This window comes from Actinoplanes campanulatus (genome assembly GCF_014647795.1).
Classification (GTDB): Bacteria; Actinomycetota; Actinomycetes; order Mycobacteriales; family Micromonosporaceae; genus Actinoplanes; species Actinoplanes campanulatus.
Map to the genome: position 1 here is coordinate 1 of NZ_BMPW01000022.1, position 113447 is coordinate 113447.

Annotated in this window: 104 protein-coding genes and 1 riboswitch (1 of these 105 running past the window's edge); of the genes, 58 read left to right on the forward strand and 46 right to left on the reverse strand. The window is 72.2% G+C overall.

All coding sequences use genetic code 11. From position 1 onward, the window contains the following. The 3 genes from IEZ13_RS35100 to IEZ13_RS35110 all read left to right on the forward strand — a co-directional run. A partial coding sequence (locus IEZ13_RS35100) for an HpcH/HpaI aldolase/citrate lyase family protein (protein WP_189285767.1) occupies positions 1 to 674 on the forward strand: 674 nt, incomplete at its 5' end. A gap of 693 nt (positions 675 to 1367) precedes the next feature. Next, the gene (locus IEZ13_RS35105) at positions 1368 to 3893 is read left to right on the forward strand and encodes a M14 family zinc carboxypeptidase (protein WP_183219826.1); all 2526 of its coding nucleotides are present in this window, start codon (positions 1368 to 1370) and stop codon (positions 3891 to 3893) included. A 160-nt stretch (positions 3894 to 4053) separates the two neighbouring features. After that, positions 4054 to 4737 carry a cellulose binding domain-containing protein gene (locus tag IEZ13_RS35110; protein WP_183219827.1) on the forward strand — a complete coding sequence of 228 codons (684 nt, stop codon included), beginning with the start codon at positions 4054 to 4056 and terminating at the stop codon, positions 4735 to 4737. A 366-nt stretch (positions 4738 to 5103) separates the two neighbouring features. Here IEZ13_RS35110 and IEZ13_RS35115 read toward each other — a convergent pair whose 3' ends face one another. Further along, positions 5104 to 7125 (reverse strand): ABC transporter ATP-binding protein, encoded by a 2022-nt coding sequence (locus IEZ13_RS35115; protein ID WP_183219828.1) that lies wholly within the window; start codon positions 7123 to 7125, stop codon positions 5104 to 5106. Then, positions 7122 to 8897, reverse strand: coding sequence for an ABC transporter ATP-binding protein (locus IEZ13_RS35120; protein ID WP_183219829.1), 1776 nt, complete (start codon positions 8895 to 8897; stop codon positions 7122 to 7124). The genes IEZ13_RS35115 and IEZ13_RS35120 overlap by 4 nt, the downstream gene beginning before the upstream one ends. A gap of 81 nt (positions 8898 to 8978) precedes the next feature. Between IEZ13_RS35120 and IEZ13_RS35125 the strand changes: the two genes are divergently transcribed. Continuing rightward, entirely contained in the window at positions 8979 to 9920 is a 942-nt protein-coding gene (locus IEZ13_RS35125) for a lamin tail domain-containing protein (RefSeq protein WP_183219831.1), read from the forward strand. Between the two features lie 9 nt (positions 9921 to 9929). Here IEZ13_RS35125 and IEZ13_RS35130 read toward each other — a convergent pair whose 3' ends face one another. From IEZ13_RS35130 to IEZ13_RS35150, 5 genes are all read right to left on the reverse strand, one after another. Then, a complete protein-coding gene (locus IEZ13_RS35130) occupies positions 9930 to 10607 on the reverse strand; it encodes a PASTA domain-containing protein (protein ID WP_183219833.1) in 678 nt (225 codons plus the stop codon). 97 nt (positions 10608 to 10704) lie between these two features. Continuing rightward, positions 10705 to 11352 carry a thymidine kinase gene (locus IEZ13_RS35135; protein ID WP_229795429.1) on the reverse strand — a complete coding sequence of 216 codons (648 nt, stop codon included), beginning with the start codon at positions 11350 to 11352 and terminating at the stop codon, positions 10705 to 10707. 65 nt (positions 11353 to 11417) lie between these two features. Further along, on the reverse strand, positions 11418 to 12770 hold the full coding sequence (locus IEZ13_RS35140) for an NAD(P)/FAD-dependent oxidoreductase (RefSeq protein ID WP_183219835.1): 1353 nt from the start codon (positions 12768 to 12770) through the stop codon (positions 11418 to 11420). Between the two features lie 69 nt (positions 12771 to 12839). Then, complete coding sequence (locus IEZ13_RS35145; RefSeq protein WP_203833657.1) at positions 12840 to 13253, reverse strand: MarR family winged helix-turn-helix transcriptional regulator; 414 nt, start codon at positions 13251 to 13253, stop codon at positions 12840 to 12842. Beyond that, a complete protein-coding gene (locus IEZ13_RS35150; protein ID WP_183219836.1) occupies positions 13253 to 14107 on the reverse strand; it encodes an alpha/beta hydrolase family protein in 855 nt (284 codons plus the stop codon). Before IEZ13_RS35150 ends, IEZ13_RS35145 begins: the two co-directional genes overlap by 1 nt. Positions 14108 to 14154: 47 nt before the next feature. Between IEZ13_RS35150 and IEZ13_RS35155 the strand changes: the two genes are divergently transcribed. Both IEZ13_RS35155 and IEZ13_RS35160 read left to right on the forward strand, forming a co-directional pair. Beyond that, positions 14155 to 14310: a hypothetical protein gene (locus tag IEZ13_RS35155; protein WP_183219837.1), complete on the forward strand. Its 156-nt coding sequence runs from the start codon at positions 14155 to 14157 to the stop codon at positions 14308 to 14310. 43 nt (positions 14311 to 14353) lie between these two features. Further along, positions 14354 to 14707: an L-rhamnose mutarotase gene (locus tag IEZ13_RS35160; protein WP_183219838.1), complete on the forward strand. Its 354-nt coding sequence runs from the start codon at positions 14354 to 14356 to the stop codon at positions 14705 to 14707. 58 nt (positions 14708 to 14765) lie between these two features. Here IEZ13_RS35160 and IEZ13_RS35165 read toward each other — a convergent pair whose 3' ends face one another. Then, a complete protein-coding gene (locus IEZ13_RS35165) occupies positions 14766 to 14957 on the reverse strand; it encodes a hypothetical protein (protein WP_183219839.1) in 192 nt (63 codons plus the stop codon). Between the two features lie 305 nt (positions 14958 to 15262). Here IEZ13_RS35165 and IEZ13_RS35170 point away from each other — a divergent pair, with 305 nt between their 5' ends. From IEZ13_RS35170 to IEZ13_RS35185, 4 genes are read left to right on the forward strand one after another with little or no spacing between them, the layout of a single operon-like run. Further along, positions 15263 to 15499, forward strand: a complete 237-nt coding sequence (locus IEZ13_RS35170; protein WP_183219840.1) for a hypothetical protein — start codon at positions 15263 to 15265, stop codon at positions 15497 to 15499. 4 nt (positions 15500 to 15503) lie between these two features. Continuing rightward, positions 15504 to 17075, forward strand: coding sequence for an ABC transporter permease (locus IEZ13_RS35175; RefSeq protein WP_183219841.1), 1572 nt, complete (start codon positions 15504 to 15506; stop codon positions 17073 to 17075). A gap of 44 nt (positions 17076 to 17119) precedes the next feature. Beyond that, on the forward strand, positions 17120 to 18766 hold the full coding sequence (locus IEZ13_RS35180) for a sensor histidine kinase (RefSeq protein ID WP_229795431.1): 1647 nt from the start codon (positions 17120 to 17122) through the stop codon (positions 18764 to 18766). Positions 18767 to 18772: 6 nt separating this feature from the next. Continuing rightward, positions 18773 to 20434, forward strand: a complete 1662-nt coding sequence (locus tag IEZ13_RS35185; RefSeq protein ID WP_229795433.1) for a sensor histidine kinase — start codon at positions 18773 to 18775, stop codon at positions 20432 to 20434. On the opposite strand, the gene IEZ13_RS35190 is transcribed toward IEZ13_RS35185, so the two are convergent. After that, positions 20420 to 21955, reverse strand: a complete 1536-nt coding sequence (locus IEZ13_RS35190; RefSeq protein ID WP_229795435.1) for a glycoside hydrolase domain-containing protein — start codon at positions 21953 to 21955, stop codon at positions 20420 to 20422. The genes IEZ13_RS35185 and IEZ13_RS35190 overlap by 15 nt on opposite strands. A gap of 299 nt (positions 21956 to 22254) precedes the next feature. Between IEZ13_RS35190 and IEZ13_RS35195 the strand changes: the two genes are divergently transcribed. Together IEZ13_RS35195 and IEZ13_RS35200 are read left to right on the forward strand one after the other, a co-directional pair. Continuing rightward, positions 22255 to 22575 (forward strand): STAS domain-containing protein, encoded by a 321-nt coding sequence (locus IEZ13_RS35195; protein WP_183219844.1) that lies wholly within the window; start codon positions 22255 to 22257, stop codon positions 22573 to 22575. A 65-nt stretch (positions 22576 to 22640) separates the two neighbouring features. Beyond that, positions 22641 to 23195, forward strand: a complete 555-nt coding sequence (locus tag IEZ13_RS35200) for an HD domain-containing protein (protein WP_183219846.1) — start codon at positions 22641 to 22643, stop codon at positions 23193 to 23195. On the opposite strand, the gene IEZ13_RS35205 is transcribed toward IEZ13_RS35200, so the two are convergent. Both IEZ13_RS35205 and IEZ13_RS35210 read right to left on the reverse strand, forming a co-directional pair. After that, entirely contained in the window at positions 23184 to 24248 is a 1065-nt protein-coding gene (locus tag IEZ13_RS35205; protein ID WP_183219848.1) for a M20 family metallopeptidase, read from the reverse strand. The genes IEZ13_RS35200 and IEZ13_RS35205 overlap by 12 nt on opposite strands. Positions 24249 to 24257: 9 nt before the next feature. After that, entirely contained in the window at positions 24258 to 25037 is a 780-nt protein-coding gene (locus IEZ13_RS35210; protein ID WP_183219850.1) for a DUF1684 domain-containing protein, read from the reverse strand. Positions 25038 to 25111: 74 nt separating this feature from the next. After that, a riboswitch (SAM riboswitch) is annotated at positions 25112 to 25226 on the forward strand. A gap of 16 nt (positions 25227 to 25242) precedes the next feature. Between IEZ13_RS35210 and IEZ13_RS35215 the strand changes: the two genes are divergently transcribed. The 4 genes from IEZ13_RS35215 to IEZ13_RS35230 all read left to right on the forward strand — a co-directional run bounded on the left by IEZ13_RS35215 (position 25243) and on the right by IEZ13_RS35230 (position 32316). After that, on the forward strand, positions 25243 to 26469 hold the full coding sequence (locus IEZ13_RS35215; protein ID WP_183219852.1) for an aminotransferase class V-fold PLP-dependent enzyme: 1227 nt from the start codon (positions 25243 to 25245) through the stop codon (positions 26467 to 26469). A gap of 67 nt (positions 26470 to 26536) precedes the next feature. Continuing rightward, the gene (locus tag IEZ13_RS35220) at positions 26537 to 28816 is read left to right on the forward strand and encodes a putative bifunctional diguanylate cyclase/phosphodiesterase (RefSeq protein WP_183219854.1); all 2280 of its coding nucleotides are present in this window, start codon (positions 26537 to 26539) and stop codon (positions 28814 to 28816) included. Between the two features lie 33 nt (positions 28817 to 28849). Further along, positions 28850 to 31060, forward strand: a complete 2211-nt coding sequence (locus IEZ13_RS35225; RefSeq protein ID WP_268240182.1) for a glycoside hydrolase domain-containing protein — start codon at positions 28850 to 28852, stop codon at positions 31058 to 31060. Beyond that, positions 31057 to 32316: a glycosyltransferase gene (locus IEZ13_RS35230; protein ID WP_183219856.1), complete on the forward strand. Its 1260-nt coding sequence runs from the start codon at positions 31057 to 31059 to the stop codon at positions 32314 to 32316. Before IEZ13_RS35225 ends, IEZ13_RS35230 begins: the two co-directional genes overlap by 4 nt. Positions 32317 to 32369: 53 nt before the next feature. Here IEZ13_RS35230 and IEZ13_RS35235 read toward each other — a convergent pair whose 3' ends face one another. Both IEZ13_RS35235 and IEZ13_RS35240 read right to left on the reverse strand, forming a co-directional pair. After that, complete coding sequence (locus IEZ13_RS35235; RefSeq protein WP_183219858.1) at positions 32370 to 32852, reverse strand: SRPBCC family protein; 483 nt, start codon at positions 32850 to 32852, stop codon at positions 32370 to 32372. Then, positions 32849 to 33202 (reverse strand): ArsR/SmtB family transcription factor, encoded by a 354-nt coding sequence (locus tag IEZ13_RS35240; RefSeq protein ID WP_183219860.1) that lies wholly within the window; start codon positions 33200 to 33202, stop codon positions 32849 to 32851. The genes IEZ13_RS35235 and IEZ13_RS35240 overlap by 4 nt, the downstream gene beginning before the upstream one ends. Before the next feature lie 284 nt (positions 33203 to 33486). Here IEZ13_RS35240 and IEZ13_RS35245 point away from each other — a divergent pair, with 284 nt between their 5' ends. Next, complete coding sequence (locus IEZ13_RS35245) at positions 33487 to 33723, forward strand: hypothetical protein (protein WP_183219861.1); 237 nt, start codon at positions 33487 to 33489, stop codon at positions 33721 to 33723. Positions 33724 to 34136: 413 nt separating this feature from the next. On the opposite strand, the gene IEZ13_RS35250 is transcribed toward IEZ13_RS35245, so the two are convergent. Then, positions 34137 to 35402 carry a glutamate-cysteine ligase family protein gene (locus IEZ13_RS35250; RefSeq protein WP_229795437.1) on the reverse strand — a complete coding sequence of 422 codons (1266 nt, stop codon included), beginning with the start codon at positions 35400 to 35402 and terminating at the stop codon, positions 34137 to 34139. A 311-nt stretch (positions 35403 to 35713) separates the two neighbouring features. On the opposite strand from IEZ13_RS35250, the gene IEZ13_RS35255 reads away from it, so the two are divergent. Continuing rightward, on the forward strand, positions 35714 to 36277 hold the full coding sequence (locus IEZ13_RS35255) for a hypothetical protein (protein WP_183219862.1): 564 nt from the start codon (positions 35714 to 35716) through the stop codon (positions 36275 to 36277). A 217-nt stretch (positions 36278 to 36494) separates the two neighbouring features. Next, positions 36495 to 37328, forward strand: coding sequence for an ATP-grasp domain-containing protein (locus IEZ13_RS35260; protein ID WP_183220169.1), 834 nt, complete (start codon positions 36495 to 36497; stop codon positions 37326 to 37328). 150 nt (positions 37329 to 37478) lie between these two features. Here IEZ13_RS35260 and IEZ13_RS35265 read toward each other — a convergent pair whose 3' ends face one another. Continuing rightward, positions 37479 to 37955: a hypothetical protein gene (locus IEZ13_RS35265; RefSeq protein WP_183219863.1), complete on the reverse strand. Its 477-nt coding sequence runs from the start codon at positions 37953 to 37955 to the stop codon at positions 37479 to 37481. Positions 37956 to 38011: 56 nt separating this feature from the next. On the opposite strand from IEZ13_RS35265, the gene IEZ13_RS35270 reads away from it, so the two are divergent. Together IEZ13_RS35270 and IEZ13_RS35275 are read left to right on the forward strand one after the other, a co-directional pair. Next, the gene (locus IEZ13_RS35270; RefSeq protein WP_183219864.1) at positions 38012 to 38647 is read left to right on the forward strand and encodes a spermine/spermidine synthase domain-containing protein; all 636 of its coding nucleotides are present in this window, start codon (positions 38012 to 38014) and stop codon (positions 38645 to 38647) included. Next, complete coding sequence (locus IEZ13_RS35275; RefSeq protein ID WP_183219865.1) at positions 38635 to 39588, forward strand: DUF2332 domain-containing protein; 954 nt, start codon at positions 38635 to 38637, stop codon at positions 39586 to 39588. Before IEZ13_RS35270 ends, IEZ13_RS35275 begins: the two co-directional genes overlap by 13 nt. On the opposite strand, the gene IEZ13_RS35280 is transcribed toward IEZ13_RS35275, so the two are convergent. Next, the gene (locus IEZ13_RS35280; protein ID WP_183219866.1) at positions 39563 to 40819 is read right to left on the reverse strand and encodes an MFS transporter; all 1257 of its coding nucleotides are present in this window, start codon (positions 40817 to 40819) and stop codon (positions 39563 to 39565) included. The genes IEZ13_RS35275 and IEZ13_RS35280 overlap by 26 nt on opposite strands. A gap of 59 nt (positions 40820 to 40878) precedes the next feature. On the opposite strand from IEZ13_RS35280, the gene IEZ13_RS35285 reads away from it, so the two are divergent. Further along, positions 40879 to 41553: a hypothetical protein gene (locus tag IEZ13_RS35285; protein ID WP_183219867.1), complete on the forward strand. Its 675-nt coding sequence runs from the start codon at positions 40879 to 40881 to the stop codon at positions 41551 to 41553. A gap of 183 nt (positions 41554 to 41736) precedes the next feature. Here the strand turns inward: IEZ13_RS35285 and IEZ13_RS35290 are convergent, their stop codons facing one another. Together IEZ13_RS35290 and IEZ13_RS35295 are read right to left on the reverse strand one after the other, a co-directional pair. Continuing rightward, positions 41737 to 42042, reverse strand: a complete 306-nt coding sequence (locus IEZ13_RS35290; RefSeq protein ID WP_183219868.1) for a hypothetical protein — start codon at positions 42040 to 42042, stop codon at positions 41737 to 41739. Positions 42043 to 42550: 508 nt separating this feature from the next. Next, positions 42551 to 42865, reverse strand: coding sequence for a hypothetical protein (locus IEZ13_RS35295; protein WP_183219870.1), 315 nt, complete (start codon positions 42863 to 42865; stop codon positions 42551 to 42553). Between the two features lie 51 nt (positions 42866 to 42916). Between IEZ13_RS35295 and IEZ13_RS35300 the strand changes: the two genes are divergently transcribed. The 4 genes from IEZ13_RS35300 (at position 42917) to IEZ13_RS35315 (ending at position 45905) form a co-directional block, all read left to right on the forward strand. After that, positions 42917 to 43957 (forward strand): LacI family DNA-binding transcriptional regulator, encoded by a 1041-nt coding sequence (locus IEZ13_RS35300; protein WP_183219872.1) that lies wholly within the window; start codon positions 42917 to 42919, stop codon positions 43955 to 43957. Next, entirely contained in the window at positions 43957 to 44583 is a 627-nt protein-coding gene (gene bluB, locus IEZ13_RS35305) for a 5,6-dimethylbenzimidazole synthase (RefSeq protein WP_372441832.1), read from the forward strand. Before IEZ13_RS35300 ends, bluB begins: the two co-directional genes overlap by 1 nt. After that, the gene (locus IEZ13_RS35310; protein WP_183219876.1) at positions 44580 to 45398 is read left to right on the forward strand and encodes a DUF72 domain-containing protein; all 819 of its coding nucleotides are present in this window, start codon (positions 44580 to 44582) and stop codon (positions 45396 to 45398) included. Before bluB ends, IEZ13_RS35310 begins: the two co-directional genes overlap by 4 nt. Positions 45399 to 45473: 75 nt before the next feature. Continuing rightward, positions 45474 to 45905, forward strand: a complete 432-nt coding sequence (locus IEZ13_RS35315; RefSeq protein WP_183219878.1) for a hypothetical protein — start codon at positions 45474 to 45476, stop codon at positions 45903 to 45905. A gap of 47 nt (positions 45906 to 45952) precedes the next feature. Here IEZ13_RS35315 and IEZ13_RS35320 read toward each other — a convergent pair whose 3' ends face one another. Continuing rightward, a complete protein-coding gene (locus tag IEZ13_RS35320; RefSeq protein ID WP_183219880.1) occupies positions 45953 to 46834 on the reverse strand; it encodes a poly(ethylene terephthalate) hydrolase family protein in 882 nt (293 codons plus the stop codon). A 251-nt stretch (positions 46835 to 47085) separates the two neighbouring features. On the opposite strand from IEZ13_RS35320, the gene IEZ13_RS35325 reads away from it, so the two are divergent. The 3 genes from IEZ13_RS35325 (at position 47086) to IEZ13_RS35335 (ending at position 50190) form a co-directional block, all read left to right on the forward strand. Continuing rightward, positions 47086 to 48192: an RNA ligase RtcB family protein gene (locus tag IEZ13_RS35325; RefSeq protein WP_183219882.1), complete on the forward strand. Its 1107-nt coding sequence runs from the start codon at positions 47086 to 47088 to the stop codon at positions 48190 to 48192. Between the two features lie 658 nt (positions 48193 to 48850). Continuing rightward, complete coding sequence (prfH, locus tag IEZ13_RS35330) at positions 48851 to 49504, forward strand: peptide chain release factor H (protein ID WP_183219885.1); 654 nt, start codon at positions 48851 to 48853, stop codon at positions 49502 to 49504. A gap of 14 nt (positions 49505 to 49518) precedes the next feature. Continuing rightward, the gene (locus IEZ13_RS35335; RefSeq protein ID WP_183219887.1) at positions 49519 to 50190 is read left to right on the forward strand and encodes an SDR family NAD(P)-dependent oxidoreductase; all 672 of its coding nucleotides are present in this window, start codon (positions 49519 to 49521) and stop codon (positions 50188 to 50190) included. A gap of 254 nt (positions 50191 to 50444) precedes the next feature. On the opposite strand, the gene IEZ13_RS35340 is transcribed toward IEZ13_RS35335, so the two are convergent. Next, complete coding sequence (locus IEZ13_RS35340) at positions 50445 to 51425, reverse strand: Lrp/AsnC family transcriptional regulator (RefSeq protein WP_203833663.1); 981 nt, start codon at positions 51423 to 51425, stop codon at positions 50445 to 50447. An 86-nt stretch (positions 51426 to 51511) separates the two neighbouring features. Between IEZ13_RS35340 and IEZ13_RS35345 the strand changes: the two genes are divergently transcribed. The 5 genes from IEZ13_RS35345 (at position 51512) to IEZ13_RS35365 (ending at position 62486) form a co-directional block, all read left to right on the forward strand. Then, positions 51512 to 52873: an MFS transporter gene (locus IEZ13_RS35345; RefSeq protein WP_183219891.1), complete on the forward strand. Its 1362-nt coding sequence runs from the start codon at positions 51512 to 51514 to the stop codon at positions 52871 to 52873. 35 nt (positions 52874 to 52908) lie between these two features. Continuing rightward, positions 52909 to 54567, forward strand: a complete 1659-nt coding sequence (locus tag IEZ13_RS35350; RefSeq protein WP_229795466.1) for an ABC transporter transmembrane domain-containing protein — start codon at positions 52909 to 52911, stop codon at positions 54565 to 54567. Continuing rightward, complete coding sequence (locus IEZ13_RS35355) at positions 54564 to 56285, forward strand: ABC transporter ATP-binding protein (RefSeq protein WP_183219893.1); 1722 nt, start codon at positions 54564 to 54566, stop codon at positions 56283 to 56285. Before IEZ13_RS35350 ends, IEZ13_RS35355 begins: the two co-directional genes overlap by 4 nt. A gap of 499 nt (positions 56286 to 56784) precedes the next feature. Further along, positions 56785 to 60372, forward strand: coding sequence for a tetratricopeptide repeat protein (locus IEZ13_RS35360; RefSeq protein WP_183219895.1), 3588 nt, complete (start codon positions 56785 to 56787; stop codon positions 60370 to 60372). Positions 60373 to 60455: 83 nt separating this feature from the next. Further along, complete coding sequence (locus IEZ13_RS35365) at positions 60456 to 62486, forward strand: bifunctional aldolase/short-chain dehydrogenase (protein ID WP_183219897.1); 2031 nt, start codon at positions 60456 to 60458, stop codon at positions 62484 to 62486. Positions 62487 to 62523: 37 nt separating this feature from the next. On the opposite strand, the gene IEZ13_RS35370 is transcribed toward IEZ13_RS35365, so the two are convergent. Next, positions 62524 to 63600, reverse strand: coding sequence for an RNA-guided endonuclease InsQ/TnpB family protein (locus IEZ13_RS35370; protein WP_183219899.1), 1077 nt, complete (start codon positions 63598 to 63600; stop codon positions 62524 to 62526). A gap of 239 nt (positions 63601 to 63839) precedes the next feature. Here IEZ13_RS35370 and IEZ13_RS35375 point away from each other — a divergent pair, with 239 nt between their 5' ends. The 4 genes from IEZ13_RS35375 to IEZ13_RS35390 all read left to right on the forward strand — a co-directional run bounded on the left by IEZ13_RS35375 (position 63840) and on the right by IEZ13_RS35390 (position 68123). Next, entirely contained in the window at positions 63840 to 65219 is a 1380-nt protein-coding gene (locus tag IEZ13_RS35375) for a rhamnulokinase (protein WP_183219901.1), read from the forward strand. Between the two features lie 3 nt (positions 65220 to 65222). Then, positions 65223 to 65957, forward strand: a complete 735-nt coding sequence (locus IEZ13_RS35380; protein ID WP_183219903.1) for a (Fe-S)-binding protein — start codon at positions 65223 to 65225, stop codon at positions 65955 to 65957. Beyond that, positions 65954 to 67381 (forward strand): LutB/LldF family L-lactate oxidation iron-sulfur protein, encoded by a 1428-nt coding sequence (locus IEZ13_RS35385; RefSeq protein ID WP_183219905.1) that lies wholly within the window; start codon positions 65954 to 65956, stop codon positions 67379 to 67381. Before IEZ13_RS35380 ends, IEZ13_RS35385 begins: the two co-directional genes overlap by 4 nt. Positions 67382 to 67517: 136 nt before the next feature. Continuing rightward, complete coding sequence (locus IEZ13_RS35390) at positions 67518 to 68123, forward strand: LutC/YkgG family protein (RefSeq protein ID WP_183219907.1); 606 nt, start codon at positions 67518 to 67520, stop codon at positions 68121 to 68123. A 19-nt stretch (positions 68124 to 68142) separates the two neighbouring features. Here IEZ13_RS35390 and IEZ13_RS35395 read toward each other — a convergent pair whose 3' ends face one another. Both IEZ13_RS35395 and IEZ13_RS35400 read right to left on the reverse strand, forming a co-directional pair. After that, a complete protein-coding gene (locus IEZ13_RS35395) occupies positions 68143 to 68898 on the reverse strand; it encodes a DUF998 domain-containing protein (protein ID WP_183219909.1) in 756 nt (251 codons plus the stop codon). Positions 68899 to 69145: 247 nt separating this feature from the next. Further along, entirely contained in the window at positions 69146 to 69523 is a 378-nt protein-coding gene (locus tag IEZ13_RS35400; protein ID WP_183219911.1) for a response regulator, read from the reverse strand. 35 nt (positions 69524 to 69558) lie between these two features. Here IEZ13_RS35400 and IEZ13_RS35405 point away from each other — a divergent pair, with 35 nt between their 5' ends. The 9 genes from IEZ13_RS35405 to IEZ13_RS35445 all read left to right on the forward strand — a co-directional run bounded on the left by IEZ13_RS35405 (position 69559) and on the right by IEZ13_RS35445 (position 77731). After that, positions 69559 to 71313, forward strand: coding sequence for an Hpt domain-containing protein (locus tag IEZ13_RS35405; RefSeq protein WP_229795439.1), 1755 nt, complete (start codon positions 69559 to 69561; stop codon positions 71311 to 71313). Positions 71314 to 71355: 42 nt separating this feature from the next. Then, positions 71356 to 72432: an efflux RND transporter periplasmic adaptor subunit gene (locus tag IEZ13_RS35410; RefSeq protein ID WP_183219913.1), complete on the forward strand. Its 1077-nt coding sequence runs from the start codon at positions 71356 to 71358 to the stop codon at positions 72430 to 72432. A gap of 55 nt (positions 72433 to 72487) precedes the next feature. Continuing rightward, complete coding sequence (locus IEZ13_RS35415) at positions 72488 to 73498, forward strand: efflux RND transporter periplasmic adaptor subunit (protein ID WP_229795441.1); 1011 nt, start codon at positions 72488 to 72490, stop codon at positions 73496 to 73498. Further along, positions 73495 to 74214 carry an ABC transporter ATP-binding protein gene (locus tag IEZ13_RS35420; RefSeq protein WP_183219915.1) on the forward strand — a complete coding sequence of 240 codons (720 nt, stop codon included), beginning with the start codon at positions 73495 to 73497 and terminating at the stop codon, positions 74212 to 74214. The genes IEZ13_RS35415 and IEZ13_RS35420 overlap by 4 nt, the downstream gene beginning before the upstream one ends. A gap of 1 nt (position 74215) precedes the next feature. Further along, a complete protein-coding gene (locus IEZ13_RS35425; protein WP_183219917.1) occupies positions 74216 to 75334 on the forward strand; it encodes an ABC transporter permease in 1119 nt (372 codons plus the stop codon). Positions 75335 to 75342: 8 nt separating this feature from the next. Further along, complete coding sequence (locus IEZ13_RS35430) at positions 75343 to 75807, forward strand: DUF5666 domain-containing protein (protein ID WP_183219920.1); 465 nt, start codon at positions 75343 to 75345, stop codon at positions 75805 to 75807. Between the two features lie 154 nt (positions 75808 to 75961). Beyond that, positions 75962 to 76756, forward strand: a complete 795-nt coding sequence (locus IEZ13_RS35435; protein ID WP_183219922.1) for an isocitrate lyase/PEP mutase family protein — start codon at positions 75962 to 75964, stop codon at positions 76754 to 76756. 94 nt (positions 76757 to 76850) lie between these two features. Further along, positions 76851 to 77129: a hypothetical protein gene (locus tag IEZ13_RS35440; protein ID WP_183219924.1), complete on the forward strand. Its 279-nt coding sequence runs from the start codon at positions 76851 to 76853 to the stop codon at positions 77127 to 77129. Next, complete coding sequence (locus tag IEZ13_RS35445) at positions 77078 to 77731, forward strand: lysyl oxidase family protein (RefSeq protein WP_229795443.1); 654 nt, start codon at positions 77078 to 77080, stop codon at positions 77729 to 77731. The genes IEZ13_RS35440 and IEZ13_RS35445 overlap by 52 nt, the downstream gene beginning before the upstream one ends. Here IEZ13_RS35445 and menC read toward each other — a convergent pair. Genes menC through IEZ13_RS35460 form a run of 3 tightly spaced genes read right to left on the reverse strand, consistent with a single transcriptional unit; the run spans position 77721 to position 80136 of the window. Further along, positions 77721 to 78833 (reverse strand): o-succinylbenzoate synthase, encoded by a 1113-nt coding sequence (menC, locus tag IEZ13_RS35450; RefSeq protein ID WP_183219926.1) that lies wholly within the window; start codon positions 78831 to 78833, stop codon positions 77721 to 77723. The two genes, IEZ13_RS35445 and menC, sit on opposite strands and share 11 nt — an antisense overlap. Further along, on the reverse strand, positions 78830 to 79465 hold the full coding sequence (locus IEZ13_RS35455) for a MurR/RpiR family transcriptional regulator (protein ID WP_183219928.1): 636 nt from the start codon (positions 79463 to 79465) through the stop codon (positions 78830 to 78832). The genes menC and IEZ13_RS35455 overlap by 4 nt, the downstream gene beginning before the upstream one ends. Continuing rightward, on the reverse strand, positions 79462 to 80136 hold the full coding sequence (locus IEZ13_RS35460; protein ID WP_183219930.1) for a GNAT family N-acetyltransferase: 675 nt from the start codon (positions 80134 to 80136) through the stop codon (positions 79462 to 79464). The genes IEZ13_RS35455 and IEZ13_RS35460 overlap by 4 nt, the downstream gene beginning before the upstream one ends. A gap of 96 nt (positions 80137 to 80232) precedes the next feature. Here IEZ13_RS35460 and IEZ13_RS35465 point away from each other — a divergent pair, with 96 nt between their 5' ends. The 3 genes from IEZ13_RS35465 to IEZ13_RS35475 all read left to right on the forward strand — a co-directional run bounded on the left by IEZ13_RS35465 (position 80233) and on the right by IEZ13_RS35475 (position 83226). Further along, the gene (locus IEZ13_RS35465; RefSeq protein ID WP_183219931.1) at positions 80233 to 81345 is read left to right on the forward strand and encodes a M20/M25/M40 family metallo-hydrolase; all 1113 of its coding nucleotides are present in this window, start codon (positions 80233 to 80235) and stop codon (positions 81343 to 81345) included. Between the two features lie 188 nt (positions 81346 to 81533). Continuing rightward, positions 81534 to 81791: a DUF3040 domain-containing protein gene (locus IEZ13_RS35470; protein WP_183219933.1), complete on the forward strand. Its 258-nt coding sequence runs from the start codon at positions 81534 to 81536 to the stop codon at positions 81789 to 81791. A 106-nt stretch (positions 81792 to 81897) separates the two neighbouring features. Further along, positions 81898 to 83226, forward strand: coding sequence for a sensor histidine kinase (locus tag IEZ13_RS35475; protein ID WP_183219936.1), 1329 nt, complete (start codon positions 81898 to 81900; stop codon positions 83224 to 83226). 55 nt (positions 83227 to 83281) lie between these two features. Here IEZ13_RS35475 and IEZ13_RS35480 read toward each other — a convergent pair whose 3' ends face one another. Beyond that, a complete protein-coding gene (locus tag IEZ13_RS35480; RefSeq protein WP_183219938.1) occupies positions 83282 to 83941 on the reverse strand; it encodes an NAD(P)-dependent oxidoreductase in 660 nt (219 codons plus the stop codon). 63 nt (positions 83942 to 84004) lie between these two features. Here IEZ13_RS35480 and IEZ13_RS35485 point away from each other — a divergent pair, with 63 nt between their 5' ends. Next, positions 84005 to 84394: a winged helix-turn-helix transcriptional regulator gene (locus tag IEZ13_RS35485; RefSeq protein WP_229795445.1), complete on the forward strand. Its 390-nt coding sequence runs from the start codon at positions 84005 to 84007 to the stop codon at positions 84392 to 84394. Here the strand turns inward: IEZ13_RS35485 and IEZ13_RS35490 are convergent. Beyond that, positions 84355 to 85710, reverse strand: a complete 1356-nt coding sequence (locus IEZ13_RS35490) for a transaminase (protein ID WP_183219939.1) — start codon at positions 85708 to 85710, stop codon at positions 84355 to 84357. The two genes, IEZ13_RS35485 and IEZ13_RS35490, sit on opposite strands and share 40 nt — an antisense overlap. A 23-nt stretch (positions 85711 to 85733) precedes the next feature. Next, on the reverse strand, positions 85734 to 90704 hold the full coding sequence (locus tag IEZ13_RS35495) for a beta-propeller fold lactonase family protein (RefSeq protein WP_183219941.1): 4971 nt from the start codon (positions 90702 to 90704) through the stop codon (positions 85734 to 85736). Between the two features lie 348 nt (positions 90705 to 91052). Between IEZ13_RS35495 and IEZ13_RS35500 the strand changes: the two genes are divergently transcribed. Continuing rightward, a complete protein-coding gene (locus tag IEZ13_RS35500; RefSeq protein WP_183219943.1) occupies positions 91053 to 92228 on the forward strand; it encodes a hypothetical protein in 1176 nt (391 codons plus the stop codon). Positions 92229 to 92455: 227 nt separating this feature from the next. Here the strand turns inward: IEZ13_RS35500 and IEZ13_RS35505 are convergent, their stop codons facing one another. Together IEZ13_RS35505 and IEZ13_RS35510 are read right to left on the reverse strand one after the other, a co-directional pair. Beyond that, the gene (locus IEZ13_RS35505; RefSeq protein ID WP_183219945.1) at positions 92456 to 93442 is read right to left on the reverse strand and encodes a helix-hairpin-helix domain-containing protein; all 987 of its coding nucleotides are present in this window, start codon (positions 93440 to 93442) and stop codon (positions 92456 to 92458) included. 169 nt (positions 93443 to 93611) lie between these two features. Beyond that, positions 93612 to 94979 (reverse strand): APC family permease, encoded by a 1368-nt coding sequence (locus IEZ13_RS35510; RefSeq protein WP_183219947.1) that lies wholly within the window; start codon positions 94977 to 94979, stop codon positions 93612 to 93614. A gap of 58 nt (positions 94980 to 95037) precedes the next feature. Here IEZ13_RS35510 and IEZ13_RS35515 point away from each other — a divergent pair, with 58 nt between their 5' ends. After that, a complete protein-coding gene (locus tag IEZ13_RS35515) occupies positions 95038 to 95454 on the forward strand; it encodes a universal stress protein (RefSeq protein ID WP_183219948.1) in 417 nt (138 codons plus the stop codon). 25 nt (positions 95455 to 95479) lie between these two features. Here the strand turns inward: IEZ13_RS35515 and IEZ13_RS35520 are convergent, their stop codons facing one another. The 9 genes from IEZ13_RS35520 to IEZ13_RS35560 all read right to left on the reverse strand — a co-directional run bounded on the left by IEZ13_RS35520 (position 95480) and on the right by IEZ13_RS35560 (position 104566). Next, entirely contained in the window at positions 95480 to 97336 is a 1857-nt protein-coding gene (locus IEZ13_RS35520) for a glycosyl hydrolase family 28-related protein (RefSeq protein ID WP_183219950.1), read from the reverse strand. 170 nt (positions 97337 to 97506) lie between these two features. After that, on the reverse strand, positions 97507 to 98187 hold the full coding sequence (locus IEZ13_RS35525; RefSeq protein WP_183219952.1) for a class F sortase: 681 nt from the start codon (positions 98185 to 98187) through the stop codon (positions 97507 to 97509). A gap of 7 nt (positions 98188 to 98194) precedes the next feature. Then, positions 98195 to 98794: a hypothetical protein gene (locus IEZ13_RS35530; protein ID WP_183219954.1), complete on the reverse strand. Its 600-nt coding sequence runs from the start codon at positions 98792 to 98794 to the stop codon at positions 98195 to 98197. Positions 98795 to 98961: 167 nt separating this feature from the next. After that, positions 98962 to 99456, reverse strand: a complete 495-nt coding sequence (locus IEZ13_RS35535) for a DUF2510 domain-containing protein (protein ID WP_183219956.1) — start codon at positions 99454 to 99456, stop codon at positions 98962 to 98964. 157 nt (positions 99457 to 99613) lie between these two features. Continuing rightward, entirely contained in the window at positions 99614 to 101122 is a 1509-nt protein-coding gene (locus tag IEZ13_RS35540) for a M28 family metallopeptidase (protein WP_183219958.1), read from the reverse strand. 115 nt (positions 101123 to 101237) lie between these two features. After that, positions 101238 to 102014, reverse strand: coding sequence for an ABC transporter ATP-binding protein (locus IEZ13_RS35545; protein WP_183219960.1), 777 nt, complete (start codon positions 102012 to 102014; stop codon positions 101238 to 101240). Positions 102015 to 102027: 13 nt separating this feature from the next. Beyond that, on the reverse strand, positions 102028 to 102804 hold the full coding sequence (locus IEZ13_RS35550) for an ABC transporter permease (RefSeq protein ID WP_229795447.1): 777 nt from the start codon (positions 102802 to 102804) through the stop codon (positions 102028 to 102030). Next, positions 102804 to 103607, reverse strand: coding sequence for an ABC transporter permease (locus IEZ13_RS35555; protein WP_183219962.1), 804 nt, complete (start codon positions 103605 to 103607; stop codon positions 102804 to 102806). The genes IEZ13_RS35550 and IEZ13_RS35555 overlap by 1 nt, the downstream gene beginning before the upstream one ends. Then, positions 103604 to 104566: an ABC transporter substrate-binding protein gene (locus IEZ13_RS35560; RefSeq protein ID WP_183219964.1), complete on the reverse strand. Its 963-nt coding sequence runs from the start codon at positions 104564 to 104566 to the stop codon at positions 103604 to 103606. Before IEZ13_RS35560 ends, IEZ13_RS35555 begins: the two co-directional genes overlap by 4 nt. Positions 104567 to 104666: 100 nt before the next feature. Here IEZ13_RS35560 and IEZ13_RS35565 point away from each other — a divergent pair, with 100 nt between their 5' ends. Beyond that, a complete protein-coding gene (locus IEZ13_RS35565) occupies positions 104667 to 105452 on the forward strand; it encodes an IclR family transcriptional regulator domain-containing protein (protein ID WP_183219966.1) in 786 nt (261 codons plus the stop codon). A gap of 331 nt (positions 105453 to 105783) precedes the next feature. Here the strand turns inward: IEZ13_RS35565 and IEZ13_RS35570 are convergent, their stop codons facing one another. Then, the gene (locus tag IEZ13_RS35570) at positions 105784 to 106224 is read right to left on the reverse strand and encodes a DoxX family protein (protein WP_183219968.1); all 441 of its coding nucleotides are present in this window, start codon (positions 106222 to 106224) and stop codon (positions 105784 to 105786) included. Between the two features lie 85 nt (positions 106225 to 106309). On the opposite strand from IEZ13_RS35570, the gene IEZ13_RS35575 reads away from it, so the two are divergent. The 4 genes from IEZ13_RS35575 to IEZ13_RS35590 all read left to right on the forward strand — a co-directional run bounded on the left by IEZ13_RS35575 (position 106310) and on the right by IEZ13_RS35590 (position 110077). Then, on the forward strand, positions 106310 to 106882 hold the full coding sequence (locus tag IEZ13_RS35575) for a TetR/AcrR family transcriptional regulator (protein ID WP_183219970.1): 573 nt from the start codon (positions 106310 to 106312) through the stop codon (positions 106880 to 106882). A 318-nt stretch (positions 106883 to 107200) separates the two neighbouring features. Continuing rightward, positions 107201 to 107635: a hypothetical protein gene (locus IEZ13_RS35580; protein WP_183219972.1), complete on the forward strand. Its 435-nt coding sequence runs from the start codon at positions 107201 to 107203 to the stop codon at positions 107633 to 107635. Positions 107636 to 107637: 2 nt separating this feature from the next. Then, on the forward strand, positions 107638 to 108744 hold the full coding sequence (locus tag IEZ13_RS35585) for a hypothetical protein (RefSeq protein WP_183219974.1): 1107 nt from the start codon (positions 107638 to 107640) through the stop codon (positions 108742 to 108744). Between the two features lie 4 nt (positions 108745 to 108748). Further along, positions 108749 to 110077 carry a vWA domain-containing protein gene (locus IEZ13_RS35590; RefSeq protein WP_183219976.1) on the forward strand — a complete coding sequence of 443 codons (1329 nt, stop codon included), beginning with the start codon at positions 108749 to 108751 and terminating at the stop codon, positions 110075 to 110077. Here the strand turns inward: IEZ13_RS35590 and IEZ13_RS35595 are convergent. The 5 genes from IEZ13_RS35595 to IEZ13_RS35615 all read right to left on the reverse strand — a co-directional run. Then, positions 110074 to 111030: an ABC transporter substrate-binding protein gene (locus IEZ13_RS35595; protein WP_229795449.1), complete on the reverse strand. Its 957-nt coding sequence runs from the start codon at positions 111028 to 111030 to the stop codon at positions 110074 to 110076. The two genes, IEZ13_RS35590 and IEZ13_RS35595, sit on opposite strands and share 4 nt — an antisense overlap. Further along, positions 111027 to 111629, reverse strand: coding sequence for a GTP-binding protein (locus tag IEZ13_RS35600; protein ID WP_183219977.1), 603 nt, complete (start codon positions 111627 to 111629; stop codon positions 111027 to 111029). Before IEZ13_RS35600 ends, IEZ13_RS35595 begins: the two co-directional genes overlap by 4 nt. Continuing rightward, positions 111613 to 111942, reverse strand: coding sequence for a DUF742 domain-containing protein (locus tag IEZ13_RS35605; RefSeq protein WP_372441833.1), 330 nt, complete (start codon positions 111940 to 111942; stop codon positions 111613 to 111615). The genes IEZ13_RS35600 and IEZ13_RS35605 overlap by 17 nt, the downstream gene beginning before the upstream one ends. A 71-nt stretch (positions 111943 to 112013) precedes the next feature. After that, on the reverse strand, positions 112014 to 112439 hold the full coding sequence (locus IEZ13_RS35610) for a roadblock/LC7 domain-containing protein (protein WP_183219981.1): 426 nt from the start codon (positions 112437 to 112439) through the stop codon (positions 112014 to 112016). Between the two features lie 47 nt (positions 112440 to 112486). Further along, positions 112487 to 113447: the final stretch of a sensor histidine kinase gene (locus IEZ13_RS35615; protein WP_183219983.1), read on the reverse strand. 1403 nt of this gene lie beyond the right edge of the window; 961 of the gene's 2364 nt are visible here — the last part of the coding sequence; the start codon falls outside the window, past its right edge; its stop codon occupies positions 112487 to 112489.

The following is a 113447-nucleotide window of genomic DNA, read 5'->3' on the forward strand; positions in this document are numbered from 1 at the left end:
CCGTCATCACTCCCGCGCTGCGTGGCGACGACGCCTGTGCCGTCATCACTCCCGCGCCGCGTGGCGACGACGCCTGTGCCGTCATCACTCCCGCGCTGCGTGGCCTGGTCGTGGCGAAGGCCTCCCTGGCGCAGCTCACCGCCCTGGCTGGGCTGCTCGACGAGCACGATCCGGCGGGGGCGGTCGGCCTCGTACCTTTGTTGGAGACCCCGCAGGCGATCCTCGCGGCAGCGGCCATCGCGTCGGCGCCGCGCGTCACCCGGTTGCAGATCGGCGAGGCCGATCTCAGCGCCGAGCTGGGCATCACCCCCGGAGATCAAGAACTTCTCTTCGTACGATCGAGCGTCGTCCTCGCCTCGGCGGCCGCCGGAATCGAGCCACCCGCCGCCGCGGTGACCACCGACTTCCGTGACCTGGACGCTCTGCGCCGCTCGACGCTCGCCTTGAAGCGCCTCGGCTTCCGCGGCCGCGCCTGCATCCACCCGGCCCAGATCCCGGTGGTCCACGACGTCTTCACCCCGACCGCCGAGGAGATCGCCACCGCCCGCGACCTGATCACCCGCTTCGAAACCGCCGGCGGTGGCGTCTGCCTGGACGCCCGGGGCCGCATGGTCGACCTGGCCGTGATCCGAGAAGCCCGCCGAACCCTCTCCCTGGCGCCCCACACCCAGTAGCGCCTTGCCCGGCCCCTTCACCCGTCCCGTTCCCGTGCCGGTTCCCGTTCTGGTCTCCGTTCTGGTCCTGGTGTCGGTGCCGTTTCCCGTGCTGGTCCCGGCTTTTCGCGATCCGCTGGCACGCTGAGCGTCCCGCACCCACCAGACCACGCGATCTTGGCCGCTTTCTCACCGTCCGCGGTGGACTTTCGTCCAAGATCTGTGAGGCGGGCCGGCGAGGCCGTGAGGCCGTGAGGCGGGGCGGCCGTGAGGCGGGGCGGCCGTGAGGCGGGGCGGCCGTGAGGCGGGGCGGCGAGGCCGCGAGGCGACGGGGCCGTGAGGCGGGGCGGCGAGGCCGCGAGGCGACGGGGCCGTGAGGCGGGGCGGCGAGGCCGCGGGGCCGTGGGGCGGCGGGTGGTGCGCTTGGTGCGGTGGGTTCAGCGCGCGGCGATCTTGGGCGTCTTGCCACCGAGGACGGTGGTGACACGTCCGAGATTGATGTGCTGGCACGCCGCCGTGAGCCTGAACGGGGAGGCGGTCCAGTGGGGTGAGCATCGACGGCCGGGGTGGCGACATGAATGCCTGTCGATGGAGATGGGCGTCGAATAGCAGGTGCGGGGGATGACCCTAACGGTATGGTGAATCAACCTGATAGATCATTGCGCATGCGTCATCGCTCCGGGAAGGGTCGGGGAATCCCAACGGAGGTGCTTTGTGGACTTGTCACGAACCCTGACCGGATTCGGTGCCGCGTTGCTCGCCACCGCCCTGCTCGCCAATCCGGCGACGGGCGCACCCGGTGACACCCCGTCGACTCGCGACTTCGGTAACGGGCCGGAACGCAACGAGATCGCCGCCGTCGACTCGGCCGCCGCACTGTCGGCGCAGACGCTGCTTGCGGAGGAGCCCGCGTCCGCGTGGAGCCTCAGGAGCCGCAAGGGCTACCCACGGCAGAACACCCTGCCGATGTGGCCGGACAATCCCGAGGACCGGTCGATCAAGCTCGGCCTCATCCCGTACCACGAGATAGCCCCGAAGCTGAACGCGCTGCAGCAGGCCTCGGACCGGGTGTCCGCGGAGATCATCGGGAAGTCGGCCGGAGGCCGCGACCTCTACCTGGTGACGGTGACCGCCCCCGAGTCGGCGGGCGAGGCGGCCCGGCAGGACCGCTGGCGTGAGCTGATCGAGGAGAATCCGGCCGCCGCGAAGCGGGATCGCGCTCTCCGAAACGGTTACAAGACGCCGGTCTGGATCAACGCGAACATCCACGGCAACGAGTGGGAGGGCACCGACGGCGCGCTGCGTGTCATCGAACGCCTGGCCACCGCCACCGACGCCGCGACCGGAGACTTCCTGGACCGCAGCCGGGTGTATGTGACCGTCACCAACAACCCGGACGGCCGCATCGCCGGGACCAGGGCGAACAGCGCCGGCTTCGACATCAACCGGGACCACGCGACCGGTTCGCAGCCGGAGTCCCGGGCGGTCCGCGACGTGGTCATCGGGACGCAGCCGTTCGTCATGCTCGACGAGCACGGCTACACCGGCACCACGCTGATCGAGCCGGCCACCCCGCCGCACGGGCAGAACTACGAGTACGACCTCTACATCAAGCACGCGCTGCCCAACGCGCTCGGCATGGAGAAGGCGATCCAGCGGCTCGGCTACCCGGAGACGGCCGCCGCCGACATCCCGTTCCGGGACTACGTTCCCGGTGACTGGGACGACTGGCCGCCGATCTTCACCCCGATGTACGCGATGTACCAGGGCGCGATCGGTCACACCGTGGAGATCCCGCTGCGGGTCAACAACGCCGACTACACCAACCTGCCGGTCGAGGAACTGCGGCGTCGCGCCCGGATCAACACCGACGTGGCGGCCGCGACCATCGAGGCGGCGCTCACCTACGCCGACACCGACCGGGCCACCCTGCTCGCCGACCAGATCGAGCAGTTCCGCCGCGGCTGGGCGGGCGAGGCGTCGCCGGAGATCCCGGACGGTTTCGTGCCCGGGTTCGGCCCCGAGGACCGGTACTCGACGACGTTCCCGCGCGCCTACGTCATCCCGGCGGGCACCCCGGCGGCCGCCCGCCTCGTCGACCATCTGATCGCCAACGACGTCCGGGTCACCCGCGCCCGCCACGACTTCACCGCGAACGGGCGCCGCTACCCCGACGGCACCTACATCGTCGACATGCACCAGCCGAAGCGCGGCCTCGCGAACGTGCTCCTCGAAGCCGGCCGCGACATCTCCGACCTGGTGCCGCAGATGTACGACATCTCCGGCTGGAGCCACGGCCTGCTCTGGGGCGCAGGCGTCGACGCCAGCCTCCGCACCCTGCCGCGCGTCCACACGTCGCCGGTCACCAGGGCCGCGCCCACCGGCTCGGTCGACGCGCCGCGCGGGCGGGACCTCACCCTGTCGCTGCGCGACGGCAACGATGTGCGCGCGGTCAACGAGCTGCTCACGCGGGGGATCAAACTGCGGCGTACGCACGCGGGCGCCGTCGTGGTCCCGGCCGAGGCGCGCTCCGAGGCCACCGCGCTAGCCAAGACCTTGGGCGTACGATTCAGCGCCGCCCCTCGTGGCGCCAAGGGTGAGGTGTTCGACCAGCCGGTGATCGCCGCCGCCGTCTCCGCGGACGAGCTGTTCGTTCTCCGCGAGATGGGTTTCGGAGTGCGGACCGTGTCGACGGCGGTCCTGAACGCCGGGGCCGACCTCTCCGGCGTGGACACCCTGATCGTCTCGTCGGGCCTGTCGTACGCAGCCCTGAACCCCACGGCCCGCGCCGCCGTCGACGCCTTCCTGGCCGGTGGCGGCGGCGTGCTCACCCGGGGCGCCACCGGCGCCGCCTTCAACGCCGCCGCGAAGGTCCTGCCGGCGACCGCGGTGGCCGGCCGTGGCGACGCCAACGGCGTGGTCACCGTGACGAACGAGGGCCCGATCGTGGGCGCGGGCTCCCCGCCGCACTCGTTCGTCTACTCGCCGCTCTGGTTCACCGGCACCGGCTTCACCGTGGAACAGCGCTACGGCACCGGCCCGCTGGTCGCCGGCCACTGGCTGCCCACCGAGGCCGGCGCCAACGGCCCGGCCCAGGCCGCCGGTCAGGCCGCCGTCGTCTCCGGCACCACACCCGGCGGCGGCAACGCGGTCCTGTTCGGCACCGAGCCGTTGTTCCGGGCCCACCCGAAGGGCCTGTACGCCGGCTACGCCCGAGCCCTGTTCTGGACCGCCGGCTAGCCCACCCGGCAGAGCCCGCGGGCGGTTCTCGCACCGCCCGCGGGCTCTGCCGTCCGTGGCCCCAGTCTCGGTCACAGAGATCGCTGTTGATTCGCGACGGGGTGCCGGGCATAGTGTGTGCTCGTTCACACATTCGTGCCGTGATGGGGGCGTTCCGCAGATGAGAAAGACGGCGTTCCGGGAGGGCGGATTCCGGGAAGGCCTGGCGGAGTCGCTGCCCTGGCTGCCGATCATCGTCGCTGTCGGCCTGTTGCTGTTCATGGTCCTGGTGACCGGGCTCCGGCTGCTGTCGCCGGACCGTGACGACGTCACCGTCGAGGCCGAGCCGGGACTCACCCTGCCCGCGCCACTGCGGCCCGCCGCGGTCACCTCGTCGGCGGCGTCCGCGCCCGCACCCTCGGCGACGGGAAGCCGGTCGCCGGCGGTTCGGCCGTCCTTCAGCCGGCTCCCGGTGCGGACGCCGTCGACCAGACCGTCGACCAGGCCGCCGGCCGTCGCGCGCCCGTCGAGCCCCGTGCCCACGGTCACCGGCAGGTACCGGGTGATGGCGCCCTACGACCGGGAGTTCATCGGCGAGGTCCTGGTGACCAACTCCGGCGCGGCGCCCGCCGGCTGGGTGGTCGAGCTGACCTTCCCGGACGAGGTGGGCGAGCTGCGCACGTCGTGGGTCGAGTCCGCGCCGCAGGCCACTCTGAGCCGGTCGGGCGACCGCTACATCTGGCGCTCCGGCGCGCCGGTCGCCGTCGGATCGAGCGCCCCGCTGCGTTTCCAGTACGCCCACACGGGCACGGGCGGCCGCCCCTCCTCCTGCACCGTCAACGGAACCCCCTGTTCCTACAGCTGACGGGCACGGCCTCGACCTGCCGGCACCAGCTGACTGCGGGTGCTGTCTCAAGTGTTTCGAGACAGCCCTACTTCCTCGGCCCGTTGTGTCCCGGCCAGTGCGCACACGGTGCCGTTCGTGGTCGCCTACCGGCGTTCCAGGGGCAGCCTGGGTCCACGGGTGGCGCTACGTGAGCGGTTACCGGGCCGGCAGGCGGCAGCGGACGGGCGCGGGTCAATCGACCAGCAGAGTCAGTACTGACAGCCGACCGAGCGGGATCGGCCACGGCGCGTTGCCGCCGGAAAGACGGCCACCCCGGCAACGTGGATGCCGTTGTTCGTGTGGGGTGACCGGCCACTCAACGCCCGGCGGTCGCGGCACGGAGCGTTAGTGGGCAGGTGATCGCGGGTGCGCCGCGGGACGGGGTCGATTGCGGTCGGGGACGGCGACGTCCGTACCGGAAATGGTGTGTGATTCCCAGGTCGAGTACATGGCCGCGTAGTGGCCTTCGGCCGTGAGCAGGTCGTCGTGCGTGCCCGATTCCACGATGCCGCCGTCGTCGACGACGATCACCCGGTCGGCGCGCCGCGCCGTGGAGAGCCGATGGGCCACCAGGATCGCCGTCCGGCCGTCGAGGAGCCGCTGGATCGCCGCCTCCACCCGCAGCTCGGACCGCAGATCGAGGCTGGAGGTCGCCTCGTCGAGCACCACCACCCGCGGCTCGGCCACGAAGACGCGGGCCAGCGCGATCAGCTGGCGCTCGCCGGGCGACACCGACTGGCCGCGCTCGTGCAGGACGGTGTGCAGGCCGCCGGGGGAGCGGTCGACCAGATCCCGAAGGCCGACCGCGTCGACCGCCGCCCACACCACCTCGTCGGGCACCGACGGGCGGGCGAAGGCGATGTTGTCGCGCAGCGTCCCGGCGAACAGGAACGGCTCCTGCGGGACCACGCCGACCTGCCGGTGCAGCGAGCCGAGGGTGACGTCGCGCAGGTCGTGGCCGTCGATGAGGACGAGGCCTTCGTCCGGGTCGTAGAGCCGGGCCACCAGTTTGGCCAGGGTGGACTTGCCGGCGCCGGTCGGGCCGACGCACGCGATCGTCTCGCCGGGGGCGATCCGGAGGCTGACGTCGCGCAGCACCGGGCGGTCCGGGTCGTAGCCGAAGGTGACGCCGCGCAGTTCGATGGCGCCGTCGGCCGGGGGCAGCGGGATCGCGCCAGGGGCCTCGCGGACGGCCGGTACGGTCCCGAGCAGCCCGCGGAGCTTGCCGAGCGCGGCGCGCGCCTGCTGGTAGTTGGTGTAGAGCTGGACGAGCTGCTGGACCGGCTGGAAGAAGGCGTTCAGGTAGAGCACGAACGCGGTCAGCTCGCCGATGGTGAGGGTGCCGTCGAGCACCATGTGGCCACCGATCAGCAGCAGCGCGGCCAGCCCGAGCAGGCCGATCACCGAGGTGCCGGGGCCGTAGAGGGCGCTGATCCGTCCGGTGTGGTCGTTCGCGTCACGGTAGTCGCCGACCACCTCGCGGTGCCCGGTGACGCTGCGGTCCTGCTGGTTGTGGGCGGTGATGACGCGTACGCCGTACAGGCTCTCGGAGAGGTGGGTGAAGAGGGCCGCGATGGTGTCGCGCTGCCGCCGGTAGCCGACGTCGGCGGCCCCGCGGAACCATAGCGTGAGCAGCAGCAGCGGCGGCACCACCAGGACCAGGGTGATCGCCGCCAGCGACGCGTCGTAGTGCACCAGGATCGTGGTGACCACGACCATGGTGAGCCCGTGGATGAGGAACTGGGCGAACCCCTCGGACAGCAGGTGCTGCAACGCCTCCACGTCCGAGGTCATCCGGGTGAGCGTGACCCCGGCCTTCTCGCTGGTGTAGTGGTCCAGGCTCAGCCGCTGCAACTGGGCGAAGACGCGGACCCGCAGGTCACGGGTGGCGTAGGCGGCGAGCCGGCCGCTCTGCCGGATCCGGACCGCCGAGGCCACCGCGGTGAGGGCGACCGAGGCGAGGAACGCCACGGCCGCCAGGATCAGGACCGGTACGTCGCGGGCCACGATGCCGTGGTCGATGCCGACCTGGACCAGGTACGGACCGGACTGCAGCAGCAGCGCCTCCACCAGCACCGCGACGGCCGCCGCCACGAGCAGCGCCGGCCGGCCGGACAGCAGCGACCAGAGGCTGAGCCGGCCGCCGTCCGGGGCCTGGGTGAACGGCTCGTCCGGCGCCGGGTGCACGGGTTCGCGGGCCTCCAGCGCGGCCACCCCGGCGGCCAGTTCCGGCGGGATCCCGGCGAACGCGCCCGGGCCGCCCTGCCGCCGGTCGCGGCCGCCCGCGCCGGTGCCGCTGAGGCCGCCGACCGGCCCGGATCCGGGCCCGCCACCCGGCCCGCCGAACCCACCGCCGAACATGCTCATCGGTGCACCTCCGCGACGCTGGTGGCGAGAACGCGGCGGTAGCGGGGCTCGATCGCCAGCAGTTCCGCGTGGGTCCCGGACGCGACGGCGCGACCGTTCTCGATCAGGACGACCCGGTCCGCCAGCCCGATCGTGGCGAGCCGGTGCGCGACGACGATCGTGGTGCGGTCGTGCATCAGGTCGCGCAGCGCCTCGTGGATCTCGTGCTCGACGCGGACGTCGATCGCGCTCGTGGCGTCGTCCAGGATCAGCACCGGCGGGTTGACCAGCAGCGCGCGGGCGATCGCGACCCGCTGCCGCTGCCCGCCGGAGAGGGTGTAGCCGCGTTCGCCGACGACCGTGTCGTACCCCTCGGGAAGTCTCTCGATGAACGCGTGCGCGCCCGCGGCAATGGCGGCGGTCACCACCTGCTCGCGTGTCGCTCCTGGATGTCCGAAAGCGATGTTGTCGTGCAGCGACACGGAGAACAGGAACGGCTCGTCCGGCACGATCCCGACCCGGTCGCGCAGCGTGTCGAGGGGATAGTCGCGGACGTCGGCGCCGTCGATCAGCACCCGCCCCGCCGTCACGTCGTAGAAGCGCGCGGCGAGCCGTGCCACCGTCGACTTGCCGCCGCCGGTCGCGCCGACGAGGGCCACCGTCTCACCCGGCCGGACGTGCAGGTCCAGGCCGTCCAGGGCCACGGTCCCATCGGGGTACGCGAACCGCGCGCCCTCGAAACGAACGTCCCCCCGGGGTTCCGGAGCCACCGGGGTCACCGGGTCGACGACCTCGGCGGGCGTGTCCAGGATCTCGTAGATGCGCTGGGCCGACGCGGCCGCCCGCTGCCCCATCATGATGATCATGCCGAGCATCCGGAACGGCGGCTGGAGCATCAGCACATAGGAGTTGAACGCCACGATCGTGCCGACGGTCGCGTTCCCGTCGAGCACCATCAGGCCGCCGATCAGCAGGACCATGGCCAGGCCGAGCCGGGGCAGGTTGTCCATCACCGGGAGCCAGCGGCCGCGGATCCGCGAGTCGGTGGTGTAGGCCCAGCGGACCCGGTCGGCGGCCCGGGCCAGCGTGTCGACCTGCCGCTGCTCGGCCGCGAACGCCTTGACGATCCGCACGCCCTGCACGTTCTCGTCGACCACGGTGGCGACGCCGGCCAGCCGGGACTGGATCAGCCAGGAGACCGGGAAGATCGCCTTGCGCATGCGGACGCCGAGGACCGCGATCACCGGCATGGTCAGCATCGCCACCACGGCCAGCGGGGCGTTGATCGACAGCATCAGGGCGAAGGCGACGCCCGCGATCGTGCACTGGACCAGGATCGACGGGCCGAACGCGAGGTACATCTGCACGGCCCGGATGTCGCTGGTGGCCCGGGACAGCAGCTCGCCGGACTGGGCCCGGTCGTAGAAGGCGTACGACATCCGCATCAGATGGGTGAAGACGATGTTGCGCAGGTCGTACTCCATCTCGTACGCGGTGCGCAGCAGATAGAGCCGGGCCAGGAAGTTGATCACGCCCTGGGTGACGGCCAGCGCGGCGATCAGGCCGACATACACGCTCAGGTCGCCGGTGCGGTCCACCAGCGCCTCGTCGATGCCGATCCGGACCAGGTCGGGGATCCACACCTGGACGATGAGGCCGGCGAACGAGCACGTCAGCGACGTGGCGAGCAGGGCGCGGTGGGCGCGGACGATCGGCCAGGCGCGCCGTAGCCAGGTTTTCGACGGATCCGGATGGATGCCGCCCTTGGGGGCGCGGCGCGGTACGGGCGGCATGTTGCTTAGCCTAGCTAACGATCTGAGGGACAAGGAACCCCGAATCCTCAACCGCCGTCGCCGGGAGCCGATCGAAGCGTCATGTTCCGTCGCCTGGTCACCCTGGCCACCGCCGCCACACTGTCCCTGACGACCGGCCTCGCCACGCCGGCCGAAGCCGCGACAACGGCCTGCCGCCCGGGCGCCGGCAGCCCACGCTGCCAGATGTGGACGGGCACGGTGAACTGGGTGCCCGACGGCGACACCATTCGCGTCGACCTGGCCGGCGACGGCACCAGGAAGCTCGTCTCGGTGCGGATCATCGGCCTGCAGGCGATGGAGCAGACCCGCTACTCGCCCAAGCCGCAACGCCGCAAGGGGGACTGTCACGCGCTGGCCGCCACCGCGCGGCTCGAGCGGATCCTCAAAGCCGGTGGCAACAAGGTGCGCCTCACCTCACTCAGCGCCGCCAGCAAGAGCGGGGACCGGGACCTGCGCTCGGTCGCCGTGAAGATCAACGGCACCTGGCAGGACGTCGGCCGGCAGATGGTCCGCGGTGGGTACGCGCTCTGGCTGCCCTTCCCCGGTGAATGGGCCTGGGACGACGCCTATCACGTGGCCGCCCGGCAGGCCGCCGCCGAGCGCCGTGGGCTCTACGACACCGACAGCTGCGGCGTGGGACCGGCACAGGACAGCGGCCTCACCGTGACCGTCAACCCCGACCCGGACGGCGCCGACGAGCGGAACCTCAACGGCGAATGGTTCCAGGTGCACAATCCGTCCGCCGCGCCCGTGCCGATCGCCGGCTGGTGGGTGCGCGACACCGGCCTGCGCCGCTACACCTTCCGGGCGGGCACGGTCGTGCCCGCCGGCGGTGACGTCTTCGTGCACGTCGGCAAGGGCACGGACACCGCCGACCACAAGCACTGGGGGCTCACCAAGCCGATCCTGTCCAACGCCGACCCGGCCCGGCACAGCGTCGGCGACGGCGGCTACCTGTTCGACCCGCAGGGAGACCTGCGCAACTGGATGATCTACCCGTGACGCGGACCGTCACGTGTGCGGCGTGGGGCTCGGGCCGCTGCTGACGATCAGCGCGCCGCCGTACCGCTGATGCAGTGCCCGGACGACCGGCGGCGCGATGTCGCCGGTCAGCCGGACCGCGCACGCCGTGGCCTCCATGTGCACCGTGTAGCCGGTGGCGTGCAGCGACGCGGTGGCGCTCACCTCGGCCCGGATCCGTTCCAGGTCGGCGTGGGTCACCGGGCAGACGACGGTACGGAAGCGCCGGTTCAACAGGGTCGTGCCGAGCGCCGCCACCGCCGCGGCCCGGTCGGCGCCGGCCGCCACGGCGATCACCAGTGTGCCGTCCGGGTCGGTGCCGAGGCCGACGAAGTGCTCCCGGTCCGCGGCGATCCGCTCGTCCAGCGAGGCCCCCGGCGCGCCGGCCACCTCGACCGTGATGCTGGTGCCGCGCTCGACCGTGGTGCCCGGCGTGGGGGCCACCGCGATCACCGTGCGCGGGGCGGCCGTCGAGTCCCACCGGTAGCGCAGGATCGGCTTCACCCCGGCCTGGGCGCTCTGCTCGCCGATCGCGTCGGCCTCCGCGCCGATCAGGTCCGGCACGGTGACCCGGGCGGCGCCCACGGCGGCCGGGGCGCTCGCGCAGGAGGCCGGTGACAGGGCGCCCACCAGCAGGATGAGCAGCGGCCCGAGGCCCGCGCGAGACATGACAACCCTCCACGTTGGATGATCAAAAGCGGGGCACACCATAGAGGAATGCCCCGCCGTCGACCTCCCGGCGTATCGAGAATGTCGGGACTTCGCGCTAGAAGTTCGTTTCCACGGTCACCGAATCGGGCCCGGCCACCCCGTCGCGCCAGTGCCGTCGGCACAGCACCCGATAGGTCACCTCGGCCGCGTCGGACGTGTCACCGACCGCCACCTGCGCGCCCGAGCGGGCCACCCGGCCGTCCTCGATCCGCGCGTTCTGCCGGCCCGGGCGCCCGCACCAGCAGGTCACCTCAACCTGGAGCGACACGATGTTGTCGGCCAGCTCCAGCAGCCGCTGCGCGCCCGGGAACAGCCGGGACATGAAGTCGGTGGAGATGGCGTAGGCGTCCACGTCCACGCACAGCTCGTCGACCACCCAGGCCAGCTGCTCCACCTGCTCCGGATGCAGGAACTGGGCCTCGTCGACGATCACGAAACCACCGGCCGGCACCTCGCCGGCGATCAGCGCGGTCAGCTCGGTGCCGTCGGTCACCTCGATGGCGTCCGCCGCCACCCCGAGCCGCGACGACATCACCCCGGCGCCGGCCCGGTCCATGCTGGTGAGCAGGACCCCGGGCCGGCCCGCCTGCCGCCGGTTGTACGCGTTCTGCAGCGCCAGCGTCGACTTGCCGGCGCCCATGCTCCCGTGGAACAGGGTCAGCTCGTGAAAGACCGGCGCCAAGGTCCGGACTCGCGACACCACGGGCGTTGACACTGTGACCGGGACCAATGGTGAGCCTTCCTCAAATTTCTGCGGGCCGCTACACGCTACCCGACCTCGGCGTCCGCCCTGGAGGCCCGGCGGAACGGATCACCGTAGGCCCGGATCGCTTGCCGGGCGAACGCCTGCTGCTGGGTGGCCACCCGCTCCGACCGGCCCCGGCCCAGGAAACTGACGAACCAGTGCAGCACCGCGGTCACCCGGTTCTTGAAGCCGACCAGGTAGAACAGGTGCACCGCCACCCACACCACCCAGGCCGGGAAGCCGGACAACCGCAACTTCCAGATGCTCGCCACCGCCGAGAAGCGGGAGATCGTCGCCAGGCTGCCCTTGTCGAAATAGCGGAACGGCTGACCGCTCTCCCGGCCGGCGAGCCGCCGTTTGATCTGGTCGGCCGCGTGCCGGCCGCTCTGGATGGCCACCTGCGCCACCCCCGGGAGCGGCCGCCCGTCCTCGCCGGCCAGGCTCATCATGTCGCCGAGCACGAAGATCTCCGGGTGCGCGGGCAGGGTGGTGTCCGGCTCGACCAGGATCCGGCCGGCCCGGTCGGTCTTCGCCCCGGCCGCCTCGGCCAGCCGGGCGGCCAGCGGCGGGGCCGCCACCCCGGCCGCCCACACCTTCGTCATCGCCGGGATCCGCTCGCGGCGCCCGCCGGACTCCACCTCGATGCCGGTCGCGTCGACCGCCACCACCCTGGTGTCCGTCCGCACCTCCACGCCCAGCTTGGCCAGCTGGCGCTCGGCCTTGGAGGACAGCTGATCGCCGAACGTGCTGAGCACCGAGCCGACCGCGTCGACCAGCAGAATCCGCGCCTTGCGGGAGTCGATGTGCCGGAACTGGCCGCGCAGGTTGCGGTGCGCCAGCTCGGCGATCTGGCCGGCCATCTCGGTGCCGGTCGGGCCCGCCCCGACCACCACGAACGTCAGCCACCGCTCGATCGTCTCGGGGTCGGTGTGCAGGTCGGCCACCTCGAACGCGCCGAAGATCCGGGCCCGCAGCTCCAGGGCGTCGTCGACGCTCTTCATGCCCGGCGCGTGGTCGGCGAACTCGTCGTTGCCGAAATACGACTGGGAGGCGCCGGCCGCCACGATCAGGGTGTCGTACCCCACCGTGTAGTCGATGCCCGGCCCGGCCACCGAGACCACCTTCGCCTCGACGTCCACGTCCCGCACCCAGCCGAGGCGGACGTCCACGTTCCGCTGGCGGCGCAGCACCTCACGGATCGGCGGGGCCACCTCGCCCTCGGACAGGATGCCGGTGGCCACCTGGTAGAGCAGCGGCTGGAAGAGGTGGTACGCCGTACCGTTGATCAGGGTGATGTCGACGTCCGCCCGGCGTAGTGCCTTGATCGCGAAGAGGCCGCCGAATCCGGCCCCCACGACTACCACTCGATGACGCATCAGCTCTCCCTCGGCTCGAGGCACCCATCCATCACCTTGGTATGCCCGGGGCGTCAGCGGAAGTACCGCTCAACTCAGGCGCTGTGTTGTTCGTCCCAGCCAGCGGGCGACCACGTCGAGTTCGGCCGCCGTGAATCCGTCGGTCAGCTCCGCATTCAGCTCGGTCACCACCTCGCGGGCCGTGCCCACCGCCTGCCGGCCCAGCGGCGTCAGGGCCAGCCGCACCGCCCGGCCGTCGCCGGAGTCCGGCGCCTTGGTCACGAAGCCGCCCTTCTCCAGGCGGCTGACCAGCCCGCTCATCCCGGACGGCGACGCGCCCAGGGCCGCGCCCACGTCGCCGATCAGCGCGTCACCGTGGGCGGCCAGGTGGAACAGCACCCCGGCCCCGGCCGCTCCGATGCCGCTGCCCCCGGACCGGGCGTCGATCCAGCGACGGACCGCGCGCTCGGCCGTCATCAGATCGAACACCAGCCGGTGGGTCATCAGGCCACGTCCGCCATCCGCTTCTGGAACCACGTCAGCAGGTCGGGCCAGAGGGTGTCACGAACCGTGCGGCGCATGAACCCATGGTGACCGACGTGCGGAACGCCCGCGTCGGCCGGGGTCCAGGCGCGGCGCTCGACCCGGGCGCCGGTCAGCCGGCCCGCGAGCAGGTCGACCTGCGCGGGCGTCGCCCACGGGTCGTCGCTCACCCCGATCATCAGCACCGGCTGCGTCACGGCGGCGGCCCGCTCGGCCGCCCGCATCGCCGGGTCGTCGAACAGATAGTTCGGCAGGCTGCCCCACCCGCCCCACTGCCGGACCGCGGCCACCGGGATGTCCTCGCCCAGACCCAACCGGCGGGCCGGGACATAGCCGAACACGGCGCCGAGCGCCGGACCGAGAAGATTCAACACGAGGCGTACGCGCATCCGCTCGACCCGGCCGGGAATGGCACGGATGGCCGCCACGTGCGAGGCGACCAGCGCGAACGCGGTCAGCTCCGGTCCGCCGTGCCCGAGCGCCAGGGCGTGCCCGCCGATGCTGTGGCCCACGGCGAGCTGCGGCAGCTCCGGGAACCGCTCCCGCGCCCAGGTGGTCACCGCCGGCACGTCGTGCTCGATCCAGTCGCGCATGCCCACCTGCCGGTGCTCGCGCGGCGACCCGGACCGCCCGGTACCCCGGTAGTCGTAGGTGACCACGGCGATCCGGTTCTCCACCAGGAACTCCGCGAACGCCCGGTAGAACCCGGCCGGCGTCGCCGTCGCCGGGTGCACCACCAGCACCGCCTCGGGCGCCTCGTCCGGCTCCCACAGCGTTCCGGTGATCGCCCCGATCCTGATGTCTTTATTTCGCATGCGAAATAAAGTAGCAGCTATGGTTCGCGGGAACGTGAGGAGGAGCGATGGCGCAATCACCGCGGATCGGGTCGGTCTCGTGGGGAGCGATGACGGTCGAGGGCCTGCCACCCGGCAAGGCGGAGACCGGCGAGGCCGTGCGCCTCTACAACGAGCTGGCCGGGTCGCAGCCGGTGGGAGGGCTGTTCCACTCCACGTGCTGAGCGGCCATGATGGCGGCCGAGCCTTGACCCGAAGGAGCCCGCGATGACGTACGTCTGCTTCACCCTCCAGGTCGACCCGGCGAAGCTCGACGAGTACCGCGCGGTCCACGCCGACGTCTGGCCGGAGATGCTGCGGGCGCTGGCCGCCACCGGCTGGCACGACTACCGGCTCTTCCTGCGCCCCGACGGCCTGCTCGTCGGCACCCTCCAGACCGACGACTTCGCCGCCGCCCAGGAGGCGATGGCCCGCACCGAGGTCAACGCCCGCTGGCAGGCCGCGATGGCCGGGTTCTTCCCTACCCTCGGCGAGTCCCGCCCGGACGAGGGCATGCTCGTCCTCGACCAGGTCTTCCACCTCGAGGAACAGCTCGACAGCCTCCAGGCGATCGAGTCCTGAACCGGCGGCCGGCCGGCGCCGTCACGAGTCCTCGCGGCCCCGTGACGGCCTGACCGGGTCACAGGTAGAGGTCGACGCCTCTGCCGTCGTTGAGGGTGCTCTGCACCATCTTCATCGGCAGGTCGGGGCTGACCAGTGCCTGGAGCAGGTCGGCCTGGGCGTTCACCTGCTCCTGCCGGGCCTGCGGATCCGGGAACTGGCCGGCCGCGAGCACGCTGAACGGGGCGGAGCCGACGGAACCTACGGACATGATCACTCCTTCGGGGGCGGGCAAGGTTGAGATCCTTGATCGTCTGCTGCCATCCGGACATGAGGAGAACCGGCCCGCTGAAGCGGATCTTTCTCGTCGTCACGCAGCTTCGCCGCCCAGCGGGCCGAACACCCGCAGGGTACGAGCAGGACCGTCCCGCTGTCCTCATCGGACGCGGGGAGCGGGAAGGCGCCCATGCCGTTGACGGACAGGAAACGCACAGCTCAGGACTGGAAGCGGCGGCCTACCCTGGTAGCCATGGGACCGGCGGAGCGTTCGGCCCGGCAGACAGAGGAGACGGTGCGGTGAGCGGCTTCATCAAGCGGTTCGTGCTCTCGATGGTCGCGTCGAAGCTTCAGCGGATGTCCCACGGCCGGCACAATCCGGCGGTCGACGGGCTGCTGCGGGAGGTCAACCACCGGATCCAGCGCAGCCAGGGGTACGGCTACCACCACCCGGGCGCCTATGGGCATCACGGCCACTACCGGCATCACGGGCACTACCGCCACCACGGCCACTACCGGCGCCGGCGCTGGTTCTGAGCCGATGCCCGCCGCGCTGCTCGCTCACGGCCTGCGCCGGGAGCGGGCCGTGCTGCCCTGGTGGATCGCCGGCACCGGGGCGCTGTTCCTGGTCCAGTCGACCCAGAGCCAGGACCTGTACGCCGACCCCGCCGCCCTGGCCCGACTGCGCGAGACGGTCGGCGCCAACACCGCGGTGATCGCGATGAGCGGCCCGCCCGAGCTGCTCACCTCGATCGGCGGCGAGATCGTCTTCGAGATCTTCGGGTTCGCGGCCGTCGTCGTCGCGCTGATGAACATGTTCCTGATCGGCCGGCACACCCGCGGCGACGAGGAGACCGGCCGGGCCGAGCTGCTGCGGTCCACCCCGATCGGCCGCCGTACCCCGGTCTTCGCCGCGCTGCGGCTGGCCCTGCTCGCCGACCTGGTCACCGGGGCCGTGGTGTTCGCGGTGCTCGCCGGGACCGGGCTGCCGGTGGGCGGATCACTGCTGGTGGCGGCAGCGACCGCCGCGCTGGGGTGGCTGTTCGCGGCGCTGACCGTGCTGGCCGCGCAGGTCTTCGAGCACACCCGGGGTGTCTACGCGACGGTCGGCTCGGTGATCGGCGCGGCGTGGGCGCTGCGGGCGGTCGGTGACACCGGGGCGGGCGCCGTGGCATGGGCGTCACCGATCGGGTGGGGCCAGCGCACGTGGGCGTTCGGCGCGGACCGCTGGTGGCCTCTGGCGATCACCCTGGGCGCGTCCGCGGTCCTGGTTCTGGCGGCGCTCGCGGCGCTGGACCGGCGCGACTTCGGTGCCGGCCTGCTGCGGTCCCGCCCCGGCCGGCCGCACGCCTCCCGGGCGCTGGGCACCCCGTCGGGGCTGGCCTGGCGGCTGCAACGCGGCCTGATCATCGGCTGGACGGTGGGGGTGGGGCTGCTCGGGGTGGCGTACGGGTCGATCGCCGACAGCATCGAACAGTGGGTGGCCGACAACCCGGAGACGGCCGAGTTCCTGCCGGGCGGTGCGGGGGAGGTCGTCGACGCGTTCCTGGCGCTCAGCGTGACCCTGTGCGCTCTGCTCGCGGCGGCGGCCGGTGTGGCGGCGGTACTGAGGGCGCGGGCCGAGGAGCTCGCCGGGCGGGCCGAGCCGATCCTGGCCACCGCCACGAGCCGCGGCGCCTGGCTGGGCGGCCACCTCGGGGTGGCGCTGGCCGGCAGCGCGCTGGTGCTGCTCGCCGGCGGGGCCGGGGAGGGCCTGGCGTACGGGCTGACCGTCGGCGATCCGGGCCAGGCGCTGCGGATGGCCGGGGCGGCGCTGGCCGTGCTGCCCGCGGTGTGGGCCGTGGTGGCAGTGGCGGTGTTCGGCCTGGGCTGGGCGGCGCGGGCCGCGGCGGCGGCCGCCTGGTCGGTGCTCGCCTACTGTGCCGTGGTGCAGCTGTTCGCCGCCTCGTTCGGGCTGCCGCCGTGGGCCCAGCGGCTGTCCCCGTTCACCCATCTGCCACGGGCCCCGCTGGAGGCGGTGACGGCCGGCCCGGCGCTGGCGGTCGGCGCCGTCGCGGCCGCGCTGGTCGCGGCCGGCGTCGCCGGATTCCGGCGGCGCGACGTGGGCTACTGAGCCCAGGCGGTCAGGGGTGCCGTCCGGTTGCCGATAGGTAGCACGTGGGGACGGACACCGGACGGCGGCGCGCCGAGGAGCTCGACGAGTACCACCTCATGGACATGCCGCGGGCTGCCGAGATGGAGGCGGTCGTGCGCGTCGCGGCCGCCGTGGCCGGGGTGCCCACCGCCTCTCTGAACCTGCTCGACGACGCCCGCCAGTACCAGCACACCACGGTCGGGTTCGCCGGACGGGACTGCGCCCGCGACGAATCGATGTGTGCGGTGCGGCTGGGCCGGGGCGAGTTCGTGCACGTGCCGGACGCCCGCGAGGAGCCGGACTACCGGGACAACCCGTGGGTCACCGGGGAGCTGGGCCACGTCCGCTTCTACGCGTCCGCGCCGCTGCTCAGCCCGAGCGGGTACGTGATGGGCACGCTCTGCGTCTTCGACAACGAACCGGGCCGGCTCGACGACGAGCAGATCGGCCGTCTCACCGACCTGGCCGGGATCATCGTGGCGTTCTTCGAGCGGCGCCGCCACGCCCGGCTGTCCGCCGGCCTCCGGACCACCCTCACGGCCCGCGAGGAGTGGACCCGCACGGTACTGGACAGCATCGACGAGGCGGTGCTCGCGGCCACCCCGTCCGGGCGGCTGCTTCTCTACAACCGGGCGGCCCGGGACATGCACGACCCGGAGATCGACCCGGACGCCGGGCCGGAGGGGATCGCCAGCCGCTACCAGCTGTACGAACCCGACGGCCGCACCCTGCTGCGGGAGGAGGACGTGCCGCTGGTGCGGGTGCTGCGCACCGGGGAGCCGGTGCAGGGCCGGGAGCTGATGATCAAGGGGCCGGGCCGGGAGCCCCGGAGGATACGGGCGAACGCGCGGGCGATGCGCGGCCCGGGCGGCGTCGTCACCGGGGCGGCGGTCTCGTTGCAGGACGTCACCGGGGAGCTCAGCCGGCTGCGGATCATCGACGAGGCCCGCCGGCGGCTGGCCCTCGCGAACGCCGAGCTGCGCCGGTCGAACGCGGACCTGACCGACTTCGCCGGCGCGGTCAGCCACGACCTGGTGGCCCCGCTCGCGGCGGTCGGCGGCTACCTCGACCTGCTGGACGATCTGCGCGACGAGGACGGCCCGGAACGGGTGACCGCCTGGGTGGACGAGGCCGCGCGGGCGGTCGGCCGGATGCGGGATCTGATCGACTCCCTGCTCGGCTACGCGCGGGCCGGAAGTGCGCCGGTGCGCGCGGTGCACGTACCGATGAAGGAGGTGCTGGACCACGTCCTGGCGGACCTGAACGCGGAGATCGTGGCGGCCGGAGCGCGCGTCAGCGTGCCCGGCCCGTTGCCGACGGTGTGCGGCGACCCGGTGCTGATCCGGTTGCTGTTGCAGAACCTGATCGCCAACGCGCTGAAACACCGGCGCCCGGACCGGCCGTGCCGGATCGAGGTGAGCGCCGACGGGCCGTCGCTGCGGATCGCCGACAACGGGCCCGGCATCCCGCCGGCGCGGCGTGCGCTGGCGTTCGACATGTTCTCCCGGCCGGGGCACGGGATCGGCCTGCCCAGCTGCCAGCGGATCGTGGAACGGCACGGCGGGACGATCACCCTCGACGACACGCCGGGCGGCGGGCTCACCGTCACCGTCACCCTGCCTGTCACCGACGGGCCAACGAGTCAGTTCAGCGGGCGTTCTGCCGATTGAATACACGTGGATCTGGCGGAACGGTTGTCGGAACGGGAGCGCTCGCGGATCGCGGCACTACACGAGTACCAGCTCCTCGACTCTCCGGCGGGCGACGAGCTGGAGGCGGTGGTGCGGGTGGCGGCGGCCGTCGCCGGGGTGCCGCACGCCACGCTCAACCTGATCGACGAGAACCGGCAGTGCCAGCTCACCACGGTCGGCTTCGAGGGCGAGGACTCGGACCGCTCCGAGTCGATGTGCGCCATCCGCTTCGAGACCGGCCGGTTCACCCACGTCCGGGACGCCAGCGCCGACCCCCTCTACCGGAACAACCCGTGGGTGAACGGCGACCGGTCCAGCACGCGCTTCTACGCCTCCGCGCCGCTGGTGACACCGGAGGGGTACGCGCTGGGCTCGCTCTGCGTCTTCGACGTGGTGCCGCGGGACCTGACCGGCGAGCAGATCGCCCGGCTCAAGGACCTGGCCCAGGTCGTCCTGGCGCTCTTCGAACGGCGCCGGCAGGCCCGGATCAACGCCGAGCTGGCCACGCTGGCCGAGGAACGGCAGCGGTGGACCGACACCCTGCTGGACACCATCGACGTGGCGGTGGTCGCGGCCGACCCGGCCGGGCGGCTCACCCTCTTCAACCGGACCGCCCGTGAATGGCACGGCACCGACGCCGACCCGGACGTCGACCCGGACGATTTCACGCACCGGTACCGGCTGTTCGAGACCGACGGGCACACCCCGCTGCCGGCGGGACGGGCGCCGTTGATCCGGGCGCTGCGTGACGGCGCCGTCAAAGACGCCGAGCTGATCATCAAGCGGGCTGGTGCGGACCCGGTCCACGTCAGCGTCAGCGGCCGGGCACTGACCGACGCGGACGGCGCCCCGCTCGGCGCGGTGGTCGCGATGCACGACGTCACCGGCGCCCGGGCGCAGCAGCGTGCCATCGAGGAGGCCCGCCGCGAGCTGGCCGCGGCCAACACCGAGCTGCGCCGCTCCAACGCCGACCTGGCCAACTTCGCCGGGGCGGTCAGCCACGACCTGGTCGCCCCGCTCGCCGCGGTCGGCGGCTACCTGGAGCTGATCGGCGACGAGGTGGAGGGGCGCCCGCGCAAGTGGGTGGAGGCGGCCACCCGGGCGGTGAGCCGGATGCGGGAACTGATCCGGTCGCTGCTCGACTACGCGCAGGCCGGCAGCACGCCGGTGCGGCTGGGCGAGGCCGATCTGGCCGACCTCTTCGAGCAGGTCCAGGGCGACCTGCGGCCGGCCGCCGAGGCGGCCGGCGCGGTGGTCGAGGCGCCTCGTCCGCTGCCGGTGGCGACCGGCGACCCGGTGCTGGTCCGTCAGCTGTTGCAGAACCTGGTCGGCAACTCGATCAAGTACCGGGACCCGCAACGGCCGTGCCGGGTGACGGTCACCGCCGAGCGGGCCGAGGCCGGCTGGACGGTCCGGGTCGCCGACAACGGCCTCGGCATCCCCCCGGATCAGCGGGAACGCGTCTTCGACATGTTCACCCGGCTCGGCAACGGCACGGCGGGCGGCCACGGCATCGGCCTCTCCACGTGCTGGCGCATCGTGGAGAGGCACGGCGGGGACATCCGTGTGGACGAGACCCCCGGCGGTGGCACGACCGTGTCGTTCACCCTGCCCGGCGCGCCGTCGGAGGCCTCAGAACAGGGGTGAACGGCCCTTGTACCCGGTGGCCAGGTTCGGGCCGGCGGTCAGTGCCTTGCCGGTGCCGCGGTAGAGCTTCAGGTAGCCGGTCGACGACTGCACCGCGGCCAGGTCGGTCCAGCCGTCCCGGTCGAAGTCGCCGATGCCGTACAGGTCGCGCAGCCCGGCGGCCGAGCCGATCCGCAGCGCGGCCTGGAGGCCACCCGACTTCCCGCGGTACAGATAGATGCCGTTGTTGCTGTTCAGCTTCACGACCAGGTCCGGGAAACCGTCCCGGTCGAAGTCGCCGACGCCGGCGAACTCGCTGCGGTTGTTCCAGTCGCCGTACGCGATCGCCTTCCGCTTGCCGAACTTGGCGCCCCTGACCCCCGGGTAGAGGTAGAGGTTGCCGTTGCTGGTCTGCGCGGCCAGCATGTCGGGGTAGCCGTCCCGGTTGAGGTCGCCGATCGCGGTCAGCTCCCGCAGGTGGCTCAGGTTCTTGTAGAGCTGCTTGCGAGTGCCGAACTTTCCGCTGCTCAGGCCCGGGTAGAAGGACACGGCGCCGGCCCGGTTCCGGACGATCAGGTCGACGTAGCCGTCCCGGTTCAGGTCCATCCGCAGCAGCGCGTTCGCCGAGGCGTACGAGCCGACCTTGGAGCGGTAGCCCTCGGAGAGGTAGACGCCGTTGCCCGGGTAGGCGAACAGGTTGCCGGTCGACGTGGTCCGGGCCATCACGTCCGACCAGCCGTTGCGGTTCCAGTCGGACAGCTTGGCGCCGGGCAGGCGGGCGAAGTCCAGGTAGTCGTTGTCGATGTTGATGGTGACGCCGCCCCAGGTCTCCTGGTGGCCGCCCCGGTACTGCTTCATCCGGCGCTTCGGCGCCCAGTACGACGCCGGGACCACCTTGTCGGAGACGGTGACTACCTGGTCCCAGCGGGCGAAGTCGATGTAGTCGGGCCGCACGTACCACGGCCTGTTGTAGACCGCGACCATGTCGGCGATGCCGGATGCGGCACTGCTGTAGTAGCCGGAGAAGTAGCCGTAGTCGTGCAGCCGGTTGGTCCACGCGTTCATGAACGCGAGCACGCCCTCGCGGCACACGGTGTTCTTGCTGTCGTACGACTCCATGTCGTAGATCAGCACGCTCTCCTTGGCGAGCCCGAGCGCGGTGGCCTGCCGGACCGCGTCCTCGGCGGTGGCCCGGCCCTGTGCCGCGGCCTTCGTGTTGTCGATCAGGTTCTTCTTGGTGACCGACGTGCAGCTGGCCTGCGGGCCGACGTACAGCGGGATCAGCCGCCACCCCGCGGTGACCTGCTCGCGGACCCACTCGGCGGTGAGGTTCTTCTGCGTGCAGCCACGGTTGTTGCCGCCGAAGTAGATGCCGGCCGCGCGGTACGGCGACGACTTCAGCCAGGCCGCCATCGTCTCGCTGGACGGTGCCGTGCAGGCGTCGAAGCCGTACCCGGTGAAGTCGCCCGGCTGCGGGGCGAGGGCGGCGGCCGCGGTGGCGTTGCCGTTGATGAACGCCAGCGGGGCGACCGACAGTGCCACGATGAGGGCGGTGAGTAATCGCTTCCGGTACCTGACGAGTCGGCGGGGATGCAACCGGTGACGCCCTCGGCTGGGCGCAGCGTTCATATGGACCTACTTCGTCGTCTCGAAAGGCCCATCGAGACAAGCAAACGTCTGTCGATTCGGATACGTCCATTCGGGCGAGGATGATCACCGTTCGGTCACCGCTCGCGTCGCTGAACTGTTCACCGGATGGTCATGTGACGTTGGTGACCCGTCTGCTCCCCGCGACCTAGGGTGGGCGGCCAGATGAACGCTGGGTAGCGAGAGGTAGTCCGATGCGTAGCTCGGTACTCGAAGTGAGCACCAGCCCCGACGGCAGTGTGGTCATCCAGCCACACGGATCGGTCGGCCTCGATGTCGCGGTGGAGTTGCGGCAGCTCCTGGTGCACACCGTGCGCCGCGTCCGGCCGTTGCGGCTGATCGTCGACCTCGCCGACGTGCCCGAGCTGGACCCGATCAACCTGGGTTCGGTGGCCGCCGCGTGCGGCCTCGGCGACGATCTCCAGGTCGCCGTCTTCGTCGACAATCCCAACGGGCGGCTCGCCGAGCAGCTGGCGGCGGCCGGTGTGCCCGCTCAGCGGGTCCGGGGACACTGACCTTTTCGGTCACCGGCCATCGGCCGTCCATCCGCCGTTAACCCGCACCGGCATAGCATCCGCCCATGACCGATGTGCTGCTCCGATCGCGTGCCGAGACGGCCCGGCTGGTGGCCGGGTCGCTGATCGGTGACAGCGGCAACCGCTGGAAACACACCGCCGGGGTGGCACACCGCGCCGCCGAGCTGTCCGCCCGGCTCGGCCTCGATCCCGACGTGCTGGTCGCGGCCGCCTGGCTGCACGACATCGGCTATGCCGAGCCGATCGCGCTGACCGGTTTCCACCCGCTGGACGGCGCCGTGCACCTGAGCGACGAGGGCTGGCCGGCCCGGATCGCCGGTCTGGTGGCCTACCACTCGGGCGCCCGTTTCGTGGGCGCCGCGCGCGGTCTGGCCGGGCAGCTCGCCGCCTTCCCGGACGAGCGCAGCCTGATGGCCGACGCCCTCACCTACGCCGACCAGACGGTGGGCCCGACCGGCCTGCGGGTCGACCCGGAGGCCCGCTACACGGAGATGCTGCACCGGCACGGCCCCTGCTCGTGGAACGCGGCCGTCGACGCCGACCGCCGCCCCCACCTGCAGAACACGGCCGCGCGCGTCGAGCACCTGCTAGCCGCCTAGGCCTTTCAGAAAACCTTCGAGCGCTTTCCGGTACGGCGGGAGCGTTCGCAGATCGACGAACTCCTCCGGACCGTGCTGCCCGTCGCCGCCCGGCCCGAAGATCACCGCGTCCACGCCCACCGCCGAGTAGAACCGGCCGTCGGCCGCCCCGTGCTTGCGCAGCAGCGAGCCGTCGTACCCCGCCTCCCGGGCGGCCCTCCGCAGCAGCCGCACCTCGGCGCTCTCCGGATCGGCGTGGTGCGGCGCGCCCAGGGCCTCGACGGTGACCACGGCCCCGGACACCGCCGTCAGGTGGGCCGCGATCTCGTCCGCCGGCCGGCCGGCCAGATCCTCCTCGGACGGTGGGAACCGGATGTCGACCAGCGCCGACGCGTCCGCCGGAACCACGTTGGCGGCCTCGTTGGAGGTCTCGATCCGGGCCACGTTGACGGTCGTGGTCCACTCCTCGGCGGCCGGGACCGGATGCCGGTCGAGCAGCCGCCGCACCGCCGCGGTCACCGTGAGCAGCGCGTTCGACCCCAGCCACGGGTAGGCGGCGTGGGCGGTGCGGCCGGTGGCGGTGAGCCGGGCCCGGATGATGCCCTTCGACTCGGTGACGATCCGCAGGCCGCTCTGCTCGCCGATGATCACGAAGCCGGCCCGGACGCCCTGTGCCACCTGGTGCCCGGTGCCGTCGAAACCGCCCACCTCCTCGTCGGTGACCAGCTGCAACGCCACCGGGTACGGCAGGGTGGGCGCCACCTCCCGGAACACCGTGGCCATCACCAGCGCGGCGGCCTTCATGTCGTGGGCGCCGCGACCGTACAGCCGGTGGCCGTCGGCGCGGGCGGTGAACTGCCCGGGCGCGCCGGGCACCACGTCCAGGTGGGCGTTGAGGATCACCCGGGGCGGGCCCGGGGTGGACACCAGGGCGCTCGGCTTCCCGCGGGACTCGAACCGGCGGACCTCGAACCCCGGGCCGACCAGGCCGAGCACCATGTCGAGCGCCCGCCGCAGGTCGGCCGGCCGGTCGGCGGTGGACCGGATCCCGATCAGTTCGGCGAGCTCATCCATCGATGAAAACTACCGCGGGAGCCGCTCTCCCGCCTCGATCGCGACCGGCAGCCTGTTCCCGGCCGGCGGCAGCGGGCAGGTCGCGAACGCGGTGTAGGCGCACGGCAGGTTCGTGGCCCGGTTGAAGTCGAGCACCACCGACCCGTCCTCCTCCGGCGGGGCGATGAACAGGCTCCGGTTCGCGGCGTACGTGGTCAGCCCCGAGGTGGCGTCGGTGAACAGCACGAACAGCGACCCCGGCGTGCCGCCGTTGAAGGCGGTCAGCGACTGCGGCTCCCCGCCCACCGTGAACTCGACCCGGCCGGGCGACTCGTAGACGTGCTCGACGCCCTCGGCCACCGACCCGACGGTGACCGGTTCCGGGAACGCCGTGAACCGGCCGCCGATCACCCACTTCTCCTCGGCCGGGTAGGCGGGTGTGCCGGTGTAGGCGGTGAGCACCGGGTTGTCCGGATGCCGCGGCCGGATCACGTCGAGGCCGCCCCGCCGGGCGACCTCGATCACCGCGCCGCCGTGGCCCACGGTGACGCCGGCGTTCTCCGCCAGTGGCGGGAACCGGTGCGTCCCGGTCACCTCCCGCCCGTCGGCGGTGAGCGTCTCGCCGGCGCCGAGCGTCACGGTCACCCCGTCCGGTCCGCTGCTCCACTCGCCGGGCGCGCCGTCGAACCGTCGCGGGGTGGCGTCCAGCCAGTGCAGGCCGGTGATCGCGAGGAAGCCGTGCGGGTCGGCGCGCCGCTTCTCGTGGTCGGCGTGCCACTGGTCCCACTCCTGCTGGAACAAGGTCGTCATGCCACAGGACCTTAATCTCTACTTGTTGCATGGATTATTGGCCGGGGTCGTGACATCTGCTAACTTCCCCGTCAGGTCATGAGTGCCAGCGCGAAGCCCCGGCTCGCTGGCCGGCAACCCTTCCGTTCGCGACGGGGTGCCCCGGGTGAGGACCGGGCCGGTGTCGCCCGACACCGGCAAACGGCGAACCCGTGGAGGCACGGTCATGCCATCTCTCGACATCCTCGGCGACGATCTCAAGGTAGCCCTCCCCTCCGGTGAGATGGTGCGCTTCGCCCACCTCGACTACGCGGCGTCGGCGCCGTGCGTGCGGGCCGCGGCCGACGCGGTCCAGGACCTCCTGCCGCGCTACGGCTCGGTGCACCGGGGCACCGGGGTCCGCTCCCGCGGCTCCACGCTGGCGTACGAGCTGGCCCGCGACGTGGTCGCCGAGTTCGTGGGCGCCCGCCCCGGCGACGCGGTGATCTTCACCCGGAACACCACCGACGCGCTCAACCTGCTGGCCCGCGCGCTGCCGCCGGGCACCACCACGATCCAGTTCGAGGGCGAGCACCACGCCAACCTGCTGCCCTGGCCGAACCCGCTGCGCCTGCCGCTGCCGGCGTCGGCCGGGGACGCCGTCACCGCGCTACGGCAGGCGTGCGAGGGCCTGACCGGACCGGCCTTGCTGACCGTCACCGGCGCGAGCAACGTCACCGGCGAGGTGTGGCCGGTCCGCGAGCTCGCCGAGGTGGCCCGCGCGCACGGCGTACGGGTGATCGTCGACGCCGCCCAGCTGGCCCCGCACGCCCCGGTGAGCCTCGACGACCTGGGCGCCGACTACCTGGCGTTCTCCGGCCACAAGCTGTACGCCCCGTTCGGCGCCGGGGTGCTGGCCGGCCGTGCGGACTGGCTGGACGCGGCGGAGCCGTACCTCGCCGGTGGCGGCGCGAGCGCCGTGGTGGGCGACCGTCCCGGCGACCTGACCTGGGCCACCGGCCCGGCCCGGCACGAGGGCGGCACCCCGAACCTGCCCGGCGCGGTGGCGCTGGCCGCGGTCTGCGAGGCGCTGGACGCCGCCGACCGGACCGCCCTGCACGCCCACGAGCAGGAGCTGCTGGCCGGATTGCGCGACGGTCTCGCCGATCTGCCGGGGGCCACCGAGGTCAGCGTCTTCGGGCCGGACCACCCCCGGGTCGGGATCGTCTCGCTGGCCCTGGACGCCGCCGACCCGGCGGCCGTGGCCCGGCGGCTGGACGCCGAGCACGGCATCGGCGTACGGGCCGGGCAGTTCTGCGCCCACCCGCTGGTCCGCCGGCTCACCCGCGACGGCCGGGCCGGAAGCTGCGGGGACGGCCCGCCCGGGCTGCTGCGGATCAGCTTCGGCCTGGGCAGCACCGCCGAGGACACCACCCGGCTGCTCGCCGGGCTCCGCGCGGTGCTCAGCACCTGATTCGCTACCGGAGAGGTTCTCTGACGCGAGCCCCTCGGAGCCGATCGTGCGTCACGTGGCGACGTGGATGACGCGGCTCCGTGACCGGCTCCCGGCCGGCGGCGGTCTCCGTGACGAGGACTGGGACGGTCGGCACCGGCTTCTGACGGTGCTGCTCACCGTCTGCATGGTGCTGCTGACGGTCTTCGGCGTGTTCCGTGCCGAACACCCGAACGACCTGCTGCTCATCGACGGGCTGTTGCTGCCCTGCCTGGTCGGCGCGGTACGCCTGGGCAACCGGCGGGCCCGGTCGATCGTGGTGGCGTTCGGCTTCGCGGCCGCGTGCGCCGGGTTCGTGGCCCTCTGCCACGGCCTCACCGAGGCGCACTTCTCGTTCTTCATCGCGGTGCCGGCGCTCGCCCTCTACCGTGACTGGGTGCCGTTCGGCGGCTTCCTGGCCGCCACTGTCGTCCACCACGCCGGGTTCGGCGTGATCCAGGCCGACCACACCTTCGGACACCACCAGGCGCAGACGAGCCCGCTGATGTGGGCGCTGCTGCACGGTGCCGCGGTGCTCGCCGCCGCCGGGTTCCAGCTGATCGCCTGGCGGCTGACCGAGACCGAGGAGCGGCGCGCGCAGGAGAACCTGGACGACAGCGAGGCCCAGCTCAGCGTCGCCTTCGACGAGACGCCGGTCCCGATGGCCATGTTCGGCCCGGACGGGCGGCTCCAGCGGACCAACCCGGCGTACCGGGCCTGGCTGCGCCTGCCCGACCGGCTCCCGGACGGGTTCGGCATCGCGGACCTGCCGCTCGTCCCGGTCGCCGCGGACGAGCGCAGAATGCTGGAGATGGTCGCCGAGTCCCGCGAGCCGCTGACCGTGACCCGGCAGTTCCGGCGTGCCGACGACGGCTCGCTGATCTGGGTGCAGATCCACGCCACCGGCCTGTACGACCGGAACGACCGGCTGCGGCTGATCGTGACGCACTGCGTCGACGTCACCGCGACCCGCGACCATGAGGCCGAGCTGCGCTACCAGGTGCGGCACGACTCGCTCACCGGCCTGCTGTCCCGCAAGGCGTTCGAGCATGACCTGAAGCTGATGCTGGAGACCAGCGCCGAACCGGTCAGCGTCATCTACCTGGACGTCGACCGCTTCAAGTCGATCAACGACGGGGTCGGCCACGGCGCCGGCGACGACGTGCTGCGTGCCCTGGCCGCACGCCTCGCCCAGGTCGTCCCGGACGGCGCCCTGCTCGCCCGGCTCGGCGGCGACGAGTTCATCGCGGCCCTGCCCGGCCCGTCCGGCACCGGCCTGCGTGTCGGCAACGGTATCCTCGGGGCGCTCGCGGAGCCGCTCACCGTCGGTGGCTCCGGGCTGCCGGTGTCGGTCAGCATCGGCGTCACCACGGCCTTCAGTGGGGTGCCCGCCGAGGACGCCGTGCTCGCCGCGGACACCGCCATGTACGCGGCCAAGCGCGGCGGCGGCAACCGGCTCCAGGTGTTCACCGAGCAGTTGCGCGTCCCCGTACAGGAGAAGCTCGCCGCGGAGGGCCGGCTGCGCCGCGCGCTGTCCGGCGAACTCCGGGTCACCCTGCCGCTATGGTTCCAGCCGGTGGTCACCACCGCCACCGGGCGGATCGCCGGCGCCGAGGCCCTGGTCCGGATGCGCACCCCGGACGACGAGATCCTCACGCCTTACCACTTCATCGGCGCCGCCGAGGAGACCGGCCTGATCGTGAAGCTCGGGGAGCACGTGCTGCGCTCCGCCGTCGACCACCTGCTGCACTGGTCGGACCGGCTCGGCTACGTGTCGGTCAACGTCAGCCCGCGACAGCTCGCCGAACCCGACTTCGTGCCGATGGTGGCCGGGGTGCTGGCCGGCGTCCCCGGGCTGGACCCGTCCCGGATCGTCCTGGAGATCACCGAGACCGCGCTGCTGTCCTCCACGGTCGACGTCAGCGAGCGCCTCGCCTCGCTCAAGCGCCTCGGCGTGCGCATCGCCCTGGACGACTTCGGCACCGGCTACAGCTCGCTGACCTGGCTCAAATCGCTGCCCGCCGACATCGTCAAGCTGGACCGCTCGTTCGTGGCCGGTCTGGCCGAGGACCCGCGCAAGGCGTCGATCATCCAGGCCGTGCTGTGGCTGGCACACTCGCTGGGCATGTCCACGATCGCCGAGGGCGTCGAGGAACCGTCCGACTGGGAGGCGCTCAAGGCCGCCGGCTGCCCGGCGGTGCAGGGCTATCTGTTCAGCAAGCCGCTGCCCGCCCCGGCGTTCGACCGGATGCTCCTGGCATCCCACGAAAGGGCCACCTCGGGTGGAGTTCACTTGAACGAAACCACCGGGACGGTTCTGGCCGGTTAGAGTCCGGCCATCCTGGACAACGTTGATCCCTTCATCGGCACCGCGGCCACCGATCTGCCCCGCGCACACGGTCTCGCCGCTACCTGGTGGTGGCCGAAACCTCAGGTGGGCAACACCCACCCGGGCGCCACCTCCCCCTTCGGCATGGTCTCCGCCTGTGCCTACTCGGGGGCCTACCCGACCGGCTACGGCCGGTACGCCAAGAACACCGAGGGCGTGCCGGAGGACATGTTCGGCCGGATGCAGGCGTCCGGCTTCACCCACTTCCAGCAGTCCGGCACCGGCGCCATCCGCAAGTACTACAACTACGTGCGGGTCACCCCGATGGTGCAGCCGCTCGACGACCTGGGCCAGTCCTGGGCGCTGGAGGACGAGCGGGCCGAGGCCGGCTACTACGCCGCCAACCTCGCGACCGGCATCCGCTCCGAGATCACCGTCGGCGAGAAGGTGGCGGTGCACCGCTACACCTTCCCCGACCACCACAGCGCCCGGCTCGTCATCGACCTGTCCTGCGGCGGCCTCGCCATCGACCTCGGCCGGACCGTGCCGCTGCGTGCCCAGATCGAGAGCATGGGCCACGGCCGGGCGCAGGGCACCGTGGTCATGGAGGGCGTGCCGCTGTCGGTGTACGCCGAGGTGGACAGTCCCGGCTGGCGGCAGATGCTCTGGTACGACCGGCGGCTCATCCCCGGCGGCACCCGGCTCGACTTCGACAGCATCCGGCACACCACGCTGCGCCCGTTCGGCATGCTCTTCATGGGCGCCGCCCGGGCCGGGCAGACCATCGAGGTCCGGCTGGGCTTCTCGCTGCGCGGCTGCGACCAGGCCCGGCGCAACCTGGAACGCGAGTGCGGCGCGGGGCAGAGCGCCTTCGAGACGGTCCGCGCCCGGACTCGCTCCCGCTGGCGCGACCACCTGGGCCGGGTGCGGGTCGAGGGCGGTACGGACGCGCGCCGCACGGTGATGGCGACCGCCCTCTACCACTCGCTGATCAAGCCGTGCATCGCCGAGGACGAGAGCCCGAACTGGCCCGACCCCGGCCCGTACGCGTTCGACGTCTGCACCATGTGGGACATCTACAAGACGCAGATCCCGCTGCTGTCGGCGATCGTCCCGGACCGGGCCGGCGACGTGCTGGAGTCGCTGATCCGGGTGTGCGAGGAGGAGGGCAACTTCCCGATCGGCTACCGGATGGCCCGCGGCGCCGACCGGTTCTTCCGGCAGGCCAGCGCGCTCGCGCACACCGCCCTGGCCGACGTGCACGCGCTGCGGCGGCCGGGCATCGACTGGAGCTGGGCGCTCGTGCACATGGTCGACGACCTGCGCCGGCTCTACGGTGAGGACTTCTGGGAGCACGGCGTGGTGCACCCGATCACGCACACCCTCGATCTCGCGTACGCCCATCACTGCACCGCGCAGGTGGCCCGCGCCCTGAACGACCACCGCCTGGCCGATGATCTGGAGCGGCGCAGCCGCGACTGGATCAACGCCTTCGACCCGGCCACCGGCCTGCTGCGCGACTCGGAGTTCTACGAGGGCGGCAAGTGGAACTACTCGTTCCGGCTGCTGCACGACATGGCCGGGCGGATCCGGATGGCCGGCGGCGACACCGCGTTCACCGCGATGCTGGACCGGTTCTTCGGCTACGGCGCCGAGCCGGTCAAGCAGCCCGGCCGATGCCCGGATCCGATCGAGATGACCGCCGGGTACGCGCTCAACCGTTTCGAGGGCCTGAACAACGAGCCGGACATGGAAGTGCCCTGGGCCTACCACTACGCGGGCCGCCCGGACCGCACCGCCGAGATCGTGAACGCGGCGCTGACGTGGCAGTTCGGCACCGGACCGGGCGGGCTTCCGGGCAACGACGACTCCGGCGGCCTGAGCTCCTGGTACGTCTGGGCGTCACTGGGCCTGTTCCCGGTGGCCGGACAGAACCTGTTCCTGGTCAGCGCGCCCGCCTTCGACCGCGCCTCGCTCCAGGTCGAGGGCGGCGAGTTCGTCATCGAGACCACCGGGCATAGAGAATCATCGATTAGTGTCGATGGGATCGACCGCGACCCGCCACCCCAGTACGTTCAATCCGCGACCCTCAACGGGAGGCCCCTGCACGCCACCCACCTGAACGCGGCCGACGTCCATCACGGCGGACGGCTGCATCTGCGGCTCGGGCCCGAGCCCTCCACCTGGGGGCAACGGATCCGGCCGCCTTCCCTCTCCGATCCGCACCCTAAGGAACGCCGATGAGCCGACCGACCCGCCGCCTCGTGATCGCGGTCCGAGCCGATCCGGTCATCTGTGGACACTCCGGTGAGGCCCGCAACCTCGCCGAAGTGGCCCTCACCCGTGGTTTCGACGACGTCCGGCTGCTCACCTGGCCGATCCCCGCCCTGCAATCGGCCGGGCTGCCGCTCAAGCCGCTCGACCGGCTGCTGCCGTACAGCCCCGGCATCACCGTGGAACGGCCCGAGGCGGTGGGCGACTACCGGGTCCCGGACGGCCGCCACCTGGCCGGGCTCACCGGCCGCCTGGTCGAACTGCTCGCCGAGCCGGTGCCCACCGTCTGCCTGTCGATGTACCTGGTGCCGCACACCCAGGTGATCAACGACGCGGTCACCGCGGCCCGGGCCGCCGGATTCGCATCCGACGTGCACACCATCGCCAAGGCGGTCGGCTCCGACGTCACCAACGTCATCCGCTCCTGCCTGCGCGAGGGCCGGTTCGGGGCGGCCACCGTGCTGCTCACCACCTTCCTGGCCAGCGACCAGGTGGTGGCCGTCTCCGAGTACACCCGCGACGAGATCATCGCCGCGGCCGAGGAGGTGGACGCCCACTGCGGCACCACCTTCGCCGGGCAGTGCCGGGACCGGGTCACCGTCAGCTACCCGCCGATCGACGCCGCCGCCTTCGTGGACCCCGATCCGGCCGCCGTCGACGCCGCCCTGGCCCGCCGCGGCCTGGCACGCGGCAGGTACATCCTGTTCCTCTCCCGGGTGGCCCGCGCCAAGGGCATCTACGACCTGGTCATCGCGTACGGCCAGATGCGCTGCCGGGACGACGTGCCACTCGTCGTGGCGGGCACCGGGCCGGCCCTCGAACACGTGCGGGCGATGGCCAAGGAGGACGACCGGATCATCTTCCTCACCGATGTGGACGACGACGAGAAGCCGCTGCTCATGGCCGGGTGCGCGGCGTACGCGCTGCCCACCAAGCCGGAGCCGGACTTCGTCGAGACCTTCGGCATCGCGCTCGCCGAGAAGGCCCTCGCCGGCGGCGGGCCGATCATCACGACCACGACCGGGGGAGTGGGCGAGGCGGTCGGCGACACCGCGGTCATCGTCGAGGCGGGCGACATCGGCGGGCTCGCCGAGGCGGTCGACCGGGTGGTGCTCGAGATGTCCGCCGAACAGCGCCGGGACCTGGAGGTGCGCGCGCGGGCGCACGCCATGACCTTCGACCGCGGCGCCGTCTTCGACCAGCTCTTCCAGATCAAGACCGAATGACGACGGTACGGGGGACGAGCGCGCGCTCGTCCCCCGTACCCTCGGATTCTGATCTAGATCTTGTGCTCTGTGGCCAGTCGCTCGAGCTTGGCGTAGCCCTCGTTGACGCCGACCTCCATGCCGCTCTGCAGCCAGGCGTCCCGGCCCTCGAAGCTGTCCACCAGCGACTGCGCGTGCAGCCGGGTCCGCCCGTCGCCGAGGTCCTCGAACCACAGCGTCTCCAGCGCCACGCCCTCCGGCCGGCCCTCGAAGGTGAATGTCTGCACGATCCGCTCCGGTCCCACCTCGTGGAACGTGCCGCGGAACGCGTACTCCTCGTCGCCGCGCCTCGCCACATACCTCCAACTGCCGCCGGTCCGCGCGTCCCAGTAGTCGATGGTGTTGGTCAACGAGTCCGGACCGCTCCACTGCACGAAGATCTCCGGATCGGTGTGCGCCCTGAGCAGCTGCGCCGGGGTGGCCGCGAAGTCCCGGGTGAGCCGGATGATCGGCAGCTTCGGGTCGGCCTCGATGGTGGTCTCCACGATCTTGTTCATTGCTGTCCTTCTCCCTCTGGCTTCTCGTCCGTGCGCATCGCTTCCAGAACCGTGTCGAGCCGGCTGAACCGGCGCTCGGCGCGGCTGCGGTAGCGCTCGATCCAGTCGTTCATCCGGTCGAACACCTCCGTCTCCAGGTGCACCGCCCGGGGTTGCGGCCCCGGCGGCCGGGTGACCAGCCCCGCCTCCTCCAGCACGCGCAGGTGTTTGTAGACCGCCTGCAACGACATCCGGTACGGCTCGGCGAGCTGGTTGACCGTCGCGTCCCCGTCGGACAGCCGGGCCACCATGTCCCGCCTGGTGGGATCGGCGAGTGCCGCGAACACCCGGGACAGTGAATCCGCCGACATGGCCCCTCGTTTCAACTCTCCGGTTGAAACTCAAGTTAGGCCGGTTCTGCGTGCTTGTCAACTCAATGGTTGAAAGTGCTCGTCAGATCGATTTAGCGGCGAAGTGCTAAACCGGACTGTCGTCCCCCCGAAAACATCCTGTAAACACAGTCTCGACAATCGGTTACTGATCTGTGCCCATTCGAGGGCTTCCGGGGCCTAGGATCGATCTCACTCACCCCCCATGCCGTTCACCGGCTCTGGCCGAGCACGCCCGGGGACCATCCGACGGGGAGGAGCGTTCCGTGCACGACGAGATGATGACGCTGATCGACGACTGCATCGCCCGGATGACACTGCTGCGCGACGAGCTGGCCGCCTCCCGCCGCGTCCAGCCCGGCGAACGCCACACCACGGTGCTGGACGCCATCGCCGTGGCGGAGCGCTTCGTCACCGAGGCCACCCGGACGGTGAGCCCGCCGTCGGTCACCCTGTCCCCACCCGCCGCCGGCCCGGTGGTCCGCTACTCCACCGCCGGCTAGGCCACCGCCCCGCCGCTCACCCGGGGCCTCGACCATCCCCCGCGGGCGCTGACTCATCGCCGGGTCACGGCCGGTCGTGCGTTGCCGGCCGACCGTGGGACGTCTCAGCGCTCCTGAGGCGGCACTGAGCGCCAGCCGGACACGACCGGCCACACCCGCGGGTCGCCCTGATCAGTGGCCGAGGCCGGCTCACCGGGTACCCGGTCCTCCCGCTTCCGGCCCGAGCGCCGGTCTCGCCGGGGCGTCGCCGGTGTCACCCCAGACACCCGGTCCTTCTTGCTTCCGGCCCTACCGTCCGTCCCGCCGACGTCGTACAGCGGCACCCCAGGCCGGGCAGGCTCACACGTTCGCGGTGTTGTGTGCGCCTGCCCGGCCTGGGGGCCTGGGTGGTGTGTGGCCGCCCGGCGGCGGGGTCAGGGGCGGGCGGTCGCCCGGTCCAGGACGTCGTCGGCGGGACAGCGGCCCCGGTAGACGTACCTCTCGGTGAAATCGGCGACCGCGTCGCGCAGCTCCCGCGAGACGCCCTGCCGGGCCAGGCCCGCGTAAGCGGCCAGGAAGCAGTCCCGCGCGGCGGCCGCCAGCACCGGATCGGTGAGCGCGTCCCGGGCCGCGCGTTCCCACAGTGCGGGCTCGCCGGCCAGATGCCCGGTCGCCTCGGCGGCCTCCGTGGCGGCCCGCGGATCGTCCAGCAGGGTCGACGTCACCGCCGCCACGACCCGCCAGCCGTCGCCCGGCTGGTGGTCGGCCACGTCGAGTTCGAGATGGCCGCGCGCGGCCACCGGCGGCCGCAGCCCGGCCAGGTGCCGTTCCAGGTCGGCGATGGTGATCCGGCCCAGTTCGCGGAGCGTCTGCCGCGGCGAGCTGCCTCCGCTTCCGCTGGCCCCCATCGCGTACGCCGTCCAAGCGGACCGCGGATCCCCGCCTCCAGGGTGGACCGGCAGGGTGCGTCGCACCGCCTGGCGTACGCTGCGCCAGCCGGTCGGTCGACCGTGCCGCAACGGCGAGTTCGCGAAGGCGGCCGCCAGCACCGGAGCGAGCGTGTGCGCCAGCGCCCAGCGGCGTGGCAGCCCGAGCGGCCCGCCCCCGTCCAGTCCCGCCTCGAGCCCCACCCGGATCCCAGCGGTCGCCGACCACGTCGCCTGCTCGACACCGTCCGACTGCACGCCGGCCGAGGCCTGTCCCGACATGCTGAGCCGATGGTCTGTGCTGGTCGTGGTCTGTCCTGGGACGTTGGGCCGATGGTCTGTGCTGGTCGTGGTCTGTCCTGGGACGTTGGGCCGATGGTCTGTGCTGGTCGTGGTCTGTCCGGGCACGTTGGGCCGGTGGTCTGAGCCAGTCGTGACCTGTCCGGGCATGCTGAGCCGGCGTTGCTCCGTGCCGGTCGGGGCCTGCCCGGACACGCTGAGTCGATGCTGCTCCGCGATTCGCGCCGAGGCGGCCAGGTCGTCACTCATCCGCCGGAGCGCCATCTCGATCCCGGGCGACGGCGGTCCACTGACGGTCATCACCCGCGGTGACCGGATGTCCAGGAACCCGTGCCGCAGCGACCGCCGCCCGATCGGGGCGCACCCCGGCTCCACCGGCAGATCGACGGTGATCCCCACGAACCCGGGCAGCCCCGGTGCGAACGCCCGCGCCGCCACGAACTCCTCGGCCGCCCGCTCACTCAGGCTCCCCATACCGGCCCCGCCTCCACCCCGTCCCAGGAGCGGCGAGCATAGCATTCCTATCTGCCTACTAGGAATAATGTCGTCATGCGGTCCCGGTTCCCGTGTTCACCGCTTCGTGAATGCCTGAATCGCCCGATGCGGGTGGAGCGGTCCGGACGGGATCGACCATGCCGCCGCTTGAAAGAAGCGTCCCCCTCCTTTCGGGATGGGTTCCTAGGATGCCTTAGGGGAGGTGGCGGGGAGCCCTTAGCGGGGAATCGGGGTTGGGGCAGGGGAAGCACCGGTGCCGGACTGATACGGCACGGCCATACGGTCAGGCCATGCCATCGAACAGCGTCATCGTTCGCTTCGCCGCCCTGGACGCGCCGGCTCTCATGCTGGTCTACGGGCTGCTCCGCCTGATCGACGGCCTGGACAGCGCCCGCGACCCGGGTGACCTCGCCTGGATCGCCGGGCACCTGGCGTTCTTCGCCGCCATGGTGCTGTTCGGTGTGCTCGCCGTCGGCCTGCGCAGGATTGCCCCGCCGGGCGCCGGACCGGTCGCCACGGTGGCCGCCGCCATGACCCTGTCCGGTGTGGCCGCCTTCCTCTGGGTGATCGCCGGGGATCTGTCACCCGCCTTCCGGGCGGCCGCCCCGCTGCCCGAACCGCTCCAGGTCGCCGGCCCGCTGCTATTCGCCCTCGGGATGCTCACCCTGCTCGGCCTGATGGTCGCCGCCCGGCGGGCCCCGGCGTGGAGCCCACTGATGTTCGGGGCCGGCATCGTGGCGCTCACTCTGGACGTCGACAACCTCCCACTGGCCGCCCTGATCCTGCTCGCCGCGCTCGCGCCGCTGGCCCGCCCCGATCGCCGCCGTGCCGGCCTGACCCGCCGCTACGTCTGAGATCCCGCGCCGTTCGGAGACCTCACCCGCGACCACGTCCGGGTGTGTCCTGGCTCCCCGGGAAAGCGCCCGGAAACCAGAAAGGTCCCGTCGGCCTCGTGCTGCCCGGCCAGGGCCGCGCGGCTCGGCTGGGCTCGTGCTGTCCGGCTGGGCCCGCGCCGCTCGGTCGGCCCAGCGGTCGTCGGCTGGCTGGGCAGTGAGCGATCATCGTGGCGTGATGCTGTTGCTGCCCGCTGATGTCCTGCGCCCGCGCCGCCCTGATGAGCACTTCGCCGCGGAGGCGCGGGCCGCCCGGGAGGCCGGGATCGAGGTCGCCCTGGTCGACCATGACGCGCTGAGCGGCTGGGACGCCGCGGTGGCGCGCGTCCCGGCGAGCACCGCCGCCGTCTATCGGGGATGGATGCTCGACAGCGGACGGTACGCGGCGATGGCCGGAGCGCTGGCCGCTCGTGGGGTGACGCTGCGGACCGGGGCCGCTTCGTACCGGCGGGCACACGAGTTGCCCGGCTGGTATGCGGCGGCCGCGGGCGGCACCCCCGAGTCGGCGTGGACCGAAGGCGACGACCGGGAGGACTTCCGGCGGGCGTGCGCCGCGCTGGGTGCCGGGCCCGCGGTGCTGCGGGACTACACCAAGTCGATGAAGCACCACTGGGACGAGGCGGCGTTCCTGCCGGACGTCGCGGACGAGCCGGCGACGTGGCGGGTCGCGAGCCGGTTCCGGGAGTTGCGCGGCGACGATTTCGCCGGTGGCTTCGTGGTGCGCCGGTTCGAGTCGTTCACCGGCGCGGAGGTACGCACGTGGTGGGTGGATGGCTCGTGCCGGCTGGTCACGGCCCACCCGGATACCCCGGAGGCGCAGCCGCCCGCGGATCTCGAGATCGGTGTGGCGGAGTCCGCCGTACGATCGCTGGGTTTGCCGTTCGTGACGGCCGACCTGGTCAGGCGTGCCGACGGGCGGTGGCGGATCGTCGAGGTCGGCGACGGCCAGGTGAGCGACCGTCCGTCCGGTACGCCGCCGGAGGAGTTGATCGAGGCGCTGTTCGGGGCCTGATTTCTGTCGTACCCCCTCGTTAGGTTCGTGCCGTGGTGGCCCGGTTCCCGGCGATGGCCGGTCCGCTGCGGGCTCGCTCACGCCCAGCGGGCGCGTCGCGGCGTGGGCGGCGAGGTCGCGGTTTGCCCACGGTGGTGCGGGTGGGCGTACCTATGAAGGGGGTTTGAGGAGGTTGTCGCGTTTGGTGGTGTATTCCTCGTCGGTGAGCAGGCCGGCGGCGTGGAGTTCGGTGAGGTGGTGGAGCAGGGCCGTGTTGTCGGGGGAGAGGGAGAGGGCGGGGGTGCCGGCGAGCCGCTGCTGGATGAGGTCGGCCAGGTAGGGCGCGGTCGGGCGGTCGGTGCCGAACGAGACGGTGTGGCCGCCGGTCTCGATGTCGATCCGGGAGCGGAGGAGGCCGCGGTGAGCGGTGACCGAGGTGACGGCGGTGAGGGGGATCCGTTCGCGGCCGGCGCCGGCGCGCATCAGGGTGCCGGCGCTGGCGAGTTCGAGCCGGTCGGGGTAGACGAGGAGGTAGAGGTCGGCGCCGCCGTCGCGGGTGTGGGCGATGGCGAGGGCGCCGCTGGTGTCGACGCTGTTGCGCTGCGCCTTGGCCAGGGCCCGGGTGCAGTGATCCGGGACAGGGTTCACGACAGGCCACCGTAGCTCATCGACGGGTATCCATCGGTTGCGTAGGCTTGCCGCCCATGGACGAACGGGTCTTCACCGAGCGCGGTGAGCTGGTCCTGCGGCGCCGGGCCGGGCATTTCGAGCTGATCAGCAACGGTGTCTTCCTGATGGACACCCGGTCGGGTGAGTCGGAGCGGATCCTGGTGCGGGCCGCCCTGGCCGCCGCGCCGCCCGGCCCGCGGCTGCTGATCGGCGGCCTCGGAGTGGGGTTCTCGCTGGCCGAAGCGGTCCACACGGACGCCGCGGAGATCGTCGTCGTGGAGATCGAACCGGCCGTGGTGCGGTGGCATCACGGGGTGCTCCGACAATTCAGCGAGGGGGCGCTCGACGATCCCCGGGTGCGGGTGGTGACCGCCGATCTGGCGGCCTGGTTCACCGGGACCAGCGACCGGTTCGACGTGATCTGCCTGGACGTCGACAACGGCCCCGGCTGGACCGTGTTCGATCACAACACGGGGCTGTACCGGGCGGCCGGGCTGGCGATGCTGCGCGACCATCTGCGGCCGGGCGGGGTGCTGGCGGTCTGGAGCGCGTCGGCCGAGCCGAGCTTCGAGGCCACCCTGACCCGGACGATCGGGCCGGTCCGCACGGTTCGGGTGCCGGTCGGGCGCGGTGAGCCGGATGTCGTCTACGTGGCATCATGCGCGGGGTGACGACCGCGCTGATCTACGGTGAGTTCGCCGCCCGTGAGGCCGCGGGCGAGTCCCCGGCGTACGAGAATCTCGCCGTCGCCGTCTCCCGCGACGCCCACCTGATCGGCCTGCTGGACACGTTGCCGCCGGCGAAACGGCAGCCGAACCTGCTGTTCGCGGCCGGCCGGTTCCTGGGCGCGCCGGTCACCGACCCGCCGGCGTTCCTGGAGTTCGCGGCGGCCAACTGGGAGCGGATCGCGCACGAGATCCGCCGCCGGGCGACGCAGACCAACGAGCCGGCCCGGTGCGCGCTGCTGCTGCCGCTGCTCGCGGCGCTGCCGCAACCCCTGGCGTTGCTCGAGGTGGGCGCGTCGGCCGGCCTCAACCTCTTCCCCGACCGGTACGCGTACCGCTACGGCGATCACGTCCTCGGCGACGGTGGTCCGCTCCTCGACTGTGCCTTGACCGGAATCGATCCGCCGAGCAGGCTGCCCGAGGTGGTCTGGCGGGCCGGCCTCGACCTGAATCCCCTCGACGTCACCGACCCGGGCGACACGGCCTGGCTCCAGGCGCTGATCTGGCCGGAGCAGGACGACCGCCGCGAGCGTCAGCGTGCCGCCGCCCGCGTTGCCGCCGCCGATCCGCCGCTGCTGGTCCGTGGTGACCTGGTCGACGACCTGCCGGCGCTGGCGGCCAAGGCGCCGGCGGAGGCCACCCTGGTCGTCTTCCACACGTCGGTCCTCTACCAGGTTCCGGCCGATCGGCGCCGGGCCTTCACCGATCTGGTACGGACGATGCGCGCCCACTGGATCGCGGTGGAGAACCCGACCGTTCTCGATCACGCCGGCCTGCCGAACCCACCGGACGAGCGCCTGCACAACGTGCTCGCGCTGGACGGCCGCCCGCTGGCGTGGGCCCGCCCGCACGGCGAGGCTCTCAGCTGGTTCGGTGACCGTCCATAGAGCCGGGCTCGGGCGTACACGGGAGCCGGCGACCCGGGTTGCCGTGCCGCCAGGGGAGCAGGACGACGCTGGCCGCGACGGCGAGGCCGCAGATCGCCAGGGCGGTCCGTACGTCGGTGAGCGCGGCCAGCAGCCCGCCCAGCGCGATGCCCACCGGCTGGCAGATCCGCGACGAGATCGACCACGCCGAGATCACCCGGGTCATGTAGCGGTCCTCGGTCTGCTCCATCCGGTACGCCGCGAACGCCGGATTGAATACCCCCGTCGCGAACAGGGCGAACGTCTCCACCACGATCATCAGCAGCAGCCCGGGGAGTCCGGCCGGCATGAACGCCAGCAGGCACAGCCACACCGCCCGCCAGACACCCGACCACAGCAGGACCCGGCGCTGGCCGAACCGGCGGGTCAGCGGCGCCAGCGCCAGGGCGCCCAGGACGCCGCCCAGGCAGGGGATGCCCCAGCCGATGCCGTACTGCCAGGCCGGGAAGTCCAGTTCGTCGAGCATCAGGACGGCCAGCAGAGGTGAGGCGGCCATCATGCCGGACCCGAACAGTTGCGCGTTGAGGAACAGGGCCCGCAGGTCACGGTGGGCGAACACGTACCGCCAGCCGGCCCCGATCTCCGCCCACCGGCCGGCGCCCGGCTCACGCCGTGGTGGCTCCGGCTCCGGGCCGCGCAGACTGCGGACACCGGCCGCGGACAGCAGGAAACTCACCGCGTCGACGGTCACCGTCCAGCCGACGCCCACCCACGAGGTCAGCGCCCCGCCGATCGGTGGGCCGGCGCTGTAGGCGGTCCAGAACGTGGCCTCCATCCGGCCCGTCGCGGTGGCCCGGTCACCCGGCGCCACCAGCGCTTTCAGGTGGGCGCCGCTGGCTGCCGCGAAGACGATCGCGGCGGCCGCCTGGATCGCCGCCACCAGGCTGAGCTGCCCGTAGCCGAGCACGCCGAACCAGAGCGCCACCGGCACGCTGAACAGGGCGAGCGCGCGGGCCAGGTCGGCGCCGACCATGACCGGCCGCTTCCGGCGGAACTCCACCCACGGACCGGCCGGAACCGCCACCGCGGCGGCCGCCAGCCCGGACATCGTGGCCAGCAGCGACACCTGCCAGGCCGGGACCTCCAGCACCAGGATCGCGACCAGCGGAAGCGCGCCGAAGCCGATCCCGGTGCCGATCTCGCTAGCCGCGTACGCCGCCCACAGACGCCGAAAGTCCGAGCCGAGTGCCACCGGCGCACCCTACCGGCGGCCCGCCGCTTTCTGTCAGACCCCGCCGGTAGGTTGCGCCCATGCCGATCACGCAGGGCGAGGCGCCCGGACAGCCCTCCCTCGACTGGCTCGACCTGCTTCCGGCCGACCCGCTGGTGGCCCTCGACCGGTTCGTCACCGGCTGGTTCGCCGACGAGCCACCCGGCGTTCCCGCCTCATGGGGCCCGCCGTCGTTGCGCGAGTTCCACCGGATCGCCGCCGGGCGGGACGCCGTCCACGGCCAGTCCGCCAAGATCGCGCGTGAGCCGTTCGGCGACCCCCGGCCGGACGGGCTGATCCCGTTCGGCCACGAGTCCGACGGCGTCTTCCGGCTGCTGCTCGACCCGTCGGAGCCCGACCCACCGGTCTTCTACGACTACGACGGCGATCTCGTCCCCGAACGTGACCGGCTCAGCGCCTTCCTGCTGCACTTCGTGCTGGCCCGGGCCGCGCTGGACGGCCCGGTCGGCGGTTTCGCCCTATGCACCGCCGAGGAGGCCACCCGGATGACCGCCGGCCTGACGAGGGTTCCGCTGCGCCCGCTGTCCTGGCCCGGCGTCGCGATGCACACCTACGCCGGCCCCGGCTTGGTGATCCACACCGGTCCCCAGGACGACTCCGGCGACCACCACGAGTTCTACGTCGGCGCCCGCCATCGGGCCCTGCTGCGCCCGTTACGCCCACACAACCCGGTCTGGGAGGTCTTCCACGACTGATCTGGATTTCTTCGACATGACGCCTGCGGCCGGCATCACCCTCGAGCCCGCCCGTGTGACGCCGGTGATCCGGCCGGACTACCGGTGATCTTCCATCACGGCACGCCGAGTTCGCGGTAGCGGGCCGGGCCGCTCGGCGAGGGGCCCGGCATCCGGCTGATCTCGTTCAACCGGCCCGCCGCGTTACGGCCGCTGTTCCGGCCTTCGGTCAAGATCGCCCGGCTCGGTGAGCAGCAGCCCGCCGATGAGGGAGAGTCCCTCCGGAACGGAGCGCAACACCAGGCCGGTGTTCTCCTCCGGGCGCGCGATCTCGGGATCCTGCCGGCCGCACAACCGCAGGAAGCGCACCACCGTGACCGGGAACGACCGGCCGTTCTCGGTGAGCCGGAGCGTTTCGCCGCGCCGGATCGGCCCGCCTCGCAGCCGGCCGGTCACGGCCACCCCGCCGAGCGGGTCCGGCCAGGCGTCCTCGATCCGCATCTCACCCATGGGCCGAATGTAGCCACGCCACCTGAGCCCACCGCTCCGCGATCGTCCCCAGGTCGCTGGCTCGACCGCACCCACCTTCCCACTCACGGCCGTAACGCCTGCTCAGCACGCGCCCGTAACGTCGGTCAGCCGGGTGGGCGGTTGCGGTTCCAGGGTGGAACGTCTCACACGATGTGAGATTCGTGTGCGTGTATCCGCCCTATCACGTTTGCAGCCGCACACCGCGGGTCCGAGCGTGTGCGCCCACCCCGTCGCGGGCGCCCTTGGATCGGTAGCCGGGCGGGCCCGCTGGCCGCGTGCTGCCGCTTCCGGCGGCGGTGAGGGTGACCACCGATCTCCGCCCGGCGGCCGCGGCACAGGCGTGACCCGGCAGGCGCTGTGCGGAACCGGCGGAGCGGCCGCCGTTGTCGGGGGCGTTCCACCACGTACCGGAAAAGGGGGTTGATCCCAGGAGGGCGGCAGGTCGCCGGTCCGGGAACGCCCGCGAAAGGCGCGGCCGGGCGTCATGTCAGGCCGCGGGCGTCGCGGATGATCCGGCCGGTGTCGTCGACGTGCTCGCGGGCGATGCGGGGGTGGTCTCTCCGTCGCGGGCGCGCAGCGCCGCTGGGAATGCGGCTCGTGGCTTGACGTCGGCCCGTGGCTTGACGGCGGCTCGCGCCTTGACGGCGGCCCGCGCTTCGATCATCTCCAGCGTCTCCGGCCGGGTGTGATAGCGCACCACCCAGCCTTTACGCTGGACGACGAGGCCCTCCTGGACCAGGCGGAAGAGTGCCTCGCGGATCGGCACACCCTCGCGGCTCCGGGCGGACTTGAAATGTTTCAATCGGCGTGTTTGACTTCTGGTCGACTCACCCACCGTCAGGAAGGGCCCACGTTGACTCCGCACCCGCGCAACGGTCGAGCCCCGTCGGTCAAGGACGTCGCCGCTGCCGCGGGCGTCTCCCTCGGCACCGTCTCCAACGTCCTCAACCGGCCGTCCGTGGTCAGCACCGCCACCCGGGAGCGGGTCGAGCGGGCCATGGCCGAGCTCGGGTTCGTGCGCAACGAGTCGGCCCGCCAGTTGCGCGCCGGGACCAGCCGGGCGCTGGCGTACGTGATGCTCGACGGCGGCAACCCGTTCTTCCACGACGTCGCCGAGGGCATCGAGACCGCCGCCGAGGCCGCCGACCTGTCGCTGTTCGTGTGCAACTCCAACGGCCGCGCCGACCGCGAGGCCAAGCACATCGACCGGCTCGTCCAGCAGCGGGTGCAGGGGATACTGATCACCCCGGTCGACCCGGACGCCGGCCACCTGGCCGAGATCGCCCAGCGCAACATCCCGTTCGTGCTGGTCGACCGGTTCAGCCGGTCCGGCGGGCACTGCTCGGTCGCCGTCGACGACGTGCTCGGCGGCCGGATCGCCGTCGAGCACCTGATCGACCGCGGGCACCGGCGGGTCGCGTTCGTCGGTGGGCCGTCCAGCATCGGGCAGGTCCGCGAGCGGCTTCAAGGGGCGCGCGCCGTGTGGGCCGAGTTCGGGATGCCGGAGGAGGACCTGATCCACCTGCCGACCGAGGCGATGACGGTCAACGAGGGCCGCTCCGCGGGGGAGCGGCTCGCCGGGCTGCCCAGCCGCCGCCGGCCGACCGCCGCGTTCTGCGCCAACGACCTGCTCGCGCTCGGCCTGCTCCAGCACGCCGTCACGGCCGGGCTGCGGGTGCCCGACGACCTGGCCATCGTCGGGTTCGACGACATCGACTTCGCGGCCGCCGCGGCCGTCCCGCTCACCTCGGTCCGCCAGCCGCGGCAGGAGCTCGGGCGGACCGCGGCGCGGCTGGTGCTGGACGAGGCCACCAATCCGGATCATGTGCACGAGCAGGCCACCTTCGTGCCGGCGCTGGTGGCCCGGGCGTCCACGGGTACCGTACGGCGGTGATCCACGACCTGTACGAGGTCATCCACCGCCGCCGTGACGTCCGCGGCGAGTTCACCGGAGAGCCCGTCCCCGGCGACGTTCTCGACCGCGTCCTGAGCGCCGCGCACGCCGCGCCCAGCGTCGGGCTGTCCCAGCCGTGGGACTTCGTGATCGTGCGCTCCGATGACGTACGGAAGGCCTTCCACCAGCACGTTCACGCGGAACGGGAAACGTTCGCGGCCAGTTTGGCGGCCGAGGCCGCGCGCCGCTTCGCCCGTATCAAGATCGACGGAGTGCTGGAGTCCAGCCTGTCGATCGTGGTCACCTACGACGCCTCGCGTGGTGGGCCGGCGGTCCTCGGGCGGCACGCCATCGCCGACGCCGGGCTCTACTCGTCGTGCCTGGCCATCCAGAACCTGTGGCTGGCCGCCACCGCCGAAGGGCTCGGTGTCGGGTGGGTGTCGTTCTACCGGGAGGAGTTCCTGCGGGAGCTGCTCGGCATCCCGGACGGGGTGCGGCCGGTGGCGTGGCTCTGCGTCGGGCCGGTCACCCATCTGGAACGCGTCCCCGACCTGGAACGGCACGGGTGGCGGCAGCGGCGGCCGCTCGGCGAGGCCGTGCACGCCGACCGGTGGGGTGGATCGTGAGGCTGCACGTCGGGTGTGCGATGTGGAACCTGAAAGCCTGGCAGTTCCCGCAGCCCGCGCTGAGCACCTATGCGAGCTGGTGCACCGCGGTGGAGGGGAACACGACGTTCTACGCGACGCCCTCGTCGCAGACGGTCGCCGCGTGGGCCGCCGCGACTCCCGCTGACTTCCGGTTCGTGCTCAAGCTGCCGCGGTCGGTGACGCACGGCGGCGGGCTCTCCCACAACGCGGAGATGTCGGAGTTCATCCGGGTGATCGAGCCGCTCGGAGCCCGTACCCATGCTCTGTGGGTGCAGTTGCCCGGGTCCTTCGGACCGGGTGATCTCGCGGCTCTCTCCCGCTTTCTGCGGAGTCTTCCCGGCCATTTCCGGTACGCGGTGGAGGTTCGCGATCCTGCCTTCTTCCATTCGCCCGGCCCGCTCGAGGAGGCGCTGGCCGAGATCGGGGCGGAGTGGGTCCCGTTCGACACCACCGAGTTCTTCCGCACCCCGCCGGCAAGCGACGCCGAACGGGACGCGTGGATGAAGAAGCCCCGCATGCCGCTGCGCACCGCCGCCCTGACCGACCGTCCGATCGTCCGCTACCTGGGCCGTGACTCGGTCGAGCGGACCGTCGCGGGCTGGCAGCGGTGGGTGCCGATCGTCGCCGGTTGGCTGCGCGAGGGGCGGTCGCCGACGTTCTTCGTTCACACGCCGGACAATGTGGACGCGCCCACGCTGTGCCGGCGCTTCCACGACGAGGTGCGGGCGCTGGTGCCGGCACTCGCGCCACTGCCGGACATCGTGGAGCCGGAGGCCCCGCTCACCCTGTTCTGAGTCCCCGGCTGGTCGTGAGTGCTGTTTCGCGGCCCGCGAGACAGCCCTGACAGCCGGCCCGATAGATTGCCGTCCATGATCAAGACTCGGCGGTCCGTGGCCGGCCGCCTCGGGGACGCGGCGCAGTGGGCGCTGATCGGAACGTACCTGCTCGGCTCCTTCGGCATCCTGGTGCTGGCCGTCGTGCGCAGCGGCGACTGGGGCGCCCTGCTGGACCCGGGCCTGGAGCGTCTCGACGATCCGAAGGTCTCGGTTCCGCTGGGCTGGGACTCGTTCGCCAACCCGCTCGTCTGGATCTTCGGCGTGGCCCGGCTGACCGCCATCCTGATCGTCCCGGTGGCGGCGTTCGGCGTGATCCTCGGCGGGCTGTCGGCGGCGGCCGCCCGCCGCGGCGGCGACCGGCAGCGGCTCAACCGGTCCCTGCTGCGGATCGTGATCTGGGTGGTGCTGTTCGCGGTGGCGTTCAGCCCCTACGGCGAACAGCTGCACAACTGGCTGGCGGACTGAGGGGCCGGCGCCCGGCGCGGGTGCGCCGGGCTCCGGGCGGGGACGGGTCAGGCGTGCGGGCAGGTGGCGCGGTACTCCTGGATGGCGGTGCCGGACGGGGCCGGGCACAGGAACTGGTCGTAGCGGGTGTCGTCGTCGATCCACCGCTTGAGCCACGACAGGCTGTACTTGGCGGCCGTCACGCTCTGCCCCGAGGTCGGAGCGGAGTGGGACGCGTTGTTCAGCTCCAGGTACGCCTTCTCCGGGGCGCTCGTCATGCTCGTGTAGAACGGCTCCGCGTGCGACGACACCGGGGCCACCGTGTCGCTCTCGGCGCCGACGATCAGGGTCGGTACGCGTACCGTCGACCAGCTCTTGGTGCCGTGCCAGGGGGTGAGCGGCACCGCGGCCTGCAACGCGGGACGGGTCCGGGCCGCCGACAGGCTGCCGCCGCCGCCCATCGAGTGGCCCATCACGCCGAGCCGGCTCGCGTCGATGCGGGTGCGCACCGAACTGGTCCCGGTCAGGTAGTCGAGCGCCGCCAGCAGCTGGGTGCCGCGGCTGTCCGGCTGGTCCAGTGTGCTCAGCGTGTCGATGGTGATCACCACGAAGCCCTGTGAGGCCAGGCGCGGACCGAGCCAGGCGACGCTGGACTGGCTCGCCGTGAAGCCGGGGGAGATGGCCACCGCGCCGAACGTGCCGGCGCTGGTGTCGGTCGGGTAGTAGATCGTGCCGCCGCCGAAGCCGGAGACGCTGGACCGCGCCACGGTGACCTGGGCGATGGCGAACGAGCCGCGGGCGGCCTCGATGCTCGCGTTGGTGGGGGCGGGGCCGCGTTCATACGGGTTGGCCGCGAGAGCCGGTGCCGCGGGGACCGTCAGTGCTGCCGCGGTCGCCGCGAATGCCGCTGTGAGCAGGGAAAATGTCCGGCGAAGGGTGGGGACGGGCATGGGAACTCCCTAGGGTGTGGGGCTCCTGCATCGATGGATATGAATAGGGTTAACTCGCCGGTAACAAGCTGGTAATCCCATCCGGCCCCCTGCCGCCGTGGTATGCCGCCGGTAATTCGCTTGCCGTGCCCGCGGTGATCCGCGAGGGTGGGCGGCATGACGTACTGAGGCACTTCACCAGCGCATCCCTCGCGGCCCCGGGGCACATCTGACGCCCGGCCGCGCCTCCGTCATGCGAAAGAAGATCTCTTTTGTCTCACGCGCAGTCCGCCACGTCCGCGTCCGTCACCGTCTTCGCCGCACCCGGCAGCTGGATCGAGTCCGGCGCCGTCGCCCAGTGCCACCAGGTCGCCGCCCTGAACGGCATGATCCACGTCGCCGGGATGCCCGACCTGCACCCCGGCAAGGGCGCCCCGATCGGCGCGGCCATGGCGTCCACCGTGCTCTACCCGTTCCTCGTCGGCTCCGACATCGGCTGCGGGATCGCGGTCTACCCGGTCCGGCTCAAGAAGGCCGTCCCGGAACGCATCGCGGCCCGGTTCCCCGACCTCGACCAGCCCGTCGACCCCGCCTCCGGAGACGACATCCCGGCCGGTTACACCGACCAGCTCGGCACCGTCGGGCGCGGCAACCACTTCGTCGAACTCGCCAAAGTCGACGCCGTCCTCGACACCGAGCACGCCTCGCGACTCGGCCTGACCACCGGCGACCTGGTGCTCATCGTGCACAGCGGCTCCCGCGGGCTCGGCGAGCGCATCCTGCGGGCACACACCGAGGTGCACGGCGCCGGCCCGGCCCCCGACCCCGGCGCCTACCTGGCCGCGCACGACGACGCGGTCCGCTGGGGACACCTCAACCGGCGGCTCATGGCCGAACGGGTCGCCGACGCCATCGGCGCCGAACTCGGCGAGCCGGTCACCGACGTCTGCCACAACTCGGTGGAGATCCGCGACGGCGTCTACCTGCACCGCAAGGGCGCCGCACCGGGCGACGGCCGCGACGTGCTCATCGCCGGCACCCGCGGCACCCACTCCTACCTGGTCGCCGGGCACGCCGGGCCGGACGCCGGGCACTCCGTCGCACACGGCGCCGGGCGCAAGATGTCCCGGGCCGACGCACTCCGGCGCGGCCGGGCCAAACACACGGTCGAGGAGCTCCGGCGTACGGCGGTGGGGTCCCTCGTCGTCTGCGGCGACCGGCAACTGCTGTTCGAGGAGGCGCCCACCGCGTACAAGCGGATCGAGCAGGTGATCGGCGACCTCGTCTCGCACGGCCTGGCCACACCGATCGTCAGCACGCTGCCGGTGGTCACCTACAAGACCGCCGACCTGGCGCCGCGCCGGGGAGGCCGTCGATGAGCGCGCCCCGGCGGGCCGTCCGCCCACGCCCGCGACGCCGCCTGACGCTCGGCGCCAGGACCGCCCGGCGGGCCGGCTGGCTCGATCCGCGCCGGCGGCCCGGTCGCCGCTTCCGCGGCTATCCGTTCGGGATCACCCCGATCCGCCGCCCCACCCTGCGCCGCCTGCCGGCGGGCCGTTTCCGGGTCACCGTCGACGTGGGCGGTCACCCCGATCGGCCCGGTTCCCCTTTCCAGCGTTCCCATCGGGTACGGCGAGTGGCCGCCGCCCGTGTCAGACGAGCCGGACCGGGTGCCGTCGCCGTCTCCGGTGAGAGCCTCCACCCGGCAGGCTCCGCTCCCGTAGTCCCCAATGGACCAGCGGGTCGAAGCGAGCATCTCCCTCTGGCCGGTGCGGCGACCGCTGCTCCGGGCGGGCCCGGCCATCCGGTGCCCGCCGCGTTCGCGCTTTTCGGGGTGCGAGCGGATCTGGGCGCTCATTTCCCTGCGGTACGCCGTGCGCCCACTCTCGGTATGCCGGCAGACCCCTTCCTACCGGGCGATGCCGGATCGGACGGTCGGGCGAATCCGCGGCGTCCCGGCGGTGACGGGCGGCGGGTGCGACCGGGGGCGCCGGTGGAGAGCCGGGCCGGGTTCGGGCGGGTCATGAGGTGGTTGCGGTGAGCGTACATCTGCTGTTGTCCGCCGGACGCGGACCGCAAGAGTGCGCCTGGGCCGTGGCGCGGCTGGTCCGTCGGCTGGAAGCCGACGCCGGAGGACGGGAGAAGGTCTCCACCCGGCGGGCCGAGACCGTGGCCGGGGAGCGACCCGGAACCTTCCTGTCGGTGCTGCTGGAGATCAGTGGGGACGCGGCGGTGCGGTTCGCGGACTCGTGGACCGGGACGCTGTGCTGGCAGGCGCCGAGCCCCTACCGAACCGGGCCGGGGCGCAAGAACTGGTATGTGACCGCCCAGCAGGTGCGGGTCGGGATGACACCGACCGTCTTCCACGAGGCGGACGTCGACTTCGTGCCATGCCGCACCGGCGGGCCGGGCGGGCAGCATCGCAACAAGGCCAGTACGGCGGTTCGAGCCACTCACCGCCCGTCCGGAACCGTCGTGGTGGTCGACACCGAGCGGCAGTTCAGCCTCAACCGGGGAATCGCGGTGCGGCTGCTGCGTGAACGCCTCGAAGCGGGCGACGCGGCGGCCGGCCGGGCCGTCGAAACCGCGCGCTGGCGGGTCCACGACGAGCTGGTACGCGGCAACCCCGTACGCGTCGAACGGCCGTCCCCCGGATCCGGCGGCTCCCGCGGGGCCAAGGCGGGGGCGTGACAGGATCTGCGGTCATGCGCGCCTTGATCGTGGGTAACAGCGACGGCATCGGACTCGCCCTGACACACCGGCTGCTTGCCGAAGGATGGCAGGTCACCGGGCTGTCGCGGCGGGCCGCGCCGGTCGGTGAGCCGGTCGTCGTGGACGTCACCTCGGCCGGCTTCCCGGAGGCGCTGGCCGGGGTGGGAGCCGTCGACCTGTGCGTCTACGCGGCCGGGGTCGGTGAGCTGCTCGGCGGGGACGACTTCGCGGCCCAGACCCGGGCGCTCGAGGTGAACCTGCTCGGCGCGGCCCGGACCGTGGAGGCGGTCGTGCCCGGCATGCTGGCCGCCGGACGGGGCCACGTCATCGGGCTGTCCAGTCTGGCCGACGCGATGATCTCGGCGGACGCTCCCGGTTATGCGGCGTCCAAGGCGGGGCTGACGTCGTACCTGCTCGGGCTCGACGCGGCGCTCCGGCCGCGCGGGGTGGCGGTGACCGCGGTGCGGTTCGGTTTCGTCGACACCAAGATGGCCAAGTCGCCGGTCACCCCGTTCAAGATTTCCCCGGAGCGGGCGGTCGACGTCCTCATGCGGTGCGTCCGCACCCGGCCGGCGGTCGTGTCCTACCCCCGTCGGATGGCCGCGGTGACCGGCACGCTCGGCCCGCTGCTGCGAACCGCGGCCCGGCTGCGCCGCTCCCGCTGAGAGCACCGCCGGGAGTGCGGAAACCAGACCGGAGGGCGCCGCCGGGAGTGCGGTAAGCAGACCGGAGGCCCGCGCCGGGATGGGCGGCGGCCCGAACCGGTGCCGTCGCCCACCCCGTGCGGGGCCGCTCGCCGGGCACGGCTGGGAGAAACCCGCGAACCGCGGTCCCGTGCCATGCCGATCTTCGGCCCTCGTAGAGCATGACGTCTGTCAAGCCGGAATGGTTGCCTCCCGGGCCAGGCGTAACGGGGAATTCACATCGACGGGACGGCCGGTCCGAGTTGTTTCACGTGCCGTAACAACGGGGCGGATTCCACCCGGTCGACGCCGTCGAGGCCGCTGACCCGCTCGGTGAGGTAGCGGTAGAAGGCCGCCATGTCGCGGCAGACCACGGTCGCCATCAGGTTCGTGGCACCGGTGGTGGCGGCCGCGAAGACCACCTCCTCGTGACCGGCCAGGGCGGCGCCGACCGCCGCCAGCCGGGCCGGGGCCACGGTGAGCCACAGCATCACCGGAGCGCTGAAGCCGAAGACCTGTGGGCGGACCTCGACGTCGTAGTAGAGGGCGCCGGATCGGCGCAGCTCACGCATCCGGCGGCGGACCGTCGACTCGGGCCAGCCGGTGGCGGCGGCCAGTTCCGTGTAGCCGGCCCGGCCGTCCCGGACCAGCGCCTCCAACAGCGCCCCATCGGCGGGGGAGAGGGCGAGTGGGGAGGGCGGGGCGCCGAGCGGCTCGGGGCCGTCGGTGGGGGTGAGGGCGGCGATCTCGGTGCGGGTGAGGGCGTCGTCGCGGCGGTCCGGGCCGACCGCGCCGCCGACGTACTGGTGGATGAGGCAGTGGGCGCTCACCGAGATCAGGCCGGGGGTGCGGGGCAGCCGCTGGAGCAGCAGGGTCTCCCGGTCGGCGTGCGCCGGGACGCGGACCTGGCAGGTGATCTCGGTGCCGCCGGAGAAGAGGCTCACCCAGCCGGTGTCGCCGCGCCGGGCCAGCGCCTCGGCCAGCGGGATGGCGCGGTCGGGTGCGGTGTGCAGGCGCAGGGTCCACATCTCGTAGCCCAGCCGGATCGGGTTGGCGATGCCGACCACCCGGACCCCGGCGTTCTCGCGCAGACGGCGGTAGCGACGGGCCACGGTCTGGTCGGAGACGCCGAGCACCGCGCCGATCTCGCGCCACCCGGCGCGGCCGTCGATCCGCAGCGCGTGCACGATCCGCCGATCCAGCGTGTCGATCTCCACCATCTGAGCCTAGCTCGATGTCGAGAAACGCCAGAACAAGCCCGAGACATGGTACGAACGAGCGGCCGACCCGGATTCTGTGCCGCATGCGTAAATGGTTTCCGCTGGTCGCCGTCTGCCTCGGCACCTTTCTGCTGCTCGTCGACGTCACCATCGTGGTGGTCGCCCTGCCGAGCATCGCCACCCAACTGAACGCCGACCCGCACGACCTGGCCTGGGTTCTCGACGGCTACGCCCTGGCGCTGGCCGCCCTCCTGCTGGGCGCCGGTTCGCTGGCCGATCGCCACGGGCGCCGCGCGACGTACCTCATCGGGTTGTTGATCTTTGCGGTCTCGTCGTTGCTGTGCGCGCTCGCGCCGAACGTGCCCACCCTGGTCGCGGCCCGGGTCCTGCAGGGCGCCGGAGGCGCCGCCATGTACGCCACCACCGTCGCCATCCTCAACGTCACCTACCGGGGCCGGGACCGCGGCGTGGCGTTCGGTGTCTGGGGCGCGGTCAACGGCGCGGCCACCGCGGCCGGACCGCTGGCCGGCGGGCTGCTCACCGAGCACCTCGGCTGGCGCTGGATCTTCCTGGTCAACCTGCCGGTCTGCGTGGCCGCCGTGGTGCTCACGCTGCGGCACGTCGCCGAGTCGCGAGCCGGGCGGGCGAGCCGGTTCGACCTGCCGGGCACGGTGACGTTCACGCTGGCCGCGACGGCCGCCACCTACGGGCTGATCCGGGCCTCCGACGACGGCTGGACCGCCCCGTCGACGCTGCTGCCGATCGCCGCCGGCCTGGCCGGGATGGGCCTGTTCGTGCTGGTGGAGCACCGGTCCGACCACCCCATGCTGGATCTGCGGCTGTTCCGCGACAGCCGGTTCGCCGGGCTGATCGTGGCGGCGTTCCTGTGCCAGGCGGCCGCGTTCGCCTACCTGCCCTACACCACCACCTGGCTGCAACGGGTCCTCGGGCACGGGCCGGTCGACGCGGGGCTGCTCGGCGCGCTGCCGATGAGCGGGGCCGCGCTGCTGGTCGGCGCCTTCGGCGGGCAGGCGCTGCAACGGGCCCGGCCGGGACTGGTGATCGGCGCCGGGCTGCTGGTGATCGCGGCCGGTGACCTGGCCCAGTCGGTGGTCGGCGACGGCTCCGGCGCGGCGGTGCTGATCCCCGGGCTGGTCCTGGTCGGGCTGGGCGTCGGCGCGGTGCTGCCGGTGCTGTCGTCGGCGGTGCTGGCCGCCGTACCGCCGGAGCGCAGCGGCATGGCCGGTGGGGCGCTGAACACGTTCCGGCAACTGGGCTTCGCGTTCGGTGTGGCGGTCTTCGGCTCGTTCTTCCATGAGCGGAACTCCTATGCCGACGGACTCGGCGGCGCGGTCACCCTGGCGGCCGGGTTCGCCATGGTCGCGGCCGTGACGGTGTTCGCGACTGTGCGGGAGAACACCCGTCGCCCGGTGGAAATCGGATGACATGAATCGACGGTTTTCGGCAGCATGGCGGCGTGGTGGATGCGCGTGGCCCGGTGCGGTATCTGTGGTGGCTGGCCCGGCAGGTGAAGGGGCGGGTCGCGCTCGGCGCGCTGTTCGGGACACTGTGGTTCGTCAGTCTGGCCGTCACGCCGTACCTCATCTCGCAGGCGATCGACCGTGGCCTCGCGCCGCGCCGCCCCGGTGTGCTGCTCGCCTGGGCCGCGGTGGTGTTGATCGTCGGAGTGACCAGCGCCGGCCTGGGGATCATGCGGCACCGCAGCATGACGAAGCTGCGGCTGGCCGCCGCGCTGCGCACCGCCGACCTGGTGATGACCCACGCCACCCGGCTCGGTGCCGCCCTGCCCCGCCGGGTCACCACCGGTGAGGTGGTCACCATCGGCATCTCCGACGTGTGGACGGTCGGCCGGGCCATGAACGCGGGCGGTGTCGGGGTGGCCGCGGTCGCCGCGGTCGGCATGATCGCGTTCCTGCTCCAGCGGATCTCCGGGGTGCTGGCGCTGGTCGTGGTGGCCGGCGTGCCGGCGCTGGCGCTGGTCATCGGGCCGCTGCTGCGCCGGGCGCAGCGGGCCGGCGGCCACTACCGCGAGCACCAGGGCCGGCTCAACGGGCGGCTCGTCGACGTGGTCGGCGGCCTGCGCGTGCTCAACGGCCTGGGCGGCAAGGAGGCGCACCAGGCGCGGTACGAACGGGAGTCGGCCGGGCTGCGCGACGTCGGCTACCGGGTCGGCGGCCCGTCCAGCTGGATCGGCGCGCTCGGCGAGGGCCTCCCGGTGGTCTACCTCGCGGTGGTGATCTGGCTGGCCGCCCGGCTCGCGGTCGGCGGCGGGCTGACGTCCGGCCAGCTGGTGGCGGTGTACGGCTACACCGCCGTACTGGTGATCCCGGTGAGCGTGTTCATCTTCGTCGGCTTCGACGTCACCCGCGGCGTGATCGCGGCCCGCCGGGTCACCGACTTCCTGCGCCTGCCCACCGACGACCCGGCTGGCGGCCCCGCCCCGCGGGGCCCGGCCGTCCTGCACGACCCGGAGTCCGGGGTGTGCGCCGAACCCGGCCGGCTGACCGCCCTCGCCTCGGACCGCCCGGCCGACTCGGCGGCCGTCCTGGAACGCCTCGGCCGCTACCGGGCCGGCGACGCCACCTGGGGCGGCCGGCCGCTCGCCGGCATCGCCCAGCCGGAGATCCGGGCCCGGATCCTGGTCGCCGATCACGACGCCCACCTGTTCGCCGGCCCGCTGCGCGAGGTGGTCGCCGGCCCCGGCGAGCCGGACGACGACCGGGTCCGCCGGGCCCTGGACATCGCGGTCGCCCACGACGTCGGCGCCGACCTGGACCGGCCGGTCGACTGGGGCGGGCGCAACCTGTCCGGCGGCCAGCGGCAGCGGGTCCGGCTGGCCCGTGCCGTCTACGCCGACCCGGAGATGCTGCTCGCCGCCGAACCCACCTCGGCCGTCGACGCGCACACCGAGGCCGCGATCGCCGACCGGCTCAGCGCCGCCCGCGCCGGCCGCGGCACCGTCCTGGCCACCACCTCGCCGGTGCTGCTGGACCGGGCCGACACCGTGCACTACCTGGTCGGTGGACGGGTCGCCGCCACCGGAACCCACGCCGAGCTGCTCCGATCCGAACCCGGTTACCGGGCGCTGGTCACCCGCGCGTTCGGAGGCGACGAATGAGAACGCTGCTCCCGGTCGCCTCCCGCCGCGACGTGGCCCGCGCCGCCCGGCGGCTGATCCGGGCGGACGCCAAGGCCGTCGCCGGGTTCCTCGTCGTCGCCTCGCTGGCCGCCGTGGCCGGGCTCGGCGGGCCGGCGCTGCTGGGCCGGGTCATCGACACGGTGTCCGCGGGCGGTGGGGCCGGTCAGGTGGACCGGCTGGCCGGCGCCGTGCTCCTGTGCGCCCTCGTCCAGACCCTGCTCGCCCGGTACGCGTTGGCCGCCGCCTACCGGTTCGGCGAGCGCACCGCCGCCCGGATCCGGGAGACGTTCCTGCAGCGGGTGCTCGCCCTGCCCGCCGCCGTGGTCGAACGGGTGCCCGCCGGTGACCTCGCGGCCCGCGGCAGCACCGACGTCGACACCGTGGCCAACGCGCTGCGCGACCTGCTGCCGCCGATCTTCGTGGGCGTCGTGCAGATCGTCTTCCTGATCGTGGCGGTGGTGGTGCTCGACCCGCTGCTCGGCGTGGTCGGCGTGATCGGGTTCTCCGGGATCTGGTTCGTGACGCGGTGGTTCCTGCGGCGGGCCCGCGACGCGTACCTCACCGAGGGCGAGGCCACCTCCCGGCTCGCCGACGAACTCGCCAACACCACCGGCGGCGCCCGCACCATCGAGGCGTTCGGCCTGCACGCGCGGCGGATCGCGGCCGGCGACGAGGCGATCGCCGAGACCCGGCGCACGAGACTGTTCACGCTCGGGCTGCGCAGCGTGTTCTTCCCGCTGGCCGAGTCGTCGTACGCGTTTCCGGCGGTCCTCGTGCTCACCCTCGGCGGGCTGATGCACATCGACGGCCGGGTCAGCATCGGCACCGTGGCCGCGGCCGTGCTCTACCTGCGGCAGCTCGTCGGCCCGCTGGACGGCATCCTGATCTTCCTGGACCAGTTGCAGGCCGGCGCCGCGTCCTTCGCCCGCATCGAGGGCCTCGGCTCGGTGCCGGCGCCACCCCCGCCGGACGAGCGGGCGCCCGACAGCGAGCGGATCGAGATCAACAACGTTCGGTACGCGTACGACCAGGGCCGTGACGTGCTGCACGACGTCGCCCTGACCGTCCGCCCCGGCGAGCGCCTCGCCGTCGTCGGCCTCTCCGGCGCCGGCAAGTCCACCCTGGGCCGCCTCATCGCCGGCGTCGACCGGCCCACCTCCGGCACCGTCACGGTCGGCGGCGTCCCGATCGCCGACCTGCCACCGGACGAGCTGCGCCGCCACGTCGTCCTGGTCACCCAGGAACACCACGTCTTCCAGGACACGCTGCGCGCCAACCTGATGGTCGCCGCCCCCGACGAGCGGCTGCGCGAGGCACTGCGCACGGTCGGCGCCGACTGGGCCGACGACCTCGACCGCGACCTCGGCGAACATCCCCTCGACGGAGCACAGGCCCAGCAGTTGGCGCTGGCCCGGGTGGTGCTCGCCGACCCGCACACGGTCATCCTCGACGAGGCGACCGCGCTGCTCGACCCGACCGCCGCCCGGACCGCCGAACGCGCCCTCGCCGCCGTCCTGCACGAACGCACCGTCATCGCGATCGCCCACCGCCTCCAGACCGCCCACGACGCCGACCGGGTCGCCGTCATGGACGACGGCCGCATCATCGAACTGGGCCGCCACGACGACCTGGTCGCCGCGGACGGCCCCTACGCCGCCCTGTGGCGCTCCTGGCACGGCGGCCGGGTGTCCCGGTGATCGACGCGCCGCCGGCTTTCAACCCCTTGTCTGGTACGCGTGACGCCGTCCCGCCCGTTCCGCGCGATCTCGCTGCCCACTCCCGCCTGTGCCGCGCCCGCCGGGCTGAGATCGGTGCCCGGGCACGCAGGCTTGTGTATCCGGGTGGGCTGGACGCACAGGATTGCGGGTGGGTGCACACGCTCGGGCATTGAAGGCGGGGCGGCCGCACACCGGCGGCGGGTTGTGTGCGGCAACCGAGGCCATAGGCCACGTGAGAGCCCGCGGTACCGCAACCGTGTGCGCCCACCCGTCCCACTGAATCGCAGCCGTCCACTTTCGGTAGCGGCGTCACGGCCGGGAGCGGGCATTCCGGGCGCCGACCACATCAGCCCGCGGTGGCCGGTGGCGTGGAGGGTCTGATCCGCCGGCGGGCGGGCAGGTGAACTCCTACGAACGTCACGTCCTGTTCGGCGCTTCGACCGGCCCCATCGATGGACGTGCGATCCAGAATGTATCGATGGGGATCAGGCGGTTGTGGCGGCCGGCGAAGCACGGCGGCCAGTCGATCTCCGGCAGTGTCGTGTTCGGCGACGTGGTGATGGTGCAGGGTGTGCGGGGCGACGTGACGATCAGCCTCGATCGGCCGCCGTACCGGGTGGCCGAGGCGACGGTCCGGGCCGTGCCGCTGTCCGCCGCCGACGCCCGGGCGCAACCCAGCCGGATGCTGCTGGCCCGGCACCGGATCGTCCCGTTCACCGGCCGCGACGGAATGTTGTCCGATCTGGCCGAATGGCTCGCCGGGGAGGCGCCGCTCGCGGTCCGGCTGATCCACGCCCCGGGCGGGCAGGGAAAGACCCGGCTGGCCGGGGAGGTGGCCGACCGCTGCGTGACGGACGGCTGGACGGTCTGGCGGGTGCTGCACACACCTACGCCGCTGCCCGGTTCCCGGGTCGATCTGCCCGGCGGGCCGGTGCTCGCGGTGGTCGACTACGCCGACCGGTGGCCGCCGTCCGCGCTGCTCACCCTGATCACCCAGCTCCAGCAGTTGAGCGCGGCGACGTCGCCGGTGGTCCGGGTGCTGCTGCTGGCCCGCTCCGCCGGGTACTGGTGGCCGGCCCTGGCCGACCGGGTGGAGAGCGACCTGACCGTGCCCAGCGCCGACCTCGCGCTGCCGTCGTTGTCGGCCGACCGGGTCACCCTGTACACCGCCGCGGCCGCGCGGTTCGCCGCCGTCCTCGGCCCCGGCGACACCGTCCGGCCGCCGGGGCCGGGCGATGATCGGCTCGCCGCCGACGACGACGCCGTCTGGCCGCTGCCCCCGGGACTGGGTGACGACCGGTTCGGGCAGGTGCTGGCTGTGCACATGGCGGCCCTCGCGGCGGTCGACGCGCGGCGGCACGGCGACGACACTCCGGCCGGACCGGAAGCGGTCTCCGCCTACCTGTTGCGCCGGGAGGCCGCGCACTGGCACCACCTGCACGCCCGTGCCGAGAACCCGCTGGTCACGCCGCCGAAGGTGATGCACCGGACGGTGTGGACGGCCACGCTGACCGGGGCGCTGGCCCGCCCGGACGCCCGGGAGGCGCTGCGGCAGGCCGGGCTCGACGGCGGGGACCGGCTGATCGACGACCACCGGGCCTGCTACCCGTCGGCCGATTCGCGGACCGTGCTGGAGCCGCTGCACCCGGACCGGCTCGGCGAGGATCTGATCGCCCTCTCCGTCCCCGGCCACGACCGCGGCGGCGGGCTCACCGACGACTGGACGTTGACCGCGGCGCCGCTGCTGACGGGCGCGCGGGAGGAGGCCGGGCCGGGGGAGGGCGCGCCGTGGTCCGGGGCGGCACTGACCGTGCTGGTGGAGACGTCGCGCCGCTGGCCGCACGTGGCCACCGAGCTGCTCTATCCACTGATCCGGCAGCGTCCCGAGCTGGCGATCGAGGCGGGTGGGGCGACCCTGACCCGGCTGGCCGGCATCCCCGGCATCGATCCGGCGGTCCTGGAACCGATCGAGGATCTGCTGCCACCGCACCGGCACATCGACCTGGACGTGGCCGCCGCCGCGATCAGCACGATCCTGACCGAGCGCCGGCTGGCCGCGAACGCCGATCCCGTCGCCCGGGCACGCCTGCTCTCAGCGCACGCGATGATGCTGTCCAACGCGGGCCAGCGCGACGCCTCGCTGCGCGCCGCGAAGGCGGCCGCCGCCATGTTTCGCAGGCTGGACGCGACTCAGCCCGGGCGGTATCGGCCGGAACTCGTCGACGCGCTGGTCTCGGTGATGAGCGCCCTGATGGATCTGAGCCGCTTCGCGCAGGCCCTGCGCGTGGCCGAGGAGGCGATCACTCTCCAGCGCCGGCTCGCCGAGGACGGCGCCGTCGAGAACCGGACCAAGCTCGCCATCGTGCTCAACAACCTCGCCGTGGTGCTGGCGCAGCGGGGGCAGGACGGGCGGGAGGCGGCGGAGGAGGCCGTCTCGATCTATCGTGACCTCGTCGTGGGCGGGGCGGTGGAGCTGCGGCCGGCGCTCGCGAACTGCCTGACCAGCCTCAGCCTCGCCCTGCTCCGGATGGGCAGCAGGGTCGCCGCGCTGACGGCGGTGGGGGAGGCCGTCGCCATTCAGCGCCGGCTCGTCGGAGCCGATCCGGCCGTGTACCTGCCCGACCTCGCCGCCTCGCTGATCAACCAGGGCACGCTGTACGCAACGACCGGCCGCCGGGACGAGGCCCTCCTGGTGACGGAGGAGGCGGTGGACCTCTACCGCAGGCTCGTGCGAGCCAACCCGGACGCCTTCGAACCCGATCTCGCTCTGGCGCTGAGCAACGCGACGTCGTGGTTCGCGGAGCTGGGCCGCCTGGAGAAGGCGATGGTCTTCGGCGCGGATGCGGTGCAACTGCTTCGGCGGCTGGCGCTCACCGACCCGGTCGCCTTTCAGCAGAATCTCGCGATGTCCCTGACCAATGTCGGGATGACGCTGGTACGGCTGGGCCGGGCGGGGGAGGCGCTGCCGTCCCTGGTCGAATCGGGTGAGCTGTTCCGGCGGCTGGCCGAAGCGGAGCCGCTGGCGCACCTGCCGAACCTGTCGAACGCCCTGAGTCATCTCAGCCTGGCTCTGGGCGACGAGGGCCGTTTCGCTGAGGCGCTGGCGGCGGCGGAGGAGGGCATCGGCATCGATCGGCGGCTCGCCGCCGCGAACCCGGAGGCCTATGAGCATCTGCTGGCCCGGTCGCTGATCAATCTCACCCTGGCCCGGCACAACGCGGGCGCCCTGATCGAGGCGCTGGAACCGGGAGAGGAGGCGGTCACTCTGCTGCGGCGGCTGTCCGCGGGGAACCCGGCGGCCCACCTTCCCCACCTGGCGTTGTCACTGAACAACCTCGGCATGTACCTCTGGAAGGCCGGCCGGACCGAGGAGGCGCTGCCGCTGGGCGAGGAGGCGGTCCGGCTGCGGCGGCACCAGGCCACCGCCGATCCGGACGCCCATCTGCCGGACCTCGCCATGTCGCTGATCAACGTCGGCAACTATCTCGCGGAACTGGGCCGGCTCGACGAGGCTCTGGCGGTGTCCGAGGAGTGCCTCCGCCTCTACCGCCGGTTGAGCGGCATGAACCCGGCCGCCTATCAGTTCCGTCTGGCGGCGACGCTGACCAATCGGGGTGTCCTCTTCATCCGCGCCGGGCGGGTGCCGGAGGCACTCGCCGTGACCGAGGAGTCGACCGTCCTCTGGCGTCGCCTGGCCGCGGTGAACCCGGCCGTCCATCTGGCGGATCTCGCGGACTCACTGATCAACCTGGCCCTGTGGCAGGCGCTGTCCGTGCCGGGACCGGATACGTTGCCGACCGTCGAGGAGGCGGTCGGCATCCTGCGCGACGTGGCCGTGGCGAATCCCGTCCTGTACCGGGCCCGGCTGGCCCGGGCGCTGGGCGTACACGCGCGGGCGAGTCTGCGGACCGGCGCGCCGCTGCGGCCGGCTCTGGCGTCGGCGGAGGAGTCGGTCCGCCTCTTCACGGAATCCGCTCGTGATCTTCCTGAGGTGTACACCGAGGACGTGGCGATCAGCGAACGGGTCCTCGGCGAGGTGCGCGAGCGGCTCGCGGAAGGCCGGTAGCGGGCTCTTGACCCGGGGTGAGTGACCGCCGTAATCTACCGGTAACTCTGAAACGTTTCACACCGAACGAAGAGCGGACCTCCATGACCAACCCCGCAGTCTCCGAGCTCATCGCCCGTTCGAACCGCCTCGGCGCGGATCCGCGGACCACCAACTACGCCGGCGGCAACACGTCCGCCAAGGGCGCCGACACCGACCCGGTCACCGGCGAATCGGTCGATCTGGTGTGGGTGAAGGGCTCCGGCGGCGACCTCGGCACGCTGACCGAGAAGGGCCTGGCCGTGCTGCGCCTCGACCGGCTGCGTGCGCTCACCGGCGTCTACCCGGGCATCGACCGTGAGGACGAGATGGTCGCCGCCTTCGACTACTGCCTGCACGGTAAGGGCGGGGCCGCGCCCAGCATCGACACCGCCATGCACGGCCTGGTGGACGCCCCGCACGTGGACCACCTGCACCCGGACGCGGGCATCGCGATCGCCACCGCCGCCGACGGCCCGGCGCTCACCAAGGAGATCTTCGGTGACCGCGTCCTCTGGGTGGACTGGCGTCGCCCCGGCTTCCGGCTCGGGCTGGACATCGCCGCCGCCCACCAGGCGAACCCGCAGGCCATCGGGGTCATCTTGGGCGGGCACGGGATCACCGCGTGGGGCGCGACGAGCGACGAGTGCGAGGCCCACTCGCAGGAGATCATCAACACCGCCGCGGCCTACCTCGCGGAGCACGGCCGCAGCGCGCCCTTCGGCGCGACGGTTCATCGACCCCTCGAAGCAGGCGTACGCCGTGAGCGCGCCGCCGCACTGTTCCCGGTGATCCGGGGTCTCGCCTCCACCGACCGCCCCCAGGTCGGGCACTTCACCGACAGCGACGTGGTGCTGGACTTCGTGGGCTCCGAGCGCCTGGCCGAGCTGGCCGCCCTCGGCACCTCCTGCCCCGACCACTTCCTGCGGACCAAGGTGAAGCCGCTGGTGGTGGACACCGCGCCGGACGCGCCGCTGGACGAGGTGGTCGCCCGCCTCAGGGAGCTGCACGAGGCGTACCGGGCGGACTACCGCGGCTACTACGAGCGGCACGCCACCGCGGAGAGCCCGGCGATCCGTGGCGCCGACCCGGCGATCGTGCTGGTCCCGGGCGTGGGCATGTTCTCCTTCGGGGCCGACAAGCAGACCGCCCGGGTGGCCGGCGAGTTCTACGTCAACGCGATAAACGTGATGCGCGGCGCCGAGTCGGTGTCCCGGTACGCGCCGATCGACGAGGCCGAGAAGTTCCGGATCGAGTACTGGGCGCTGGAGGAGGCCAAGCTCCAGCGGATGCCGAAGCCGAAGCCGCTGGCCACCCGGATCGCGCTGGTCACCGGCGCGGGTTCGGGCATCGGCCGGGCGATCGCGCTGCGTCTCGCGGCCGAGGGCGCCTGCGTGGTGGTCAGTGACCGGGACACCGGGGCCGCCGCTACGGTGGCCGCCGAGATCGGTGGGCCGGACGTGGCGGTGGCGGTGAGCCTCGACGTCACCGATGAGGTCGGTGTCGCGAACGCCGTACAGGAAGCGGTCCTGGCCTTCGGCGGGGTTGATCTTGTGGTCAACAACGCGGGACTGTCACTGTCGAAGTCGCTGCTGGACACCACGGCCCGCGACTGGGACCTCCAGCACGACGTGATGGCGAAGGGCTCGTTCCTGGTGTCGCGGGAGACCGCGCGGGTGCTGATCGCGCAGGGCATGGGCGGCGACATCATCTACATCTCCAGCAAGAACTCGATCTTCGCGGGGCCGAACAACGTCGCCTACGGCGCGGCCAAGGCCGATCAGGCCCATCAGGTGCGGCTGCTGGCGGCCGAGCTCGGCCCGCACGGCATCCGGGTCAACGGCATCAACCCCGACGGCGTGGTACGGGGTTCCGGCATCTTCGCCGGGGGCTGGGGCGCCGACCGGGCCGCCGTCTACGGGGTGCCGGAGGAGAAGCTCGGCGAGTTCTACGCGCAGCGGACCCTGCTCAAGCGTGAGGTGCTGCCCGAGCACATCGCCAACGCGGTCTTCGCGATCACCGGCGGCGACCTGACCCACACCACCGGCCTGCACATCCCCGTCGACGCGGGCGTCGCCGCGGCCTTCCTCCGTTAACGACATCCCCACGGATGGATCCGGGGGATTTCCCAGCTCAGACCGCATCTGATCCACCGTCCCGGAAGGAGGCGATCCGATGTCTGACGTCGTCGGCACCGGCACGGTCGCGTTCGGCCGTGGCGAGGATCGTCCTCGCGGCGTTGAGGTCGCGGTCCGCGGTGTATCCGCAGGCCGTGCACTCGAAGACGCGGACACCGAGTCCGAGGCGGAGATTGGCTCTCTCGCCGCACCCGGAACAGGTCATCGTGGTGTAGGCGGGCGGCACCAGCACCACCTTCCGGCCCGCCCGCTCGCTGCGGTCGATCAGTTCTCGTTTGCAGGCGCCGATCGCGGCGTCGGCGGCCTTACGGGCCATCGTCGAGCGGGCGAGAAATGTCGGTTTGAAGTCCTCGACGGCGATCAGGTGATGGTGGTCGACGACGGTCTTGGCCCAGACCCGGGCGTCGTGGGTGTTCTGCCGGGCGGCTTTCTTTGCGATCCGGGCGGCCTGCCGTTTCGCCGTCTGGTAGCCCTTCGACGCCGGTCGGCCTTTCGGTCGGCGGCGGCGGGCCATCGTCCGCTGAGCCTTGGCCAACGCGGCGGCACACCTCTTACGGTGTCCGAGGTGCGGCAGGTCGAACGCCGGGTCCGTGGTGGTGGCGGTGGTCGTCACGCCCCAGTCCACGCCGATGCCCGGCAGGTCCGGGTCCGCGACAGCGGCCGGGTCACGCTGGACGACGAAAGACGCATACCAGTGCCCGAGGCTGTCCTGGTAGACCCGCACGGAAGTGGGATCCGAGGGCAGCTCACGGGACCAGACGACCGGGAGAGTCACGCCCTTGGCAAGGCGCAGCCGGCCATCCTTGATCGTGAAACCGTTGCGGGTGTACTCCAGCGACGGCAGGCTGTTCTTCTTGAGCTTGACCTTCGGTCGTCCCCGGCCCTTCACGGTGAACGAGGCATCCGGGGACGTCATGTAGGTGCGCAGCGTCTGCTTCGGCTCACGGCCCGATTTCCGCTGGTGGACGGCCTCGTTCCACAGCCAGCGGCAGCGGGACCACTCGGCGAGCAGTGCGGCCTGCGCCTGACGGCCGGGCCGCAGGCGGTAGGTGTAACGCACCGTCTCCACCACGCCAGCCACTGTACAGGCGACATCTTGCTCCACGACGGCCCCGCGAGATCCGATCTGACGGCGACGCCGCGTCGGCGGCACAGACCTAAAGAATCGTGAAGAGGTATGTCGAGGACCAGCGCAACGTCTGACCAGACGCCCATCCGCCCTGGCGGCGGACGGGCTATCCCTGACCTGCTCCGCAGGGAATCCGATTCCTCCTCACGGCCGAAGCCGGGGGTTTCCACGGAAGGTTTTCGATGAGCTCCTCCTTCGCCGCTGTCGATCTCGGCGCGTCCTCCGGGCGCGTCGTGGTCGGCCGCTTCGGGAACGGCGGCTTCGGCCTCGACGTGGTGCACCGGTTCCCGAACGAGCCGGTGCGCGTCGGCGGCACGCTGCACTGGGACATCCTGTCGCTGTACCGCGGGGTGCTCGACGGCCTGCGCGCCGCCGGGCCGGTGGGCAGCATCGGCATCGACTCGTGGGCCGTCGACTACGGGCTGCTCGACGCCGACGGGGCGCTGCTCGGCAACCCGGTCCACTACCGGGACGGCCGCACCGACGGCGTCGCCGACCGGGTCCGGGAGCTGTACGACGTCTGCGGGCTGCAACGACTGCCGTTCAACACGGTCTACCAGCTGCTCGCCGCGGAACCGACCGTGCAGTACGGGATGGCCCGCCGGTTCCTGCTGATCCCCGACCTGCTGGCCTACTGGCTGACCGGGGAGATCGGCGCGGAGTACACCAACGCCTCCACGACCGGGCTGCTCGATGTGCGTACCCGGGACTGGGCTCTTGATCTGATCGGTGAGCTGGGGTTGCGCGCCGAGCTGTTGCCGCCGGTGCGGCATCCCGGGTCGACCATCGGGTACTACGAGGGCACGCCCGTGGTGGCGGTCGGATCGCACGACACGGCCAGCGCGGTGGTGGCCGTGCCCGCCTCGGGGACCGATTTCGCGTACATCTCCTGTGGCACCTGGTCGCTGGTCGGCCTGGAGCTGGACCGGCCGGTGCTGAGCCCGGAGTCGCGGCAGGCGAACTTCACCAACGAGGGCGGCGTCGACGGGACGATCCGCTACCTCCGCAACGTGATGGGGTTGTGGCCCCTCCAGGAGTGTCTGCGCGAGTGGGACTCGCCCGGCCTGCCCGAACTGCTGCGAGCGGCGGCGGCCGAGCCGGGTCTCGCCCACGTGGTCGACCTCGACGACCCGCTGTTCCTGCCACCCGGCGACATGGCGGGCCGGCTGCGCAAGGCGGCCGGGCTCCCGGCCGACGCGAGCCGGGCGACGATCGTGCGCTGCATCCTGGACAGCCTGGCGCTCGCGCAACGGCGCGCGCTGCGCCAGGCCCAGGAACTGGCCGGACGGTCCGTCTCGGTGGTGCACCTGGTCGGCGGCGGCGCGCTCAACGAACTGCTCTGCCAGCTCACCGCGGACGCCTGCGGGCTGCCGGTGCTGGCCGGGCCGGTCGAGGCCACCGCCATCGGCAACCTGCTGGTGCAGGCCCGCGCCGCGGGTGTGGTCCAGGGCGGACCGGATGCGATGCGGGCCCTGGTGCGCGAGACTCAACGCATCGTGCGCTACTCGCCGGGCGGCTCCGAGAAGGACTGGGACGCCGCGGCCGTACGAGTGGGGAGGTGAGAAGTGCGGATCGCGTTCTTCGCCACCTGCCTGGCCGACACCCTCTTCCCGGAGGCGGCCAAGGCCACGGTGCGGCTGCTCGAACGGCTCGGGCACGAGGTGGTGTTCCCGTTCGAACAGACCTGCTGCGGGCAGATGCACATCAACACGGGCTATCAGAGGGAAGCGCTGCCGCTGGTCAAGCGATACGCGCAAACCTTCGATCGGTACGAGGTGATCGTCGTGCCGTCGGGATCCTGCGCCGGGTCGATCCGTCACCAGCACACCATGGTCGCGTCGTCCTACGGCGACGCCGGGCTCGCCGCCCGCAGCGAGTCCGTGGCGGCCCGCACCTACGAGCTGTCCGAGCTGCTCATCGACGTGCTGAAGGTCGAGGACGTGGGGGCCTACTACCCGCACCGGGTCACCTACCACCCCACCTGCCACTCGCTGCGGATGATCCGGGTCGGTGACAAGCCGCTGCGGCTGCTGCGGCAGGTCCGCGGACTCGACCTGGTGGAGCTGCCCGCGGCGGAGCAGTGCTGCGGGTTCGGCGGAACGTTCGCGCTCAAGAACGCGGAGACGTCCACCGCCATGCTGGCCGACAAGATGACCAACATCGTGTCCACCGGGGCGGACGTGTGCACGGCCGGCGACACGTCCTGCCTCATGCACATCGGCGGCGGGCTGTCCCGTCTGCGTACCGGGGTGCGGACCGTCCACCTCGCCGAGATCCTGGCCTCGACGGAGTCCTCATGACCACCTTTCTCGGGATGCCGGCCACCGCGCCGCGCGGCGTCGGGCACCTCCGCGGTGACCAGCCGTTCCCGCGCGCCGCACACGACGCCCTCGGCAACTCGCAGCTGCGGCGCAACCTGCGGCACGCCACCACCACGATCCGCGGCAAGTCCGGCCGGGTGATCGCCGAACTGCCGGACTGGCAGCGGCTGCGCGACGCCGGATCGGCGATCAAGGCCGACGTGATGTCCCGGCTCCCCGACCTGCTTGTTCAGTTGGAGTCGCGGGTGACCGAGGCCGGTGGCGTGGTGCACTGGGCCGCCGACGCCAACGAGGCCAACCGGATCGTCACCGACCTGGTCCGGCAGACCGGCTCCGAGCGGGTCATCAAGGTCAAGTCGATGGCCACCCAGGAGATCGGGCTCAACGAGGCCCTGGAGGACGGCGGAATCACGCCGGTCGAGACCGACCTCGCCGAACTCATCGTGCAACTCGGCGACGACAAGCCCAGCCACATCCTCGTTCCGGCCATCCACCGGAACCGGTCCGAGATCCGGGAGATCTTCCTGCGGGCCATGCCCGGGGTCGACCCTTTTCTGTCGGACGACCCACCGGCCCTGGCCGCGGCTGCCCGGCGCTATCTACGGGAGACGTTCCTCTCCACCTCCGTGGCGGTCAGCGGGGCCAACTTCGCCATCGCCGAGACCGGCACCCTCGGCGTGGTCGAATCCGAGGGCAACGGGCGGATGTGCCTCACCCTGCCGGACACCCTGATCACCGTGATGGGCATCGAGAAGGTGCTGCCCACCTGGCGTGACCTGGAAGTCTTCCTGCAACTGCTGCCGCGGGCGTCGACCGGGGAGCGGATGAACCCGTACACCACCATGTGGACCGGCGTCACCCCCGGCGACGGGCCGCAGAACTTCCACCTGGTGCTGCTCGACAACGGGCGCAGCGCGGTCCTCGCCGACACCGTGGGACGGCAGGCGCTGCACTGCATCCGCTGCTCGGCCTGCCTCAACGTGTGCCCGGTCTATGAACGGACCGGCGGGCACGCGTACGGGTCGGTCTACCCGGGGCCGATCGGGGCGGTGCTGTCGCCGCAGCTCACCGGCATCGAGGACAACGCATCCCTGCCGTACGCGTCGTCGCTCTGCGGGGCCTGCTTCGACGCCTGCCCGGTCAAGATCGATATTCCGTCGATGCTGGTGCACCTGCGCAACAAGGCGCCCCACTCGCCGGCCGAGAGAGCGGCCATGGCGGCCGCCGCCTACACCATGAGCCGGCCGCGCCTCTACGCGTCGGCCCAGCGGGCGGTCAAGATGGCCCGGATCGCGGGGCGGCGCGGGCGTGGTCTGCCGCCGCCGCTGTCCGGCTGGACGGCCGGGCGCGACCTGCCCGAATTCCCGAAACAGACCTTCCGCGATTGGTGGGCCCAGCGATGAGCATCGGTTTCCGCCTCGTGCGGGCTTTCCGCGACGGGTGGGCCGCAACGATGAGTGCCGGTTCTCGTTCCTTCCGCGATGGGTGGGCCTCCACGGTGAGTGCCGGTTCTCGGGCCTTCGATGATGGGCGGGCCCGGTGACGAGTTCCTCTCGGGAGTTGATTCTGGACCGGATTCGGGCCGCCCTGCGGGATGCGCCCATCGTCGGTGAGGTGCCGCGGGAGTACCGGCCGGCCGGGACCGACAGCGCGGACCTCGACGTGCTGATCGACCGGCTGGTCGACTACAAGGCCGAGGTCTACCGGGTCAGCGCCGGCGAGGTGGCGGCCACCGCCGCGCGCCTCGCCGGGGAAGGGGGCGCGGTGCTCGTACCCCCTGGTCTGCCTATGGAATGGCGCCCGGAGGGTGCCCTCACCGACGACGGCCTTGCGCCGGACCGCATCGCCTCGGCCGGCGCCGTGCTCACCGCGGCGGCCGTCGCCGTCGCCGAGACCGGGACCATCGTCCTGGACGCCTCACCCGACCAGGGGCGGCGCATCATCACCCTGCTGCCGGACGTGCACGTCTGCGTGCTCCGCCCGGATCAGGTGGTCGCCTCGGTGCCGGACGCGATCGCCCGCCTCGACCCGCGCCGCCCCCTGACCTGGATCAGCGGGCCCTCGGCGACCAGCGACATCGAACTGAACCGGGTCGAGGGCGTCCACGGCCCCCGCCACCTGCACGTCCTCATCCTCGACTCCTGAAATCCCGCCGGCCGGTGGGTCAGCGGCGCGGATCGTGGGACGTGGCGTGAGCCGCGACGGCCAGCCATGCCACATAGCTCCACAGGGTCAGGCGTTCGGTCAGGCCGACGAGGCTCTCCCACGGGCCGAAGGTCAGCGCCCGGCTGCCCTGGACGTCCATGAACGTGAGGACCAGGACCAGGTAGGCGATCACGGTGAGGACGGCGGTGACCGTGAGCCGCCGGGCGGCGGGCCGCCGACGTGGGTCACGGCGCCAGACCCGGGTGAACAGGACCGCGGCGGCCGGGAGGCTGGTGAAGGCGAGCAGGGCGGCCAAGCCGTGGACCATGCCGGACGTGCTCGGCGGGCGGTCCCACTGACCGTAGGGATCGGTGGGGAACAGAGCACCCAGGATGAGGGCAGCGATCCACACCACGAGCAGGGTCGTTGCCGCTTTCCCGCCCGCTGTCCATCGCGGCCCGCCCGCTGTCCATCGAGGGCCGTCTGCTGTTCGGAGGAGGGCGGTCTCCGCCGGCTGGGGCGTGGGTCGTGGTTCGTTGCCGGAGATGATCCGGTGCAGCAGGGCGGTGGAGGCGGTGGCCAGGCTCAGCAGCGCCAGCGGGATCAGCCAGCCCGCGTCGGCGTGCGCGTAGTGGCTCACCATCGCCTCGATCGGGCTCCAGTCCGGATTGATCAGGTCGGCGGCGCCGGTGGCGGTCACGTAGCCGGCCAGCCCGGCGTAGACGGTGAGCCGCTGCCGACGCATGGTGCGGGGGCGGGTCAGGGTGGTGTTCATCGAGCCTCCTCGTGCGGGGTCGACTCGACGGTAGGGAACAGGAAAGGCCCGGCACGTCGTCCGTTGGTCGTCACCCTCGGATACTCCGATCGATGTACCTGATCGACGGTGAGTAGGCCGGGTGGAAGCGCACGGACGCCGGTCCGTGTGGCGCCGTCCGGCTCATGAGCGGGGTGAAGCGCCACACCGGCGTTTGCGTGTGCGGTGGTCGTGCCCGGGGGCGGCGTAGGCCGTACCGGAAGAGAATTCAGAGAAGGGTGAGGGTCTCGATGCGGGCCAGGAGGTCCTGGGCGGTGAAGGGCCTGGCCAGGCAGTCGTCGGCGCCCGCGTCGAAGGCGGCCGCGGCATCCAGCCCGCGGCCCTGTTCGGTGAGCAGCAGGATGGGGATGTCGGCGGTGCACCGGTCGGCGCGGATGGCGCGGCAGAGCCGGCCGGCGGACATCGCCCCGGCGGTGTGGTCGAGGCTCGTGCCGAGGACGGCGCAGTCGGGCAGGTGGGCGTGGGCCGCGCGCAGGGCGGCCTCGCCGGTGTCGCGGGACGCCACCTCCAGGCCCGCCGAGTGGAGCACCGTCTCGATGAGGCGCAGCAGGGTCGGATCGTCGTCGACCACGAGGACGGAAGTCACCACAACCTCCTTGATCGCTACCTAGAGTAAATGCCGTGTCGGCGTCCAGCTGGACGATGGGCCGCCTGCTCCGGCTGGGGATCGCGGTCGCGCTGGCGGCGGTCGCGCTGGTGGGGGTCACCGGGTTTCTGCGTAACAACGAGATCCTGCAGGCGCAGACGGCGGTCCTGCGTTCCCAGCAGGTGCTCGGCCAGATCGGGGAGCTGCGGGCGGTCGTTCAGGCGGAGCCGGTCGCCCAGGACGCGGTACGGCTGCGCGTCGCGGAACTGGGCGAGGTGGCCGGCGCCGATCCGGTGTACCAGCGGTTGTTGCCGCTGGTGGGTGCGCCGGCGCCGGACGTGGCGGGGATGCGGGCCGCCGTCGAGGAGATGCGGCGGCACGAGGAGACGCGGCTCGACCGCGGCCTGCGGGAACTCGGCGCCGTCTCGCGGACCAACCGGTGGCTGATCGTCTGGGTGTCGGTGGTGGCGGCGCTCGCGGTCCTGATCGGCGGTCGCCTGCTGGTGTGGCGCTGCGGCCGGACCGCCGGGGAGATCGCCGCCGCCGCACGCGGTGCCCGGCCCGCGCCCGTGGACGGTCCCCGTGAGCTGGCCGAGCTGGCCACCGCCTGGAACGAGTCGCTGGCCGCCGGCGCGGCGGCCCGTGCGGCGACCCGGACGGAGGCGGCCGCGGCGCATGCGGCCGGTTCGGCGTTCGTGGACGCGATGCGGCAGGAGATCCGTACGCCGATGACCGCCCTCACCGGCATGACCGGCCTGCTGTTGGAGACGCCCCTGGACACCCGGCAGCGGGCGCTGGCCGAGACCGTGCACGCCAGCGGGTCGGCGCTGCTCACCGTGGTCGGCGACCGGCTCGACCTGGCCGCGGCCGAGGCCGGTGACCTGGTTCTGGAGCGGCGGCCGTTCGCGCTGCGCGGCTGTGTCCGGCGGGCGCTGGAACCGGTGGCCGGCGAGGCCTCGGCGAAGGGCCTGCGCCTGGAAGGTCGTCTCGCGCCGGGCTGCCCGGAGTGGGCCGGCGGTGACGAGCGGTGGGTACGCCGGATCCTGACGGCGCTGCTGCGTCCGGCCGTCGCCGGGACCGGGCACGGCACCGTCACGGTCACCGTGTCGGAGGCCGAGGGGGCCATCCGGTTCGCGGTGGCCGACACCGGACTGGGCGTGCCGGCCGAGCGGCACAGCGACGCCGGGGTGCTGCTGGCGGGGCGGCTGGCCGAGGCGATGGGCGGCGGGATCACCACCGAGTACCGCCCGGGGGAGGGCGCCACGGTCACCGTCTCGGTGCACTTGGACGAGGTGGAGCAGCCGGAGCGGTCCGGGGAGCCGTACGCCGAGGTGGGACCCGGACCGCGCGACAGCGAGCCGGACATGATCCGTGCCCGCGCCGAGGTGATCGCCGGGCCGGAGGCCGGGGCGCCGGATCGCCGCCGTCTCGCCGGGATCCTGCACCGTTTCGCCGACCGCCTGCCCGGTGTGCTCGACCGGATGGATCGGGCGGTGGCCGACGGCGACACCCGCAACCTGGCCCGGCTGGCGCACGGCCTCAAGGCGTCGGCGGCCACCCTGGGCGCGAACCGGTTCGCGGCGCTCTGCGCGGACCTGGAGGATCGCGCCCACCACGCGCACGGCGATCCGGCGCCGGTGCTGCGGGACCTGCACGAGCGGGCGCGCGAGGTGGGCGACAGCATGGAGTCGGTGTCCCGGCGGCTCACCCGATCCCGCGACCGTGCGCCGGTGAACAGCAGGAGCAGCGGCGATGAACGTCATGAACGGCCCGGCACCCCGCGATCGTAAAAGCCCGGCGGATCCCGGTGCGAACGGCCACAATCAACCGGTGTGAGCAGGAAAACGGGGCGAAACGGTCGGCGGATCGGCGCCCTCCTCGTGGTGGCGGGCGCCGTGGCCGCCGGGATCATCCTGGCCGTGCAGCGGAACGAGACCGCCACACCGCCCCCCACCGTGGTCGCCGACCGCGGCGAGGTCACCCGGGTCGTGGCCACCACCGGCACGGTCGAACCCGCCGCCACCCTCGGCCTGGCCTTCGGAGTGAACGGCACCGTCGCGTCGGTGTCGGTACGCCCCGGCAACCGGGTCACCAAGGGGCAGGCCCTCGCCGCGCTCGACGGCACCGGCGCGGCCGACGACGTGACCGACGCCGAGGCCGCCCTGTCCGAGGCGCAGAGCCGGCTCAGCGAGGCGAGGACCGTCTCGGTGAGCACCACGGCCAGCGCCACCGCCTGCGCCCGGCCGAAAGCGGCGGCCGCCGGACCGTGCGCCACCCGGGGCTACCCGGACACCGGCGGCGATCCGGTCCTCACCGCCGAGCAGCAGGTCTACCAGGCCGCGCACCGGGTCGAGGAGGCCGAGGAGGCGTTCAAGGGCACGACCCTCAAGGCGCCGATCGCGGGCACCGTGCTCGCCGTCGAGGGCAGCGTCGGCGACCACGCGCAGCGCGGGTCCACCTTCGTGAGCCTGGCCGACACATACGCCATGCGGGTCCGCGCCGCGTTCCCGGAGGCCGACGCCACCGCCCTCGAGACCGGCCAGTCCGCCACCATCACACCGGCCGGGTCGGACGGCACGTACGCCGGCGAGGTGGTGCAGGTCGACCCGGTCGGCACCCGGGACGGCACCCTGGTCCGGTACGGCGTGCTGCTGTCCGTCGCCCACCCGCCGAGCGATCTGCTGGTCGGGCAGAGCGCCCAGGTCGAGGTTCGTACCGGCCAGGTGGACAGCGCGCTGCGGGTGCCGTCGACCGCGGTCCACGACGTCTCCGGCGACTCCGGCACGGTGCTGGTGCGCAGCGGCGGGCAGTCGGTCGCGCGCACCGTGACGCTCGGGTTGCAGGGCGACGAGTACACCGAGATAACCGGCGGACTCGCCGAGGGCGACCAGGTCGTACGTTTCCGGTGATCGCGGAATCCGTGGAACACCGGATCACGAACCGCCCGGAAGGCATGATGACGGTGTGAACGCGCTGCGCCGTCCCACCACGCTGGTGAACGCCCTGCTGGTGCTGCTGATCGTCGGTGCCGGGCTCTGGAGTTGGACCCTGCTGCGGGACGCCTCGGGGACGGCCCGGGCGAGCGCCTCGGGCGTGCGGACGGTGACCGTCACCGAGGGCACGGTCACCCGGACCGTGTCCGCGGACGGCACCGTGGCCGGCGCCGCCACCGCCACCGCCACCTTCACCACGCCCGGAACGGTCGCCTCGATCAAGGTGAAGGTCGGCGACCGGGTCGGCGCGGGCGCCCTGCTGGCCCGGGTCGACCCCACCGGTGCCGAACGCGACCTGGAACTGGCCCGGGCCGACCTGGCGGCCGCCGAGGACGCGGTGGACCGTGCCGAGGACGCCGGCACCGACACCGGCCCCGCGGCCGACGCCGTCACCGAGGCCGAACTGACCGTCGACGAGGCGGAGGCCGCGGTCGCCGGGACGAAGCTGACCGCGCCGATGGGCGGGACGGTGATCGCTGTCAACGGGTCGCTGGGCGGGTCGAGCACCACGGACAAGAGCGGGTTCGTCGACCTGGCCGACCTGAACAAGCTCCAGATCACCGCCGCCTTCCCGGAGGCCGACGCCACCGAGCTCCAGGAGGGCCAGAGCGCCACCATCACCTGGAACGCGCTCCAGGGCGCCGGGACCACCGGCACGGTGACCGCCGTCGCCCCCACCGCCACCAGCGAGGACGACGTGGTGACGTACGGCGTGACGATCAGCCTCCCGGACCCGCCGGAGGGCGCCAAACCCGGCCAGACCGTGAAGGTCGCGGTCGTCACCGGCAACGTGGACAACGCCGTCATGGTCGACTCGGTGGCCGTCACCAGCGCCGGCGACCGGAAGACCGTGACCGTCCTGGGCGGTGACCGCAGGCAGGAGATCCGACAGGTGGAGGTGGGCCTGGAGGGCGACGACGTCTACCAGATCACCTCGGGCCTGACCCCCGGCGAGCGGGTCGTGCTGCCGGGCCCGCGATGACCGGGACACCCGTTCTCGACGTGCGGAACCTGACCAGGGTCTACGGCGACGGCGCCACCGAGGTGCGCGCCCTCGACGGCGTGACCCTCCGGGTGGAGCGGGGCGAGTACGTGGCCGTCACGGGCTCGTCCGGCTCCGGCAAGTCGACGCTCATGAACATCCTGGGCTGCCTGGACACCCCCACCACCGGCGGCTGCCTGCTGGACGGGGTGGACGTCGGCCGGCTCACCGACGCGCAGCTCGCCCTGGTGCGCAACCGGCGGATCGGATTCGTCTTCCAGGAGTTCAGCCTGATCCCCCGGATCAGCGCGGTGGCCAACGTCGAACTGCCCCTGGCGTACCACGGGATCAAGCCGGCCGAGCGGCGCCGCCGTGCCATGTCCGCCCTGGACCTGATCGGCCTCGCCGACCGGGCCGACCACGAGCCCCACCAGCTCTCCGGCGGGCAGCAGCAGCGCGTCGCGGTGGCCCGGGCGCTGGTCACCGAGTCGGCCCTGCTGCTGGCCGACGAGCCCACCGGCAACCTGGACAGTCACGCCACCGAGGAGCTCCTGTCCGTGTTCGACGAGCTGAACGCGGCCGGCCGGACCATCGTGATCATCACGCATGAGCCCGGGGTGGGCGCCCGCGCGGACCGCCTGATCACCCTGTTCGACGGGCGGATCGTCGAGGACTCCCGGCAGGAGCCGGCCGGACGGCACGCGGCGGCGGCCTGAGATGAGCCTCCCCGAGATCGTCCGATCCGCGTTCCGGGGCATCGGGGCCAACGGACCGCGGTCCCTGCTCACCGTGCTCGGCATCCTGATCGGCGTCGCCGCCGTCATCCTGCTGGTCGCCGTCGGCAACGGCTCCGCCCAGGGTGGCTCCAACACGCTGACGATCATGGGCACCGGTCTCACCATGAAGATCGCCGAGTCCCTCGACGACCCGGTGCTCGCCCCCGGCGTGCGGTCGGTCTCCCCGGTGGCCGGCACCTCCGCCATCCTCACCTGGGAGGGCGCCGAGCACCGGAGCGACTCGTTCATGGGCACCGTGCCCGGCTGGTTCACCGCCGCCGACTCCCCGGTCGAGACCGGAGCGATCTTCACGGCCGACGACGAGGCGCAGGCCCGCCGGGTCGTGGTGATCGGACGGACCGTGGCCGAGGAGCTGTTCCCCGGCACCGACCCGGTCGGTCAGCGGGTCACCGTCGGCGGGGCCCTGTTCAGCGTGATCGGCGTGCTGAAGGAGAAGAGGGACGCCGGCGACACGGCGGTCGCCCCGATCAGCGCGGTCCAGCAGGTCCTCGCCGGGTACGGCCCGCTCAGCGCCATCCTCGTCGAGGCCGGGGACGCGTCGCCGGCCGACACCGTCGAGGGACAGGTCAGCGCGATCCTCGACACGAAACTGGAACCCGGCTCCTACCGCGTGGTGAACGCCTCCCAGCCGCTCGAGACACGGACCGCGACGGCCCGCGCCTTCACCACCCTGCTCGGCGCGGTCGCCGCCGTCAGCCTGCTCGTCGGCGGCCTCGGCATCACCAACATCATGCTGGTCACGGTCGCCGAGCGAACCCGCGAGATCGGCATCCGCAAGGCCCTGGGCGCGCCCCGCCGGGTGATCCTCGCCCAGTTCCTCGTCGAAGCCACCCTGCTCAGTGTTATCGGTGGAGGTCTGGGCGTGGCCGTCGCCTACCTCGGCAGCCACTTCTCGATCGCCGGCGTCCAGCCGGTGATCGTGCCCGGTTCGGTCGCGCTCGTCCTGGGCGTCTCCGTACTGATCGGGATCTTCTTCGGCGGCCTGCCCGCCGTCCGTGCCGCCGGCCTGCGCCCGATCGACGCCCTTCGCTACCCATGAGGAAATCCGTGACCAGCCACGACACCGAGGCCCTGCCGCTACCGCCCGACCTCGGCGAGGAACTCGCCGCCGCCGCCCCGCGCCGTTGGTGGAACCGCACCACGATCGCCCTGCTCGGCGTGGTCCTGCTGGCCGGCGGCTTCCTGGCCGGAGTCCAGGCCCACGAACGCTGGGGCACTTCGGCGCCTTCCCCACAGAACGCGGGCGGGCCGAGCGGCGGTCCGGGCGCCCACCCGACCGGGTCGCCCGCCGCGGGTGGCGCCACCGGGACCGTTCAGCTCGTCGACGGCGACACTCTCTACGTCACGACCGCGAACGGCGAGACGGTCACCGTCCGGACCGGCGACGCCACCACGGTGAAGGTCAGCCAGACCGCCGGCCTGGAGACCCTCACCTCGGGACTGCCGGTCACCGTCGAGGGCGCCCCGGACTCCGAGGGCGTCATCACGGCGACGTCGATCACGGCCGGTTGATCCTTCATCGGTACGCCGTCCGCAGTCCCCGACCGCATCCCCGATCCGTTCCGCCCTACCGCACGGCCTCGCTGCGGCCTCCCGGCCGCAACGCCGCCGCCGGGCGGAGGCGGCCCCTCACCCTCCGTTCCCGCCGTGTGCCAGGGTGATGGGTATGGATGCGCTTCGGAAGCTTTTTCGGGAACTGCACACGGCCGGCACCTTCGTGATCGCCAACGCGTTCGACGTGGGGTCGGCCCGGGTGCTGGAGGGGGCCGGGTTCCCCGCCCTGGCCACCACGTCGTCGGGGCTGGCGGCCACCCTGGGGAAGCTGGATCAGCAGGTCACCAGGGATGAGCTGGTGGCCCATGTCGCGGCGGTGACGGCGCGGGCCGGGGTTCCGGTGAGTGTGGACTCGGAGCGGCTGTTCGCGGAGACCGCCGAGGAGATCGCGGAGACCGTGGATCTGCTGGCGGAGGCCGGGGCTTCCGGGGTGTCGATCGAGGACTACGACCCGGTGACACGGGTGGTGGAACCGCTCGCGGTCAGCGTCGAGCGGGTCGCGGCCGCGGCGGAGGCCGGCCGGCGGCACGGGCTGGTGCTGACCGCCCGCGCCGAGAACCATCTCTACGGGGCCGGGGATCTCGACGACACGATCGAACGGCTGGTGGCCTACCGGGATGCGGGGGCCGACGTGCTGTTCGCGCCCGGGGTGAAGGCCGCCGGGGACATCGAGCGGGTGGTCGCCGCCGTCCGGGCGCCGGTGAACGTGCTCGCCCTCCCGGGCACGCCCAGCGTGCCGGACCTGGGGAAGCTCGGGGTCCGGCGGGTCTCGGTGGGCGGGGCGCTGGCCTGGGCGGCCTACGGGGCGGTCCGGGACGCGGCCAGGGAGTTGCTGGAGACGGGAACCACCGGGTTCCGGGCTCACGGTCTCACCCCGGCCGAGGTCAAGGCCGCCTTCGGAGGCTGAGTCCCTGGTTCACGCCAACCTCCCCCACTTCACCGGCGCTTCACAGCAATGCGGGTGGGATAGCCACAAAGCTGTTCCAAGGGGGAGGAAAAACATGAAGAGGACGATCGCGATCATCGCGGCCTGTGCCGTGGTGCTGGCGAGCGCCGGCGTGGCGGCGGCGGCGGCGGTTCCGTCTCCGTTGACGCTGGTGGCCGCGGGCAGGACGGTGACGGCGGAACGGTACGTCGACGGCGACGACGTCTATCTGTCCTTCAACCTGGGCCTGCACGTGATCGCCGGGAAGGACCCGCTGGTGGTCCGGGCCTCCAGGACCGGTCGTTGCCGGCCTGGGGCATCGCCCTGTCCCAGGAGGACGGGAAGTGGTACGTGAACTTCGGCGCCACGGTCTGGAACGCCGGCACGTCCCCGCTGGTGGTGGACGGCTTCCGGCGGACCGGAACGGATCTGATGGACGCCTACCAGTACTTCTTCGACGCACACGGCAAGCAGGTCGGCTCCCGGCCGGCCGGCACCATGGAGTGGGACGACCGGGAGGGCCACAAGCACTGGCACTTCACCGACTTCGCGCAGTACACGCTGCTGAAGAGCGACAAGAAGCTGGCGGTGCGCAGCGGCAAGGAGGCGTTCTGCCTGGCCAACACGGACGCGGTCGACTACACGATCGCGGGCGCGAAGTGGCGGCCGGAGAACACCTCGCTGGAGACCTCGTGCGGGGCGAACACCGTGGTGGCGGTGCGTGAGGTGCTGGACATCGGCAACGGCGACACCTACACCCAGGACCGGCCCGGCCAGTCGTTCGACATCACGAACCTGCCGAACGGCACCTACTACATCCAGGTGAAGGCGAACCCGAGCAACCGTCTGGGCGAGCTGACCACCGGCAACAACACCGCGCTCCGCAAGATCGTGCTGGGTGGCACGGCGAAGAAGCGCACCCTCACCGTGCCGGCGGTCCACGGCATCAAGGGCTGACCGTCTCCCGGCCGGTCGTCCGCGAGTCGAGGAAGTCCAGGTCGGCCTCCCAGCCCAGACCGGGCGCGGAGGGCACCTCGACGAACCCGCCGTCGCAGACGACCGGCTCGCGTGTGACGTCCCGGGCGTAGTACTTGTCCGAGCCGGAGACGTCCGACGGCAGGGTGAAGCCGGGCAGCGAGCTGAGCGCCACGTTCGCGGCCCGGCCGATCCCGAACTCGTGCATGCCGCCACACCACACCGGCACGTCGTGGGCGACGGCCAGATCGTGGGCGCGGACCGCGGGGGTGAGCCCGCCCATCCGGGAGACCTTGATGTTGAGGATCCGCCCGGCGCCCAGCCGCAGCGCGGTGACCAGGTCGTCCACCTCCTCGACCGACTCGTCCAGGCAGATCGGCGTGGTCAGGATGGCTTGCAGCGCGGCGTGGTCGGTCAGAGCGCGCGGGGCGAACGGCTGCTCGATCATCAGCAGGCCGAGACCGTCCAACTCCTCGAAGACCGCGCGAGCATCGAGCGCATAGGCGCCGTTGGCGTCCACGTGCACCGGCACGGACGGGAAGGCGGCACGGACCGCGCGGACCGGCTCGACGTCCCAGCCCGGCGCGATCTTCAGCTTCACCCGCCGGTACCCCTCGGCCACCCGGGCCTCGACCTGGGCGAGCAGGTCGTCGATGGTGGCCTCGATGCCGAGCGACACACCGGCTTCGACCTTCGCCCGCTCACCCCCAAGAGCTTTGGAGAGGGGTACGCCCATCGCGCGCGACCACAGTGCCCAGCCCGCCATGTCGAACCCGGCCCGCGCGAAATGGTTCCCCCGCACCTTCGCCATCGCGGCCGCCAGCTCGGACGGATGCTCCCACCGGGCGGCCAGCACGAGCGGCGCCAGGAACGTGCGGGCCACCGCCCAGCAGCTGTCCACCGTCTCGGCGGAGTAGAACGGGCCGCTCGGCGAGGCGATCTCACCCCAGCCGACGGCCCCGTCCGAGCCGGTGAGCGTGACGAGGATGTGCTCCAGCTCCCGTTTGGCGTGGGAGCTGGTCTGAAATCGGTGCACGAGCGGCAGCCGGACCCGGCGCAGCTCCACCTTCTCGATCCGGATCATGTCTCGTCCGTGTAGAGGCCCAGCTCCGTGGCGAGGTCGTCACGGTCGCGCAGGCGGCGGCCGGCACCCTTGGAACTGGCGATGGTCAGGGTGGCGAGCAGGTGCAGGGCGAGCACGACCGAGGTGGGCGAGTTCGCGTACGACGCGCTCTCCGCGCCGATCACGATGCCGGCCGTCGCATGGGCGGACAGCGGGGTGTCGTCGGCGTCGGTGATCAGCACCAGGTCGCCGCCGCGCCGCACGTACGCCGACGCCGCGTCCACGGTCTCCCGGCGGTAGCGGGACATGGACACGGCGATCAGCAGGTCGCCCTGCCGGATGTCGCTGAGCACGTCGAGCGGCCGGGCCGAGGCGCCGTCGACCAGGTGCACGCCGGACAGCCCGGCGCTCAGGTCGACCGCCAGCATCGAGGCGTAGCTGAGCGACTTGCCGTGCCCGATCAGGTAGCGCCGACGGGCCGACACGATCAGGGCGGCGGCCCGTTCGATGGCGTCCTGTTCGGCGGCCCAGGCCAGCGCCTTCTCGAACTCGGTGCGCTGCTGCTCCAGGACACGCTGCTTGAGCACCTGGGCGGAGCGGCGCTGCACGTTGCGGTCGAACCGCTCGGACGGGGTGGAACGCCGGGTCGTCACAGTTCAGCATTCTCGAACGTGTAGACGACCCGGTCCACGGCCCCCGGCACCCGGGCGACGTCGACCAGACGGCCGCCGGACGCGAACCGCTCCTGGAGGCTCGCGCGCAGCCGGGCCCGGTCGGACAGCGACGGCGCGGCGAACCGCGGGTCGGCCGGGGTCTGCACGGGCGGGCCGGGGACGCCGGACTTGCGGGCGTGCCACAGGTCCCAGCTGACCAGGATCCGGTCGGTGTCGCCGCCGTAGTAGCCGGGCATGAACCGGACCCCGGTGGCGCCCAGCACGGCCAGGTTGAAGTGGGCGTTGCGCAGCGCGTACGGATCGAAGGTCCACCGCATGGTGCGCGCCCCCGTGCCGCGCGCCACCTCGGCCTGCGCCTGTTTGAGCAGGCGGCCGACGCCGAGGCTCTGGGCCTCGGGTGCGACGACGGCGGCCTGCGAGTAGTGGTAGAGCTCGCCGCCGTCGACCGCGGAGAAGCCGTAGCAGAAGCCGACCACCTCGCCGGACGGGTCGAGGGCCCCGATCACCGAGCCGGAGTTCTCCCGGAGGGCGGCCAGCAGGCGGGGGCTCACCCCGTACTCCGGCTGCTCGTAGCCGAAGACCGTCCGGTAGAGGCGGGCCGCCGCAGTCCACTCGGCGAGCCCGTCGAGCTCCCGCACCGACAGCTCCATGCCGCACCTCCGGGTAAAGATAGGGAACGTATGAACGCCATCTTTGCAACATCATCGCTCGTTGACAACGTTGTGACGGGAACTTAGCGTTCGCATATGCCGTCACCCGAGTTCGAAGCGCTGCACCGGTACACGGTCCTCGAGTCACCCACCGGGGATGCCCGGTCGCTGGCCGCCCTGGCCGAGACGCTGGAGGCGGACGCCGGGCGGGCCGGATTCACGACCGCCCGCGAGCCGCACCCGACCGGCGACCACCTGCTCTGGAGCCTGCCCGCCCGCGGCGTCGCCGGTCCGCCGATCCTGCTGCTGTCCCACTACGACACCGTGTGGCCGGTCGGCACGCTCGCCGCCATGCCCTGGTCGGTGGAGGGTGACGTGGTGCGCGGCCCCGGCGTCTACGACACCAAGGCCGGTCTCGTCGCGCTTCTCGCGGCGGCGGCCCGGATCAAGGGTCAAGATCATCCGGAGGTACGGGTGATCGTCGTCGCCGACGAGGAGATCGGCTCGCCGAGCGCCGGGGACCTGGTGCGCGCCGAGGCCGGGCGGGCCGCGGTGGTGCTCGGCCTGGAGCCGCCGCACCCGGGCGGCGATCTGAAGACGGGCCGCCGGGGCAGCACCCGGGCCCGGATCGAGGTGACCGGGGTGGAGGCGCACGCCGCACTGGACCCGGACTCCGGGGCCAACGCCATCGACGAGCTGGTCGACCAGCTCGTCCACTTCCGGGCGGTGGCGGCGCGGCGGCCGGTGCTGCTGAACACCGGGACGATCGCCGGCGGCGGCCGGACCAACGTGGTGGCCGGGCGGGCGCACGCCGACCTGGGGCTGCGGTTCTCCGATCCGGCCGACGAGGAGGCGCTGCTCGGAGAGCTGCGGGCGCTGCGGCCGGTCCGGGAGCGGGCGGCCGTGTCGGCGCGGCTGCTGTCGCACCGGCCCACCTGGCGGCCCGACCCCGCCGGGGCCGAGCTGCTGGACCGGATCCGGGGCATCGCGGCCGGTCTCGGGCAGACCCTGGACGGCCGGCCGGCCGACGGCGCGGCCGACACCAACACCACCGGCGCGCTCGGGCGGCCGACCGTGGACGGGCTGGCGCCCCGCGGCGGCGGTGCGCACGCCCGTACCGAATGGGTGTCGGCCGGCGGCATGGCCGAACGGACCGCCCTGCTCACCGCTCTCCTCGGCCCCTCGGGTCTGATCCCGCGGCTCCGGTGAGCGGCTCGTCGGGCGGGACCAGCTCACGGTCCGCCTCGGCCCGGGGACGTGCCGCCGGATGGCGGGGCATGTCCTCGGGTTTCTTCTCTTCCGGTTCGCGTTGATTTTTCATGTCAGCCGAATTCCCTGTTCCCGCCGGTTTAGACCCGCGCAGGCCGGGGTATCAGGCGGGCCTGGAGGGGAAATCGATGCTGAGCGATGATGATCGGCGCACCCTCGCCGAGCTGGAGACCGAGCTCGAAGCCGACCCCGAGTTCGCCGCGCGGATGGCCGCGCCGGAGTCCGAGGTCCGGTTCCCCATCGTCTTCGTCCTCTGCGTCGCCCTGTTCGTACTGGTTCCCCCGGTGATGATGCTGTTCGGGTGGCCGGGTCTGATCATCACGGTGGACGTGTTCGCCACCGTCATCGCCGTCATCCTGATCGCGCGCCAGCGCCGGGAGCATTGACCTCCGGCTCTCAACGATTTCTCAACCGGGCGTGCTCTCATGACCGCACCATGAGCGCGTACCTCCTGGTCGTCGATGACCGGCCCACCATCCCCACCGAGCGCCGATGAGCGCCCGGCCTCTCAGGCTCTCGCTGGTCGCCGGAGTGACCGGGCTGACCGCGGCGGCGCTGGCGATCACCTGGCTGACCGCGGCGCTGGCGTTGCGCGCGTACCTGCTGGAGCGCATCGACGACCAGCTCGCCGGGGCGGCGGCCCTGGTCCGGCAGGGGGCCGTTCCGCTGCCCGAACCGGGCCCGCGCTCGGCGCCGCCCGTCACCGACTACCTGATCGAGTTCCGCAGCGCCGACGGGCTCACGGTCCGGCTTGCCGGCGGCACCCCGCTGCCGGCCGAACCGCTGCTGGACAGCGCCGATCCCGCCGTGCCGGGCCCGCAGACCGTGCGCGGCGCCTACCGGGTCCGGGTCGTTCGGGGCGTCAACGGGACGGTGCTGATCGGCCTGCCGCTGGCCCCGGTCCGGGACGCCGTCACCCGGCTCGCCATGACCGCCGCGTTCACCGCCGTCACGGTGCTGACGCTGCTCACCGTACTGGCCCGCTGGCTGGTGATCCGCCGGCTGCGCCCGCTCGAGGAGATCGCCGCCACCGCCGGAGCGATCGCCGACGGCGACCTGGACCGGCGGGTCGGTGCCCCGGAACCGGGCAGTCCCGAGGCCCGGACCGAGGTGGGCCGGCTCTCGGTGGCGGTCGACGGCATGCTCACCCGGATTCAGACCAGCATGGCCGTGATGCGCACCTTCGTGGCGGACGCGTCGCACGAGCTGCGCACCCCGCTCACCTCGATCAGCGGCTACCTCCAGCTGATCCGCGGCGGTGCGGTCGACCTGGCCGCCCGGCCCGACGTGCTGCACCGCCTCGAGGAGGCGTCCGGCCGGATGGGCGTGCTCGTCGACGGGCTGCTCTACCTGGCCCGGCTGGAGTCCGAGCCGCCGGCCCGGCGCGAACCGGTCGACCTGGCCGTGCTCGTCCACGACGCGGTCACCCACGCCCGCGCCGTCGAACCGGACCGTCCGCTGACCGTGCTGATCACCGCCCCGGTGACTGTCGTCGGCGACGAGGGCACCCTGCGCCGGGTTCTGGCCAACCTGCTCGGCAACGTCCGCGCGCACACCCCGCCCGGCACCCCGGCACAGATCACGGTGTGCGCGAACGGCGACCGGGTCCGGGTCACGGTCGCCGATCAGGGGCCCGGGATGACGGCCGAGGCGGCGGAGCGGGCGTTCGAGCGGTTCTGGCGGGCGGACGCGGCACGGACGTACGCGGGTGGCTTCGGCCTGGGTCTCGCGATCGTGGCCGAGGTGGTGCGTCTCCACGGCGGCGTCACCGGCATCGACACCGGCGACGGTGTCGCCGTGTGGTTCGAACTCCCCCTCTGACTATCATCCGCCGCGCATCCCGGTGTCACACGGAATCAGCCGGACAGCATCTGACTCAGTCGAAGATGGAGATCCGGGTGCGGTGGTGGCGGGGGTTCTCGATCTCGTCGAGTGCCGCCACCGCCAGGTCGGCGTAGGAGAGGGTCGAACCGGTCGCGGTCTCGCCGCCGGTGCGGTAGCGGCCGGTCCTCGGGGCCGCGGCGTCCAACTGCGCCGGTGGGGTGATCATAAGCCAGTCGACCGGAGTGTCGGCGGCGCGGAGGTGTTCCAGGCCGGCGGTGTGGGCGAGGGCGAACGGGCGGAACTCGGCGGGCAGGACGGCCGGATCGGCGAGGAGCAGGCCGCCGTCGGCGGCGCGCAGGTTGGCGAACAGGCCGATCAGGACGAGACGCGGCACGCCCGCCGCGGCCAGGCCGGTGAGCAGGGCGTCGTCGGCGGTGACGAACCACTTCTCGTCCAGGTGGCCGAGGGCCGCCAGTTCCTCGGGGCCGGAGGCGGGGGAGACCGCGTTGACCGCGGCGTCGTGGCCGCGGACGAGGTCGGCGATGGCGGCGGCGTCCTGGACGTCGCCCTGGACGACACGGTCGGCGCTGAGCGAGGGATGGCGGGCCGGGTCGCGGACGACCCCGGTCACCCGGTGGCCGCGGCGGTGCGCCTCGGCGGTCACGGCGCGGCCGGCCCGGCCACCTGCTCCGAAGATGACGATGCTGGTCATGGCGCGGACGCTAATCGACGGGGGTCTGGTTACCGCAACGAAACCGGCAGTACGGTGGGCTTCGTGACGACCGAGTTGAAGCCGGACATGTTCGCACCCGAGTGCCCCACCCGGCAGGTGCCGATGCGGATCGGTGACAAGTGGACGGCGATGATCGTGCTCTGTCTGGAGGACGGGCCGCGCCGGTTCGGCGAGCTGCTCGTGCCGTTGTCGGCGATCACGAAGAAGGTGCTGGCCGAGACGCTGCGGGCGATGGAACGCGACGGCCTGGTGACACGCACCGAGTTCCCGGCGAACCCGCCGCACGTGGAGTACGCGCTCACCCCGCTCGGCCGCAGCCTGCTGACCCTGATCGACGCGGCCCGCGACTGGTGCGCGGAGCACCTTCCGGAGCTGACCGAGGCGCGCCGGGCCTACACCAGCTCCTTCAGCGCCGCGTCGAAGATCTCGTGATGCCGGGCCACGTCGGCGAGCGTGGTCTGCGGGCACATCAGCGCCATGTTGTGGAATGGGGTCAGCAGCACACCGCGGTTGGCCAGGTAGACGTGCAGGAAGTCTTCCAGTTCGGCGTCCGCGCCACGGGCTGACTCGGTGCCGTTGCGCGGGGCCGGGCTCGCGAAACGGTACTCGACCCGGGCGCCGAGGCGGCTCACCGACCAGGGCAGCCCGTACCCCTCGATGATCTTCACCAGGCCGTCGGCGAACGCCGTCGCCGTCTCGATCATCCCGGCGAACGCGGCCTCGGTGAGCACCTCGCCCAGGGTGGCGCGGGTCGCGGCCATCGACACCGGGTTGCCGGCCAGCGTGCCGCCCACCCCACCCATGTCCACCAGGTCCAGGTCGTCTCTCCCGCTGAGCGTTCCGGCCAGCTCCGCGCTCAATCCGTACGCCCCGACGGGCACCCCGCCACCGATCGCCTTCCCGATCGTCACCACGTCCGGCTCCAGTCCCCAGTACGCGGTCGCCCCGCCCGGCCCGGCCGAGAACGTGTGCGTCTCGTCGTTGATCAGGTAGGTGCCGTACCGGCGGGTCAGCTCCCGCACCCCGGCCAGGTAGCCGTCCTCCGGCAGCACGATCCCGATGTTCGTGAGCGCCGGCTCCATCAGCACGGCCGCCACGTCGCCGTACGCCAGCTCCCGCTCCAGCCCCGCCAGATCGTTGAACTCGGCCACCCGGCTGGTCATCGTGACGTCCACCGGCGCGCCCACGTTGCCCTCCCGGGAGACGCCCCGCCCGTCCGGGCCCACCACGATCAGCGACTCGTCCACCGAACCGTGGTAGCAGTAGCTGTTCACCAGGATCTTCGACCGGCCGGTGATCGCGCGCAGCAGCCGGATCGCCCACCGGTTGGCGTCCGTGGCGGTCAGCGCGAAACTCCAGGCCGGCAGCCCGAAACGGCGGGCCAGCTCAGCGCCGGCGACCGCGGCGTCCTCGGTCGGCATCATGGTGGCGAGGCCGTTGCGGAGACGCGCGGTGACCGCGGCGACCACCGGCTCGGGGGAGTGGCCGGCCATCGCACCGGTGTCGCCGAGAGCGAAGTCGACGAACTCGTTGCCGTCCACGTCGGTGATCCGGTTACCGCGCGCGGAGTCCAGATAGATCGGGAAATTTCCGGCGGCCTTGTTCATCCAGGTCATCGGCACCCGTCCGAACAGGTGGGTGGCGTTCGCGTACGCGGCCCGGGACCCGGCGTGGCGGTCGGCGAAGGTGGCGAGCTCCCGCGCCGTGAGAGCGGCGAGACGGGCGCGGGAGAGGGAATCCGTCGACATGGCGCGACGCTACCAGGGAATCGTTACTCCTCCGAGACTCTGAGCACGGTTACCGTCTTTCCTCGACCATCGGTCACATACAGCCGCTTGCCGTCCGGTGACAGCGCGTTGACCCGCGGACTGTCCCCGACCCGGACCGTCGACACCACCCTGCCCGACGACAGGTCGATCACCGAGAGGTTGTCGGACCCCTCGTTCACGATGTAGGCGTGCCGGCTGTCCCCGGAGATCATCACGGCCTGCGGCTCCCTACCCACCGCCACCTTGTGGATCAGTCGCTGGTCGCCGGTGTCGTAGACCTCCACGGTGTCCAGGTCGTAGTTCGTCGCCACCAGCCGCTTCCCGTCCGGGGTGACGGCCAGCGCGTGCGGCGACTTACCCACCTTGAAGTTCTTCCGCACCAGCCGGTCCGCAACGCTCACCACCGAGATCTGGCTCGACTCGTGGTTGGCGGTGAAGGCGGTCTGCCCGTCCGGCGTGAACACGATCCAGTGCGGGTTCGGCGGCACCGAGATCCGCGCCGCCTCTGTCAGCGTCTTGTCGTCGTAGATCTCCACCCGGGCCCCGTTGTGGATCGGCACCCAGACCTTCCCGTCCGGCGCCACCGCCGGCTCGAACGGCCGCGGCCCGGTCCGGATCGTCTTGACCAGGGTCCTGTTCGCCGTGTCGATCACCGCGAGCCCGTTGCCGGTGAAGTCGTTCTCGAACAGCGACACATACAGCCGGCCGCCGTCCGCCGACAACGCCAGGAACCGCGGCGTGTTCGGCACCTTCACCACACTGACCTGCTTCGACTGCACGTCGACGAAGTGCACGTCCCTCGAGTCCTGATCGGCCACGTAGAGCGTCCGGTTGTCCGGCGCGACCGCCACACCCTCCGGCTCCCGCCCCAGCCTGATCTGCTCCAGCACCACCGGCTTCGCCAGACTCGGGGGCGCGGCCGGCTGCTGCGTCCCGGCCGGCTCGGTCGCCGGCCCGGTCGGCGCGGCGCCGGCGGTCTGCCCGGGCGCGCTCTGCGTCGGGGCCGAGTTCTGCGAGGCGGCTTCCGGCTCGTCACGGTTCAGGACAAACCGCACTCCGGCGTACGTCGCGCCGGCCAGCAGAAGCAGCGCCACCAGAACCCCCGCCACCAGAGCCAGGCGTCTCCGCGGCGGCTTACCCCCTTCGTCACCGTACGGTCCTGAGCCCCCGAATCCCGTTCCGTCCTCGTAGGTCACCCGCGGCGGACCGCTGTAACCGCCGCCGCCTTGCCGTCCGCCGTCCGGCCCCCATCCACCGGCCCCCGGCCCACTTGCCTGCCCGTATCCACCGGCTCCCGGCCCACTTGCCTGCCCGTATCCACCGGCTCCCGGCCCACCGGTTTGCCCGTAAGTGGTCGAACCCGGTCCGCCGGCCGGGCCGTAGCCGGTGCCGGCCTGTCCACCCGGATAGCCGGCGCCATAGGTGCCGGTCGGCTGGTCGTCCGGCTGTGCCGTTCCCGGGGCCTGAGCGGCCCCGGGTTGCGCCTGCGCCCACGGGTCGGCCGCCGGTTGCGCCTGGGCCCACGGGTCGGACCCCGGCCAGGCGGTCGCCGGCGAGGTCGGCCACCCGCCGGCCGGCGACGTGGGCCAGCCATCGGCGGCCGGCGACGTCGGCCACCCGACCGTGCCGGCGCCTGCCGGCTCGGCTACGGCCGGGTCCGCGCCGGTATCCGCCGCGCCGGTTGTGGCTTCCGTTCCCGGACCAGCGGTCGACGCGACCCAGGGGCGGCCCGAGGTGCCCTGCTGTTCGGTGCCCGGCCACCCGTGTGGCCGATGCTCCCCGGCGAACCCCCGACCAGCACCCGCGTCCGCGAACCCACCGTGCTCCGCGGCCGACTCGCCCGGCGCGGACGGAACCAGCCAGGGTCCGTTCTCCTCAGCCGGTTGCCGTTGAGCCGGAATCGAGACCCCGTTCCCGGACGTCCGCCCCGGCCATGGCCCGGCAGGCCCCGCCGAACTCTGCTCCACCGGACCGCGGTCCCCGTCATCGGCCGAACCGGGTTCCGGCCCGTCCGTGCCACGCTCATCGAGGTCGGGCGACGTCTCCTCCCGAGCGTTCCCGTCCCCGCCACCCGCGTTCACGGCAGAGTCCGCGTTCGTTTCGCTCGGCCGCGTTCCCGCTGCGGCCGCTGCTGCCGCAGCACCCGCCGCGACAGCACCCGCAGTGCCGGCAGCGACGGTGCCCGCAGTGCCGGCGGCGACGGTGCCCGCAGTGCCGGCCGCGACAGTGTTCGCAGTGTCCGCCGCGTCGGTGCCAGCCGAGCTCTGGCCGGGTTTCCGCCCCGCCGACGGCCAGAAGCCGTCCGGATCGGACTCCTGTGAACCCCACGAACTGCCCGGGACCGGCCACCCTCCGCCAACCACAGCCGCGGGTTGCCCGGCCCGGTCGTCCGCGCTGCTCGCCGCCACGCCTGATGCGGGCGTTTCCGAGGCGGTACCCGGCTCCGAACCGGCGGACCGTGTCGCATCCGGGCTCTCCGCAGCCGTCGTCGTGCCGGTCGCGTCCACGTCCGGGCGCACTCCCTCAGGGCTGTCGGCCGCCGTTTCCTCAGCGACGGAGACCTCCGCATGTTCGCCGTCCGGTCCGGAGGTGTCATCGGAAGCCGTCGCCGGGTCGGTGGTGTCCCACCCGGCTTCCGGTCCGGTGGTCGCGGCCGGTTCCTGGGGAACGGCCGGTGCGTCCGCTGCCGTTACCGGGAACGAACCACGTACCGTCGCCCGAGGCGCGACCAGGGGTTCGTCACCCGAAGGCCCGGTCGATTCGGTCTCCGGGACGGCCCCTTCGGACTCGCCGCCGAGGGCGTCCGAGTGCTCCACAGCCGAAGTGTCGCCGCTCGTTCCCGCTGCGGAGGCCACCGGAGACTCATCGACGGGCCTGGCCGTGTTCTCGAACGAGGCCGCCTCGCTGACGCCTGCGCCAACCGAGTCGCTGCGCCCTACTTCCGTGCGGCTGTCGGATACCGGGCGGCTGTCGGACGCCGGGCGGCTGTCGGACGGCGAAGCCGCCTGCTCGGCGGCGTCACTCACCTGCTCGGCAGTGGAACTCTCCAGCGCCGCCGATTCGCCGGTAGCTGTCCGGGCCGCCGGATCCCCGGGGCCATCCGGCTGCCCGGTTGCGGGAATGGTGAAACGACTCGACGACGGCGGCCCACTGGTGGGCGCCCACGGCGAGGTCCACGCCGCGGTGCGCGAACCGTCCGAGTCCGGGACCTCACCGGGGGAGACCCGCGGTGACGCGTCAGCAGGCAGCCCCGAGGACGCCGGCCCCGGCAGTGAGCCCTCGACCGGTGGCGGGGTGCTCCGAACCGGCGGGCCGCTCGTGGGCGACCACGCCGGGGACCCGGATGTCGGTGCCCATCCGGGGGATCCGGCTGACGGCGGGACCGCTTCGGCCGTACCGGAAGAGGGTTTGGGTGATGTGTTCTCTGACCCGGCGGATGTCGGCGCCGAAGCGGAGGATGGCCATGCGGCCGGTGATCCGGCGCCCTCGGGCGCGCCGCCCGGCTGAGCGGGTGGTGCCGCCTCCCCGGGCGCCGTTGCGGGGTCCGGAGTCTGCCAGGGCTGATTCCGGACTTCGCCGGGCCAGGCCGTCTCACCCGGCCACGCCTCCTCGGGCGTCGGGGTCTCGCCCGGCCAGGCCGCCTCCCACGCGGGCGCCGGGCTACCCGATGCCGGCGGCACGAAGCCACCGCCCGGAGGCGATGTGTGCGGCCCGGCGCCGGATGAGGGCGCGGGAGAAACGGAGTACGGGCCGGCGCCGGAAGCCGGTGTGGAACCGATCGCCGGCGACCCGGGTGGGGAGACCCCAGCCGCGGCCGGAGCGCCACCCGCGGCCGGAGCGCCGCTCGTGGGCGGGGCGCTGGGTGGCGCGGCGGGCAGGGCCGCCTGCCCGCCGTTCCCTCCGGGTGCCGGGACCCAACCGCCGGTGGCCACGTCGAAGTCCGCGGCGACCTCGCCGGTCACGGTGAGCCGGGCGGATCCGGCCGGGCCGTCGAGGGTGACCGCCCCGTCGAGCCGGCCGACCGTGGGGAACCAGGAGACCCGCAGCACGTTGCCTTCGAGGCGGGCGTGCAGGCCCTCGGCATCGCTGGAGACCGCCGACGCGGCGGCCAGCGGTGGGCCCTGGACGGCGACGACGGCGGCGAGCTGGCGGGTTCCGGGGGCGACCCGGCCGAAGTCGACGGCCGGTTCGTCGAGGCGGACCGAGGTGCGGCGGAGCGCTGCCGACGCCGCGGCCGCGACCCGGCCCTCGCCGGTGGCGAGCCGCTGCAACGACGAGCGGGCCTCGACGGCGCGGGACAGGTCCTCGCCGGCGGCTGCGATCGCGAGCTGGGCGATCTGCGCCATCTGGTCGCTGCCCTGGCGGCGGATCCGGGCCAGGTACGGCTGCCGCCCCGACCCGAACACCCACTGCCGCACGCTGGGATCCCGTTCGCGCAGGTGGTCGTGGAGTTCGCCGATGCCGATCCAGCCGTCCCGGTCGCGGTCGGCGGCGCCGGTGACGACGCCGTCGGCGATGAGCCCGGCGAAGGTGGGCGGTTCGGGCCGGGCGGTGGCGGCGATGACGACGCGGCTCTGCCACTCGGCGGCCCGGGCCGCGCGGAAGTGGTGCCCGGCGTCGACCGGACTCCCGGTACGCCCGTCGAGCAGCACCACGGCCTGCCCGGCCCGGCTCCGCTGCATGAGGACGGCCATCTGCGCCACGTCGATCGCGGTGTCGGTGGGCCGGCCCATCACCGTGTCGGCGGTGGCCAGGTAGAGCCCGCCGCCGGGCCCGGTCAGCATGACGCCGCGGAAGTAGACGAGGACGCAGTCGTCCTGCTCCCGGCCGTCGAATATCGACTTCACCCGGGAGTACGCCTCGCGCGCCCCGGGATCTCGCAGGTACGTCACGTCGAACCCGCCGAGCGCCGTCTCCCCGAGCACGTCCACGAACGCCGGAACATCTGCCGACGGCACCGAGAACCTGCGCAACACGGGATCGTCGTGCTGCTCGACGCTAACCACTACTGCAAGTCGTCGCCCGCTCATCGAAAGCATCACCCGTCATCCATGGTGCGACGACGAGGCGCGACACGAAACCCCGAGTTGATTACGAACGGCGTCGATCCGGCGACACTGCGTTGTTGATCTAGCCGGTACGCGGTCGTCCGGGCCGCTCGGCGACGGGTGTCCGCATGGCGATCTACCAGCGATGATGTTGCCGGATCGCCGGGCCTGGGAAGAGGTGGAAGAGCGTCGATCCATCGTGCGCCGGAGAGTGTGCCGAAGTCACGGCGGATTCCCGGATTTCACCGGATCCGGTGGTTCTACCATGATCGGATGTCTGATCTGTCCGGTGCCTTCGGGTTGCGCTCCGTGACGCCGCCGACCGTCGAGGTCGATTTCGGGGCCGGTCCACAGACGATGATCGCCTCGATGACCGTACTCAATCTGATCAATCGCGTGCCCACCGACGGCCCGGTCGACTTCGCCGCGCTGGACGCCTTCCCGCAGGCCAGGAACATCCTCTGGTCCGGCGCCGACCGAGGTCTCGCCGAGGCGCTCCGCACCCGCCCGCGGATCCGCTTCCTCGAATGGCGCGATCCGGTCGGCGACATCGATCTCGCCAGCACCGCCGTCGCCACCCTGCGCCTGCACGGCTGCGGCGGCCTGCACGGCCTTCGCCTGCCCGCGATGGAGACATTGCTGCTCGCGGGCCGGTCACCCGCGCTGCGGGTCGATCTTCCCGATGCGGGGTACGACGTGAGCCTGCGCTGGTTCCCCGACGAGCCGGACGAGGGGCTCCCCGGCGGGCTTCACCGGGTGCGGAACGCTGAGCCGGGTGTGCGGCTCCCTGGCGGGCTGCACCGGGTGCGGGACCTCTGGCTCCGGGTGGGCGCCGGGGTGTCCGCCTCGGTGCTGTCCGGCCTCACCGAGCTGGCGGAACTCCGGCTCGACTTCGACGACCCGCCGGGCAGGTTGGAGGATCCGCACCTGCTGGCCGCCTGCTGCCGTCTGCGTACCATCTCGCTGTCCGGCGCCTACGCCCTCGGCCCGGACGATCTACCCGATCTCCCGGAGTTGCGCCGCCTCGAACTGCACGGGATCCGCCGCGGCGTGGCGAGGGCGCTGCGCGACCACTACCGGGGGAGCGGTGTCCAGGTGCGTGTGCGGGGCGACGTCTCCGACGCCTGGCTGGCCCGGCACCTCGGCAACCCGTTCCGGGACTGGGTGGAGGACTCGGAGGCGGCCGCCGAGGAGGCCGGTTCCGCCTATGCGCGGGCGCTCGCGGCCGCCGAGGGGATCACCCCGTCGGCGCCGGATCTTCTCCTGCGGGCCGAGCGTGCGCTGCGCCGGTTCGTCGCCGATTTCAACGGCATAGATCAGCGGTACGGCGTGATCGACACCGCCGAACGGGAACAGGTCTGGGACGCCTACCGTGGCCTGGCCGCGCGGTTCCACGTGCCGGTGGACGAGGAACCGTCCGAGTGGTTCGACGACGGCCGGGAGTTCTGACGGATGCCGCGATCGCGCAAGAACGCGCCGTTCGGCGACGATTGCTCGAGATCTGCATCGATGTTTGCGTATGGCTTGAGCGGTCGGCGGGGACCGGCCGAATCTCGCGGCGAAGTCGGGGAACACGCGAACAGGCGACTTGACACCGAGGCCAGGCGACAACCGGGGAAGAGACTCCCTGGCGACGGCTGACGGGCGTGCCCCGGCATGGGCACGCCCGTGTTCGCTCAGCTGTTGGCGCCGACCAGCTCGCGGGCCTTCGCCGGCCAGGAGGCGAGGCTCGCCGAACCACGCATGCCGGCCGCGTTGATCGCCTGCTTGAGGCTGTCCACGTCGGAGTCGGCCAGCTTCGCGTAGGTGGTGATGCCGGCCGCGGCGAGCGCGACGGCCACCTTCGGGCCGATGCCCGCGATCTTCGTGAGGTCGTCCCGGGCGTCGACCGGGGCGGGCGAGGCCGCCAGGTCGGGCTCCTCGGTGATGACGGCCTGCACCGGAATGACCGGCTCGGGGGACACGACCGGCTCGGGGGCCACGACCGGCTCGGGCGCGACGACCGGCTCGGGCGCGACGACCGGCTCCGGGGCGACGACCGGCTCGGGCGCGACTACCGGCTCCGGGGCGTGCGCGGGCTCAGTGGCGGCAACCGGCTCGGCGACAGGCTCCGGGGCGGCGACCGGCTCGGGCTCGGCGATGGGCTCCACGACGGGCTCGGCGACAGCGACGGGCTCGGCGACAGCGACCGGCTCCGGCTCGGCGATGGGCTCGGTGACCGGCTCGGGCTCCACGATGACGACCGTCTCGGGCTCGTCGACGGCGACGGGCTCGGCGGTCTCGGTCTCAGTGAAGGCCACGGTCTCCTCGTCGGCCGCCTTCTCGGCCACCGGCTCGGCGGCCACCGGCTCGGCCGGGGTCCCGGGCTCGACGGCGGGCGCCGCCTCGGTCTCGGGCTCGGCGGCGACGGGCTCGGCGATGAGCTCGTCGGCGGGCGAGGTCACGGGAGACGGCTCGGTGTCGGTGCCGGCCGGCGTCGCGACGACCGCGGGCGCGACCGCGGCGGCCTCGGCCGAGGACGACGACGGCGACGACGGGGCTGAGGTCGACGGGGCCGAGGTCGACGTGGCCGGGGCGGCGGCGCCGGAGCGGCGGCCCCAGATCAGCCAGCCGGCTATCACGCCGATCACGAGCCCGGCAACAAAGTAGAGGAATGATGCCATATCGGGCCTCCGGACAGGAGAGGAGGATGCATGTGGTAGCGGGCAGCTTCGCACATCGCCTCAAGCTGCCACGACGAGGGTGTCGACCAGCGTCGAACACTCGCCACCTGCGGCGCCCCAAGATTTCCGGCCGGTTACGCCGATCGGGCGACCCGGTCCGATCACCCGATCAGGTACGCGATACGGCGCCCGGAACGAGCCGGTTCGTCGCATACGTGATGGCCCACAGCACCACCCCGATGAGCAGCAGCACCCCGGCCACCCGGTAGTCCGCCCCGGCCCGCCCGGAGAGAGGACTGGCCAGGAAGGCGCAGGCGACCGCCCCGAGCACCGGGATGACCGTCGGCGCCCGGAAGTGATCGTGGTCGACCCGGTCCCGCCGCAGCACCAGACAGGCCACGTTGACGACGGTGAAGACGCAGAGCAACAGTAGCGCCGTGGTGCCGCCGAGGGCGGCCAGATCGGCGAACCAGATCAGCCCGAACGCGATGAGCGTGGTGAACACGATTCCCACCCAGGGCGTACGGCGACGCCGGTGCACCAGGCCCAGCACCTTCGGCAGGACCCGCTCGTTCGCCATCCCGTACAGCAGCCGGCTGGCCATCATCATGTTGATCAGCGCCGAGTTGGCCACCGCGAACATGGTGATGAACGCGAACACCCACAGCGGGAACCCGGGCGCCCCGGCCTGCACCACCTTGAGCAGCGGCGTGTCCCCGGAGCCGAGGTCGGCGGGCGCCACCAGCGCGACCGCCGAGATCGCCACCAGCACGTAGATGAGCCCGGTGACGCAGAGGCCGGTGAGCATGACGCGCGGGAAGATGCGGACCGGGTCCCGGGTCTCCTCGGCCATGTTGACCGAGTCCTCGAAGCCGACCATCGCGAAGAAGGCCAGCGCCGTCCCGGCGGTCACGGACAGCCACACGCTCTCGCCGGGCGGGGTGTTGAACTCGGTGAGCCGGGACAGGTCGCCGTTGCCGCCACCGAGCGCCCACGCGCCGACCCCGATGACGATCAGCAGGCCGGTCAGCTCTACACAGGTGAGCACCACGTTCGCCTTGACGCTCTCCCCGACGCCCCGGAAGTTGATCAGGCCGACCAGGGTGATGAAGCCGAGGGCCACGGCGGTGAGCACGAACCCGTCGCCGAGGGACAGGTCGAACGCCTTCCCGAAGTTCCCGGCGAACGCCTTGGACGCGCTGGACGCCGAGGTCAGCCCGGAGCACATCACCGCGAAGGTGACCATGAAGGTCAGGAAGTGCACCCCGAACGCCTTGTGCGTGTAGAGCGCCGCGCCGGCGGCCCGTGGGTACTTCGTGACCAGCTCCAGATAGCTGAACGCGGTGAGCAGCGCGACCAGGAACGCCAGCAGGAACGGCAGCCACACCGCGCCGCCGACCTCGTTGGCCACCTTGCCGGTCAGCGCGTACACGCCGGTGCCGAGGATGTCCCCGACCACGAACAGCAGCAGCAGCGCCGGGCCGATGACCCGGTTGAGAGTGGGCTGCTCAGACCCGGGCGCTGTCACATCCGCCATGAGTGCTCCCTGTGAAGGTCCACTGCGGATAAGTGACGTTACCCGTACCTTGGGTGACATGCATATCGTGCTTGCCGCAAATCCCCAGGCCGAGCAGCCGTGGGTGACCGACGCCGTCGCCGATCTGGCCCGGCAGACGGGCGCGTCGGTCACGGTGCTCGCGGTGGACGAGCTGGAGAGCGAGTATCTCTCACCGATGCCGCGCAGCGTCTACACCGAGCGGGCCGAGCATGCCGCGGAGGCCGCGGTCCGGCGGTTGGCCGAGGTCGGGATCGAGGCTTCGCGTACGGTCCTGCCGGGCCGCGCCGCGGAGCAGATCATCCGGTTCGCGAGCGATCAGAAGGCCGACCTGATCGTGCTCGGTTCGAGCGTGCGCCCGGTGGTGGCGCAGCGGCTGCTGGGGAGCGTGCCGCTCACCCTGATCCAGAAGGCGGGCCGCCCGGTGCTGGTGGTCACCCGCCCCGTGAACGAGTGACCACCAGACCCTGGCTAGCGAAGGGTCACGAAACCGCGGGGTAGTCCGCCACGAAGACCGGCTGGCCGACCTTGGTGGTGTCCGCTGCCTCGCCGACGCCGTTGACCACGTGGTCGATGATGCCGGCGCTCAGGTTGACGGTCATGATGTGGTGCAGCTTGACGCCGGGGGTCTGCGGCACCTCGAACCCGTTCTCGGTGTGGATCGACGGGTTGTTCTGGTTGAAGACGTAGACGCCCGCGCCGTACAGATGATGGGTCTTGACCTTGGCTCCGACCTTGTAACCGGCGTAGCCCTCGACCGATCCGTTCATCCAGTCGGCCTGGGTGGGCGGGTCGTACGGAAGCTCGTTCTGGTAGAGGACGGTGGTGCCGCGCTCGCCGTTCCAGACGGTGTTGTACTTCTGGAAGTGCTCGACGAACAGGCCGGTCGCGGTCACGTCGTCGCCGTTGATGACGGCGCCGTAGCGGCCGGTGTTGGTCTTCCAGCGGTCGGTGTCGCCGTTCACGCCGTTGGTGAAGCCCTCGACGCCGTGGTCGCCGCGCCACACCCAGGTGTGGTCGATCAGCACGTCGTCGCTGTTGACCTCGAGCGCGATGTTGGTCTTGCCGATGTGCGGGCCGCCGACCCGGAAGTAGACGTCGTTCAGCGTGGTCGGGTTGGCCGCCGAGCTGAAGCCGAGGCCGTGCTTCTGGCCGACGCGCAGCAGGACCGGCGACTCCTTGGTGCCGGCGTCGATGGTGACACCGGCGATGATCGCGCCGGGCACGTTCGCGACGTCGAGCGGGACGGCGCCGTTGACCGCGGTCAGCGTGGCGTGGCCGAGGCCGAGGACCACGGTGTTCGGGCGGCGCACCTCGATGCTGCGGGCGATGTCGTAGACGCCCGGGGTGAGCAGCAGGTGCTTGCCGAGCGCCAGCGCCACGTTGATCTTGGTGACCGAGTCACCCGGCTTCGCGACGTAGAAGTCGGAGAGCGGGATGGTACGGCCGGAGGCGTCGTCCCAGGAGGTGCCGGCCGTGTTGCGCTTGGCGGCGGGCACGCGTACCTGGTACTTGCCCTTGGCGTCGACGAACAGGAACGGCTTCTCCCGGCTGACCGGGGTGGTGTCGAGGGTGGTGTAGGGCGGGTCCGGGAACGCCGCGTCGTCGGGCGCGCCGGTCACCCCGGCGAAGACCTGGTTCCAGACGGCGTTGGACCAGTTCTCCACCGAGCTGTTGCGGGTGAGCCACTGCTGCTGGGAGCCGTTGACGGTGTTCGGCAGCTTCGAGTTGGCGATGAAGCCGCCGCTGGCGTACTGCGGGCCGGCGGTGCAGTAGTCCATCAGCGACAGCGTGCCGCCGGTGAACTGGGTCCGGCGCAGCGAGACGGCCTGGGAGACGGCCCAGAAGTTGGCGGTCTGCCGGCAGCCGTCCTGGCCCGCCCCGTTGATGTTGACGGTCAGGTTGGACAGGGTGCGCCAGAAGTTGACCAGCGCGATGCAGTTGGGGTTGGCCGGGTCCGAGCCGAGGCAGCGGTTGTACGCCTCCACCTTGCCGTTGATCACCACATCGCCCGGGTTCGCCCCGAGGCCGGTGATCTCCGTGTAGTAGCCGACCTTGATCTGGAGCGGCTGCTCGGCGGTGCCGTACGTGCCCGGCTTGAACAGGTACGCGTACCGGGCCGTACCCATCTCGTTGTCGACCTGCTTGGCGTAGGTGGCGTCCAGGGTGGCCTGGATGTCACCGACCGGCATGCTGGGGTCGAAGACGGTGACGTTGGAGCCGAAGCCCGGAGTGCCGGAGCCGTGCGCCGACGCCGGTGAGCCCGGCATGGCGGCGAGTGAGAGCCCGAGAGCGAGGGCACCCACTGCGGCGCGGCGGAACGGGCGGATTCTCGTCATGCGGAGGGGTTCCTTCCGAAACAAGATCGCAATGATGCCCGTCACAGAAACAACCCTCGATCGCCTCTGTCAAGGGAAGCTCTCCGGCATGCGGCCCGAACCGGGGCAAGACGGTCAGGTTCCGGAACCAAGCTGACCGAAAAGCCGGTCGGAACCGCTCCCGGAAGCGGTTACGAGACGGCCTCCGCGAAGACGACGATGTTGCTCCGGTAGCTGCCCCGGCCACGGTCGAAGACGCCGCCACAGGTGATCAGGCGCAGCCCGGGACGATCCAGCGGGGTGTACACCTGGTCGCTCGGAAAGTCCCGCTTCGGATAGGTGGCCACCTTCGTCACGGTGAAACGGGCGACGGTGCCGTCGGTACGGCGTACCGCGACGGGGTCGCCCGGCCGCGCCTCACCCAGCCGGTGAAAGACCGCGGGCCCGTCCCGCGCCGAGTCCACGTGCCCGGCCAGCACCGACGCGCCCACCTCGCCCGGCGTGGGGGAGTGGCGGTACCAGCCGGCCGGGGCGTCGCCGCGCAGCGGCGGCACCTCGAGCGTCCCGTCGTCCCGGAGCCCGAGCGTCATCAGCCCGGTGTCCACACCGATCGACGGGATCTCCAGGCGCACCGGCACCGATCGCTGCATCCCCCGCCCGCCGGCCGCGTTCTTCTCCTTCTTTCTCTCACTGCCCACCGCCCAGCCGGACGGCGTGAGGTCAGAGGGCGAGGCGCCGACGGCCTCCGCCACGACGGACGGTGGTACCGGTCCGGTGTCCTCGGTGCGCAGGCCGAGCGCGACGGTCGCGGTTCCGAGCATCGCCAGCACGGCGGCGAAGGCCGCCGCGCGGCGGTCATGGACGCGGGGCACGCCGCGCCTATCGGTGGTTCGGGCGCCGCATGCTGTACGCCCCGGCAGCGGCCGCCGCGATGAACAGGAACAGGCCCGTCACCAGCAGCGTGAGGCGCCGCCCGCCGACCAGCCCGCCGCCTCCGGTGTCCACGCCGCCGGAGGGTGTCGGCTGCGGAGCGGCACTGGGCTCATCGGTGACCGGGGGCGGTTCGGTCGTGCCGGGCGGCTGGGTCGTGCCGGGTGGCTGGGTGGCGCCGGACGGTTCGGCCGTGCCGGACCCACCGGCACCGGGCGGCACTGATCCGTTTCCGCCACCGGACGGCCCGGGGTTCACACCGCCCGGCTGCGAGCCGCCCGGGTTCGGCCCACCGGGGTTCGACGCGCCCGGGCTCGGCCCGCCCGGGTTCGACGCGCCCGGATCCGGGGAACCGGGCGGCGGCGCGCCCGGGCCGGACGACGCCGGCCCGGCGGCGGGCGGCTGGTCGTCCTCCCGGCTGTCGCAGTACGCCAGCACGGAGAAGAGCAGAATCAGCGCGAGCAGCAGCCCGGCGCCGATCGCGACGGCCCGGTTGTTCTGCAACGGGCTCGGCCGGCGGTGTGCCGGATAGCTGCTGGGGTCGGACATGCGGTCCTTCCGGGGACGGCCGGGGTGGGCGCCACGCTAGTGGTCCTCTTCCCCGTTCCGCAGCCTTCTATCCGTGATCGGTCACTTCGGACGGTCCCGGGGCGTCGAGCCCCGCCCGGCACGAGCCGCATGCCGGGTGGCGCTTTCGGTTCGCTGTCCGATGCGGATCACAGCAGAAGGAGGTAGGCGGCGAGCGTCAGCACGACCACGGCGACGGCCGCGGGCAGGAGCACCCGGCGCAGCTCCCGGCGGGAAGGGCCGGAGGGGCTGGCGAGGCCGGACGGGCCGCGCGGCGGCTCCGGCACGGTGTGACCGGGCTTCCCGGAGACCGCGTCGACCGGCTGCATGGCGTACGGCACGGCCGGCACCTCGGGATGCGGCGCGGGCGAGGCCGGCCGGGAGTCGGAGAGCAGCGGCAGCCCACCCTGCCGCGCGGAGGCCGGCTGGGCGGCGTGGAGCGGCGCGTTCTCCGGATCACCGGGGTTGACCGTGTGCTGCCCGGGGGCCGCGGGCCCGGTCGGCGGCACCGGCGGGAAGAAGCCGTTCGGTGGTGGCGTCGGAGGGCCGCCCGGCTGGATGTGATCGGTCCACTTCCCGCCGTCCCACCAGCGCTGGGCCGGTAGACCGCTTGGATCGGCATACCATCCGGCGGGCTGCGACATGGGCGTGCTCCCTTCTCTGACCGGGGACGAGGGCTGATCCTCCCGATCGGCCGGAGACACCCGGGTCTGAAGGGTTCGCGCCCGCCGGGCTCGACCGGCGGGCGGGTGACGAGGGGTTCCCGCCCGTCGGGGCTGACCGGCGGGCGGGTGACCCGGCTCAGGAGCGGGTGATGACCAGGTTGTCGACGGCGGCCTCGACGAGGGAGGCGGTGCCCGCGTCGGCGGCCTCCACCCGGATGCGGACGGTCTGCCCGGCGTACGAGGACAGGTTGGCGGTCGCCGTGGTCCAGGCCGCGGCCTTGTTCGTGGCGCTCGCCGTCTGGCTGAGCACGGTCGTCGTGGTGGTCCCGGAGACGACCTGCACGCGCAGGTAATCGGCGCTCGTCGCGTTGTTGAGGTAGGCCAGGTACCAGGACAGGCTCAGCGTCAGCGTGCCGGTGGGCAGCGTGATCTGCGGGGAGACGATGCTGGTCACGCCCCCGTCGAGGTCGTTGGCCCCGGCGCTGGATCCGGCGGTGGCCCCGGTGATCAGGGCGTAGCTGCCGCCGGCCGCCGCGTCGAGCTGGGTGGCCACGCCGGAGCTGCTGGTGGCGGCCGGGTTGCCGCGTTCCAGCAGGCCCGCGGTGGCGGTGTTGCCCGTGCCGGCGGCCCAGCCGGTCGCGGTCTCCAGGCCGTCGGACCAGACGGTGGTCCCGGGCGGCGGTTCGGTTCCGCCGCCGTCGGCGAGGGTCCAGACGGCGTACGCGATGGCGTCGCTGTTGCGGTCCAGCGCCGTGTCGTTGATGTTCGACGTGGTGTCGCAGGAGGCGTGGTAGCAGGGGTCGAAGCGGGTGGCGGTGCCGCCCCAGAGCGTGACCTGCGCGGAGGTCTTGGTGCCCTCGGCCCCGGTGAAGATGCCGCCGGCCGGGATGCCGTTGGCGATGAACGGGCCGTAGTCGCTGCGGCCGTCGAAGTCGGTGCCCCGGGTCGGCACCCCGATCGAGGTGAAGTAGGCGGCCAGGGTGGCCTCGATCTGCGCCGAGCCGGCCGGGCCGGGACCGGAGCCGGTGCCGTCGGAGTTGTCGCCGTCGTAGAGGAAGTAGCCGGGGTTCGGCGAGCCGATCATGTCGAAGTTCAGGTAGCCGGTGATCGCCGACCGCTGCGCGCTGGTGAGCGAGTTGACGTACGCCGTCGATCCTCGCAGTCCCAGCTCCTCCGCGCCCCACCAGGCGAAACGCAGGTGCCGGTCCGGCTGGAAGCCGGACCGGGAGACCTGGAGGGCGACCTCGAGGATGCCCGCCGAGCCGGACCCGTTGTCGTTGATGCCGGGGCCGGCCGTGACGCTGTCCAGGTGCCCGCCGATCATCAGCGTGTCGCTGGTGTCGCCGCCCGGCCAGTCGGCGATCAGGTTGTAGCCGGTCGCCCCGTTGTACGTGAACGACTGCTGGGTGGTGGTGAACCCGGCCGCGTCGAGCAGGTTCTTCACGTACGTGACCGAGGCCAGGTAGCCGGGGCGGCCGTGCGCCCGGTTGCCGCCGTTGGCGGTCGCGATGCTCTGGAACTGGCTGAGGTGCGCCTTCACGTTGGCGACCGCGATGTCCGGCGCGGCGGCGGCCTGGGCGGGAGTGGCTACAGCGAGGCCGGCCGATAGCAGGACGGCGGCGCCGACGAAGGGTGTTGCTCGCACGAGATCTCCTCTGCGGGCTCAGGAATCTGGGGTGGCCCGAGCATCGCAGAGGAGAACGCCCGGACCCCCATATCAATCGATACCTATCAGGGGGGCCCGGGCGTCCGGTGTGGAACTACTGCATGGCGTTGCGCTTGGCGGCCTGGATCTGCTCGTAGACCCGGGTACGCAGCTGGATGAACCGGGGGTCGGCCCGGGTGGTCAGCTGGTCCCGGTGCTCGGGCAGGTCGATGGCCAGCTCCTCCTGCACCACGGTCGGCGAGGTGGAGAGCATCACCACCCGCTGTCCGAGGTAGACCGATTCGTCGATGTCGTGGGTCACGAACAGGATGGTCACGCCCAGCCGCTTCCACAGCTGGCGGACCAGGTCCTCCAGGTCGGCCCGGGTCTGCGCGTCGACGGCCGCGAACGGCTCGTCCATGAGCAGCGTCTGCGGCTCGTACGCGACCGCGCGGGCGATCGCGACGCGCTGCTGCATGCCGCCGGACAACTGCCACGGGTACGCCGACGCCGTGCCCGTCAGTCCCACCGCATCCAATGACTGCTCTACAAGCTGCTTGCGTCGGGCTCGCCCGACTCCTTTCTGCTTGAGCGGCAGCTCCACGTTGTCGCGCACGCTCATCCAGGGGAACAGGCTGCGCCCGTACTCCTGGAACACCACGGCCATGCCCTTCGGCGGCCCGTCGACCTTCTGGCCGTTGACGCGGACGTCCCCGGCGGTCGGGTCGAGCAGGCCGGAGATGCAGCGCAGCAGGGTGGTCTTGCCGCAGCCGGACGGGCCGACCAGGCAGACCAGTTCGCCGTTGTCCACGGTGAACGTCAGGTCGCGGAGCGCCTCCACCTCCCGGCTTCCGGACCGGTAGACCTTCCGCAGTCCCTTCACTTCGAGCATCGTCGCTCCTCCCTCAGCTCTGGCGCTGCGCCGCGCGCAGGCCCTCGTACCATCGCAACGCCCGCCGCTCGGCGAGCCGGAACAGCAGCGACAGCACGAAGCCGAGCAGGCCGAGCAGGATGATCCCGCTCCACATCTCGGGGATCGCGAAGCTGCGCTGGAACTGCACGATGGTGAAGCCGAGGCCGTTGCTGGCCGCGAACAACTCGCTGATCACCATCAGGATGATCGCGATGGACAGCGCCTGGCGCAGTCCGGCCGCGATCTGAGGGCCCGCCGACGGCAGGATCACCTTGGTGATACGGGCGACGCCGTTCACCCCGTACGAGCGTGCGGTCTCCAGCACCACGCTGTCCACCGCGCGGACGCCCTCCACCGTGTTGAGCAGGATCGGCCAGATGCACCCGAAGACGATGACGATCACCTTCATGGCGTCGCCGATGCCGGCGAACAGCATGATGACCGGCACCAGCACCGGCGGCGGGATGGCCCGGAAGAACTCCAGGACCGGCTCCGTCACGGCCCGCAGGCGCAGGTTCATGCCGATCGCGACGCCGGCGCCGACGCCGATCAGGGCGGCCAGCAGGAATCCGGCGAGCAGGCGCAGCACGCTGGGCGCCACGTCGGCCCTCAGCCGGTCGAGGCCCCAGGTGTCCCCGAAGGCGACCAGGATCTTCTCCAGCGGCGGGGAGTAGAAGCTCTCGCTGTCGGCGCTGAGGAAATACCAGCCGGCGAACAGGGTCAACGGCAGTGCGATGGCGAGCAGGATCTTCTTGACCACGTTCATCATCAGACGGTCACCTCTCCCCGCACGGACTGGTGCCAGGCGAGCAGGCGGCGCTCGCCGGTACGAGCCAGCAGGTTGATGATCACGCCGAGCACGCCGGTGACGACGATCAGGGCGTACATGGTGGGAACGGCCTCGGAGGCCTGTGCCACGGCGATCTCCTTGCCCAGGCCGGGCGAGCCGATGACCAGCTCGGCCGTGATCGCCAGGACCAGCGCCACCGAGGCGGCCAGCCGGACACCGGTGAAGACGTACGGCAGGGCGGTCGGCCAGAGCACGTGCCGGATCCGGCCCCACGCGGAGAACCGGAAGCTGCGGGCGGTCTCGAAGGCGACCGGGTCGACGTCGGCCACCCCGTACAGGACCTGGACCAGGACCTGCCAGAAGGCGGCGTAGCAGACCAGCAGCAGGGTGGAGCCGAGCTCGGTGCCGTACATCAGCACGGCGAGCGGGATCAGCGCCACCGACGGGATCGGGCGCAGGAACTCGATCGTCGAGGCGGTCAGTGACCGCAGCACCGGGATCGACCCGATCACGATGCCGGCGAGCACGGCGGCGCCGACCGCGATCGCCAGGCCGACCGACCAGGCGATCAGGGTGTCGGTGAGCGCCGTCCAGAACGCGGGGGTGCCGGCCTCCTCGGCCAGCGCGGCCGCGATCCGGCTGGCCGGCGGCAGGTACCGCTCGTCGACCAGGCCGAGCCGCGGCGCCAGCTCTATGACGAGAAGCAACCCGGCCAGGCCGACGGCGCCCAGGAGGGCGGTGCCGCCGGACCGGGCCGGGTTGCCACGACGTGGGGACGTCACGGGAGGAGCTTCTCCAGGTCCGGGGTGCCGGTGAAGATGCCGTCCTCGGCGCCCAGGGTGGCGAGGGTCTGCACCGACGGCTCGTTGATCTGGGTCGGCCACTTCGGCAGCACCAGCGAGGCGCGGAGCTTCTCGTCGATCTTGGTGTAGGTGCCGAGCACCGTGCGGACCTCGTCCGGGTGCGCGTCGGCGTAGGTCAGCGACTCGTTGATCGCCTCGGTGAAGCGCTTGACCAGGTCGGCGTCCTTCTCGATGAGCTGGGTCGAGGCGAAGTACGCGGCCACCGTCAGGTTCGGCGCGGCGTCCACGAACGTCGACGCGATCTCGCGGCCGCCGGCCGCCTTGATGGTGGACAGCTGCGGCTCGACCACCCACGCGGCGTCGACCTGACCGTCCTGGAGGGCGGCCGGCATGTTCGGGAACGGCATCTCGACGAAGTTCAGGTTCTTCTTGTCGCCGCCGTCCTTGCGGACCGACTCGCGGGTCACGGTGTCACCGATGTTCTTCAGGGTGTTCACCGAGATCTTCTTGCCGACCAGATCCTTGGCGGTCTTGATCGGGCTGTCGCCCTTGACCACGACGGCGCCGAAGTCCTTGCCCGCCTCACCGGTCGACGCGACGCCCGCCGCGATCGCCTTGATCGGCACGCTCTTGGTCTGGGCGATCAGCAGCGAGGTGAAGTTCGAGAAGCCGAACTGGAACTGGCCGCTGACCACACCGGGGACGATCGCCGCGCCGCCCTGACCGGCTTCCAGGGTGAGCTCGATGTTCCGGCTCTTGAAGAAGCCCTTCTCCTTGCCCAGGAAGATCGGGGCCACGTCGACGATCGGGATGACACCGACCTTGACCTGGTCGACGCCGCCCGCGTCGGTGGTGCCGCCCGAGTCGCTGGAGGTGCCGCAGGCAGCGAGGGCGCCGGCGAGGACGGCCGCCGTCAGCCCTGCGAGAAGTCGCCGCATATTTACTCCTTCGAAATGTGTGCGCATGACGAACGTGAGTTCTCATAGAGAACGCTATGATGTGCCCCGTGTCACGTCAACGACTTGGGTCGATCATCTGATGCCGCGCGAACCGTACTACGTTCAATCGCTGGAGCGGGGGCTCGCGGTCATACGTGCGTTCGATTCCCGGAACCCCGAACTCACGCTCAGTGACGTGGCCCGCGCCTGTGGTCTCACCCGCGCGGCCGCCCGCCGATTCCTGCTCACCCTCACCGATCTCGGGTACGTACGCACCGACGGCCGGCTGTTCTCGCTGGCCCCGCGAATCCTGGAACTCGGCTACTCGTACCTGTCCAGCCTCTCGCTGCCGGAGGTCGCCGAGCCCCATCTGGAGCGTCTGGTGGCGGAGGTCCGGGAGTCGTCCTCCATGTCGGTGCTCGACGGTGACGACATCGTCTATGTCGCCCGTGTCCCGACAAGTAGGATCATGCGGGTCGCCATCAACGTGGGTACCCGATTTCCGGCATACGCGACGTCGATGGGCCGGGTCATGCTGGCCGCCCTACCGGAGCCGGAGCTCGACGCCTACCTCGCCCGGGCCACGATGGAGCGGCTCACCGACCGCACCATCTGCACCCCCGACGCGCTGCGTGCCGAGCTGCGGCAGGTCCACCTCCAGGGCCACTCGATCGTCGATCAGGAGCTCGAGGAGGGGCTGCGGGCCATCGCGGCGCCGATCCGGGATCGCACCGGCGCCGCCACCGGGGCGGTGAACATCTCGGTGCACGCGGCCCGGGCCACCGTCGACGAGATCCGCGAGCGGCTCCTGCCACCGCTGCTCGCGGCCACCGCCGCCATCGAGGCGGACCTGCGGGTCGCGGCGCCGCGGCGGACCATCGCCTGAACCCGGTCAGGCGGCCCCGGCCGCGGCGCCGGGCGCGGTCGCCCCGGAAACCCCCGTCTGCCGCCGGTCACGGCAGTCGCCATCCACGGTCCACAAGGACCGGTCCGCCCGCACGTTCGGTCTCCCGGCGGGCGGGCGCACACGCTCGGGCCGCCGAAGCCGTGGTGGCCGCACACGGAAGACACCGCGTGCGCGGCCACCACGGCTGTATGCCACGTGCGCGACCACGACATCGTCACCGTGTGCGCCCACCCATCCGGTGGAACCGTTGCCACCCGCCCCGGGCGACCGGTGTAGCGGCGGAGAGTGGGCGACCCGGGTGCCTGGAGTTTCAGACCGCCAGAGCCACGGCCACGCCCACGAACACCACCTGCATGGCGGTACGCAGCGGCAGCGGGGTGACCGGCCGCCCGCCCAGGCTCAGCCCGCGCCGGGCCGCCGACACGTTGGCCGGGAACATCGCGAGCATGAGCAGCGCCAGCCCGGCCGCGGCATAGGGCGCCAGCGGCGGGATCAGCAGGGCGACGGCGCCGGCCAGTTCCAGGACACCGGTGAGCGTGACGAGCAGGTCCGGCCGGGGGAGCGCGGGCGGCACCATCGCGATCATGTCCTCCCGCCAGCCCGGCCGGAAGTGCTGCATCCCGGTGAGGAGCAGCATCAGCGCGAGGCCGCCGCGCAGGGCCGGCTGCCAGCCGTCGAGAGCGTCCACACCGGCCAGGCCGATCAGGCGGAGCACGGCGGACCCGGCGATCAGAGCGAGAAGCGGAATCATGAACATCACCTTTCCAGTGGAAAGTTTCCACTGGAAAGATAGCGCGGTGCTCCCGATTTTGCCAGTGGAAAGATAGGGTTCCGGCATGGAGCCGTCCGCCTACCACCACGGGAACCTGCGCCGCGTCATGCTTGACGCCGCGCTCCAGGCCATCGGCGAGTCCGGCCCCACCGGCTGGAGCCTGCGCGAGCTGGCCCGCCGCGCCGGGGTGTCACACACCGCGCCCACACATCACTTCGGCGACAAGACCGGTCTGCTCACCGCCGTCGCGGCCGAGGGCTTCGACCTGTTCGCCGCGACCCTCGAAGCGGCCGGCGGCGACTTCCGCGAGGTCGGCGTGGCGTACGTCCGCTTCGCCGTCCGGCACCGCTCCCACTTCCAGGTGATGTTCCGCCCCGAGCTGTACCGCCCCGCCGACCCCGCGGTGGCCCCGGCCCGGGCCCGCGCCGCCGCCGTCCTGTCCAGCGGCGGCCGAGCCCTCTCCCCGGACCCGGCCCGCGACCGGCTCACCACGGTGGCCGCCTGGTCGATGGCCCACGGCTTCGCCGACCTGTGGCTCAGCGGCGCCCTCGCCGACGCCGCCGAGATCGACCCGGAGACCTACGCGCGCGACCTCATCACCCTGGCCTTCGGCCATCTCCATCACCCTAAAGCCTGATCTATCTCGTTTCAGAGCCTCTCATTCAGACATTGGCGATAAGTCCGATATACCATTACGGCTGCGATTGCGCGGGGTTTCCGACCCACCGCTGACCCGACGGCGAATGCCCGTGTTCAGCCCGCCCCGCGTCGCCGAGTGATCTCGCGGTGATCTCGGCCGGCAGAACAAATCAGCTCATGCTGCGCGGAGAAGGCTTCCGTGCTCTAGCGTTTGCGAGTTCTCGTGGATCACAGCCATAGGGAAATTCGTGAGGTCGTCTGCTACGGGGTACTCGGTTTTCTGACTCCACGGCCGATCGACTGGACGATCCCGCTGATGAAGAACATCGTCATTTCATATCGTTCCTACAAGCGCACCAGGCCCCTGGTGACCGATGGGCTGACGGACCGGGACGGCCGTCCGGTTCCCCGTAAGGAGGCGGTTCGGGAAATCGGTTCGGCCGTCAACATGGCCAACTTCGAAGCGCTGCGGTCGGCTTTCGCCGAGAAGAAACGGCGCGAGGAGAAGTACGAGCGCTGGGCCAAGATCGTCGCGGAGGACGATCGGTTCGGATACCTTCGCTGGCTGGTGAACGGAGCCGATTCACGCGACTGCGACGCGATTCTCGTCATCGGCGTCGCCGGGGTGGATTTCAAACGCGCTCCCCTTCTCGTCAGGCATCAACTGGTCGACTACCGCGCGATCGGGACCGAGATCGCGAAAATGTGGAGAAACGCAAACCGTCGTGACTACGGGAAGGCCGACTCGTGAAGATGGGCAGCGAGATCGAATTCGAGTGCGGGCACGCGGACCCGGAGGAGACGGACGAGTTCTCCCCCTACGAGGACGGATACGCCGTGCACGAGGCCGGGCACGTCCTGGTCCGGTACGGCGAATTCGAGACGGCGCTGAAATGCATGGAATTCGCCCTGGACCGTGGTGTCGTCCGGGCGGACGACGACGTCATGGTGATCGGGGAGACCGTCGAAAGGGCCGGGCATCCCCGCGAATCCGTCGTCGCCGTGCCGGTCGCCCGGGTGCCGACCGGCGAGGGCGGGCAACCGCTGCGGCCCCCGGTGGGCAGGTTCCGCGGCTCCACCGCACTGGTCGCCGCGGCCGCCGTCCTGGGCGCCTTTCTCGTCGTCGCACAGCTCGACGTCGGGGGTGGGATGCGCGAGGAGCCGCAGCGACTCAACTCCCTGGTGCTTCAGACCGTGCCCGAAGGAGAGGCTCAGCAACTGCCGGTCGTTCAGGACGGCGCCGCACGCCGGACCGAACCCGAGACACCGGCCGGTGCCCCGCCCTCGAACGCCCCGGAGACGACCGAGCCCCTGGACGAGACCGTGACGGTGCTCCGCGGGCCGAACAAGAAGGGCGGCATCAGCACCGCCTTCGTACCCCGGGAACGCGGCACGAAGAAGAACGAGTCGCGGATGCGCTGGAAGGAGGTGAAGTCCTCGCGTCTCGTCACCACCCTCCAGTCGCCCGAGGACGCCGAATGCACCTGGCAGTTCCGCGGCGGCGACGGCACCACACCCGAGTACCGCACCTCGCAGATCGCCGTCGAGCCGGGCGAGGCGCGGAAGGTCGAGGTCCCGGTGAACCGGTGGCGGGACGTGATCGCGGTGGCCGAGACGGACCGCGCCGGAGGTGACTGCTTCATGGTGGACCCGGTGTTCGAGCGCACGGGGAAGGACGACACGCCCCCACGTCCGGTGTCGACGGCCCCGGACCGCTGGCTGGAGACGACGGCGCCCGCGGCGACGCCCGAACCCACGGCGACGCCCGAACCCACCGAGACGCCCGTGCCCTCAGTGGAACCGGAGACGAGCGGCGGTCTACTACAGTCGGCCGGCCCAGGGGAGCCGTCGAAGGAGTAGTGCCGTGCGCGTCACCGCCCACCTCGATGTCGAGATGATCGCCATCGAGACCGAGGACCAGGTCTCCGTGATGATCGAGCTGGCCGCGCCGCCCGCGCCCGGTGACGGCGCCGAGCGGGCGCCCAGCACCCTCGTGGTGGTGCTGGACCGCAGCGGCTCGATGCGCGGCGACCGGCTCGACGGGGCGAAGAGCGCGCTGACCGCGCTCGTCGACCGCCTGGACCCCCGCGACCACTTCGGCCTGGTCGCCTTCGACGACCGGGTCGACGTGGTGGTGCCCGCCCGGCGGCTGACCGACAAGGCGGCGGCCAGACGGGCCATCGCCGGGGTGGAGGCGCGCAACAGCACCGACCTGTCCGGCGGCTACCTGCGCGGGCTCCAGGAGGCCCGCCGGGTGGCCGGGGCGGCCGGCGCCACCGTCCTGATCATCAGCGACGGGCACGCCAACGCGGGCATCACCGATCCGGAGGCGCTGGCCCGGGTGGCGGCCGAGGCGTACACGCACGGGGTCACCACGTCGACGCTCGGGTTCGGGCTGGGCTACGACGAGCGGATCATGTCGGCGCTCGCCCGGGGCGGCTCCGGCAACGAGCACTTCGCCGAGGAGCCGGACACCGCCATCGCGCTGATCGCCGGCGAGGTCCAGGCCCTGCTGGCGCAGACCGTCCAGGCCGCCTCGCTGCACGTCGCGGTGACCCCGGTGGTCAGCGGCGTGCTGGTGGTCAACGACCTGCCCGCCAACGTGGTCGACGACGGCCTGCTCATCGAGCTCGGCGGCTTCTACGCCGACGAGACCCGGAAGCTGGTGCTCACCTTCGACGTGCCGGCGGTCGCCGCGCTGGGCCTCGCCGAGATCGCGACGCTGACCTTCACCCATGTGGAGCTGCCGGCGCTGGCCCAGCACACGGTGACGGTTCCGGTGCACGTCAACGTGGTGCCCGGTGACGTGGCCGCCGGCCGGGTGCCCGACCCGGTGGTCCGCACCGAGCTGGTCTACCTGCGCGCCCAGCGGGCCAAGCGACGCGCCTCCGACCTGCTGAACCAGGGCGACTCGACGGCCGCGCTGGAGGAGATCCGGCAGGCCCGGGAGGAGATCGGCAAGGCGCGGGCGGACGCTCCGGAGTCACTGGCCGCCGACCTGGCCGAGGAGGCCGCGACACTCGACTACCTGGCGCGCGAGACCGAGATGGGCTCGGCCTCGCGCGCCGGTAAGTTCCTGTCCGCCAGCTCCCGGGCCCGCCTCCAGAAGCGCGGCCGGCGCTACGACACCCCGCCGGTCCCGCCCACCGGGGAGCCCGACCAGGACGACGACGGGGACGGGGACGAGAGCTAGGGCAGCCACTTCTCCCAGACGGTGCGGTTCGCGTCGACCCAGTTGCGGGCCGCGTCCTCGGCGGACAGACCGTTCTGGGTCATGTCCTTGGCGACCTTGTTCTGGTCGTCGTTGGTCCACTTCCAGTTCTTCAGGAAGGTGGCGGCCGGGCTGCCCGAGTCGACGAACTTCTTCCGGGCGATCTTGTCGAGGTCGTACGGCTGGTAGTCGCAGGCCACCGTCTCCCCGTCGGCGTCGCAGCCGGGCGTGTAGTTGGGCAGCGGCACCCGTACCAGTTTGATGTCCGACAGCAGCCACTGCGGCTCGTAGAAGTAGCCCAGCAGCGGCGTCCGGTTGGCCTGCGCCTTCCGGAACGCGGCGATGAGCTTGTCCTCGCTGCCCGCGTACACCACGGTGTAGTCGAGCTTGAGGTTCTCGATCAGCTTGTCGTCGTTGGTGACGAAGGACGGGTCACCGGCCAGGAACTGGCCCTTCTCGCCGGAGGCCTTGGTCTTGAAGAGGTCGGCGTAGCTGTTGAGCTTGCGCCAGTTCGTGATGTCCGGGTAGGTCCTGGCCATCCACGGTGGCACGTACCAGCCGATGACGCCCTTGTTGCCGGTGAGCCCGAGCTCCACGGCGACCTTCTGGCCGTCGATGTACTTCTTCTTCAGATCGTCGTGGCCCCAGTTCTCCAGGATCACGTCGATGCTGCCGTCGACCAGGCCGGCCCACGAGGCGGTCTCGCTCAGCTCCACGGTGCCGACCGTGCAGTTCAACTCCTCCTCGAGCAGGTAGCTGACCACGGCGACGTTGGCGGAGTACCCGGACCAGGGGTTGACCGCGATGTTCACGCTGCCGCAGCCGACCGGGTCGGGCACACCGGGCGGCGGCGTGATGGCCGCCTCGGTGCCGGAGCAGCCGGCCAGCGCGGCGATGCCGATGGCGGCGATGAGCCGGGAGAGTCCGCGCCTCACCGGACCGACCCCGCCCGCTCCCGGCCCGCCCGTTTGGCGAGCACCTCCTCGGTGAGCGCCACCAGGACGCTCTTCACCGACTCGCGGTCCCGCGCGTCGCACTCCACCAGGGGTACGCCCTCACCGACCCCGAGCGCGTCGCGGACCTCGGCGAGCTGGAACCGCTGGGCGCCGGTGAACCGGTTGACGCCGATGATGAACGGGATCTCGTGCTCCTCGAAGTAGTCGATGGCCGGGAACGAGTCCTCGATCCGCCGGGTGTCGACCAGCACGATCGAGCCGAGCGCCCCGTCGACCAGGTCGTCCCAGAGGAACGCGAACCGGTCCTGCCCGGGGGTGCCGAACAGGTAGAGCAGCAGGGCGTCGTCCAGGGTGATCCGGCCGAAGTCGAGGGCGACGGTGGTGGTGGTCTTGCCGGACACCGCGGAGGTGTCGTCGATGCCGATCGACCTCTCGGTCATCTCGGCCTCGGTGACCAGCGGCTCGATCTCGGAGATGGCCCCCACGAAGGTGGTCTTCCCGACGCCGAAGCCGCCGCTGATGACGATCTTGACAGCGATGGGGTGCGCTGTCGACGGCTCCCTAGAGCGCCCGGACACGGTCCCTGATCCTTTCGATCAAACTGGTGGAGAGCTCGCCGGACTGGTCCTCGACGGAGAGGTAGCCCTGCGTGATCAGGTCGGCCACGATGACGCGGACGACGCCGAGCGGCGCGCGCAGCGCCACCGACAGATCGGCGACCGACATCGGCGCCTGTGCGAGTTCGACGATCCGCCGGGACTCGAAGCGCAGCGGCGCCGACAGCGCGGCCGGTGCCGCGTGCAGCAGTGTCTCGATCCGGATTCCGTCCTGCAGCGGCTCGGTACGCCCACCGGTCAGCATGAACGGGCGGATCACCGGATCCTCGTCCATGCCGCCCGAGTGCAGCCCGTACCCGTCGGACGGCCGGTGGGAGCCGGCGTACGGGATTCCCGACGGATCGCTCATCGCGGCAGGTGTTGCCGGGACTCTGCGATCAGGGCCGGGGTGAGCAGATCGCCGAAGCGGTCGGCGAGCAGTGAGATCTCGTAGCCGACCAGGCCCAGATCACTCTCGCTGCCGGCCACCACGCCGAGGACGCTGCCGCCGCGGATGACCGAGACCAGCAGGAAACCCCGGTGCATCTCGATCATGATGAGCTTGAGGCCGTCGAAGTCGTACCGGCGGGAGGCGCTGCGGGCCAGGCTGGCCAGGCTGGACACGATGGCGGCCAGCTGGTCCGCCTCGGCCCGGTTCAGCCCGTCCGAGCCGGCGATCAGCAACCCGTCGGAGGACACCGCCACGGCGTCGCGCACGCCGTCCGTCTGGTGGACGAAGTTGCCGAGCAGCCAATTGAATTGATGCCGGTCCGCCGAGGTGTCAACGCTCATCATTCTTCTTTCCAGGTTGCTGCCGAGGGGCCATTTCTGAGTACTCGTCATGAAAGCCCCGCCTTTTCGGCGTTGCCGCGCTGGATGCCGCCGCGCAGGGCGTTGAGGCGATCCCGGATCGCCTCCGGCGAATCGGCGACCGGCGCCGGCTTCTCGGCCGGGGTGGTGACCGTCTCGGCCGGGCGCGAAGGGTTGCGCTGCGTGCGGGGGATGCGCTTCTTCAGGCCATTCGCGGTACGGGGTGCGCCGTCGACGGCAACGGCTTCCTCCTGCACCACCACGTACTCGATGGCGGTGGACCGCAGGGGCCGTGTGCCGTTCGCGACGGGTGCCGGCTCCAGCCGCAGCGGTGCGGTCGGCGTGGTCGGCGCCGGTGGCTCGACGGTGGCGGTGACCTGCCGCGGGATCGGAGTGATCTTGCGGGCCGGCGCGGCCGGCCGGGGTGCGGGGCCGACCGTGTGCGGGTCGGCCAGGATCTCGGCGGGCAGCGTGATCCGCGCCGTCACACCGGTCACCGGCGACGGCGTGAGCTGCACGTCGATGCCCATCTGGAGGGCCAGCCGGCCGACCACGTAGTGGCCCAGGAAGCGGGCCGGAGCGGTGATGAAGTCGCCGCGGCCACGCAGCCGCTCGTTGGCCCGGGCCATGTCCGCCGGGGTCATGCCGATGCCCTGGTCGGTGATGGCGATCAGGTAGCTCTCGCCCATCCGGCGGCCGTGGATCTCCACGTCCACGTCCGGCGGGGAGAAGGCCAGGCCGTTCTCGATGAGCTCGGCCAGCATGTGCGCGATGCCGCTGACCGTGGAGCCGGCGACCATGGTGTCGTCGACCCGGCGCAGGGTGACCCGGCGGTACTCCTCCACCTCGGAGACCGCGGCCCGGATCACGTCGGAGACCTGCAACGGCTCGGAGAGCTGCCGGGGGCTGGCCGCACCGACCAGGACCAGCAGGCTCTCCGCGTTCCGCCGCATGCGGGTGGCCAGGTGGTCCAGTTCGAACAGGTTGGCC

What these genes read in the sequence shown, in the direction of transcription:
- IEZ13_RS35360 (WP_183219895.1), top strand. Translation starts at nt 56,785, where the DNA reads ATGGGGATCAGGCGGTTGTGGCGGCCGGCGAAGCACGGCGGCCAGTCG.
- IEZ13_RS35285 (WP_183219867.1), top strand. Translation starts at nt 40,879, where the DNA reads ATGCCGATCACGCAGGGCGAGGCGCCCGGACAGCCCTCCCTCGACTGG.
- IEZ13_RS35130 (WP_183219833.1), bottom strand. Translation starts at nt 10,607, where the DNA reads ATGTCTCGCGCGGGCCTCGGGCCGCTGCTCATCCTGCTGGTGGGCGCC.
- IEZ13_RS35315 (WP_183219878.1), top strand. Translation starts at nt 45,474, where the DNA reads ATGATCAAGACTCGGCGGTCCGTGGCCGGCCGCCTCGGGGACGCGGCG.
- IEZ13_RS35560 (WP_183219964.1), bottom strand. Translation starts at nt 104,566, where the DNA reads ATGCGGCGACTTCTCGCAGGGCTGACGGCGGCCGTCCTCGCCGGCGCC.
- IEZ13_RS35530 (WP_183219954.1), bottom strand. Translation starts at nt 98,794, where the DNA reads ATGTCCGACCCCAGCAGCTATCCGGCACACCGCCGGCCGAGCCCGTTG.
- IEZ13_RS35255 (WP_183219862.1), top strand. Translation starts at nt 35,714, where the DNA reads ATGCCATCGAACAGCGTCATCGTTCGCTTCGCCGCCCTGGACGCGCCG.
- IEZ13_RS35120 (WP_183219829.1), bottom strand. Translation starts at nt 8,897, where the DNA reads ATGCCGCCCGTACCGCGCCGCGCCCCCAAGGGCGGCATCCATCCGGAT.
- IEZ13_RS35490 (WP_183219939.1), bottom strand. Translation starts at nt 85,710, where the DNA reads ATGTCGACGGATTCCCTCTCCCGCGCCCGTCTCGCCGCTCTCACGGCG.
- IEZ13_RS35145 (WP_203833657.1), bottom strand. Translation starts at nt 13,253, where the DNA reads ATGACCCACCGGCTGGTGTTCGATCTGATGACGGCCGAGCGCGCGGTC.
- IEZ13_RS35480 (WP_183219938.1), bottom strand. Translation starts at nt 83,941, where the DNA reads ATGACCAGCATCGTCATCTTCGGAGCAGGTGGCCGGGCCGGCCGCGCC.
- IEZ13_RS35420 (WP_183219915.1), top strand. Translation starts at nt 73,495, where the DNA reads ATGACCGGGACACCCGTTCTCGACGTGCGGAACCTGACCAGGGTCTAC.
- IEZ13_RS35290 (WP_183219868.1), bottom strand. Translation starts at nt 42,042, where the DNA reads ATGGGTGAGATGCGGATCGAGGACGCCTGGCCGGACCCGCTCGGCGGG.
- IEZ13_RS35500 (WP_183219943.1), top strand. Translation starts at nt 91,053, where the DNA reads ATGTCTGATCTGTCCGGTGCCTTCGGGTTGCGCTCCGTGACGCCGCCG.
- IEZ13_RS35235 (WP_183219858.1), bottom strand. Translation starts at nt 32,852, where the DNA reads ATGAACAAGATCGTGGAGACCACCATCGAGGCCGACCCGAAGCTGCCG.
- IEZ13_RS35195 (WP_183219844.1), top strand. Translation starts at nt 22,255, where the DNA reads ATGCGTAGCTCGGTACTCGAAGTGAGCACCAGCCCCGACGGCAGTGTG.
- IEZ13_RS35335 (WP_183219887.1), top strand. Translation starts at nt 49,519, where the DNA reads ATGCGCGCCTTGATCGTGGGTAACAGCGACGGCATCGGACTCGCCCTG.
- IEZ13_RS35585 (WP_183219974.1), top strand. Translation starts at nt 107,638, where the DNA reads ATGGGCAGCGAGATCGAATTCGAGTGCGGGCACGCGGACCCGGAGGAG.
- IEZ13_RS35440 (WP_183219924.1), top strand. Translation starts at nt 76,851, where the DNA reads ATGAAGAGGACGATCGCGATCATCGCGGCCTGTGCCGTGGTGCTGGCG.
- IEZ13_RS35365 (WP_183219897.1), top strand. Translation starts at nt 60,456, where the DNA reads ATGACCAACCCCGCAGTCTCCGAGCTCATCGCCCGTTCGAACCGCCTC.
- IEZ13_RS35110 (WP_183219827.1), top strand. Translation starts at nt 4,054, where the DNA reads ATGAGAAAGACGGCGTTCCGGGAGGGCGGATTCCGGGAAGGCCTGGCG.
- IEZ13_RS35505 (WP_183219945.1), bottom strand. Translation starts at nt 93,442, where the DNA reads ATGGCATCATTCCTCTACTTTGTTGCCGGGCTCGTGATCGGCGTGATA.
- IEZ13_RS35435 (WP_183219922.1), top strand. Translation starts at nt 75,962, where the DNA reads ATGGATGCGCTTCGGAAGCTTTTTCGGGAACTGCACACGGCCGGCACC.
- IEZ13_RS35220 (WP_183219854.1), top strand. Translation starts at nt 26,537, where the DNA reads ATGACGCGGCTCCGTGACCGGCTCCCGGCCGGCGGCGGTCTCCGTGAC.
- IEZ13_RS35200 (WP_183219846.1), top strand. Translation starts at nt 22,641, where the DNA reads ATGACCGATGTGCTGCTCCGATCGCGTGCCGAGACGGCCCGGCTGGTG.
- IEZ13_RS35160 (WP_183219838.1), top strand. Translation starts at nt 14,354, where the DNA reads ATGACGTACGTCTGCTTCACCCTCCAGGTCGACCCGGCGAAGCTCGAC.
- IEZ13_RS35150 (WP_183219836.1), bottom strand. Translation starts at nt 14,107, where the DNA reads ATGCGAAATAAAGACATCAGGATCGGGGCGATCACCGGAACGCTGTGG.
- IEZ13_RS35320 (WP_183219880.1), bottom strand. Translation starts at nt 46,834, where the DNA reads ATGCCCGTCCCCACCCTTCGCCGGACATTTTCCCTGCTCACAGCGGCA.
- IEZ13_RS35605 (WP_372441833.1), bottom strand. Translation starts at nt 111,942, where the DNA reads ATGGACGAGGATCCGGTGATCCGCCCGTTCATGCTGACCGGTGGGCGT.
- IEZ13_RS35345 (WP_183219891.1), top strand. Translation starts at nt 51,512, where the DNA reads ATGCGTAAATGGTTTCCGCTGGTCGCCGTCTGCCTCGGCACCTTTCTG.
- IEZ13_RS35250 (WP_229795437.1), bottom strand. Translation starts at nt 35,402, where the DNA reads ATGGGGAGCCTGAGTGAGCGGGCGGCCGAGGAGTTCGTGGCGGCGCGG.
- IEZ13_RS35545 (WP_183219960.1), bottom strand. Translation starts at nt 102,014, where the DNA reads ATGCTCGAAGTGAAGGGACTGCGGAAGGTCTACCGGTCCGGAAGCCGG.
- IEZ13_RS35575 (WP_183219970.1), top strand. Translation starts at nt 106,310, where the DNA reads ATGGAGCCGTCCGCCTACCACCACGGGAACCTGCGCCGCGTCATGCTT.
- IEZ13_RS35510 (WP_183219947.1), bottom strand. Translation starts at nt 94,979, where the DNA reads ATGGCGGATGTGACAGCGCCCGGGTCTGAGCAGCCCACTCTCAACCGG.
- IEZ13_RS35470 (WP_183219933.1), top strand. Translation starts at nt 81,534, where the DNA reads ATGCTGAGCGATGATGATCGGCGCACCCTCGCCGAGCTGGAGACCGAG.
- IEZ13_RS35230 (WP_183219856.1), top strand. Translation starts at nt 31,057, where the DNA reads ATGAGCCGACCGACCCGCCGCCTCGTGATCGCGGTCCGAGCCGATCCG.
- IEZ13_RS35215 (WP_183219852.1), top strand. Translation starts at nt 25,243, where the DNA reads ATGCCATCTCTCGACATCCTCGGCGACGATCTCAAGGTAGCCCTCCCC.
- IEZ13_RS35175 (WP_183219841.1), top strand. Translation starts at nt 15,504, where the DNA reads ATGCCCGCCGCGCTGCTCGCTCACGGCCTGCGCCGGGAGCGGGCCGTG.
- IEZ13_RS35125 (WP_183219831.1), top strand. Translation starts at nt 8,979, where the DNA reads ATGTTCCGTCGCCTGGTCACCCTGGCCACCGCCGCCACACTGTCCCTG.
- IEZ13_RS35465 (WP_183219931.1), top strand. Translation starts at nt 80,233, where the DNA reads ATGCCGTCACCCGAGTTCGAAGCGCTGCACCGGTACACGGTCCTCGAG.
- IEZ13_RS35385 (WP_183219905.1), top strand. Translation starts at nt 65,954, where the DNA reads ATGACCACCTTTCTCGGGATGCCGGCCACCGCGCCGCGCGGCGTCGGG.
- IEZ13_RS35260 (WP_183220169.1), top strand. Translation starts at nt 36,495, where the DNA reads ATGCTGTTGCTGCCCGCTGATGTCCTGCGCCCGCGCCGCCCTGATGAG.
- IEZ13_RS35355 (WP_183219893.1), top strand. Translation starts at nt 54,564, where the DNA reads ATGAGAACGCTGCTCCCGGTCGCCTCCCGCCGCGACGTGGCCCGCGCC.
- IEZ13_RS35550 (WP_229795447.1), bottom strand. Translation starts at nt 102,804, where the DNA reads ATGATGAACGTGGTCAAGAAGATCCTGCTCGCCATCGCACTGCCGTTG.
- IEZ13_RS35240 (WP_183219860.1), bottom strand. Translation starts at nt 33,202, where the DNA reads ATGTCGGCGGATTCACTGTCCCGGGTGTTCGCGGCACTCGCCGATCCC.
- IEZ13_RS35270 (WP_183219864.1), top strand. Translation starts at nt 38,012, where the DNA reads ATGGACGAACGGGTCTTCACCGAGCGCGGTGAGCTGGTCCTGCGGCGC.
- IEZ13_RS35565 (WP_183219966.1), top strand. Translation starts at nt 104,667, where the DNA reads ATGCCGCGCGAACCGTACTACGTTCAATCGCTGGAGCGGGGGCTCGCG.
- IEZ13_RS35520 (WP_183219950.1), bottom strand. Translation starts at nt 97,336, where the DNA reads ATGACGAGAATCCGCCCGTTCCGCCGCGCCGCAGTGGGTGCCCTCGCT.
- IEZ13_RS35425 (WP_183219917.1), top strand. Translation starts at nt 74,216, where the DNA reads ATGAGCCTCCCCGAGATCGTCCGATCCGCGTTCCGGGGCATCGGGGCC.
- IEZ13_RS35205 (WP_183219848.1), bottom strand. Translation starts at nt 24,248, where the DNA reads ATGGATGAGCTCGCCGAACTGATCGGGATCCGGTCCACCGCCGACCGG.
- IEZ13_RS35570 (WP_183219968.1), bottom strand. Translation starts at nt 106,224, where the DNA reads ATGATTCCGCTTCTCGCTCTGATCGCCGGGTCCGCCGTGCTCCGCCTG.
- IEZ13_RS35165 (WP_183219839.1), bottom strand. Translation starts at nt 14,957, where the DNA reads ATGTCCGTAGGTTCCGTCGGCTCCGCCCCGTTCAGCGTGCTCGCGGCC.
- IEZ13_RS35155 (WP_183219837.1), top strand. Translation starts at nt 14,155, where the DNA reads ATGGCGCAATCACCGCGGATCGGGTCGGTCTCGTGGGGAGCGATGACG.
- menC (WP_183219926.1), bottom strand. Translation starts at nt 78,833, where the DNA reads ATGATCCGGATCGAGAAGGTGGAGCTGCGCCGGGTCCGGCTGCCGCTC.
- IEZ13_RS35395 (WP_183219909.1), bottom strand. Translation starts at nt 68,898, where the DNA reads ATGAACACCACCCTGACCCGCCCCCGCACCATGCGTCGGCAGCGGCTC.
- IEZ13_RS35140 (WP_183219835.1), bottom strand. Translation starts at nt 12,770, where the DNA reads ATGCGTCATCGAGTGGTAGTCGTGGGGGCCGGATTCGGCGGCCTCTTC.
- IEZ13_RS35610 (WP_183219981.1), bottom strand. Translation starts at nt 112,439, where the DNA reads ATGAGCGTTGACACCTCGGCGGACCGGCATCAATTCAATTGGCTGCTC.
- IEZ13_RS35460 (WP_183219930.1), bottom strand. Translation starts at nt 80,136, where the DNA reads ATGGAGCTGTCGGTGCGGGAGCTCGACGGGCTCGCCGAGTGGACTGCG.
- IEZ13_RS35115 (WP_183219828.1), bottom strand. Translation starts at nt 7,125, where the DNA reads ATGAGCATGTTCGGCGGTGGGTTCGGCGGGCCGGGTGGCGGGCCCGGA.
- IEZ13_RS35475 (WP_183219936.1), top strand. Translation starts at nt 81,898, where the DNA reads ATGAGCGCCCGGCCTCTCAGGCTCTCGCTGGTCGCCGGAGTGACCGGG.
- IEZ13_RS35275 (WP_183219865.1), top strand. Translation starts at nt 38,635, where the DNA reads ATGCGCGGGGTGACGACCGCGCTGATCTACGGTGAGTTCGCCGCCCGT.
- IEZ13_RS35375 (WP_183219901.1), top strand. Translation starts at nt 63,840, where the DNA reads ATGAGCTCCTCCTTCGCCGCTGTCGATCTCGGCGCGTCCTCCGGGCGC.
- IEZ13_RS35580 (WP_183219972.1), top strand. Translation starts at nt 107,201, where the DNA reads ATGAAGAACATCGTCATTTCATATCGTTCCTACAAGCGCACCAGGCCC.
- IEZ13_RS35535 (WP_183219956.1), bottom strand. Translation starts at nt 99,456, where the DNA reads ATGTCGCAGCCCGCCGGATGGTATGCCGATCCAAGCGGTCTACCGGCC.
- IEZ13_RS35210 (WP_183219850.1), bottom strand. Translation starts at nt 25,037, where the DNA reads ATGACGACCTTGTTCCAGCAGGAGTGGGACCAGTGGCACGCCGACCAC.
- IEZ13_RS35515 (WP_183219948.1), top strand. Translation starts at nt 95,038, where the DNA reads ATGCATATCGTGCTTGCCGCAAATCCCCAGGCCGAGCAGCCGTGGGTG.